At 53.4% G+C, this 115,343-nt stretch carries 78 protein-coding genes and 3 tRNA genes (2 of these 81 only partly in view); 31 read left to right on the top strand and 50 right to left on the bottom strand.

What is annotated here, in order from left to right:
• The 4 genes from D9N13_RS17395 to D9N13_RS17380 all read right to left on the bottom strand — a co-directional run.
• Positions 1-435, bottom strand: partial view of an FHA domain-containing protein gene (locus D9N13_RS17395; protein ID WP_290592634.1) — the 5' portion only. Its footprint begins 519 nt before the window's first position; only the first 435 of its 954 coding nucleotides appear in the window; the start codon lies at positions 433-435; the stop codon falls past the left edge of the window.
• Positions 436-642: 207 nt separating this feature from the next.
• The gene (locus D9N13_RS17390) at positions 643-1,821 is read right to left on the bottom strand and encodes an acetyl-CoA C-acyltransferase (protein ID WP_290592632.1); all 1,179 of its coding nucleotides are present in this window, start codon (positions 1,819-1,821) and stop codon (positions 643-645) included.
• A 194-nt stretch (positions 1,822-2,015) separates the two neighbouring features.
• Positions 2,016-2,717, bottom strand: a complete 702-nt coding sequence (locus D9N13_RS17385) for a hypothetical protein (protein WP_290592630.1) — start codon at positions 2,715-2,717, stop codon at positions 2,016-2,018.
• A gap of 164 nt (positions 2,718-2,881) precedes the next feature.
• Complete coding sequence (locus D9N13_RS17380) at positions 2,882-4,060, bottom strand: ferritin-like domain-containing protein (RefSeq protein WP_290592628.1); 1,179 nt, start codon at positions 4,058-4,060, stop codon at positions 2,882-2,884.
• Between the two features lie 218 nt (positions 4,061-4,278).
• Between D9N13_RS17380 and D9N13_RS17375 the strand changes: the two genes are divergently transcribed.
• Complete coding sequence (locus D9N13_RS17375; protein WP_290592626.1) at positions 4,279-5,661, top strand: multicopper oxidase family protein; 1,383 nt, start codon at positions 4,279-4,281, stop codon at positions 5,659-5,661.
• Here the strand turns inward: D9N13_RS17375 and D9N13_RS17370 are convergent.
• The 10 genes from D9N13_RS17370 to D9N13_RS17325 form a co-directional block, all read right to left on the bottom strand.
• Positions 5,643-6,749 carry a DUF1513 domain-containing protein gene (locus tag D9N13_RS17370; protein WP_290592624.1) on the bottom strand — a complete coding sequence of 369 codons (1,107 nt, stop codon included), beginning with the start codon at positions 6,747-6,749 and terminating at the stop codon, positions 5,643-5,645. The genes D9N13_RS17375 and D9N13_RS17370 overlap by 19 nt on opposite strands.
• A gap of 3 nt (positions 6,750-6,752) precedes the next feature.
• Positions 6,753-7,823 carry an imelysin family protein gene (locus D9N13_RS17365; protein WP_290592622.1) on the bottom strand — a complete coding sequence of 357 codons (1,071 nt, stop codon included), beginning with the start codon at positions 7,821-7,823 and terminating at the stop codon, positions 6,753-6,755.
• A gap of 131 nt (positions 7,824-7,954) precedes the next feature.
• Complete coding sequence (locus D9N13_RS17360; protein ID WP_290592620.1) at positions 7,955-9,340, bottom strand: di-heme oxidoredictase family protein; 1,386 nt, start codon at positions 9,338-9,340, stop codon at positions 7,955-7,957.
• Between the two features lie 57 nt (positions 9,341-9,397).
• Positions 9,398-10,654 (bottom strand): imelysin family protein, encoded by a 1,257-nt coding sequence (locus D9N13_RS17355; RefSeq protein ID WP_290592619.1) that lies wholly within the window; start codon positions 10,652-10,654, stop codon positions 9,398-9,400.
• A gap of 33 nt (positions 10,655-10,687) precedes the next feature.
• On the bottom strand, positions 10,688-11,752 hold the full coding sequence (locus tag D9N13_RS17350) for an LbtU family siderophore porin (protein ID WP_290592617.1): 1,065 nt from the start codon (positions 11,750-11,752) through the stop codon (positions 10,688-10,690).
• 89 nt (positions 11,753-11,841) lie between these two features.
• The gene (locus D9N13_RS17345) at positions 11,842-12,780 is read right to left on the bottom strand and encodes an alpha/beta hydrolase (RefSeq protein ID WP_290592615.1); all 939 of its coding nucleotides are present in this window, start codon (positions 12,778-12,780) and stop codon (positions 11,842-11,844) included.
• Positions 12,781-12,863: 83 nt separating this feature from the next.
• A complete protein-coding gene (locus tag D9N13_RS17340; protein ID WP_290592614.1) occupies positions 12,864-13,787 on the bottom strand; it encodes a histone deacetylase family protein in 924 nt (307 codons plus the stop codon).
• A gap of 4 nt (positions 13,788-13,791) precedes the next feature.
• The gene (locus D9N13_RS17335) at positions 13,792-16,467 is read right to left on the bottom strand and encodes a bifunctional acetate--CoA ligase family protein/GNAT family N-acetyltransferase (protein WP_290592612.1); all 2,676 of its coding nucleotides are present in this window, start codon (positions 16,465-16,467) and stop codon (positions 13,792-13,794) included.
• Positions 16,468-16,490: 23 nt separating this feature from the next.
• Positions 16,491-18,632, bottom strand: coding sequence for a tRNA(Met) cytidine acetyltransferase TmcA (locus D9N13_RS17330; RefSeq protein ID WP_290593111.1), 2,142 nt, complete (start codon positions 18,630-18,632; stop codon positions 16,491-16,493).
• Positions 18,632-19,744 carry an FAD-dependent oxidoreductase gene (locus tag D9N13_RS17325; RefSeq protein WP_290592610.1) on the bottom strand — a complete coding sequence of 371 codons (1,113 nt, stop codon included), beginning with the start codon at positions 19,742-19,744 and terminating at the stop codon, positions 18,632-18,634. Before D9N13_RS17325 ends, D9N13_RS17330 begins: the two co-directional genes overlap by 1 nt.
• Before the next feature lie 74 nt (positions 19,745-19,818).
• On the opposite strand from D9N13_RS17325, the gene D9N13_RS17320 reads away from it, so the two are divergent.
• Positions 19,819-20,535 carry a DUF6901 family protein gene (locus D9N13_RS17320; RefSeq protein WP_290592608.1) on the top strand — a complete coding sequence of 239 codons (717 nt, stop codon included), beginning with the start codon at positions 19,819-19,821 and terminating at the stop codon, positions 20,533-20,535.
• Between the two features lie 3 nt (positions 20,536-20,538).
• On the top strand, positions 20,539-22,146 hold the full coding sequence (locus tag D9N13_RS17315; protein WP_290592607.1) for a diguanylate cyclase: 1,608 nt from the start codon (positions 20,539-20,541) through the stop codon (positions 22,144-22,146).
• 5 nt (positions 22,147-22,151) lie between these two features.
• Here D9N13_RS17315 and D9N13_RS17310 read toward each other — a convergent pair whose 3' ends face one another.
• The gene (locus tag D9N13_RS17310; protein ID WP_290592605.1) at positions 22,152-23,822 is read right to left on the bottom strand and encodes a DUF342 domain-containing protein; all 1,671 of its coding nucleotides are present in this window, start codon (positions 23,820-23,822) and stop codon (positions 22,152-22,154) included.
• A gap of 149 nt (positions 23,823-23,971) precedes the next feature.
• Here D9N13_RS17310 and D9N13_RS17305 point away from each other — a divergent pair, with 149 nt between their 5' ends.
• Positions 23,972-25,351, top strand: coding sequence for an acyltransferase family protein (locus D9N13_RS17305; RefSeq protein ID WP_290592603.1), 1,380 nt, complete (start codon positions 23,972-23,974; stop codon positions 25,349-25,351).
• Here D9N13_RS17305 and D9N13_RS17300 read toward each other — a convergent pair.
• The 3 genes from D9N13_RS17300 to D9N13_RS17290 all read right to left on the bottom strand — a co-directional run bounded on the left by D9N13_RS17300 (position 25,321) and on the right by D9N13_RS17290 (position 49,473).
• Positions 25,321-33,489, bottom strand: coding sequence for an Ig-like domain-containing protein (locus tag D9N13_RS17300; RefSeq protein ID WP_290592601.1), 8,169 nt, complete (start codon positions 33,487-33,489; stop codon positions 25,321-25,323). The genes D9N13_RS17305 and D9N13_RS17300 overlap by 31 nt on opposite strands.
• Before the next feature lie 347 nt (positions 33,490-33,836).
• Positions 33,837-41,468: an Ig-like domain-containing protein gene (locus D9N13_RS17295; RefSeq protein ID WP_290592600.1), complete on the bottom strand. Its 7,632-nt coding sequence runs from the start codon at positions 41,466-41,468 to the stop codon at positions 33,837-33,839.
• 1 nt (position 41,469) lies between these two features.
• A complete protein-coding gene (locus tag D9N13_RS17290) occupies positions 41,470-49,473 on the bottom strand; it encodes an Ig-like domain-containing protein (protein WP_290592598.1) in 8,004 nt (2,667 codons plus the stop codon).
• A 542-nt stretch (positions 49,474-50,015) separates the two neighbouring features.
• Here D9N13_RS17290 and D9N13_RS17285 point away from each other — a divergent pair.
• Together D9N13_RS17285 and D9N13_RS17280 are read left to right on the top strand one after the other, a co-directional pair.
• Positions 50,016-51,050 (top strand): SDR family oxidoreductase, encoded by a 1,035-nt coding sequence (locus D9N13_RS17285; protein ID WP_290592596.1) that lies wholly within the window; start codon positions 50,016-50,018, stop codon positions 51,048-51,050.
• A 66-nt stretch (positions 51,051-51,116) separates the two neighbouring features.
• The gene (locus tag D9N13_RS17280; RefSeq protein WP_290592595.1) at positions 51,117-51,938 is read left to right on the top strand and encodes a mechanosensitive ion channel family protein; all 822 of its coding nucleotides are present in this window, start codon (positions 51,117-51,119) and stop codon (positions 51,936-51,938) included.
• Between the two features lie 52 nt (positions 51,939-51,990).
• Here D9N13_RS17280 and D9N13_RS17275 read toward each other — a convergent pair whose 3' ends face one another.
• The 6 genes from D9N13_RS17275 to D9N13_RS17250 form a co-directional block, all read right to left on the bottom strand.
• The gene (locus D9N13_RS17275) at positions 51,991-52,203 is read right to left on the bottom strand and encodes a cold-shock protein (RefSeq protein ID WP_290592593.1); all 213 of its coding nucleotides are present in this window, start codon (positions 52,201-52,203) and stop codon (positions 51,991-51,993) included.
• 179 nt (positions 52,204-52,382) lie between these two features.
• On the bottom strand, positions 52,383-53,228 hold the full coding sequence (locus D9N13_RS17270) for an RluA family pseudouridine synthase (protein WP_290592591.1): 846 nt from the start codon (positions 53,226-53,228) through the stop codon (positions 52,383-52,385).
• Positions 53,229-53,231: 3 nt separating this feature from the next.
• A complete protein-coding gene (locus tag D9N13_RS17265; RefSeq protein WP_290592589.1) occupies positions 53,232-56,867 on the bottom strand; it encodes an ATP-binding protein in 3,636 nt (1,211 codons plus the stop codon).
• A gap of 3 nt (positions 56,868-56,870) precedes the next feature.
• Positions 56,871-57,611, bottom strand: a complete 741-nt coding sequence (locus D9N13_RS17260) for a DUF4194 domain-containing protein (protein ID WP_290592587.1) — start codon at positions 57,609-57,611, stop codon at positions 56,871-56,873.
• Positions 57,608-59,065 (bottom strand): Wadjet anti-phage system protein JetA family protein, encoded by a 1,458-nt coding sequence (locus D9N13_RS17255; RefSeq protein WP_290592585.1) that lies wholly within the window; start codon positions 59,063-59,065, stop codon positions 57,608-57,610. The genes D9N13_RS17260 and D9N13_RS17255 overlap by 4 nt, the downstream gene beginning before the upstream one ends.
• A gap of 89 nt (positions 59,066-59,154) precedes the next feature.
• The gene (locus tag D9N13_RS17250; RefSeq protein WP_290592583.1) at positions 59,155-59,925 is read right to left on the bottom strand and encodes a glutathione S-transferase N-terminal domain-containing protein; all 771 of its coding nucleotides are present in this window, start codon (positions 59,923-59,925) and stop codon (positions 59,155-59,157) included.
• A 231-nt stretch (positions 59,926-60,156) separates the two neighbouring features.
• Here D9N13_RS17250 and D9N13_RS17245 point away from each other — a divergent pair, with 231 nt between their 5' ends.
• The 4 genes from D9N13_RS17245 to D9N13_RS17230 all read left to right on the top strand — a co-directional run bounded on the left by D9N13_RS17245 (position 60,157) and on the right by D9N13_RS17230 (position 63,933).
• Entirely contained in the window at positions 60,157-60,621 is a 465-nt protein-coding gene (locus D9N13_RS17245) for a hypothetical protein (protein WP_290592581.1), read from the top strand.
• An 83-nt stretch (positions 60,622-60,704) separates the two neighbouring features.
• Positions 60,705-63,014, top strand: a complete 2,310-nt coding sequence (locus D9N13_RS17240) for a hypothetical protein (RefSeq protein ID WP_290592580.1) — start codon at positions 60,705-60,707, stop codon at positions 63,012-63,014.
• A gap of 201 nt (positions 63,015-63,215) precedes the next feature.
• Positions 63,216-63,560: a type II toxin-antitoxin system RelE/ParE family toxin gene (locus D9N13_RS17235; RefSeq protein ID WP_290592578.1), complete on the top strand. Its 345-nt coding sequence runs from the start codon at positions 63,216-63,218 to the stop codon at positions 63,558-63,560.
• Between the two features lie 46 nt (positions 63,561-63,606).
• The gene (locus D9N13_RS17230) at positions 63,607-63,933 is read left to right on the top strand and encodes a transcriptional regulator (protein WP_290592576.1); all 327 of its coding nucleotides are present in this window, start codon (positions 63,607-63,609) and stop codon (positions 63,931-63,933) included.
• Between the two features lie 300 nt (positions 63,934-64,233).
• Here D9N13_RS17230 and D9N13_RS17225 read toward each other — a convergent pair.
• Both D9N13_RS17225 and D9N13_RS17220 read right to left on the bottom strand, forming a co-directional pair.
• Positions 64,234-64,324, bottom strand: a tRNA-Ser gene (locus tag D9N13_RS17225).
• Between the two features lie 62 nt (positions 64,325-64,386).
• A complete protein-coding gene (locus tag D9N13_RS17220; protein WP_290592574.1) occupies positions 64,387-65,022 on the bottom strand; it encodes a nitroreductase in 636 nt (211 codons plus the stop codon).
• Between the two features lie 180 nt (positions 65,023-65,202).
• Here D9N13_RS17220 and D9N13_RS17215 point away from each other — a divergent pair, with 180 nt between their 5' ends.
• The 3 genes from D9N13_RS17215 (at position 65,203) to D9N13_RS17205 (ending at position 68,979) form a co-directional block, all read left to right on the top strand.
• Entirely contained in the window at positions 65,203-65,922 is a 720-nt protein-coding gene (locus tag D9N13_RS17215; protein ID WP_290592572.1) for an endonuclease V, read from the top strand.
• Positions 65,923-66,083: 161 nt separating this feature from the next.
• Positions 66,084-67,484: an adenylate/guanylate cyclase domain-containing protein gene (locus D9N13_RS17210; protein WP_290592571.1), complete on the top strand. Its 1,401-nt coding sequence runs from the start codon at positions 66,084-66,086 to the stop codon at positions 67,482-67,484.
• A gap of 1 nt (position 67,485) precedes the next feature.
• Positions 67,486-68,979, top strand: coding sequence for an AbgT family transporter (locus tag D9N13_RS17205; RefSeq protein ID WP_286748094.1), 1,494 nt, complete (start codon positions 67,486-67,488; stop codon positions 68,977-68,979).
• Between the two features lie 2 nt (positions 68,980-68,981).
• Here D9N13_RS17205 and queF read toward each other — a convergent pair whose 3' ends face one another.
• The 4 genes from queF to D9N13_RS17185 all read right to left on the bottom strand — a co-directional run bounded on the left by queF (position 68,982) and on the right by D9N13_RS17185 (position 72,252).
• Positions 68,982-69,803, bottom strand: coding sequence for an NADPH-dependent 7-cyano-7-deazaguanine reductase QueF (gene queF / locus D9N13_RS17200; protein WP_290592568.1), 822 nt, complete (start codon positions 69,801-69,803; stop codon positions 68,982-68,984).
• A gap of 1 nt (position 69,804) precedes the next feature.
• Positions 69,805-70,578 (bottom strand): ABC transporter permease, encoded by a 774-nt coding sequence (locus tag D9N13_RS17195; RefSeq protein WP_290592566.1) that lies wholly within the window; start codon positions 70,576-70,578, stop codon positions 69,805-69,807.
• A 1-nt stretch (position 70,579) separates the two neighbouring features.
• Positions 70,580-71,497, bottom strand: coding sequence for an ABC transporter ATP-binding protein (locus tag D9N13_RS17190; protein ID WP_290592564.1), 918 nt, complete (start codon positions 71,495-71,497; stop codon positions 70,580-70,582).
• A 95-nt stretch (positions 71,498-71,592) separates the two neighbouring features.
• Positions 71,593-72,252 (bottom strand): histidine phosphatase family protein, encoded by a 660-nt coding sequence (locus tag D9N13_RS17185; RefSeq protein ID WP_290592562.1) that lies wholly within the window; start codon positions 72,250-72,252, stop codon positions 71,593-71,595.
• Between the two features lie 147 nt (positions 72,253-72,399).
• Here D9N13_RS17185 and D9N13_RS17180 point away from each other — a divergent pair, with 147 nt between their 5' ends.
• From D9N13_RS17180 to D9N13_RS17170, 3 genes are read left to right on the top strand one after another with little or no spacing between them, the layout of a single operon-like run.
• On the top strand, positions 72,400-73,119 hold the full coding sequence (locus D9N13_RS17180; RefSeq protein ID WP_290592560.1) for a TetR/AcrR family transcriptional regulator: 720 nt from the start codon (positions 72,400-72,402) through the stop codon (positions 73,117-73,119).
• A 55-nt stretch (positions 73,120-73,174) separates the two neighbouring features.
• The gene (locus D9N13_RS17175; protein ID WP_290592558.1) at positions 73,175-75,574 is read left to right on the top strand and encodes an efflux RND transporter permease subunit; all 2,400 of its coding nucleotides are present in this window, start codon (positions 73,175-73,177) and stop codon (positions 75,572-75,574) included.
• Positions 75,561-76,451, top strand: coding sequence for a cobalamin-binding protein (locus D9N13_RS17170; protein ID WP_290592556.1), 891 nt, complete (start codon positions 75,561-75,563; stop codon positions 76,449-76,451). The genes D9N13_RS17175 and D9N13_RS17170 overlap by 14 nt, the downstream gene beginning before the upstream one ends.
• Positions 76,452-76,531: 80 nt before the next feature.
• On the opposite strand, the gene D9N13_RS17165 is transcribed toward D9N13_RS17170, so the two are convergent.
• A tRNA-Gly gene (locus tag D9N13_RS17165) sits at positions 76,532-76,607 on the bottom strand.
• A gap of 243 nt (positions 76,608-76,850) precedes the next feature.
• Here D9N13_RS17165 and rimO point away from each other — a divergent pair.
• Positions 76,851-78,185, top strand: a complete 1,335-nt coding sequence (gene rimO, locus D9N13_RS17160; protein ID WP_290592554.1) for a 30S ribosomal protein S12 methylthiotransferase RimO — start codon at positions 76,851-76,853, stop codon at positions 78,183-78,185.
• A 16-nt stretch (positions 78,186-78,201) separates the two neighbouring features.
• Here the strand turns inward: rimO and D9N13_RS17155 are convergent, their stop codons facing one another.
• Complete coding sequence (locus tag D9N13_RS17155) at positions 78,202-78,411, bottom strand: DUF2905 domain-containing protein (RefSeq protein WP_290592552.1); 210 nt, start codon at positions 78,409-78,411, stop codon at positions 78,202-78,204.
• A 114-nt stretch (positions 78,412-78,525) separates the two neighbouring features.
• Between D9N13_RS17155 and D9N13_RS17150 the strand changes: the two genes are divergently transcribed.
• Together D9N13_RS17150 and D9N13_RS17145 are read left to right on the top strand one after the other, a co-directional pair.
• Positions 78,526-78,942 carry a hypothetical protein gene (locus D9N13_RS17150; RefSeq protein WP_290592550.1) on the top strand — a complete coding sequence of 139 codons (417 nt, stop codon included), beginning with the start codon at positions 78,526-78,528 and terminating at the stop codon, positions 78,940-78,942.
• A 186-nt stretch (positions 78,943-79,128) separates the two neighbouring features.
• Entirely contained in the window at positions 79,129-79,533 is a 405-nt protein-coding gene (locus D9N13_RS17145) for a cereblon family protein (RefSeq protein WP_290592548.1), read from the top strand.
• Here the strand turns inward: D9N13_RS17145 and yfbR are convergent, their stop codons facing one another.
• Together yfbR and D9N13_RS17135 are read right to left on the bottom strand one after the other, a co-directional pair.
• Positions 79,534-80,190 carry a 5'-deoxynucleotidase gene (yfbR, locus tag D9N13_RS17140; RefSeq protein WP_290592547.1) on the bottom strand — a complete coding sequence of 219 codons (657 nt, stop codon included), beginning with the start codon at positions 80,188-80,190 and terminating at the stop codon, positions 79,534-79,536.
• Positions 80,191-80,201: 11 nt separating this feature from the next.
• Positions 80,202-81,590, bottom strand: a complete 1,389-nt coding sequence (locus D9N13_RS17135) for a PhoH family protein (protein WP_290592545.1) — start codon at positions 81,588-81,590, stop codon at positions 80,202-80,204.
• A gap of 484 nt (positions 81,591-82,074) precedes the next feature.
• Between D9N13_RS17135 and D9N13_RS17130 the strand changes: the two genes are divergently transcribed.
• Both D9N13_RS17130 and D9N13_RS17125 read left to right on the top strand, forming a co-directional pair.
• Positions 82,075-84,219, top strand: a complete 2,145-nt coding sequence (locus D9N13_RS17130; RefSeq protein WP_290592543.1) for an EAL domain-containing protein — start codon at positions 82,075-82,077, stop codon at positions 84,217-84,219.
• A gap of 96 nt (positions 84,220-84,315) precedes the next feature.
• Positions 84,316-86,478, top strand: a complete 2,163-nt coding sequence (locus tag D9N13_RS17125; protein WP_290592541.1) for an acetyl-CoA hydrolase/transferase C-terminal domain-containing protein — start codon at positions 84,316-84,318, stop codon at positions 86,476-86,478.
• Positions 86,479-86,498: 20 nt separating this feature from the next.
• On the opposite strand, the gene D9N13_RS17120 is transcribed toward D9N13_RS17125, so the two are convergent.
• The 3 genes from D9N13_RS17120 to D9N13_RS17110 are packed head-to-tail and all read right to left on the bottom strand — an operon-like array spanning position 86,499 to position 90,798.
• Complete coding sequence (locus tag D9N13_RS17120) at positions 86,499-87,407, bottom strand: hypothetical protein (protein WP_290592539.1); 909 nt, start codon at positions 87,405-87,407, stop codon at positions 86,499-86,501.
• Positions 87,408-87,412: 5 nt separating this feature from the next.
• Complete coding sequence (locus D9N13_RS17115; protein ID WP_290592537.1) at positions 87,413-89,149, bottom strand: thiamine pyrophosphate-binding protein; 1,737 nt, start codon at positions 89,147-89,149, stop codon at positions 87,413-87,415.
• Positions 89,150-89,178: 29 nt separating this feature from the next.
• Complete coding sequence (locus D9N13_RS17110; protein WP_290592535.1) at positions 89,179-90,798, bottom strand: FAD-binding dehydrogenase; 1,620 nt, start codon at positions 90,796-90,798, stop codon at positions 89,179-89,181.
• Between the two features lie 306 nt (positions 90,799-91,104).
• Between D9N13_RS17110 and D9N13_RS17105 the strand changes: the two genes are divergently transcribed.
• Positions 91,105-92,697: an aldehyde dehydrogenase family protein gene (locus tag D9N13_RS17105; protein WP_290592533.1), complete on the top strand. Its 1,593-nt coding sequence runs from the start codon at positions 91,105-91,107 to the stop codon at positions 92,695-92,697.
• Positions 92,698-92,786: 89 nt separating this feature from the next.
• Here the strand turns inward: D9N13_RS17105 and D9N13_RS17100 are convergent, their stop codons facing one another.
• The 3 genes from D9N13_RS17100 to D9N13_RS17090 all read right to left on the bottom strand — a co-directional run bounded on the left by D9N13_RS17100 (position 92,787) and on the right by D9N13_RS17090 (position 96,910).
• Complete coding sequence (locus tag D9N13_RS17100; protein ID WP_290592531.1) at positions 92,787-94,262, bottom strand: amidase; 1,476 nt, start codon at positions 94,260-94,262, stop codon at positions 92,787-92,789.
• A 99-nt stretch (positions 94,263-94,361) separates the two neighbouring features.
• The gene (locus tag D9N13_RS17095) at positions 94,362-95,117 is read right to left on the bottom strand and encodes a helix-turn-helix domain-containing protein (RefSeq protein WP_290592529.1); all 756 of its coding nucleotides are present in this window, start codon (positions 95,115-95,117) and stop codon (positions 94,362-94,364) included.
• Positions 95,118-95,122: 5 nt separating this feature from the next.
• Positions 95,123-96,910, bottom strand: a complete 1,788-nt coding sequence (locus tag D9N13_RS17090) for an ABCB family ABC transporter ATP-binding protein/permease (RefSeq protein WP_290592527.1) — start codon at positions 96,908-96,910, stop codon at positions 95,123-95,125.
• 82 nt (positions 96,911-96,992) lie between these two features.
• Here D9N13_RS17090 and D9N13_RS17085 point away from each other — a divergent pair, with 82 nt between their 5' ends.
• Positions 96,993-97,700: a glutamine amidotransferase gene (locus D9N13_RS17085; RefSeq protein ID WP_290592525.1), complete on the top strand. Its 708-nt coding sequence runs from the start codon at positions 96,993-96,995 to the stop codon at positions 97,698-97,700.
• A 6-nt stretch (positions 97,701-97,706) separates the two neighbouring features.
• On the opposite strand, the gene nfi is transcribed toward D9N13_RS17085, so the two are convergent.
• On the bottom strand, positions 97,707-98,372 hold the full coding sequence (gene nfi, locus D9N13_RS17080; protein WP_290592523.1) for a deoxyribonuclease V: 666 nt from the start codon (positions 98,370-98,372) through the stop codon (positions 97,707-97,709).
• 112 nt (positions 98,373-98,484) lie between these two features.
• A tRNA-Glu gene (locus D9N13_RS17075) sits at positions 98,485-98,560 on the bottom strand.
• Between the two features lie 187 nt (positions 98,561-98,747).
• Here D9N13_RS17075 and D9N13_RS17070 point away from each other — a divergent pair.
• The 4 genes from D9N13_RS17070 (at position 98,748) to D9N13_RS17055 (ending at position 101,863) form a co-directional block, all read left to right on the top strand.
• The gene (locus D9N13_RS17070) at positions 98,748-99,824 is read left to right on the top strand and encodes an SMP-30/gluconolactonase/LRE family protein (protein WP_290592521.1); all 1,077 of its coding nucleotides are present in this window, start codon (positions 98,748-98,750) and stop codon (positions 99,822-99,824) included.
• Positions 99,825-99,933: 109 nt separating this feature from the next.
• Positions 99,934-100,245 (top strand): DUF962 domain-containing protein, encoded by a 312-nt coding sequence (locus D9N13_RS17065; protein WP_290592519.1) that lies wholly within the window; start codon positions 99,934-99,936, stop codon positions 100,243-100,245.
• Positions 100,246-100,362: 117 nt separating this feature from the next.
• Complete coding sequence (locus D9N13_RS17060) at positions 100,363-101,130, top strand: hypothetical protein (RefSeq protein ID WP_290592517.1); 768 nt, start codon at positions 100,363-100,365, stop codon at positions 101,128-101,130.
• A gap of 76 nt (positions 101,131-101,206) precedes the next feature.
• Complete coding sequence (locus D9N13_RS17055; protein WP_290592515.1) at positions 101,207-101,863, top strand: glutathione S-transferase family protein; 657 nt, start codon at positions 101,207-101,209, stop codon at positions 101,861-101,863.
• 56 nt (positions 101,864-101,919) lie between these two features.
• Here the strand turns inward: D9N13_RS17055 and D9N13_RS17050 are convergent, their stop codons facing one another.
• The 3 genes from D9N13_RS17050 to msrB form a co-directional block, all read right to left on the bottom strand.
• Positions 101,920-102,381 carry a MarR family winged helix-turn-helix transcriptional regulator gene (locus D9N13_RS17050; protein WP_290592513.1) on the bottom strand — a complete coding sequence of 154 codons (462 nt, stop codon included), beginning with the start codon at positions 102,379-102,381 and terminating at the stop codon, positions 101,920-101,922.
• Positions 102,382-102,392: 11 nt separating this feature from the next.
• Positions 102,393-102,875 (bottom strand): glutathione peroxidase, encoded by a 483-nt coding sequence (locus tag D9N13_RS17045; RefSeq protein WP_290592511.1) that lies wholly within the window; start codon positions 102,873-102,875, stop codon positions 102,393-102,395.
• A 465-nt stretch (positions 102,876-103,340) separates the two neighbouring features.
• Complete coding sequence (msrB, locus tag D9N13_RS17040; protein WP_317622519.1) at positions 103,341-103,745, bottom strand: peptide-methionine (R)-S-oxide reductase MsrB; 405 nt, start codon at positions 103,743-103,745, stop codon at positions 103,341-103,343.
• Between the two features lie 147 nt (positions 103,746-103,892).
• Here msrB and D9N13_RS17035 point away from each other — a divergent pair, with 147 nt between their 5' ends.
• On the top strand, positions 103,893-105,119 hold the full coding sequence (locus tag D9N13_RS17035; protein ID WP_290592507.1) for a pyridoxal phosphate-dependent aminotransferase: 1,227 nt from the start codon (positions 103,893-103,895) through the stop codon (positions 105,117-105,119).
• A 1-nt stretch (position 105,120) separates the two neighbouring features.
• A complete protein-coding gene (locus D9N13_RS17030) occupies positions 105,121-105,576 on the top strand; it encodes a hypothetical protein (RefSeq protein WP_290592505.1) in 456 nt (151 codons plus the stop codon).
• A 22-nt stretch (positions 105,577-105,598) separates the two neighbouring features.
• On the opposite strand, the gene D9N13_RS17025 is transcribed toward D9N13_RS17030, so the two are convergent.
• The 4 genes from D9N13_RS17025 to D9N13_RS17010 form a co-directional block, all read right to left on the bottom strand.
• Entirely contained in the window at positions 105,599-107,215 is a 1,617-nt protein-coding gene (locus D9N13_RS17025) for an adenylate/guanylate cyclase domain-containing protein (RefSeq protein WP_290592503.1), read from the bottom strand.
• A 121-nt stretch (positions 107,216-107,336) separates the two neighbouring features.
• Positions 107,337-110,126, bottom strand: a complete 2,790-nt coding sequence (locus D9N13_RS17020; protein ID WP_290592501.1) for an Hsp70 family protein — start codon at positions 110,124-110,126, stop codon at positions 107,337-107,339.
• Complete coding sequence (locus tag D9N13_RS17015) at positions 110,123-111,964, bottom strand: Hsp70 family protein (protein ID WP_290592499.1); 1,842 nt, start codon at positions 111,962-111,964, stop codon at positions 110,123-110,125. Before D9N13_RS17015 ends, D9N13_RS17020 begins: the two co-directional genes overlap by 4 nt.
• Positions 111,961-112,533 carry a DUF2760 domain-containing protein gene (locus D9N13_RS17010; protein ID WP_290592497.1) on the bottom strand — a complete coding sequence of 191 codons (573 nt, stop codon included), beginning with the start codon at positions 112,531-112,533 and terminating at the stop codon, positions 111,961-111,963. The genes D9N13_RS17015 and D9N13_RS17010 overlap by 4 nt, the downstream gene beginning before the upstream one ends.
• 292 nt (positions 112,534-112,825) lie before the next feature.
• On the opposite strand from D9N13_RS17010, the gene htpX reads away from it, so the two are divergent.
• Entirely contained in the window at positions 112,826-113,710 is an 885-nt protein-coding gene (htpX, locus tag D9N13_RS17005; RefSeq protein ID WP_290592495.1) for a protease HtpX, read from the top strand.
• Positions 113,711-113,840: 130 nt separating this feature from the next.
• Here the strand turns inward: htpX and D9N13_RS17000 are convergent, their stop codons facing one another.
• Entirely contained in the window at positions 113,841-114,959 is a 1,119-nt protein-coding gene (locus D9N13_RS17000) for an ATP-NAD kinase family protein (protein WP_290592493.1), read from the bottom strand.
• Between the two features lie 158 nt (positions 114,960-115,117).
• Here D9N13_RS17000 and D9N13_RS16995 point away from each other — a divergent pair, with 158 nt between their 5' ends.
• Positions 115,118-115,343, top strand: partial view of a DUF6962 family protein gene (locus tag D9N13_RS16995; RefSeq protein ID WP_290592491.1) — the beginning only. It continues 533 nt past the right edge of the window; the window shows 226 of its 759 coding nt (coding positions 1-226); it begins with the start codon at positions 115,118-115,120; its stop codon lies off the right edge, out of view.

The raw sequence follows: 115,343 nt of genomic DNA, 5'->3' as shown, positions 1-115,343 counted from the left end.
CGGTGCTTGCTTTTCTGCGGCGATGGGCTCACCGGCTGGCGCCGGGGCGGCAGTCTGTTTCGCTGGTTGTATGGGGGCCGCCTGAAACATGGTGGCCTCCGCATCACCAGAACCGGCCTCATCGGTCACCAGCCGAAACGCAATCTCATGAAAACGGATTTCGTCGCCCACACTCAACGATTGCGGAGCAGACAGGCGCCGCCCGTTAATAAAGGTTCCATTGGTCGAGCGCAAATCCTCCACCACGATATCGCCATTCACGCGACTGATTTTGGCGTGATAACGGGAAATATGGCCGCTCTCCAGGGTAATACTGCATTCAATTTCCCGCCCTACCAGTATCTCGTCGTCATCCAGTGAGAACTCCGTTCCATCCTGCAGGGAACGCAGCCGCAAACCACCAACAGCGCCGGGAGCCAGGGTTCTGTCATGCATTGGGATATAGGAACCGTTTTTGTAACTCATTTTTTGATTATAGGTTGAGTATTCCCTGAGCGAAAGGATGAACTACCGGCCTAAAGCCTTAAAATTACACAAAGTATTGGAATCAGCCCAGGTTCGAGCGGGATAGTCGCAGATGATAATGGCAGGAACATGACGGGCTGTGGTGCCGGCCAGGGTCACCACAGCGGCGTTTCAGTACTAGCGTTGCATATTTTCGATGATGGTGGCGTTGGCCGTCCCCAAGCCTTCGCAAATGGCCAGCAGGCCATAACGCTCCTTGCGGCGAATCAGCTCATAGGCAAGCGTCGCCATCAATTTGGCCCCTGTTGCTCCCAGTGGGTGCCCCAGCGCCTGCGCGCCGCCGTTCACATTAAGCCGTTCCAGGTCGGCACCAATGGCATTTTTCCAGGCCAATGGTACCGAGCCAAACGCCTCATTCACTTCATAGATCGCAATATCCTCGATCGTGAGCCCGGTGCGCTGCAGAATCTTCTGGGTGGCCGGGATCGGACCCTCCAACACCATGGTGGGATCCGAGCCAACCACGGTCATATCGTGAATCCTGGCCAGCGGGGTCAAACCGTACTGTTTGAGCGCACGCTCACTGACGATCAGGGTGGCCGCTGAACCGTCGCATATCTGGCTGGCGGAACCGGCGGTGATCAGGCCACCTTCCTGCAGTGGCTCCAACCCCTGAATAGCCTCCAGTGTGGCATTACGACGCAGGCCTTCGTCCACATCATGAACCACTTTTTGCCCCTCCACTTCCACGGTCATGGGAATGATTTCCCGATCGAAGCGGTTATCATCGTAGGCTGCGGCGCCCTTGACATGGCTCTGATAGGCAAAATGATCCAGGTCATCCCGGCTTACAGCGTACTTTTCGGCCATGCGCTCAGCGCCGACAAACTGGCTGAACTCCACACCCGGGTAGCGGCTGGAAATCGCCTCACCATCGAAGGGTGTACGCATTCCGGCCTTGGATGCCACCAGCAAGGGTGATCCGATTGGGGTCATGCTCATGTTCTCAACCCCGCCGGCAATGATCATATCCTGGTTACCTGACATCACCGCCTGGGCCGCAAAGTGGATGGCCTGCTGGCCGGAGCCACACTGCCGGTCAACCGTGACACCAGGCACTTCAATGGGAAGGTTGGACGCCAGTACTGCCGTACGCGCCACGTTGAACGTCTGCGGCCCGATTTGACTGACACAGCCGAATATAACGTCTTCTATTAGGGCCGGATCCAGGTTGTTTCGCTCCAGCAGGGCGTTGATCACCACCGCGCCCAAATCGGCCGGACTAACCTGGCTCAAGCGCCCGTTACGGCGACCACCGGCGGTTCTGACAGCGTCTACGATGTATGCAGCAGCCACTTCTATCTCCTTTTACTTTGTATTGTGTTGCCGGTAATAGTGACCAGACAGTCGGATAATTTCAATGACATTATCGACCAGCATTAGAGTTTTTTCTGCTCAGCTGCCAAAACGACACTGTTGGGCAATAAAAAAGGCAGCTCAGGCTGCCTTTTTTATTGCCCTGCCCCGCGGACAAGCCTGCTACGGTGTTATCATGTGGTGGTTTTCTTGGCGGGGGCTTTTTTCGCAGTTGCCTTCTTGGCGGGTGTTTTCTTGGCCGCGGTCTTTTTGGCTGCCGTCTTTTTCGCAGGGGTTTTCTTGGCGGGGGCTTTTTTAGCGGGCGCCTTCTTTGCTGTGGTTTTCTTCGCTACCGGCTTTTTGCGGGTAACCGAGAGTCCGCTGCGCTTGAGCAGCTCTTTCTCACGTTTTTCGAAATCCTTGGCCGCTTTTTTGACTTTGCTCTCGAGCGATTTGCTGTAATCACGCAATTGCTTGGCGTATTTGCTTTCCAGAGCAGCTTCGATCTGCTTACGCGCTTTGTCGTAGGCGTCTTCCAGCTCTTTTTCAACTTTCTTGCGCAGTTCTTCTTCACGGGCAATCATTTTTTCCCGCATTTTGTGCTCGGTTTCAAAAAAACGTTCCCGCAATTGGGCTACCTGAGCTTCCAGCTTGGCCTGGGTTAACTCCTTGCGTGTGTCTTCCACCACGGCCATCGCGGTTTCCACCGCCTCCTGGGCCTGCTCCACCGCAACTTGAGCCGCGGCAGTGGCCTTGATGCGCCAACGCTCCTGCGCCTTTAACAGCTTTTGTCTGGCGGATGAGACTTTTTCCTGCGCCTTGTGTAACTGTGCTTCCATTTTTTCCACCCATTGTTTTGCCTTCTCGGCATTCAGGTTCCCAAATGCGTTTGCCATATAAATCTCCCAATTAAGATAAAAGAGTCCCAAGCACAGCCTAGCCTCGGCACCAGCTACTACACGTACTTAACTGTCTTTATCGCAATTAAAATTAGAGGTTGCAATCTAATTTCCAAATTATTGAAACAGGCAATCAGATCGCAACCGGATCGGGCAGGGGTTTAATGGAGGTCAGCGATCATGTCCTGCTCGCTGAGCTGGCTGGCGTTTTTACCTTTTAAATAATCCAGCATGCCGAACCGTGCATAGTGCGGGCGCACGCGCTCGGACATCAGGCCAATAAAATCCAGGTTGGGTATCAGGCGACTGAACATATTCTGCCGGAACTGCATCATGGCAGGGGAATTGGAGATCAGGCGATTCCATTCCTGCCGGCTGATGATACCTTCGAACCATTCTTCAAAAATTTCATGGGCCATAAAACGGTTGCGCATCAAAACAGCCACCTCGAAAGCCCAGTCTTCACGCTCCCGGCGCTCGGTTTCCGACAGTTCCCGGGTAAAATGATCTTTCAGCGCCAGAACACCATAATGCACGTGGCGGGCCTCATCCTTGATAACATACTTAAGGAGGTTCTTCAGCAAGGGCTCCGCACTCATGTTATGGATAGTGCGGAAGGCCCCCAATGCCAGGCCTTCCACCATGATCTGCATGCCCAGAAACTTGAAATCCCAGCGGGCATCCGTCAGCAGATCGTCGAGGATTACAAACAGGTTGTCATTCACCTCATAACGTTTATTGAGCTTATCCACCAAATACCGGTTGAAGACTTCAAGGTGCCGCGCTTCATCCATCACCTGGGTGCCCCCAAATAGCTTACCCTCCATCCAGCCCACGCTTTCGGTCACCTGGGCGGATGCATACAAGGCCCCCTGCTCGCCGTGCATGAACTGGCTCAGCATCCAGCAGGCAATATTGTAATTGAGCTCAATGCGCTGCTGCGGCGTTAATTTAACCGGTAGCTGCTTAAGATAGTCATCCGGAAAAAAGTCATTGGAGATGATCGGAATGTCCGGGTTAAGCGGATCCACGTCGGTGGACCAGGCCAGATCCTTATCGGCATTCCATTGGTTTTCCACCGCACGCTGGTAGAGGCGCCGCATTTCCGGAAAATCCATCTTATAGGTGAGATCAAAGGTCACTGGGTGGGCCGACGACATCTCAACCATCGCTTTACGCTTACCCTGCTTCAGGGCCAATCCCCTGACGGCGGAAGGTGCCATTGAGGCGAACACCTTGGGATTGCGCATCTGCAACACTACCGAGATGTTGTCGATTGCCTCTTCAACCCGGCTGCGGGCCGCTATGGGCATTCCCTTGAGCATGGATTCCAGAATCATATTCGCCTCCACCTGATCAGTTTATATGGTTATTATTGTCTGACAATTTAACAATATAGCCATTAGAGCAGAATAATCAAGTCAGGTAAATTACCGCTTTGGTCCGGAATATCGTGAAAAATGAACCCTTTATTTGATTTTGGCCCGGTAGTGAGGGATAAAAATCTGCATAATTGAGCACAAATTTGCATCACTTAGTTCATCAATAAGGTACCACCATGCCTCTATCCCGACGCGCATTCATTGCCGGTTTGAGCTCCGGACTGGCCCTCAGCGGCTGCACCGGCCTGCCCCGATTCACCATGGAAGACGGCAACGGGGATTACGACTACATCCTCACCGCCGAGCCCACCGACATCGAATTAATTCCCGGCACCAGCACCCCGGCCTGGACCTTCAATCAGGGATTTCCGCCACCGGTGATACGCGCCCGTCAACACCAGGAAATACGCATCCTGTTTCGCAACCGACTGGCTGAGCCCACCACCATTCACTGGCATGGAATCCGTATCCTGAATGCCATGGACGGCGTGCCCTACTTAACCCAGCCCCCCATCGCGCCCGGTGCTGACTTCGAGTATCGGTTTACGCCTCCGGACGCGGGAACCTTCTGGTACCACCCGCATGTGAACAGCCTGGTGCAGCTGGGAAAGGGGTTGGTGGGGGCACTAATAGTAGACGAAGCAGAGCCCATCCGGTTCGACGCGGATATCCCGCTGCTGTTGAAGAACTGGCATATCCGTGAAGATGGCAGCTTTGCCCCTTTCACCAGCCCCCGTGCCGCATTTCGTATGGGCACGCCCGGCGCCTGGGAGTCGGTCAATGGAGAGCATAATCCGGTGCACAATGTTGCCCCCGGCGCCCTGGTGAGATTGCGTTTTCTGAACGTCGACAATACGGTTATGTACAAACTGGCAATACCGGACTATCCAGCCTGGATCATCGCCATTGACGGCAACCCCATAGCCCAACCCATCCCCCTCACCGAGCACGAAATGGGGCCGGGCATGCGTTTGGACGTTGCTCTTATCGCCCCCGAAGAACCCGGGCAAAGTGTTGCCATCAAAAACGCCAAGGGGCGCCTGCTGTTCGATTTGATGTCCCTGCAAACGACGGCAGCGGGGCTTGGCGCAACCCGGCACATCCCCAGCCTGCCGGTGAACCCGATCCCCACACCGGACCTGGCCAACGCCGAAAAGCTGAATTTTGTCTTTGAATGGGAAGGCGCCATCACGCCCACTGACCCGGAAGGCAAACCCAAGCACGCATTCTGGACCATCAATCGACGGGCCTGGGAAGGTATGTCAGCGGACAATATCCCGGAGCCTGTGGCTACACTGACCCTGGGCAAAACGTATATTTTCCGCCTGCGCAATGTGACGCCTCACAGCCATCCCATTCATTTGCACGGCTTCACCTGGACGGTTTTGCGCTCGAATCAGAAAACCATCGAGCCCTACCATACCGATACTGTGTTATTGCAAAAAAACGAATTGGTGGAGGTTGCATTTGTCGCGGATAACCCCGGCCGCTGGATGTATCACTGCCACGTTATCGAACACATGAAAACCGGGTTGATGGGCTATATCACCGTAAGGTGATTGTCCCAGCGGTATTCACTGATGGCCAATGGCCGCTGCATCGCACCGCGCTTACGCTGCAGCTCCACCAGATTGACCTGACCATAGCCGTTGCTGCTGATCCAGCCACCGCCAGGCAGGCGAAACAATCCGGCAGCATCCTGGCTCACCAGTTGCTGCTGGAAGCGCCCGCCATGTAAATCCCAGCAGCCAATCAGGTTCCCTCTTGGGCAGCTGACCAGCGCCGTTCTACCGTGGTCATCCACTGCTACACTGGCGGTATACTGCTTGACCCGCAATTGAAAGAACTCGGGCATTTCCAACCAGGAAACCGATTCGCCACGATGATGGGTGCCAACCAGTGGCACCGCTGCGGTCAGGTCACCCTGATACTGAACACCAAACACAACCTTACCCGCCTTCGACACATCCAGATGCCGAATACTCATTTTATGGTGAGGTGGCCGGTGAGATTCCACTACACTGCCATCAGTGACATCCAGATAGCTAAGGTTCGGATCCATGGAATCGAGATTCAATACCTTGCGGCCTGAATTGGGGTGCGTTGCCATGCCGCCGTTGGCCACCACCAGAGTACGCTGATCCGGCATCAATGCCAGTTGGTGCGGGCCGATCCCACCGGACGGGAATTCAGCCACTTTTTCAATCTTTCCATCCACCGCGTACACACCAATAATGCCGCTCAGATCTGCCAGGTTGTTCTCGGTTGTATACAACCATTTACCATCGTTGCTGACTACGCCATGCCCATAGAAATGGCGATCTTCACCGTTTACCAGGGTATTCACCAGCGCGCCGCTGTCCAGATCCATGGCATAGAGATGGTTACCGGGTCTGCGGGCGAAAAACAAAGCCATCCGTTGCTGAGGTAGGGCGGTGGATCCATGCACCCGTTGCGGTACCGCCACTTTTGATACGATATCGCCCGTGCTGCTCAGTTGGGCAATATAGTGGTTACCGTCCACATCATCACAACCGCTTAACACCGCGTTAAAGCTACGCTTGGCGCCGGCTTGATCGGCACAGGCGGATAATTGAATCGGCATCATCGCCAGCAATGACCATTTACAAAAATCACGTCTCAACATTGATCAGTCACCATCATTGGAATTGAAACCGAGCTTAATTTCCAAGGCAGGGGCCAAGCCGGATTTGAGTAGCGAATTCAACTCTCCCACTGCCTGATGCAATGCATCCAGACGCGGCTTGTATGCACTATCCATGACGGCCTCTGACAGAGGTTTATCGATGTCTGACAACAACGACAGGCATTTATTGACTTGCGCCTGAATCTGATCGGCCAGTGGCGCCGCGCCATGGTGCGCCAACAAGCGACGCAAGTCATAGCCATCTTGTGCATCAATAACTCGTGCAAGCGCAAGTAAGTTGGCCTGGATGTTGGCTAAGGATGAATGGCTGCGCCAGCTCTCGGCAAAATACCCATTAGGCTGGCGATTACGGTTTTTATAACCCAACGGGCCGCCCAGTTTATCCAGCTTTACTTTCTCCATTTGACTGAGCATGGCTGCCACAATCTGGCTTTCCGCATCAACTTGGGTGCTGTCGCTGCCTGTGGTGGCCGTGGCCAACCAGCGGGATTGGAAATCGTCGTCCTGCCAACCCTCGCTGATTCGGTTTACGGTAGTCACCAGATACTCGCTGGTGACTCGCAAAAGTTGACATTGCTTTTCCGCTTGTGGTGTGTTCTCCCCATAGCGTTGTGAAAAATTGTCATCAAACAACAGCAACTCCAACGCGGTCAATCCCTGGACCACCACACTGGCTTTGTCTAATGTGGCAGCATCAATGGCTTGTTCGCGCTCCAATAGCTGACCCACCTTGCGTGCCACAATATTTTTCTTGTCCGGCCAGAACTGTATTTTCCAGTCATCGTTATTTTCAAGTATAGGGCCGAAACGCACCCACTGTACTTGCTGCCAGGCGTCCATTGTTCGTAACCATTGTGTGCGGGCCGGGGACAAATCCACGGGCTGCTCACAGAAGGTTGCAGTGCTGCTTGCCAGCGTTTCTGATTCTTTCAGCAACGCTTGATAATCGCTGCCGATGCGTTTGGAAACCGCCGCCACCCACTTGGCCTCCGGCGGTGTGGAATCACAGGCAGACACCACCGCCAAGGTGATCACCAACACAAGCCCGTGCACGATATTGTTTGCGCTGGAACGGTACTTTGTTGCGCTAGTAAGGTACTTTGTTGCGCTAGAACGGTACGTTGCCCCTGGATATCTCATAGTTAGGTTACCAATCGAACTGGAAAAAATTAAGGCTGCCCAGATTACAGTGAACGAAGAAACGCAAGCAGTGCCTCCCGCTCGGTGCGTTGGGCTCGGACAATATAATCCCGACTTTGTTTCGCTTCGCCCCCATGCCAGAGCACGGCTTCCAACAAGGATTCAGCCCGGCCATCATGCAAATAGTGTTCAAACCCACTGACGGTTTTGGTGAGGCCGATTCCCCATAACGGCGGTGTGCGCCACTCTGATCCGGAGGCGGCAAACACGGCCCGATCATCGGCCAGTCCCGGGCCCATATCATGGAGCAGCATATCCGTATAGGGGTGAATAGTCTGTGCCGAATGTTGGGGGCGCCCGGGAAGCGTTGGTGTGGTGAAGGCCACATGGTGGCAATCACCACAGCCTGCTTCAACAAATACCGCTTCACCCCGTTTGACCTGCGGATCGTCAACATTACGCCGCGCGGGAACGCCCAAGTTTCCCGTGTAGAAGGTCACCGAATCAAGTAATTTGTCAGACAGTTCAGGTTTGCCACCGCTGGGGGCGTCCAGGCAGGCCTGCTGCGCAGCCCGACAATTCTCAGCGGGAAACAAGCTGCTTGTAATGCCGATATCTCCATTGAAGGCGGCGGCATTCTGCTGTTTTAAGGATGGCTGTTCCGCTTTCCAGCCAAAACGCCCCCTGACCAGCTTTTGCTGCTCCACATCCCACACCCGATTGCTGCGTCCGGAAATACCATCGTTGTTCTCATCCTGCGGATCGGCCAACTGCTCAATTTGCTCATCATTCAATGCTTCCAGCAAACCCAGCCCGATCATCGGCGGGGCCATACGCAGGGAGTAAACAACATCATCATCCAGGGCGCCATAGGCGAGCTGGCTGAGTGTTAAATGAGGTTTGCGCAGCGTCACCACGCTGCCGTCGGCAAGCGTGACGGTCTGCGTTTGATAGGTGATGTGGATCTGCGCTTCGGCATCCACCCCAGGTACCGCAAAGTCCTGGATCTGATCACCGTAAAGGGGATGAGGGATCACACCATGCCGCAGTACCCGCTGTTCCTGTTCGGCGGAATGGGGCCGGATGCTCATTCGGACCAGTAATGACACCGCGTTATCGTCGGCTGCCTGTGGTAGATGGCCCCGACCATCGCGGATATGGCAATTCTGGCAGCCGTTGGTGTTGAACAACGGCCCCAGGCCATCCCGCGCGGTGGTTGCTGACGGCGCGATCACCCATGGATTGCGAAAGAAACTGTTGCCCACGCTGAAATCCAGACGGCGCTCGAATGACAGGTTGGCTGCCGGCAGGGAAAAGGCGTCATTGTTTGTTTTGCTGACGCTGGTGGCACCGCCTGAATTCACGCCAAAGGAATACACCTTTACGGGCAGGAACAAGACGGACAGGAAAAAGAAAAGCAGGCCCCACATTTTAATGAGAGGCCTGTTGCTAACGAGGAAATTTGCCATACTGCTGTCAAATGGCAATCAGAATTCGTGATCTGCAGTTTCGGGTGATAGATTCTCCACGCCCAATTCCACAGCCACCTTCTCAATTTTTCGGGTCAACGCTACCAAACCGGTGATCGCATCCTGAATCAACTTGGCCCCCGCTTCATTACCCTCGGCGATCATCTGATCAAATTTCTGAGCATTTTGTTGAGCTTCAGCTTTATCCACCAGCGCCTGCATGGACGCCATAGTCTGCTTAAACTGTTTGTCTGTGGCCTTGGCCAACGCCGGATCTTTCGCTTTAACCAGCATGGCAATGGAGTCACCCTTGATCACGGAACCGTCTACCCGCTGGTAGGTCCCGTAGTAGATATTTTCAATTCCCTTGGCATCATAGTAGTGGGAGAAATGCGTATTATCGCTGAAACAATCGTGCTCATCCTCCGTTGAATTGGCTTCCAGGGCAACCTTCATGCGCTCCCCCGCCAACTCGCCCAGTGCCAGACTGCCCATGCCGAACAGTGCTTTGGTAAGCGCTGCTTCACTTTTTTGGCTTTCGAGCTCGGCACGATAGTTTTGCTGCCCGGGAGCCCACTGTGCCTGCATGGTTTTCAAATCATTAATCAGCAGTTCTGTGGCCGCCTTCAGATACTGAGCCCGGCGATCGCAATTACCGTGGGTACACCCGTCACCCTGAATATAATCGGTATAAGCGCGCTGACCTGCACCGGCCTTGGTGCCATTCAGGTCCTGTCCCCACAACAGAAATTCGATGGCGTGGTAACCTGTGGCCACATTCGCCTCCGATCCACCCAGCTCGTTTAAGCTGGCCAGCAAATCCGGAGTAATGGTGCTCAAATCCAGGGTGGTGCCGCCCAGCTTGAGTGAGGTGTTGGCAATGATGTTGGCGTTGGCCCCCACGTTGCCCATCTCATGATGGTAGTTGGAAGCCGCTACGTAGTCGATAAGCCCTTCATCCAAAGGCCAGGCATTCAACTGCCCCTCCCAATCGTCCACTATTCCATTACCGAAACGGAACACTTCTGATTGTTGGTAGGGTACTCTGGCTTGCTTCCAGGCGCTGCGTGCTGCATCCAATGTAGCCTGACTCGGGGCCTCCACAAGAGCGTCCACTTTGACCTGCAGGAATTGTGCGGTAATCAGCGAATCACTGAATACGGCATAGGCAATATCGCCATAGTTTTTTACGACACCTTGTTCTGTTACCGCTGCCTGCAATGTTGCTGAGGCCAACAGACCACCCGCAAGTACGAGCCTAGCTACTGGTTTCATTACGAATACTCCTGATTCTTCAAGGTTTAACCATTAAAAATTAGCGGCAAGCTGAACCACTATATTATTGGACTTTTCGTCCGTGCCAAGCTTGGCTTCGCTATAATCCGTGTCACGCCAGAACTCAAGCGCCAGGACCACGTTCTCGTACACGTCGGTGGAGGCGCCCAGGGACAGCCGCTGTTCCGGCAGCCAACCACCGGCATCATCGGTTTCCTGAACGGCAAAGGCGAGTGTGACATCCTGCTCACGCAATCTGGCAGCGAAATCCAATTCCAATTGAAAAGCGGAGGGCTGGGCTTCAAAAAACGCCCATTCAATATCATCAACAGCGGACATGTACTCAGCAATGAAGGTAAGCGCTTCAACGCTCAGGCTGCCGGAAAAGGAGAAAGCACCATCGTCGCTATCCAAGCCGGCGGGGCCGGGTACTATTTCTGAAATACTATCGGATTCAGTCAAGGCGGACAGGTAGTCGAACCCGACTTGAAAATTGTGCTGGCTGAAACGTGCCGTCAGGCCATAATTCTCAACATGGCGTTCACGGTCAACCGATCCATCGAACAGGTATGCCCCTACAGAAAAACCATCCTGTTCCAATCCGAACAGGGCTGCCGTTTTATTGGTTTCGGCCAGCTCCAGCACCAATGTGTCGTTTACCAACGCGGTTTCAAAGCGGCCGAATGGCAGATATTGCTTACCAACCAAAACATCCACCGGGCCTACAAGATCGGCAAACGATAATGTGGCAACATCCACATCGAACTCGGTTTCATCTTCTTCATAGAGCAAGACAATATCGGCCTCCACCTGGTCATTGATGGCGGCGGACAGGCCCAGCTCCACGGTGGCAACCACCAGGTCGCTGTAACTTTTGTCATCAAAGCCTTCCCCCATGGAGGCTTCGATTTCGATCAAACCACGGACAGCCACTTTATCCCCCAATAAAGTGTTGTTGCCGGCGCCTTGCTGCTGCTCAAGCTTGGCCAGCCTCTGTTCTACACTGCGCTCAAATTCAGCATCAGCAAGGGCTGAGAAAGACGCTCCGGAAATGGCTATCGCCAAGACACTTTGCGCAAGCGGTGGTGTGACTTTCATTGAGAACTCCTCATGGGCAGGCGTAGTGCGCCGAAAGATCAACACGTTAGCCTAAATGAGGATAGTTATCAACTGCACGTAATTAGCGTTTACTGATTTCGATCAAAGAACGCAGCAATTTCACTGATGGCAATCCGTCCATCCTTTAACATGGGGAAAGTGTAGTGCCAGACATGCTGCATTTTCTCCCATATCTGCAATTCAACGGCGACGCCATCCCGCTTGGCATGCTCGGCAAGGCGCACGGAATCATCCAACAGGATCTCTTCTGATCCCACCTGAATCAGTAACGGTGGCAGGCCAGTCAAATCTGCCGCCAGTGGCGACATCGCGCTGGAGTTACCACGCTGTTCGGCAGACACTCCGGCACTGTAATGGGAGGCAAACTGGCGCAGCAGTTCCGGCGTCAACAGCAAATCCACATGCCCTTTGCTGGCGATGGTCTCCCCGCTCATGGATAGGTCCGTCCAGGGGGAAATGCAGCAGGCAGCCGCCGGCAGGGCAATACTCAAATCCCGTAATCGGATTAATGTAGCGAGCACCAGATTGCCACCTGCGGAATCACCGGCCAGATAGATATTTTCCGGTTTGACCCCCTCCTCCAGAAGCGCGCTGTAAACATTCACGGCATCCTCGATGGGTGCCGGATGGGTATGTTCCGGCGCTTTACGATAATCCGGAGCCACGGCCCGCATTTTGGACTGCTTGGCCAACCGGGCGATCAGATGACGATGGCTCAGCGGAGAGCCAACGCAATAACCGCCTCCGTGAAAATACAGCAGTACTCGATTGCTGGGTGCTTTTCGAGGTTGATGCTGCTGGCAGGGCACGCCCCCGTAGGAGATGGATTGAATCTTGACACCACGGGCTACCGGCATGATTTTGCCGAAGAAATCCATGCTCTTTCTGGAATGTTCAATCGTACCCGGCTCAACGCTGAGGCTTGGTGCAATGGGCGACTTCAATACCAGATTCACTAAACTGACCGGCAAGCGACCGGATGAGCAAGTCATGTGGCTGATGCTCATGATCCCCCCTATTTTGGAATTCTTATTGGTAAGTCAGGCAACTTATCACCGCACCACCAGCTGCGCAAGAGGTGAACAGCCCGCTAAACGCCGCTCAATACCCGAATATGCTGGTAGACGCTGCGCGCAAGGGCCTCCAGGTGATAACCTCCTTCCAGGCTGGAGACGATTTTGCCATCGCAGCAATGCTCGGCCAACTGCTTAAGCTCGCAGGTCAACCAGTAATAATCCCGTTCATCCAGATAAATATCCGCCAGGGGATCGGAATGATGGGCATCAAAGCCGGCGCTGATCAATATCAGTTGGGGATTGAACTGCTGCAGTTTGTTCATCCACTGCTGTAATACCCAATCCCGAAATTCCTCACTGCCGGCACCGGCATGCATCGGCGTGTGAACAATATTGGATCGGTTCTGGTCGGGCACGGTGTGTGGGTAGTAAGGATGCTGAAAGCTGGAACAAAATAGAACACGCTCATCATACTGAAGGATGTTCTCAGTGCCGTTACCATGGTGGACATCGAAATCCACAATAGCAACCCGTTCTAGATCGTATTGATGCAAAGCGTAAGCGGCGGCCACGGCAACGTTGCTGAATATACAGAACCCCATGGCTCGGTTTTTCTCCGCATGATGGCCCGGCGGGCGAACCGCACAGAAGGCGTTGGCCACCTCCCCCCCCATCACCAGGTCCACTGCCTTGCAGACACCACCCGCCGAGCGCAGGGCCGCGTCCAGAGTATGCCGGTTGGCCACTACGTCCTCACCCAGTACCTTAACTTTTTGCATCGGAAAGTGATCGAACACCGCGTCCACGTAATCACGGCTGTGAACCCGATAGAGGTGTTTCTTTTCAATTTTCGGGGCGTCAACGTGTTGCAGAATATCCCATACCTGGCGCTCCATCAGATAATCCCGAATCGCACTCAGGCGGCGGGGTGATTCCGGATGATCGGCACCCATTTCATGAAGTTCGCAGTCTTTATGACTAATGTAAGCTGTCAGCATAAGGTCACAGTTTTTTGATGATGTATACGATGTCTTCGTCTTTCTCGTCGTCACGAATCTCAAAGCCCATGGATCTGGCCAGTTTGCGCATGGGCACGTTGTCCCGCAGCACAATGCCGTCCATGAACTTCAAGCCTTTGGCGCGGGCCGCTTCGATCAGCAGTTCCATCAATTTATACCCAATGCCCGTACGATGCCATTGATCTGACACAACCACCGCGAACTCACAGCTGACACCATCCGGATTCACTACGTAGCGACTGACCCCGATTTCCTGCCAAATGCCATTCTCCTGCACCAGCGCCACCAGCGCCATTTCCCGGTGATAGTCAATCTGGGTAAAGCGGGCCAGCATCTCCGGCGTTACCCGCTTAACGTTATGCATAAACCGATAATAGCGGGAGCGCTCGGACAGGCTTTCGATGAATGACTTTTCCAGCTCGGCGTCTTCCGGACGAATGGGGCGAATACGTACATCCAGGCCATTCTTCAACTGCCAGTTGGTTTCCAGATACACCGGATAGGGATGAATGGCCATATGTTCATAACGCTTCTGCGCCGGTGGCAAATAATCCACTTCGATCACCGCATCCAGCACGATGGCGTTCTTATCATCCAGCACCAGGGGGTTAATATCCAGATTCCGGATCCAGGGCAGCTCGCAGGCAATCTCGGACAAACGCAGAATGATGCGCTCAAGCTCAACACGATTAGCCGCCGGCATGTTGCGAAAGCTGTCCAGCATCTTCGCCACTTTGGGGGAATCAATCAGCGTCTGGGCCAGCAGGGCATTCAACGGCGGCAGACTGATGGCGATGTCATTCATTACCTCGACCATGGTGCCGCCATGGCCAAACACCAGTACCGGGCCGAACACGGAATCGTTTTTGATGCCCAACAGCAACTCCCGGTTGGCGGCCGATGTCACCATGTGTTCCACGATCACCCCTTCAACACGGGCATCGGGTTTCTTCTCCTGCACGTCGTCCATCAATTTTTTATAGGCAGATCTTACCGCCTGGGCATTCATCACGTTCAGTGATACACCGGAAAAATCCACCTTGTGACTGATGTCCGGTGAATTGATTTTCAAAACCACAGGGAAACCAACGGATTCGGCCGCCACCAGCGCTTCATTGGCGGAATGGGTATTCCAGGACGGATTAATGGGTATATTGAACGCTTTCAACACCGCCCGGGATTCAAGTTGATTCAGAATCTTACGCCCTTCCTGTAGCACCCCTTCGATGATCAGGCGTGCACCCTCAATATCCGGGTGCACATCTTTTGCCATGGACGCCGGTGCCTGCACCAAATACGTACGATTCTTGAAATAAGTGGTGAGATACTTGGCGGCTTTGACGGCGTTTTCCGGGGATGAGAACACGGGGATTCCCCTTTCCTGCAGGGAGCGTCGAATGACCGCCACATTATCGCCTCCCATACAACAAACTACGATGGGCTTGAAACTGGCCTTCTGGATTTTGAACAGGCGCTCGTCCACATCCGCCACCACCCTGCCACGGGGGGGTGTCAATACCACAATCAGGAAATCCACGCCCTTGTCTTTGGCAATGATTTCACAGGCTTCCATGAATTCATCATTCAGGCCGAAACGGCTGCTGTAAACCGGATTGACGCTGGCATCCATTGAGCGTAACGAAGCCAGCTTGGCGCTGCTTTCATTGCTCAATTCCGCCAGGGGCAAATTGAGATCATAGGCTTTATCGCAAGCCATAATGGCCGGCCCCAGGCCGTGTGAAATGATCCCGATCCGTTCACCGCGCACACTGCGATGGATAGGAAACGCCCGCGCCGCCAGGAACAGGTCCGTCAATGAGTGGGCGCGCACAATACCGGCACGCTCCAATGCGGCATTGAACACATAGTCGTTGCCTACCAATGCCCCCGTATGGGAAAGCTGTTGCCCCGCCACCTCCCCATGACGGCCGGTTTTCATGACGATAACCGGTTTACTGCGCGCAACCCCCCGCAACCCTGAGAGAAAGCCGCGGGAATCCTGAACGCCTTCTGCGTAAATAAGGATGCATTCGGTCTGCTGATCAATGACCAGGTAATCCAGGATATCACCGGCATAGACGCCGGCCGCCTGCTCCAGTGAGATGATGGTGGAAAATCCCACCCCGCTGGCATTGGCCCAATCGGTTACCGCCCGACAGATGGCACCGGAGTGCGATATCAGGGCAATTTTTCCGGGTTTGATGTCCACTCGATCCAAGGTTGCCCGTATGCCCAGCGCGGGCCGGACAAACCCGTAGCAATCAGGCCCCCACATCCGTATACCCAGGTTATCCGCCTGCCGGCGCAGGCTTTCAACAAACTGATTACGCAGGAAGCCGTCCCGGTCATCCAAATGCGACAATACCACCACCGAATCGATTCCCACCGCGGCACAGCGATCCAACTGTTCGTTAACCTGGGAATCCGGGGTAACGATAATGGCCAGATCCACCCGTCCGGGCACCTGATCAATGGTGTCATAATGCCGGCTGCCACCCAGTAAAGATCGCTGGCGTGGATGAACCAGCCACACCTTGCCCTTGAATTGCTCTTTCAAACGTTCGGACAGTTTCGCTTCGATGGAGTCACTGCCCTCACCGGTGCCGATAATGGCAATGGTGGAAGGTTCAAAAAAATGGGTAAGGTAATGCTTCTTCATTGAGATTCAGCCGTTCAACAATGTCAATTGGATAAAGTCCAGTGGAAACCACGGGCCAGCGCCTGCCTGAGCAGTTTGCGGGCCTGCTTGATGCCGGTGAGTTGCAGCGTGGAAATACAGTGCGGCCAGGGATGGTTCTGTAGCACCTTCATGATCACCAGTTTGCGCTCCGACTCCGGCAACTGATCCCAGGCCAGACCCGAGATCGGCAGCGACCACAGTGAACGCCAGACAGCGGCTGCGGCGTTTTCATAAGGAGTATAGCCTGCCAGAAACCGCTGTAACGCCTGTTGATCTCTCTCATGGTTTGGCAAAGTGGCCGGTACGGTGCTGTGATGACGGGCACAAAGCTGCAATACCAACGATGCAGGCAATTGCTGATGTGTGAGCATCAGCTGGATGGGCAAATCCTCGTGGAACCCCGTTAAGGCAGCCTGCACCATGGCCTGCCCTCCATCACTTAGCCCCTGATAGACCAACAGACTGTGGGCACCGGTGGTCGCCTCCCGCTGATAACCCACCCTGATGCAGGCATATTCATTCTTGTGCCAGAACTGAAGCACAGCGGCACTGCCGGAGAACAAAGAACCGATTCCATCAGCACCTTCCGCGCGCGCCTGTCTTAACAGGTGTGCAAGCAGCTCGGAGCCCAGCCCTGTGCCCTGCAATTGGGGTTGTACCGCTATCCTCACAATGCGCCAGTGACACATCCCCAAGGCCTGCGCTTGCCCCAGGTGCACCGCCAACGATTGCGGCAGAACCTGGCCATGGGGCCGGCGCTTCCCCTCTGTGATGTGCTCGGCCAGGTTCCCGCCAAGCTCGCCTTCACAGGCCACCATCGCCACCGCGTACACCTGATGGGCGTCCCGCAGGGTAAACAGCCGCACATTGCCACCATCGAGCATACTGCGCAAATCACTGGGGCGGGTTCGATAGTGTGCCGACATCAACAACTCAAACAGCTGATTAAGTTGCGCCTCCGCATGGTCATCACACTGGTAAGTGAATTCCCCAAACTGCAGTGACGGGTGCCCGCCAGGGTCAATGTTGTCTGCGCCCTGCGGCTTCAACAGCAGTAGTTTCTGCAACAGGCCTTCCAACCAATCCTGCTCCTGCCAGCGCACCGGCTGCCGCATTTCGTGCCTTACCCAACCGGGAAACTGCTGATTCAGATGCTGGTGAAATCGAACGCTGAAACCGCGCCCTGTGCCCTCGTAGCCGTTGACCGTTGTCGCCATCACTGCCCGCGAATAGTGGGACAGTATGCGCTTGAGCAGGTGCGGAGCAATGGCTGCGGCCTCATCAACCATCAACAGATCTGCCTTGGGGAGCACCTGCAACAGCCGGTCGGGGGCATAAAACTCAGCGTTAAAGGGCCGATCGGGATGGGGCCTGGCAAACCGCAACAGGGTCTCTGCGTTTTCGACCCGGGGTGCGGTAATCACAATGCGCTTGCCGGCCTCTGCCAGACGGGCAACGGCCAGGCCCAGGGCGACACTCTTACCCCGCCCACGATCCGCTTCGATGACCAATGGCCGCTTGCGATGGCCCTGGATCACCTTCAATATCAGTTCCATCGCTGTACGCTGGCAGTCAGTCACACAGCCGGCATCATCCACGCGCCGTTGTTGCACCGGTAAATCCGGCAACTGCTGGACACTCAGGCCCGGCGCACAGGTGCCAGAGCGCTGATAGAGGTGGGCGCGGTAAGGGTATTGCCGCAGTATCCAGGCGGCACGGGTCGTGAACCGGTTGCGGACCCTGGCAACCCCCCAGGGTTCCACCGCGATTTTACGGGCAAACGGATCGGCAAAACGCGGCCACTCATCCAAAGGCGGACACAACACCCACACACAACCACCGCCCCGAATATTGCCGCAGAGAGCTGCCAGGGCATCGGGATTGAAACCGCTGTAGGCATCAAACACGCCCTGCTGTGCCTCCCGCCCCAGCTCGTGGTTATATCGGTCGGCCGGCAGTGTCCAGGCGCCGGCCGGCGATCGCGTGGAATACCACAACACCGATTCTGCACCCAGCCCCGCCAAAGCAACCTGTACCGTTTCCAGTGCCCAGTCCGCGTCTCCCTCCACCAGCACCAACAAACGCCGGTCACTGTGCACCAGTTTGTTGGTCAACTGCTGTAACTGCCCCTGCCATGCCAACATCACCTTTGGTACTGCTCCATAAAGCCAACATCAATCCTGTTTTTCCAACGCCACACCCAAGCCCCGCTGCAATACAGCCAGCCCCGGGAGGCCAGCGCTTTCTTCTCACCCAGGCTGATGAGTTTCAGGTAGCGGCGCTGTGGGTGGAAAGGTTGCAGTGGCTCACCGCGCACAAGCCGCAATAGGTTCTGCGCGAGAACCGGCCCCTGCCTCACCGCATAAACACCGGCTTTAGGCAGCGGCCGGGGAAAATGAGCAATATCACCCACCGCAAACACGTTATGCATCGACTTGACCCTGAGATCCTCATCCACTCTGATATAACCCTGCTCCGATAAGGGCAGCCCGCAGCCGGATAATGACTGCGGCGGCACCGCCGACGTACAGAGCAGGGTGAAGTCACTGTGCAATCGCTGCCCGTCGGCTAACTGAAGCCCATCTGCCTGAATGGCCGTGACCTCAACATGGGTAAGACAATGGATACCCGCGGCATCCAACGCCTGTTTTGCCCGCCGCCGCACCATTGGATTGTGCCCCTCCAATAGCCCGCCACCGGCGATCAAGCGCCAGTGCCAGGGCCTTTCGCCCTGTGTTGTTTGTATTCGATGGGCCATGGCCAATCCCAATTCAACCCCCGCCACACCACCGCCCACCACGGAAACCGTACGCGGTTTGGTGCGATCCACCTGTTCAAGAAATGCTTCCCAGTGGCGCAAAAACTGATGAGCCGGTTTGACCGTTACAGCATGGACAGCTCCCTGCATCGGTTCTGTTGCCGGCACAGAGCCGATGTCCAGCGACAGAATATCAAAGGTCAGGCTCTCGCCCGATTCCAGTAAAACCCTTTGCGCGTCGGTTTCCAGCGCCTTGAATCGCCCCGGATTCCAGGTTACCCCATGGCATTCACACAGAGCAGGCAGGTTGATCAGGCAATCCTCCGTTCGGTAGTGACCGGCCACCACCCCGGGGATCATACCGGAATAGACCGCCATCGGCTCCGGATTGAGCAACATCATCTCTACGGCCAGCCCCGAAAACAGGCTCTGGAACCGCCGCACCACTTCTATATGGGCGTGGCCGCCGCCAATCAAAAGGATCCTGATGGGATTCATTACACTCTCTGCGTTGATTTCCTGAGATTAAATCTATACTTACAGATACTACTACTGGTTCGGGGCAGGATGAAATGGACAGAAATTACACGAAGCGGGTACGCTACGAATTTATTTTCAAATCCCAGGACAACTTCCAATATGAGGTGGACATCGATCCCAACACGCTGGAACACCCGGCGCCGCTGGGGAGTGCACCGGAATGGACGGCATTGGACACAGACAAATGCCCCCACTGTCCATTGAACAGCAACACCACTGAAAACTGCCCACTGGCGCGACGTATCGCCCCCATACTGAGCTTCAGTGCGCACCCTGCGTTTGAATCGGTCAAAGTCAGAGTCCACAAGGACAACATGACCATGGAGAGTCAGTCCACCGTACAGGAGGCCTATCGCTCACTGATTGGTTTGATAATGGCAACCAGCGGGTGTCCCCATACGGGATTCTTCAAGCCCATGGCATGGTTTCACCTGCCTTTCTCGACTCAGGATGAAACGCTCTTCAGAGCCTGCGCCACCTTTTTACTGTTTCAGTTTTTTGATCCGGTTGACCCCGAGGGCGGCAACCATTTTAGTGACCTGAAACAAGTGTATGAAGATATTCATATCGTCAATCAGCACATCGCCAAACGGCTAAAGAAAGCGTCCGCATCTGAGTCCACCTTAAATGCACTCACCATACTGGATATTTTTGCCCAGTCTTTCCTGCCCACGCTGAACGAGTCTCTGCAGGAACTTTCGTTTCTCTTCAAGCCGGGGGTTAACGAAGTCAGCTTTGAGAACCCCTGAGCAGTGATCCGCGACAGCAGGATTCAGCGCATCCTCGCTGCAGGGGTTGGTCTCCTGTGTCTGCTGCTGGCCTGGTCGGCTCAGGGAAAGCCGGTGGAACTCAACGTAACGCAACAATATTATCTGTCTATTGACGCTCAGGTGCTTAGCGATCCGGCAACCCCGGTGTCGGAGCTATGGATTCCCGCGAGGGACGATTTTGTCCCGGTACCTGAATCCGACCCGCGTAACTCCCTGTGGTATCGCGTTGACCTGATCAACCGCTCCCCCCAAGAAAACTGGCATCTGGTCATCAGCAACACTCTGATTGAAGAAATCAACCTGTTCACGGTAAACGCCGGAGCACAGCATCACACCCGTAACGGATACTTTCGGCAGGCGCCCTTTGATATCTCCAATGGTGTGGACATCCATCTGCCCTTCAATGAAGCCGTCAGTGTCTGGATCAATATTAAAGCGCCTTACATCAGCCAACAACCATTGATCAGCATCATTCCCGACGAGCTTTATGCCCAGCATCATTTCAACTACACCAGTATGATTCTGATTGCCATCGGCGCGATGCTGGCACTGGTGCTCTATAATGCCTTTCTCTACTACCCAACCCGGGACCCATCCTTTATCTGGTACGCAGGCTACCAGTTATTGTGTACGTTCGCCTGGGCCATGCACTTCAAAATTATGCTGTACTGTTTTGACGTGCCGTTGGATGCCAGCACCCTGTATCTGCCCTTCTTTATTGCCGGGGCCGCCAGTTTCATGTTTGCGCTTTCATTTCTGCGCCTGCCGCACCGTAGCTGGATCACATTGCTGGTACGGGCGTTGGCCATTGCCATGGTCGTATTCGGTTTACTGGGACTATTGCTGCCGCTGCCGCTCTACCAACTGACATTAACAGTGTGTACCTACGTCTGGATGTTCGTAATGCTCGGGCTGGGGATTTGGCGCCTTAACAAAGGATATCGTCCGGCCCGAATCTATGTCATTGGATTTGGAGTTCTTACCACTTACTTTCTATTTACACTGGCAGGCAACCTGGCCGCAACCACCCTGTTTGATAATCAGCTGTTGTGGGCGCTCTGGGTGCAGCTGTTTGATGCCATTGCGCTGGCATTGGCATTGGCCGACCGGATTAATTTCCTGCGCAAATCCCGTCAATACGCCGACAAACGAGCCAGCACCGATCAGCTAACCGGGCTACCCAATCGAACCGCCTTTGAGCGGGATATTCGCGCCTGGGAGGCCTATTATTCGGAAGGTATTGTTCAGGAGTTTTTTCTGACCTTTATCGATGTGGACGGACTCAAGCGGGTCAATGATCAACTTGGCCATAACGAGGGGGATCGATTGTTGTCACTGGTCGCTCAGTGGCTCATCAGCCAAAGCCGGCAGCAAAACGTCTATCGGCTGGGGGGTGATGAGTTTGTAATTCTTACCCGCGCGCAGATTCAATGGAATCTGACCAGCCTGCATAAACTATTGAGCGATGAAGGCTTCCCCAATTCAGACCTCAGTATCGGCAGCAGCAGCTATTCGGAAAGCGGCAACCGCTCAACACTGTTAAAGCTTGCCGATGAACGCATGTATGCTATCAAACACAGTAACCGCTAGCTGAATCAGTTGCCAGAGTAATAAGTGATCCCATCGCCCTTGGCCTTGATGCGACAACCGTCCCGTTCCTGCTTGACCGGTATCGGGTTCTGAATAAAGGTGATCTGAACACCGGGAAATACCGCTTTCTCAACGGATATCTCGAGGGTTTCAACGATGGCGTTAACCGCTTCGAGAATCGCCTCGCGGCGCTGCTTCAGGTCACTGAGGATACCTTCGAAATGCGCTATGGTATTGCTTATTTTGGCCACCTGTTCACCTGCGTCGCTACCGGTTCTATCTTTAATCTGGCGCAACGCCTCCTTCATACCCCGCACCACATTCAGGCGCTCACCCAGCTCCGCCCGAATGCTTTCCAAATCCGCCATTTGCTCAGAGAAGCGATTGGAAAAATCCACATCCGTGGGAATGTAAGAAGGTCCACCCAGAGTGTTGCAGCTCAACCGGCAAGCGGGCCGGATGATGCCTCCGATGATCTTGCCCTCGGTCTTTTTTGGGCTTAGTACCAGCACCTCGGTTCCGGATACATCACTGTGCATGATGTGTTTGGGTGCCGTCACCGTGCCTTGTGCGACAATTTTCGCATATTGGATATAATTGGCGAAAACTGCACCCGGCGTTTCAATCAGGACACTGAACTGCTCGCCTGCCTCTTCATTTTTGAGCTGTCGGCCCAAAACCCCCTTACCGATCACAACCTCATCACCGGCAATTACCGTTGCTGATTCCAGATAATCCCTGATCAGCACCTTGCCGGTTGCAGTGACCGACATGCCTTCACGAACCGACCCCTGCACCACCACGGTACCATCGAAATCCACGTTTCCGGTTTCAAGATCCACATCACCCACACAATAGGCATCCGACACACCCATACCAGAATCAATCTTGAGGGGCACGCCGCGCCGGCTGGCCACCAGCAGATTTTTGTCATTGGGGCTGATTTCCGCGCCGTCACCCACGTTTATGGTCTTATCCTGGGGTTGCGCGGCCAACACTGTTTCACCCAGGACATTGTAACCGGGCTCTCCCACCACCGGGGGAATACGCCGCAGCAGCGCATCGCCGATATCCACCATTTCGATTTCACCAAAATCATGCATATCGACCGTGCCATCGTCTCTCAACTTGGGCTTCATCAGGCGATCCTGCACCGGAAGCACCAGGATCTCGATTTTGGCCTGACGTGACTGCCCCGGAGCTTTACCCTTAGCCACCACCTCCCGTAACTCCGTTCCCGGGGCCACGTTGCTGAACTTGTTACAGAGCGACTGCAGCAGAGACTCATTCAGGCCCTTGACCACTCCAAGCCTGGTTAAGAAGTCTTTAACCGTTTGAAAATCCGGATTTTCGGCACCAAATGCGGTCTCGGCAATCAAAGAGCATGACATCTTATCCTCAGACAATTCCGCATTCAGGACCGCTTCACGCTTTTCAGCGACCACCATTCTAATGGGGTCACACAAGCCATCCTCATTACCGGGTTCAACCGCTTTGCTTTTATACTGAGAAAGTGCCTTGGCAAGCTCAGAATCAAGAAGATAAAAATCACGAAATTCGGTAAGCTTGAACTGACCACGAAGAAAATCCACCGACAGGGAATCCGTATCCAATTTGCTTATTATCAGTTGGATTTCTTTTCCTTCGGGCGAAGCTTCAAAGCGCAATCCGCTCATACCGGTTCCATTTTTGATGTTATGGGCATAATGGCATTTGGTAAAAATGTCATTATGTTGTAATTATAGTTTCAAGTGGCTGAATTGAAAGGAAATGGCTATTCCTACACCAATTTGGTGCTGACGCAGTTTTATAAGAAGTAAAAGAAATGACGACAATCAAAGACTCAGGCCCCAACTCCACCCTCGGGGCGTGGGCATTCAAGAAGAATTTCTCCGCGTTATTCGACCAGGGTAATGATACTTTTCACCTGATCAATGGGCTCCGGTTTTTCAGTTTCATCTGGATCCTGGTGTTTCATACGGCCTACATATACGGACTTATTACCGGAAAAGACGCGTTTTTTGACCTTGCCGACCGTGCCCCGGCATGGCTCTGGTGGATCTGGAACGCGGATAAGGCGGTGGATCTGTTTTTTGTCATCAGCGGCTTTTTGATCAGCGTGATCCTGTTTAAAGAACTGGATAAGACCGGCGATATCCGATTACGGCGTTTTTATTTCAGGCGCTACCTGCGCCTGACGCCCATCTACGCGGTGATCGTCATCCTGTTCTGGGCCAGCGAATCACGTAATTATGAATGGGTCTGGACCAACCTGCTCTACGTAAACAATTTCCTGCCAGTGGACAAAATGGCGTTACACTGGACCTGGACCCTGGCGGTTGAGGAGCAGTTTTATCTGGTGCTGCCTCTGATCCTGGTGGCCTTGTACAAATCCGCCCGGCGCCCCATCCTGCCCGTTTTGATCATCTTGCTGGTGGCCTCGTTCCTGATACGCTTGGGGGTAATGTATTATTATCCGGAAATATGGCATGCCAATTACCGCGAAATGTTGGTGGGTGAAGAGGTCTATGCCACGTTTTACGCCAAACTCTATGACAACCTGATCACCCGATTCGGACCCTTTGTCTGCGGCGCCATTGCCGCTCACTTGTACTGTTTCTATCAGGATGAGCTGCGCTCGTACTTAAGCACGCAGAAGGTGATCAAAACCACCCTGAACATAGTTGCACTGCTGACCATTGTATTTTTTACCTTCTTTCCCATATTAAGCGAACCATACTCAGGCTCAGGGTTTGCCTTGCGATGCTATGTTGTAGTGCATCGAACCTTGTTTGCCGCTGCGGTTGCCTGGTTCATGTTAACTGTTTTTCTTAATCTCGATACTTTCCGCCTGCTGGGTAAATTTCTTTCACTGCGCTGGTGGCAACCCTTCAGCCAACTGACCTATTCAATGTATCTGGTGCACTTCATCGTGGTTTATGCCTGTGTGCAGAACGTTTATTACAACCTAGTCATGATCGAAGGGCTGGGTACAACGGCAATGGCTGTATACTGCATCGCCATCAGCACCGTATTGGCCTTTATCCTGACAGCCTTAATCGGGGTCGCCTGCTGGCTGCTGGTGGAAAAGCCCTTTCTGAACCTGAGAGACTTAATGCAAGTGAATAAAGGGGCCACCGACAGCAGCCCCCTTCGCCACGACCTTGATTCCAATCAGGGTGTTACCAAAGAGTTCAAAGTCTGATTTTCAGATGTGAGTTTGATGTAGTCTGCGGAGAATCGTTTGGTAGCAATACGGGCCTCATCTATGTAGATTGAGTTGCTGGTACCGGTGTTACCAAACACCAGGGATTGCAGGCTGAACGTTGCGGCGGAGCCATCTGAGTCGTATTGACCTCCGCCCCAATAGAATCGGGATTCGGTGGCCGCTGCGGGATCATAGGTCAGCGCCAGATGGCCATCACACTCCCGAATCCAAAAGGTTAAGGTAGGCAGTCCACCCAGCGCTGCCCCATCTATATCCGCCTTCGGCCCCCGGTAGCCGCCAAGGATGTTAACGTTGGCAGTGGACATGGAAAAGTTCGTACCCATCCCCAGAAACTCATAGATTGGTGAATTCCACCCGAACCCGGTACAACCCGGAAAATCGTGCCACACCATAAACGTCCAGGCCGTGGCAGACAGATCCAGCGATGTATTGGAACTCACCAGGAATTGCTCGCTGCTATTGTTAAACTGGGCACCCCGCCCCACCCCGAACCCAGGACGGCTGATGGTCCCGCTTTGCACACCATGGTTCTGGTACACTGTCGTATCCAGAGCATTGCCAGAGCTTTCATCAAAATGCCAGACACCGGCATAGTCATACCAAACCCCCCGCGGGTATTGGCCATTGGGCACTGAGTCGTTGTCCACGTCATCGTAATGCATAGTGATGTAATCGGCGGTACTGTTACCGTCAATCTGCGGCACCATAACCCACGCATACAACTCGCCTGATGCGCCCACTTCCAACTCATGGGAGAGAGTCACCAATTGAGACCGGTCAGTGAACCGGATATCATCCCAATCCGCCTGCAGACTATCCCTGATACTATTTGAAATACGGATCAGAACCGGAAAATCTGTGACATTGCCGGAAACACCCGCTCCGCTTCCGGTGGTATTGAAGGCATAGGTCTGGGTGGAGGCAAAGCTCACTACTCCGCTGGAGTTAATGGTAGTCTGCACATAAAGAATTGCACCGCTATCCAGATAAACGTTGTAGTTGATGCCACCTTCATTGCGGGTGCCCACATAGGCCCAGGCATCCCCAGGTGTGGAGGTAACGGCATCGGATGAACCACCCTGCACGAACAAAGAACGGCCTTCTTTCGACAAACCGAGCACACTGCGCTTGCTGACCACCAGACTGTTGCCGTTATCGGCAAGATCAATGATTTCAATGCCGGTGATGGACTCAATACCCAAGGCGGTGAGATCCACTGTGTTGGGGCCACTGGTGAACTGAATGGAATCCAGGCCACGGCCACCATCAATATTGAAAAATCCGGTATCAACGATCTGAACAATATCGTTCCCCGCCCCGGCAGATAGGGCATCCAATCCACCGTTGGATACCAGTACATCAGCAGCATCACTGCCCACGAGATTATTTAATCCGGCATCACCAATCGAAACGGGTTCAACTATGGCCCAGAAATCCTTACCCCAGATGACGTTCACCTCACCGGCGAAGCTACCGGCATTGTCCCCGGCCACGGATGAGAAAATCATATCGCGATAACCGTCTCCGTTAACATCCCCTGCGGTTGCAGAGCGACCGAACTGATCTGCAGCTGCGTCACCCAGAATTTTGAAGCCATCGCTGGCACTCAGAGTCAGTAAATCAATATCCCCCCGGCTGGTTCCGGTCAGGCCGAAAATAATCCACGCAGCCCCGGCTGACACTCCGCCATCGTCATCGTGAATGGTTGATATCATGAAATCGTCCACGCCATCGCCATTCACATCCCCCGCGCCTCGCACCGAAAACGCCGACCGGTCATTGTCATTTTCACCGGTGATGATATATCCGGCACCAGCTGGCACCGATTCCAGCACCACGTCCGGATGGGATGGACTGGTATTTCCGTACAACACCACTACGGCTCCATTGTCATTGAGCCCATTGATATCGATTTCGGTTGCGCCAATAATGACATCAGTCAGTCCGTCGCCATTGACATCGGCACTGCTGACGGTGCCACCCAGCTTGCTGTTCAGGTCAGCGCTGGTAATAGTAAAACCGTTGATTCCATTCAAGGCGGCAAGATCAACATCCTGATATTCCGGCCCCGCGTTACCGAATACCACGTAGGCTTCACCGCTGTCGGTGGCGCCGCCATCTGCTTGGGGTGCCCCTATGATCACATCGTTGTAGCCATCGCCATTGTAGTCACCAATAAACTGAACACTGTGGCCGACGTAGTTATCACCGCTGCCAGTATTATAGAAAGCAAAACCTTCCTTCTTGTAAGTGTCAAGTTTAAAGTTGGACCGGGTTGAGCCACTGCGTCCAAATACAAGGTAGCCAACTCCGGCATTGGTTTGTGAATCAAAGTCACTCTGATTGTGCCCAATCAACAAGTCGTCAACACCATCACCATTGAAATCCCCTCCGGCGTCCAGGAACTGAGCGTTCTGCGGATCGATGGTAAGATAATGTCCAATCTCATCTGCGGATTCATTACCAAGAATCACAAACCCGGCGGCATTGGTGGCGCCAACGGCGGTGTTGAAATCCGTACTGATATCAATATTGGAAGGCGAGGCACTGCCCCAGATGATGTAAAGCGCCCCTGCGTTGGTCTCCCCATCGTCTTCCCGAGGCACGGCCACAACCATGTCATCATAACCATCGTCATTGAGGTCGCCGCTGAGGTTAACCGTTCCTCCCAGATAATCTGCCGTTTCTGCACCGGACACAAAGACGCCGTCAGCCGAGTTAAACGCGGACATTGAAACAGTACCCCGAGTGGCTCCGGATTGTCCATAAACAAGATAGGCGTAGCCGCCGCTGGTATTGTTTAGATTGCTGTCGGGTACCCCGATCGCAATATCCTCGAATCCGTCGCCATTAAAATCGCCACCGCTGCTGATGCTGTGGGCAAAATACACCGTAGCGGCTTCCGCTCCTTCAATAAAAAATCCGTCTTTCGGCTGCAGATCGCTGACATCCAACACGGTGTCGGGAATGATCACAATCGCTTTGTTAGCGCTGAGCGAGCCGATGTCTCCCGGCACCGGCAATGCCAACTCTGCATTGGCCAGAAAATCACTGCGCAGCGTGGCACCATTAAGCTCCAGAGCCGCCGTGGAAACGTAGGATAAGTCCGCAGAGGAATCACCGAAGGTCGCCGTGTAACTGAACAACAGTGTATCGCTACCGCTGCCGCTAACGTAGCGGATGTAGCGATCAGTCACATCCAGGTCCAGATACAGTTGTGGTGAACCGTTGCTGGTATCAACGGTCACCGCTTCGCTGAACTGTACCAGAATCGGTATCACATCTCCGGCTCTGTAAGTTCCATCAGCCACCGTAGAGGTAACGTTCAGTACAGATGGAATCGTGGCATTCAGCGTTGTAAAATTCAGCGTTGTGTTATCGGTAACTCCGCCAAAGCTTACAGCATTGTTGTTGGTTAACGCACCGGCTTCGATTTCCACGTAGTAATTCGTATTGGGTACCAGCACATCCGCCAGGGTGATCGATAACGACGCGGTTCCTGAACCGATCACCTGACCGGACGTCACATCAATTGCTTCTTCTATACTGTTGTCAGAGACCTGACGTATACGAATGAAACCGCTGGCAACACTGACCTGCTCATTGAAAGTCAGGTTAAGGGTTGCATTCAACGCCACACCTGTTGCTTCATCTGCAGGGACCGATGACAACAGTGCCGTGGGCTCACTGGTGAAGTTCCAACTGGTTGTATCAGCAATACCGGAATAGCCGTTGCCCAGTGCGTCGGCCACCGCACCGCTGGTTACCTGAATGTAATAACCGCTGCCACCCACCAACACAGCATTCGGGTTCACCGTGATGGTGTCACTGCCACCACCGGTGACTCTGGCATCTCCGACCGGCACGGTCTCCAACACACTGCCGCCGGCATTGTAAATTACGATGTTACCACTCTGTGGTGTAACAGGTTCGTCAAATACGAGAATCAGGTTGTCACTCAAGCCCGCGTTAACCGCCCCGTCTGCAGGTATGGTGCTCAGCAGAACCGGGCCAGTGCTATCGATAACAACATTAAAAGCACTTGATGCTGCCGAGGCATTGCCCGCTGAATCACGGGCCGATGCGGTTATGGCATAGCTACCGTCTGATAACGTTGTCGCGCTGTAATCCAGGCTCCAGTTACCGCCACCATCAGCCACGACGCTGCCGATCAAAGCCCCGTCAAGGTAAACATCAACAGTGCTATCCGCATCGGCATTGCCTGAAAACAGCAAGGTATTATCTGCAGTAATGCCGTCACCTGCCGTACCCGTATCAGAGGATATACCAAGTACAGCAGGAACGGTGGGCACACCGGTATCCAATGTCAGGGTGAATCCGCCAGAGGCCGGCGAAGTGTTACCTGCGACATCACTGGCAACCGCGGTCAACGTATAATTACCATCCGCCAAAGCGATTGCGGTATTATCCAGGCTCCAGTTTCCTCCACCATCAACCGATACCACACCGAACGACGTCGCACCGGAAAATATTTCCACACTGGCATTGGCTTCGCCGGTTCCGCTGATAATTAAACGGTTGTCACTGGTGATACCATCCCCGGCAACACCGGTGTCGTCAGTTATGTTGTTGATCACTGGCGTCAGCGGCGCAGTGCTGTCAACCGTTGCAGGAAAGCTCAACGATCCCGCCGAGGTGTTACCGGCCAGATCCGTGGCGGTGGCGGTAATCAAATAGTCGCCATCCGTCAGAACATTCGCGGAATAGTCATAGCTCCAGATGCCGGTGTTGTCTGCAACAGTACTGCCCAGATACGCGGCATCGAGGTAAACATCAATGGTGGCGTCGGCCTCGCTGCTACCGCTGAACAACAATGTAGCGTCACTGGTTATCGCATCGCCCACCACTCCGGTATCATCGCTGAGCGCGGTAATCACCGGGGCCGGCGGCGGCACAGAATCGACGTTGATGTTGAAATCCACTGACAACGCTGAAATATTACCCGCAAGATCCGTTGATTGTGCCGTTAGAATATACGCACCATCCGCCAAGCTGACAGCGCTGTAGTCATAGGTCCAGTTACCCAGGCCATCGGCTATTGCGGTGCCTATGGCAACGGAATCAATGAACAACTGCGTTGCTATGCCAGGTTCCGCGCTACCATTCCAAATCAAGGTATTGTCATTAGTTACGCCATCGGCGGTGCCACTGTCGGTGCTGATCGAAGTAATAGCAGGGGTTACAGGTACCGCGGTATCGATCTGAATATTCAGAGCACTGGACATCAACGAAAGATTACCCGCAGCATCCATAGCGTCAGCAGTCAAGGTATAAGCACCATCGGCCAGAATGGTTCCCGTATAATCTAAAGTCCAGTCACCACCGGCGTTTGCCAGTGGGCTACCGATTAACAGGCCATCAAGATAAACACTAATCGTGGCGCCGGCTTCACTGTTTCCATTGACAGTCAATGTGCTGTCATTGGTAACGCCATCACCGGCAACATTGGTATCGTCGGTTAAACCGCCCAGCACCGGAGCTGCAGGTGCCACTGTATCCACGCTTAGATTAAATGACGCGGAAGCCGGTGAAACATTACCGGCTGTATCCGTGGCCACTGCATTAATAACATAGCTGCCATCGGCAAGCGCTGTCGATGTGTAATCGAATGTCCAACTGCCGGCGGTGGCCGCCACCGTCCCAACACTACTTCCCCCCACCAGGATGGTGACAGTACTGTTGGTCTCAGCGGTTCCCGAGATGATCAGCCGATTATCACTGGTAACACCGTCACCCGGTGTACCACTATCGTCAGTGATGCCGCTAACAATGGGAGCAGCGGGTGCCGTTGCGTCTACCGTAAACGCAAAATCAGGCGCCGCCGTCGAGACATTGGCCGCCACATCGGAAACATAAGCCGTCACCAGGTGAGCACCGTCACTCAACGGGTTACCGCTATCATCAAAGCTCCAGTTGCCTGCAGTATCTGCCATCGTTGTTCCTCTGGAGACACCGTCAACAAAAACCTCAACACTGCCATTAGCTTCTGCCGTGCCGTTATAGACCAGAGTGGTATCGGAGGTTATCCAGTCCGCCACCACTGCGGTATCGTCAGAGAACCCCGTCACAACGGGAGCCGGTGGAACCTGTGTGTCAATCTCCAAATCAACACCTGCCGGCGCCGACAGATTGCCCGCCTCATCCGTTGCCCGCCAGACCAGAGTGTAAACGCCATCCGTCAGGGGCGAGCCTGTCAAATCGAAAGACCAGGCACCAGTGCCGTCTGCAGCCCGGGTACCCTGGGACGCGCCATTCACAAACATTTCCACGGTGGCGCCGGCTTCGGCCAAACCGTCGAATATCAACGTGGTGTCACTGGTGATAAAATCCCCGGCTACGCCACTGTCAGCTGTGATCGCACCGGGTACCGGCATGGAAGGTGCAAGCGTATCCACCATGAGGCTGAAATCAGCCGACAACACCGATTGCAGCCCCGCCTGATTCTCCGCCATGGCATTGATAATGTAGGCTCCGTCAGCCAGTGATGTAGCCGTGTAATCAAACGTCCAGTTACCGCCGGCATCTGTGGTGGTGGTGCCCAACTGAAGGCCATCCAGAAAAACGGCAATATCAGTATCGACATCGGCGCTTCCCACTATTACAAGGGTGGTATCGGCAGTGACACCATCACTGGCGCTGTTGGTGTCATCCAGCACGCCCGTGATCACCGGGGCAGCCGGTGGTAGGTTATTGATGATCACAATAACTTCTGCCGATACCGCGGATAGGTTACCGGCGACATCCATTACCTGAGTGGTCACGGAGTATAGGCCGTTGGCCAGGGGAGCCGAGGTTAAATCCAGCGACCAATTCCCGGCTCCATCGACTGCAGCAAGGCCGGCGGAAGCACCATCGATCAACACATCCACGTAATGCCCTGGCTCTGCCGCCCCTACAATCTGTATGGCACCAGTGGCGGTAATCCCGTCCCCCACTATGCCGGTGTCAGGCAACAGTGAGGTGACAGAAGCCGGCGCCGGCGCCTGGGTATCAATTTCCACCGGGAAGATCACAGAAGCCGGAGAATCATTGCCCGCTAAATCCCGGGCCGACAAGGTAAACCCATACACCCCATCTGCGAAGTCAAAGCTGGTAAAATCAAATATCCAGGTGCCCGCGACATCCGCCTGGGCACTGCCGATCACCACACCGTCACGGCGCAACTGAATTCTGCTGTCAGGTTCAGCCAATCCTGACAACAGCAAAGTGGTATCGTTGGTAACGGCGTCCGTATTACTGATTCCTGAGTCATCACTTATGGTGAAGACAGTGGGTACAACAGGGGCAACCCGGTCCACGGTTAAGGAAAACTGTGGGGATATGGCGCTTTGCAGGGTGAGAAAAGTCGTATCCGCCGTCAATAGATAGGTACCATCGGCAAGATCCACGGAAGAATAATCCAGCTGCCAGCTGCCATCACTACTGACAACGCTGTTTCCAATGGCGACACCGTCTAAATAGACGGTAACGGTTGTATTCGGCTCCGCCGTACCATTGACCACAATGGTTCCGTCGGTGGTGACACCATCACCGGCAATATAGACATCATCTGATATGCCTGAAATAATCGGCGCTGCAGGTGCTGTTGGATCATATCGGAAAATAAAGGGCCGCGAGGAGAACACACGGTCACCGCTCGGTGCAATGGAAACCAGGTCGATTTCATAACTGTCTGGAACGAGGCTGATCGGGGTGAAGTCCAGACTCCACTCACCATTGGAATCCACTACCGTCGATCCACTCATCGAGTCATTGAGCCAGAATTCTATGACATGACGGGGTTGTGCTGTTCCCGAGAACCCAACGGTGTCATCGATGATGCGCCCCTCACCAAAGGCTACACCCTCAGACCACAACGAAAGCACGGCAGGCCGCTGATAGCCACCTGCGGTAGTGCCTCCATCGCCAGCGTTGAGCGGATCTCCGGCAGAGCCGGAACCACTGTCCACAGGATCGGATGACGAGCCCGATGAGGATTCATCACCTGAATCTGTCGAACTGGAATTTCCTGAATCACTGCTTTGGGTTTGGTCGGAACGGTCTCTGTCATCCGATCCTCCCCCACCTCCGCCACAGGCGGTGAATAACAACATGCATCCAAGTAATACCAGAAACCGGATTGCACTCAACTGGGATACCCTGCCTTCATACTGCTAAATGCTCTATAAGCCCCATAAAAAGGGAATTTCACTTAATTGAAATATAGTTGAGCATCACCGATTCACCGCAGCGTTGAGGTTATAACGTGCTCTTTTTTGTTACAGATGAGCCAGCGACGCAATACTCTTCGCCCCCACAACGCCCCACAATAAACCAGTATTTTTCAACAGATTACCATGATTACGCACAAACTTTGGCGCATAGCGGGGCCTTACCCGGAAATACCTGAGGTTGAGCCGTAACAAAAATAGTACATATGTTGATTGTAGTCCAAACAAACTTAGGGAACTGCCGTGGCATCTATCGTATTTTGAATATACAAATAGGCACCACCATCTTCGTAGATGTCATAGTCAACACTGTTCACCGTCGTACTTCCTGTGTTTACCCAGGCATCGGACCCCGACGACACCACCGCATCGCTGGATCCTCCTTTCACATACAGGATCGGTGTTTCACTCGATAAACCCAATACCGTCATCCGGCTGACAGTGAGTACATTGCTATCATCCGCCAGATCAATGACTTCAATGTCAGTAATGGATTCTTCCCCCAGCGCGGTCAGGTCGAAGGCGTTGAGAGCGCTGCTGAATCGGATCGTATCGGTCCCGGACCCACCATCGATATCAAAGAAATTCACGTCGGCCACTTCAATAATATCATCACCGGCTCCGGCCCTGATTGCATCAAGTCCGCCACCGGACACGATGGTATCATCACCATCGGTACCCAGCAGGTTCTCATCAGCACTGGTGCCCGTACCGCTGACATCCACTGCACCCAGGAAATCCCGCCCCCAGATCACATTGACTTCACCGGCAAAAGACCCGGCATTATCCCCGGCCACAGATGAAACCATAATATCCTGGTAGCCGTCTCCATTGAGATCACCTGATGTGGCCGATTGGCCGAAGCGGTCGTCACTGATGTCGCCCAGTATTTGGAATCCATCACTGGCGCTGAGGGTGGCCAGGTCAATATCGGTGCGGCTGGTCCCGGTGACACCGAATATGATCCAGGCAGCCCCGGCGTCGGCACCGGCGTCATCATCCAACCCACTGGACATTAATATGTCATCAACACCATCGCCGTTCATATCACGAACACCATGAACCGTATAAGCCGATCTTTCGTTAGCATGTTCACCATAGATCACGTAACCGCGACTGGTGGCCAGTGAATTCAGAGTAAGGTTACTGTGTGGTGCAGAAGAGGTGCCGTAAACGATCATGGCAGCGCCATTCTCACCACGCGAAGCATAAGAGGCAGAGGGCACACCCACGATCAAATCCGTCAGACCATCGCCATTCACATCCGCGGCACCCAAAGACCCACCCAGATCCGCGTTAGCATCAGTGGTGCTTATCTTGAATCCATTAGTGCCATTCAACGTTGACAGGTTCACATCACTGTAGGTCGGCCCGGCGTTGCCGAACACCACATAGGCTTCACCATCATTACTGGATATACCAGGGGCACCCACCAGTATGTCATTGTAACCATCCCCGTTATAATCGCCGATAAACTGGGGTCGGCCCACATAACCACCCGACTCTGTGTTGTACAGACGGAAACCATGGGTTGCGTATGAATTCAACTGGAAGTTGGCGCGTGTTGATCCTGATTGGCCAAAGACCACATACACGTAGCCTGCGTTGGTATTATAATCATCGCCCTGTTCATGACCAATCAGCAGGTCATCGAATCCATCGCCGTTGAAATCACCACTGGCGTCCAGGAACTGGGCATTATTCGGCGTTACGTAATCGTAAGAAGCGATTTCGTCAGAACTTTCGTAGGATGTGATCACGAACCCCTTGCTGTTCGTAAAGCCAGAGGTTCGATTGAAATCGGAGGCCAGATTAATTCCAGCAGGTGAGGCATTGCCCCAAATAATGTAAATATTGCCACCGGTTGTGGCACCATCATCCGCCTTACTGGCAATCACCACCATATCATCGTATCCATCACCATTCAGGTCCCCGCTCAAGTCCACTGCACTACCGGCATAATCCGCCGTGGCGGCACCGCTCACCGCAAAACCATCACTGCTGCTCAATGAAGACATGGCGATTCCACTGCGGGTTGCACCCGATTTACCGTATACCAGATATGCATACCCGCCACTGGTACTGCTCAGGTTACTGTCCGGTACGCCAATGGCCAGGTCATCAAAGCCATCACCATTGAAATCCCCACCGCTGCTGAGCGCGTGACCAAAGTACACTGTGGACGACTCCGCTCCGGTTATAAAGAATCCATCCGCTGTGCGCAAGCTGCTAATATCCAGCGTTGTGGCACCACTTAACACAATGTTTTTATTGTTGCTAAGCGACGAAGCAGCCCCAGGAGCAGGCAAAGTCAGGTTCGCATTGGCGTAATCCTGACTGTTGATGACGCCACCATTCAACTCCAGCGCTGCTGTGGATGCGTAGGCCAGATCGGCAGTGGTGTCACCCAGAGCAACGTTATAGTTAAAGGTCAAGGTGGTGGAGCCCGAACCACTGGTGTAAGGAACGTAGACGTCTCCCGCATCCAGTGAAACCAGCAGCCTTGGTTTACCCGCGGAGATATTCACGTTAACAATCTCACTGAATGTGACCTGAATGGGCACTTGATCACCGCCTCTATAAGTACCGTTGGCAAGGGACGAGGTAACGTTGTTAACCACCGGAGTCGTAACAAACTTGGTGGTAAAGCTCCACGTCGTATTGTCGCTGATGCCTGTGTAGGCCACGGAATTAGAATTGACAAAGGCACCAGAATCAATCTCGATATAATATTCCGTCAGAGGGTCCAGTATGGTGTTACGTGACACCGAAATGGTGTCAGAACCACTGCCGGTAACCTGACCGCTGGTCACATCTATGGTTTCCACGGTGGAGGCATCTGATACCTTAAGCACACGAATATTGCCACTATTAACCGTAACCGCTTCATTGAAGGTGAAACTCAGATTAACATCCAGATTCTGATCCGTAGCATCATCCACCGGTGTAGTGGCCGTTAACTGCGTTGGGTTGGTGGTAAAATTCCAGGTCGTGGAATCTGATATTCCCGCAAAGGTATTGCCCAAACCATCCGCCACAGCTCCGGACGCAATCTGGACATAGTAGTCACTTCCGCCCACCAATGTAGCATCCGGATTGATGGTTAATGTGGTAGTACCTGATCCAGTCACGCGGGCATCGCCAATGGGGACGGTTTCAAATACACTGCCACCACCATTGTAGATCACCAGGTTTCCGGACTGAACAGTGACAACCTCATTAAACTCAATGATCAGATTGTCCGTAAAGCCGACACTGGTATTGCCATCGGTGGGCGTTAGATTACTGACAGCCGGTCCGCTGGTATCAACGGTCACATTGAACGTTGCGGAGGCTGATGAAGTGTTGCCTGCGGCATCCGTAGCCACTGCGGTGAGGGCATAGGTAGCATCGCCCAGGGTAACCGAACTGTGATCATAGCTCCAGGCACCCGCACCACTGGCCGTTGCAGTCCCAATCGATCCACCATCGATAAACACCTCCACCGAAGCATTGGCTTCAGCCGAGCCGCTGATAACCAATGTGTTATCAGCGGTGATGCCGTCGCCTCCGGTTCCGGTATCGTCACTGATACCGGATACTGAAGGCGCGGCCGGCGTTCCTGTATCAACGGTGATGTTAAAATCATTGGATGCGCTGGACCCGTTACCTGCAGTATCTGTGGCAATTGCAGTCAACACGTAGCTACCGTCGCTGACTGCAGTGCCAGTGTGGTCGTAGCTCCAGGCACCTGCACCATTGGCCGTTGCGGTCCCAATCGATCCACCATCGATAAATACTTCTACCGAGCTATTAGCCTCGGCCGTGCCCGAGATGACCAACGTGTTGTCATTGGTAATGCCATCTGCGGCACCACTGTCTGTTGAGATCGCCGTGATGGCCGGCGCAGAAGGATCAGCCGTATCAATCGTGATATTGAAATCAGCAGACGCCGCAGAAGCATTACCTGCAGTATCGGTAGTAATGGCGGTTAACGTATAGCTGCCATCACCCAACACACTGCCAGTGTGATCAAAGCTCCAGGCACCCGCGCCACTGGCCGCTGTAGTCCCAATCGATCCGCCATCGATAAACACTTCCACCGAAGCATTGGCTTCAGCCGTGCCCGAGATGACCAACGTGTTGTCATTGGTAATGCCATCTGCCGCCCCGCTGTCTGTCGAGATAGCGGTGACAGCCGGTGCAGAGGGGACGGAAGTGTCCACCGTAATATTGAAGCCACTGGAAGCAGATGATGTATTACCCGCCGTGTCGGTGGAAGTCGCCATCAACACATAACTGCCATCGCTTAGCGATGTACCGCTGTAATCGAGGCTCCAGGCACCGGCACCATTAGCGGTTGCAGTACCGATTGAACCGGCATCCAGTAACACTGTCACCACTGAATCTGCTTCAGCGGTTCCGGATATCACCAATGTGGTATCACTGGTAATTCCATCGGCTGTTCCGGTATCGTCTGAAATTGCAGTCACTGCCGGTGCGGCAGGAGCAGCCGTATCAACAGTAATGTTTAAGGTGGAGGACGTAGCCGAAGTATTGCCGGCAACGTCACTTGCCGTTGCCGTAACGGCATAAGTTCCATCGGCTAAGCTGTTACCCGTGTTATCGAAACTCCAATTCCCGGAGCCATCTGCAGTAGTGCTACCAATTGAGCCCGCATCAATAAACACTTCCACCGTGGCATTGGCTTCAGCTGTACCGTTAATCACCAATGTGGCGTCACTGGTGATCTCATCGGTGGATACGTTGGTATCCGTGGAAATACCGGACACAACAGGCGCATTGGGTGCAGTAGCGTCAATGGTCACATTAAGGGCCGAAGAGGCAGTAGATTCATAACCGCCAAGATTGGTGGTGCTGGCAGTAATCGCATAGGTGCCGTCGCTCAGGCTGGTACCGGAATAGTCAAAACTCCAGTTTCCGGATGCATCCGCCGAGGTGGTGCCCACCGAAACCGCATCAACAAACACTTCAACATCAAAGTAGGCACCAGTGGTTCCACTGAATACCAGGCCGGTATCAGCGGTAATATTATCGCTGGCTGTACCGGTGTCATCAGCAAATCCACTGACAGCCGGTGCCGCCGGTGTGACCGGCTGTGATAATGCATCCTGTACGTACAGTGACACATCCGCAATATCATAACGATTGTAAGTAATGGAATTCACCACAGTGCTGCCATTGGGTGACCATGTCTCCCCTGGATCAGTATAAACCCAATCGCTGCTGCCACCGTTCACATAGAGGGTCCGGCTTTCGTCTGAAAGCGCCAACAAACTCATTTGGCCCAATGAGAGCCCATTGCCATTGTCAGCCAGATCAATTATTTCGATACCACGAATCACTTCGTAATTGATAGACCTCAGATCCAGCGACAACCCGGATCCGGTTAACTCAAGGGTATCCTCCCCTCTTCCACCATCTACCCGGATGAAGTTCAAATCCGCCACTTGAACAACATCATCACCAGCTCCAGCGCTGATGGTATCTGCACCACCTGCGGCAGCGATAGTATCATTGCCATTGGTACCCACTAGGGACTCAGCACCACTGGTTCCACTCAGATCCGTATCCACGGTAGACAGAAAATCCTTACCCCAGATGACGTTTACTTCACCGGCATCCCCGGCATTATTATCCCCTTGCCTGGATGCAATGATCAAATCCTGATAGCCGTCGCCATTAATATCAGCCACCGCATTGGCCATACCAAAATAGTCGACCGCCTGATCCCCAATGATCTTGAATCCATCACTGGAGACTAATGAATCCAACAGTACATCCCCACGGGAGGTTCCAGTCTGCCCGTAGATAACCCAGGCTGCACCCGCATCACCGCCACCTTCATCATCCACCCAGGTAGAGGTAAGAATGTCATCAATCCCATCACCGTTGAGGTCACCAACACCTTCTACAGCGTGTGCAACAAAGTCAGAGGTTCCCTCGCCATAAATTGTGAATCCGCTACTGGCTGCTACCGAGCCGAAGGTTACATCCGCATAGGTGGCAGAACTATATCCGTACAGCACCAGCACTGAACCGCTGTCGCCGTAGCCCGAATTGGAGGCCACGTTTCCGATCAGAACATCAGTGAGACCATCACCGTTAACATCGGAGGACCCGACGGAACCACCCAACCAACTTGCTGCTTCGGATGTCGATATGGTGAACCCTTCTGTGTTGGTCAATGCTGAAAGATCAATAGTATTAAAGGTTGGCCCGGCGTGACCAAAAATCACATAGGCTTGACCGGCGTCTCCGGCTACTGCATCAGAGCGCACTGCACCCACGACCAGGTCGTTGAAGCCATCACCATTGAAATCACCTACAAATTGCACGCTGTGACCCAACAGCTCTCCAACGGCACCACCGGTAGTAATTTCAAATCCAATGCCACTGATGCTGGCCAGATTCACATCCGTTCGGGTGGCACCAGTTTGACCGAAGATTACATAGACCCTGCCACTGTCTCCACCGGCTTGGTCACTGGCGGAATGGCCAATCACCAAATCATCGATACCATCACCATTAAAATCACCATCAGCATCAAGATACTGAGCATTCTGAGGATCAATATAGCTGGTGTTCCCCAACGAATCCCCGCTTTCCTGACTTAATATTTTGAATCCATCACTAGCACTGAATGTTGATAAATCAATATCCGTTCTGGTGGAACCAGCCTGCCCCCAAATAACATAGATGGTGCCGCCGTTGGCAACTGTTGTGTCATCGCTGGACGCTACAACCACGATCTCATCATAGCCGTCACCGTTTAAATCACCGGTCAAGTCCACCGTCATACCAAGATAATCTGCTGCATCTGCGCCATAGATCAGAAAGCCATCTGTTGCACCTAGTGAGTTAACCTGGATATCGGCTCTGGTGGCACCGGCGGTGCCGAATATTACATAAGCTGCACCAGCATCCCCCGCAGAAATATCACTCAGGGCAACACCAATAACAATGTCTTCATAACCATCACCATTGCTATCCCCGCCAGCCCCAACAGAGCGACCAAACCAATCACCCACCTCGTACCCTTCAATGAAGAAGCCATCAGAGGGCGACAGGTTAGTGATGTCCAAACCTGCAGCGTCAATAACAATATCCTTGTTATTCCTCAGGGATCCGCTTGCTCCGGGTGTAGGCAGTGTCAACGTTGCATTAGCCTGGTTCGCACTGCGGATAGACCCACCATTGAGTGTCAGTGAAGCCGTTGATACATAACCGAGGTCACTGCTGCTGTCACCCGTTCCAACTAGATAATCAAATTGCAAGGTGTTCGACCCACTGCCACTAACGTAGTTTACGTATTTGTCAGCACCATCAAGATCAAGTTGTATTCTGGGTGTTCCGGAAACGGTCACTGTCTCACTGAACACAACCTGAACCGGGATAGTATTGCCACTAACGTAAGTACCGTCTGCTATGGATGATGTCACATTAGTTACTGTCGGAATAGAAACGTTCACAGTTGTGAAATTCAGGGTGCTGTTGCCTGTGAATCCAGCAAACGCAACTGAATCACCATTAACAAAAGCACCTGCTTCAATTTCAATATAATAGGCGGTATTTGGAACCAGAGAATCCGAGAGCGAAACGGTGATGGTATTGGTTCCATCACCCGTAATGGAAGCCACCGCCACATCAATGGTCTCAAACACAACATCATCGCTTACTCTCTTAACAGCTATATTGCCTACATTCGCCGAAACGGATTCATTAAAAACAAAAGTAATATCGGTATCCAAAGCAATGCCACTGGATTCATCGGCGGGGGTTGAGCTGCTCAGAGCAGTATTCGCCGTTGTAAAGTTCCAGGTTGCATTGCCACTGATACCAGCATATTCGTTACCTGCCAAATCAAGTAATGCTCCTGCATCCACCTAAATCGGCAGTTGAGTTAATGGTAATATTTGCAGTACCACCTCCCGTAACCTGACCACTGGTAATATCGATGGTTTCTACGATACTATCGTCGATATAGCGTCGAATCACCACATTGCCAGTAGACACATAAACGGAATCATCGAATGTCATGACCAGGTTACTCGAAAACACGACGCTTGTTTCACCATTGGCAGGTGAATAGCTACTAACAGACGGAGCTGCCGTATCCACGGTTATATTCAAGGCGCTGGAGGTTGAAGAGGTATTTCCAGATGCATCGGTTGCGGCTGCGGTAATGGCATAACTGCCGTCTGCCAAGGTGGTTCCAGTATGATCAAAGCTCCAGTTGCCTGAACCATCCGCAGTGGCTGTGCCGATGGAGCCAGCGTCGATAAACACTTCTACAGAGGCATTGGCTTCTGCTGTACCGGTGATCACCAGTTGATTATCTGAGGTAATGCCGTCAGAGGCTGTTCCAGTATCGTCTGTGATGGAGGTAACCGCCGGTACCGACGGCGCACTGGTATCTATTGTGATATTGAGTGCACTGGACGTTGAAGAGGTATTCCCTGATGCGTCCGTTGCCGCTGCGGTAACGGCATACCCGCCATCAGCCAAAGTAGTGCCAGTGTGGTCATAGCTCCAGTTGCCTGATCCATCCGCAGTGGCTGTGCCAATGGAGCCAGCATCGATAAATACTTCCACTGAAGCATTGGCTTCTGCTGTACCGGTAATAATTAACTGGTTATCTGAGGTAATGCCGTCAGAGGCTGTTCCGGTATCGTCTGTTATGGCAGCAACTGTTGGTGCTGACGGTGCTGCCGTATCCACCGTTATATTTAGTGCGCTGGATGTCGCCGATGTATTGCCCGATGCGTCGGTTGCCGCGGCTGTAATAGCATAACTACCGTCTGCCAAGGTGGTACTGGTGTGATCGAAACTCCAGTTGCCTGAGCCATCTGCTGTAGTGGTGCCGATAGATCCAGCATCGATAAACACTTCTACAGAGGCATTCGCTTCTGCCGTACCAGTAATAATTAACTGATTATCTGAGGTAATACCGTCAGAGGCTGTTCCGGTATCATCTGTGATGGTAGTAACCGCCGGTGCGACCGGAGCGGCCGTATCCACCGTTATATTCAAGGCGCTGGAGGCTGCCGACGTATTCCCTGATGCGTCCGTTGCCGCTGCGGTAATCGCATAACTGCCGTCTGCCAATGTGGTACCGGTGTGATCAAAACTCCAGTTTCCTGAACCATCCGCAGTGGTGGTGCCAATGGAGCCAGCGTCGATAAACACTTCTACAGAGGCGTTTGCTTCTGCTGTGCCAGTAATAATTAACTGATTGTCTGAGGTAATGCCGTCAGAGGCAGTTCCAGTATCATCGGTAATGGCCGCAACTGTTGGTGCTGATGGTGCTGCCGTATCCACCGTTATATTCAAGGCGCTGGAGGCTGCCGACGTATTCCCTGATGCGTCCGTTGCCGCTGCGGTAATCGCATAACTGCCGTCTGCCAATGTGGTACCGGTGTGATCATAGCTCCAATTACCGCTGCCATCCGCAGTGGTGGTGCCAATGGAGCCAGCATCAATAAACACTTCAACCGACGCATTAGCTTCTGCTGTACCTGTGATCACCAGTTGATTATCTGACGTAATACCGTCAGACGCTGTTCCAGTATCATCGGTAATAGCTGAGACGCTTGGTGCGGCCGGAGCGGCCGTATCCACGGTTATATTCAAGGCGCTGGAGGCTGCCGACGTGTTCCCTGATGCGTCCGTTGCCGCTGCGGTAATCGCATAACTGCCGTCTGCCAAGGTGGTACCGGTGTGATCAAAACTCCAGTTGCCTGAGCCATCTGCTGTAGTGGTGCCGATAGATCCAGCATCGATAAACACTTCTACAGAGGCATTCGCTTCTGCTGTGCCAGTAATAATTAACTGATTATCTGAGGTAATACCGTCAGAGGCTGTTCCGGTATCATCTGTGATGGTAGTAACCGCCGGTGCGACCGGAGCGGCCGTATCCACGGTTATATTCAAAGCGCTTGAGGCCGCCGACGTATTGCCTGATGCGTCGGTTGCCGCTGCGGTAATCGCATAACTGCCGTCTGACAAAGTAGTGCCAGTGTGATCGAAACTCCAGTTGCCTGAACCATCCGCAGTAGTAGTTCCAATGGACCCAGCATCGATAAACACTTCAACCGACGCATTCGCTTCTGCTGTACCTGTGATCACCAGTTGATTATCTGACGTAATACCGTCAGACGCTGTTCCAGTATCATCGGTAATAGCTGAGACGCTTGGTGCTGCCGGAGCTGCCGTATCCACGGTTATATTCAAGGCGCTTGAGGCTGCCGACGTATTCCCTGATACATCGGTTGCCGCGGCTGTAATAGCATAACTACCGTCTGCCAAGGTGGTACTGGTGTGATCGAAACTCCAGTTGCCTGAGCCATCTGCTGTAGTGGTGCCGATAGATCCAGCATCGATAAACACTTCTACAGAGGCATTCGCTTCTGCTGTGCCAGTAATAATTAACTGATTGTCTGACGTAATACCGTCAGAGGCAGTTCCAGTATCATCGGTAATGGCCGCAACTGTTGGTGCTGATGGTGCTGCCGTATCCACCGTTATATTTAGTGCGCTGGATGTCGCCGACGTATTACCCGATGCGTCGGTTGCCGCGGCTGTAATCGCATAACCTCCATCCGCCAAAGTATTGCCAGAGTGGTCATAACTCCAGTTACCACTGCCATCTGCTGTCGTGGTGCCGATGGAACCAGCGTCGATAAACACTTCAACCGACGCATTAGCTTCTGCTGTACCTGTGATCACCAGTTGATTATCTGACGTAATACCGTCAGACGCTGCTCCAGTATCGTCTGTGATGGCAGTAACCGCCGGAGCGGCCGGAGCAGCTGTATCCACGGTTACATTCAAGGCGCTTGAGGCTGCTGACGTATTACCCGATGCGTCCATTGCCGCTGCAGTAATAGCGTAACTGCCGTCTGACAAAGTAGTGCCAGTGTGATCAAAACTCCAGTTACCGCTGCCATCCGCAGTGGTGGTGCCAATGGAGCCAGCGTCGATAAACACTTCTACAGAGGCGTTTGCTTCTGCTGTGCCAGTAATAATTAACTGACTGTCTGAGGTAATGCCGTCAGAGGCAGTTCCAGTATCATCGGTAATGGCCGCAACTGTTGGTGCTGATGGTGCTGCCGTATCCACCGTTATATTCAAGGCGCTGGAGGCTGCCGACGTATTCCCTGATACATCGGTTGCCGCGGCTGTAATAGCATAACTACCGTCTGCCAAGGTGGTACTGGTGTGATCGAAACTCCAGTTGCCTGAGCCATCTGCTGTAGTGGTGCCGATAGATCCAGCATCGATAAACACTTCTACAGAGGCATTCGCTTCTGCTGTACCGGTAATAATTAACTGACTATCTGAGGTAATACCGTCAGAGGCTGTTCCGGTATCATCTGTGATGGTAGTAACCGCCGGTGCGACCGGAGCGGCCGTATCCACGGTTATATTCAAAGCGCTTGATGCTGCTGACGTATTACCCGATGCGTCCATTGCCGCTGCAGTAATAGCGTAACTGCCGTCTGACAAAGTAGTGCCAGTGTGATCAAAGCTCCAGTTACCACTGCCATCCGCAGTGGTGGTGCCAATAGAGCCAGCATCAATAAACACGTCTACAGACGCGTTCGCTTGAGCTGTACCGGTAATAATTAGCTGATTGTCTGACGTAATACCGTCAGACGCTGTTCCGGTATCGTCTGTGATGGTGGTAACCGCCGGTGCTGTCGGCGCACTGGTATCTATTGTGATATTGAGTGCACTGGAGGTTGCCGACGTATTGCCTGATGCGTCGGTTGCCGCGGCTGTAATCGCATAACTACCGTCTGCCAAGGTGGTACTGGTGTGATCGAAACTCCAGTTGCCTGAGCCATCTGCTGTAGTGGTGCCGATAGATCCAGCATCGATAAACACTTCAACCGAGGCATTCGCTTCTGCTGTGCCAGTAATAATTAACTGATTATCTGAGGTAATACCGTCAGAGGCTGTTCCGGTATCGTCGGTAATAGCTGAGACACTTGGTGCTGCCGGAGCTGCCGTATCCACGGTTATATTCAAGGCACTTGAGGCTGCCGACGTATTGCCCGATGCGTCAGTTGCCGCTGTGGTAATGGCGTAACTGCCATCCGCCAAAGTAGTGCCAGTGTGATCGAAACTCCAGTTGCCTGAGCCATCTGCTGTAGTGGTGCCGATAGATCCAGCATCGATAAACACTTCAACCGACGCATTGGCTTCTGACGTACCGCTAATCACCAACTGGTTATCTGAAGTTATACCGTCTGAGGCTGTTCCGGTATCATCGGTAATGGCCGTAACTGCTGGTGCCGCCGGAGCCGCCGTATCAACAGTAATATTCAACACGCTGGAGGTTGCCGACGTGTTACCGGAGAGGTCTGACGCCACCGCCGTAATGGCATAGCTACCATCCGCCAGGCTGATTCCAGTGTGATCATAGCTCCAATTACCGCTGCCATCCGCAGTGGCTGTGCCAATGGACCCAGCGTCGATAAAGACTTCAACCGACGCATTGGCTTCTGCCGTACCGCTAATCACCAACTGGTTATCTGAAGTTATACCATCTAATGGGATTCCAGTGTCCACCGAAATTGCTGTCACAATAGGGGCAGCCAGCCCACTTGTCACCACGATCACATTCAATACGCTGGAAGGTGTCGAGGTATTGCCCGATGAATCCGTTGCTGTGGCCGTTATCGCATAACCACCGTCTGCCAAGGTGGTGCCGGTATGGTCATAGCTCCAATTACCACTGCCATCTGCAGCGGTGATACCAATGGACCCGCCACCAATAAATACTTCTACTGAGGTATTGGGTTCTGCTGTACCGCTAATGATCAATTGGTTATCTGAGGTAATGCCATCCCCTGCCGTTCCGGTATCATCGGTAATGGCCATAACTGTTGGTGCCACCGGAGCTGCCGCATCCACAGTGATATTTAATGCGTTGGAAATCGCCGAACCATTACCGGACGAATCCGTTGCCACTGCCGTAATAGCGTAACTGCCATCCGCCAAAGTTGTGCCAGTGTGGTCATAGCTCCAGTTGCCTGAACCATCCGCAGTGGTAGTACCGATAGATCCAGCATCAACAAACACTTCAACCGATGCATTGGCTTCAGCTGTACCGCTAAAGATCAATTGGTTATCTGAGGTAATGCCATCCCCTGCCGTTCCGGTATCATCGGTAATGGCCGTAACCGCCGGTGCTGCCGGAGTTGCCGTATCCACAGTGATATTTAGTGCGCTGGATGTCGCCGACGTGTTACCAGAGAGGTCTGACGCAACCGCCGTAATGGCATAACTGCCGTCCGCCAAGGTGGTACCGGTGTGATCGAAACTCCAGTTGCCGCTGCCATCCGCAGTAGTGGTACCAATGGAGCCAGCATCAATAAACACTTCTACAGAGGCGTTGGCTTCTGCCGTACCGCTAATCACCAACTGGTTATCTGAAGTTATACCATCTGATGGGGTTCCGGTGTCCACCGAAATTGCTGTCACAATAGGGGCAGCCAGCCCACTTGTCACCACGATCACACTGAATACGTTGGAAGTTGTCGAGGTATTGCCCGATGAATCCGTTGCTATGGCCGTTATCGCATAGCCACCGTCCGCCAAGGTATTGCCGGTATGGTCATAGCTCCAATTACCGCTGCCATCCGCAGTGGTAGTACCGATAGATCCAGCATCAACAAACACTTCAACCGACGCATTGGCTTCAGCTGTACCGCTAAAGATCAATTGGTTATCTGAGGTAATGCCATCCCCTGCCGTTCCGGTATCATCGGTAATGGCCGTAACTGCTGGTGCCGCCGGAGCTGCCGTATCCACAGTGATATTTAGTGCGCTGGATGTCGCCGACGTGTTACCAGAGAGGTCTGACGCAACCGCCGTAATGGCATAGCTGCCATCCGCCAGTGTGGTTCCAGTGTGATCAAAACTCCAGTTACCACTGCCATCCGCAGTAGTGGTTCCAATGGAGCCAGCATCGATAAATAATTCTATAGAGGCATTGGCTTCTGCTGACCCTGAAAACACTAGTGTCGAATCACTGGTGACTTGGTCACCTAATGCACCAGTATCCGTCGTAAATGAAATAATGGCTGGTGCAAGCGGCGCAGTTGTATCGATCAATAAATTGAAATCGCTTGAAATACCGGATTGCAACCCCGAACCGTCTTCAGCCATTGCGGTAATTACGTAGGCTCCATCCGACAGGGTAGTTGCCGTTAGGTCCAGAACCCAGTCACCATTCAAATCGGTGCTTGCGGTGCCCTGCTCTACCGTATCCAAATACACGACAACATCGATTCCGACACCTGCAGTGCCCTGAATGAACAGCGTATTATCCGCTGTAATACCATCACTGGCGAGGCCACTGTCCGAGGTTACCCCTGTGATTACCGGGGTAGCAGGGATCGTGCCACTGATGGTTATGATAGTATCGCCGGAAAGCGCCGAGCGGTTACCTGCGATATCGATTGTCTGGGTGGTGATTGCATAAGTTCCGTTGCTCAGTGGTGTAGAGGTAAGATCCAGTAACCAGTCACCATTAGCATCCACCGTAACTACCCCGGCTGAAGCACCATCCAAGAACAGCTCAACAGATTCTTCCGGCTGTGCCGTACCAAAAATCTGAACAGCACCGGTTGAGGTAACACCATCACCCACAACACCTGTGTCCGGTTGCAGCCCCATGGACGTGACTGGATCAGGTGCCACCGTATCCATAATCAATGTAAATGCAGAGGACACCAAAGACTGATTACCAGCCCGATCTGTTGCCTCAAGTGTGATGCCATAGACGCCATCCTGAATGGTAACGGCACTGTAATCGAACACCCAGTTACCAGCGGCATCCGCTTGCGCGCTACCCATAACCTGCGCGTCGCGACGCAGCCGGACTCTGGCAAAAGGCTCAGTGACTCCGCTAAAAAGCAGAGTGTTATCGTTCGTAATCAAATCAGAATTACTGGCGCCACTGTCGTTGAAAATAAGCAGGTTCGCCGGGGCCACCGGGGCCTGCCGATCAACCACCAACGGAAACTGGGGCGAAGTGGCGCTTTGTAAATCCAGGAAGGTTGCATCGGCAGTTAACATATAGCTGCCATCAGCCAGATCCACCACGGTGTAATCCACACTCCAAACGCCGTCGCTATCGGCTACGCTGTTGCCGATGGCGATCCCGTTCAGATACAGTGTCACGTTCATGCTGGGTTCTGCAGTGCCATCAATAACCAGGCTACCATCGCTGGTATACCCATCCCCTGCGATATACGAATCATCCGAGATTGCTTCGACTATGGGTGAAGCAGGTGCGGTGGGATCGTAACGAAACGCAAAAGGTCGTTGCGAAGCCACCCTATCACCATTGGGTGCGATGGAAACCAGGTCAATTGTGTAATCGCCAGGAGAAAGGCTGATGAGGCTGAAATCCAGTCGCCAGTCGCCATTTGAATCCGCAACGGTTGAACCATTCATTACATCATTGAGCCAGAACTCAATGGTGTGTCGTGGCTGGGCAGTACCGGAGAAAGCGATGGTATCGTCTATTATCCTGCCCTCGCCGAAGGCAACATCATCAGACCACAATGAAACTACGACAGGATATGCATAACCTTGGGGTGAAGTGATTCCGGAGTCTGTTGCATCGCCGCTCCCACCAACGGAATCACCGGTGCCGGAGTTCCCTTCGGTATCGGAACCAGCCCCATCATTCTCTGAATTGTTATTGCCTGAGTCACTGCTTTGGGTCTGATCCGAGCCGCCGCCACCGCCGGTCCCGCCATCACCTCCGCCACCGCCGCCACAGGCAGCTATGAACACCATGCAACCGAGTAATACTGCTATCCGGATCGCACTCAACTGAAAAACCAACCTCCAAACTACTTAAACTTCTATAAGCCCAAAAATGCCGGGGATTACCTTGATAAAGATAGTTGAACGCTGGTAATACGCTGTTTTACTGGTTAATACTTGTTCACAATTACTCCTCTTAACTGCTCCATTTGACAGCCCCCAAACTGAACAATTTATAAGCACATTTCTTCTAGTATTTCAGTGGTTTATGTACAAATACATGGACATATTGTGAACAATATCGGGTTATCGGTGGTTTCACTCGTTTCCATCCCAGCAGTAGGCATCTGATTTATAAGGGGTTAATTCCGCGGAATTCAGAGTGGTTTGTTACAAAAAACATACATTTATTTTTCCCTAAAAATGCAGACCGATCAGTCGTATAAAGTTGCTGAAGGATAGTTTCGATCAAGCCTTAATAGTTTTTGCCATTCACAAAGAAAACTTCTTGAGCAATCATGCCCTAACCGCAGCGGAAATCTGACCCGATTGTGTCGTGTTCTGCACATCATAATAAAGCGTTCACTAGAACCAATATTCACTACAGGGATACTGAAACCATGAAAAAAGCACTTGTCACCGGCGCCGCCGGCTTCATCGGATCACATGTGGTTGACCAGCTCACCACCATGGGTGTGGAAGTTCGCGCATCCGCCCTGCCCAACGAAAACACCGATAATATCGAGCACTGTAATCCGGAGATTGTGCGCGGAGACATGCTGGACAAGGGGTTTGTAAAGGAGATCGTCGAAGGTGTGGATACGGTGTTCCATCTGGCGGCGATTTACGCCACCTGGTTGCCTGACTGGAAACCCCTGTGGGAGGTGAACCTGCAAGGCAGCCGCAACATGCTATGGGCCTGCATGAATGCAGATAATATCCAAAAAGTGGTGTACACCAGCTCTTTATCTGCCATTGGCCTACTGCCGGGCAAGGCTTCTTCCAACGAAACGACGCCATTCAACCAATACGATGCCCTGCCCTACATTTTGAGTAAGTACCTCAGCCAACAGGAGGCACTGGATTTTGCTGAGCAAGGGCTCAACCTGACCGTGGTGAATCCGGCCTTTCCGTTTGGCCCCGGGGATGTGGCTCCCACGCCAACCGGCGGCATCATCCTGAAAATGATCGAAGGAGGCGCCCGCTTCTCTTTCCCTGGTGGTTTCAATCTGGTGGATGTGCGGGATGTCGCTGCCGGCCACATCCTGGCAGCCGAGAAAGGGAAACAGGGGGAGATCTACATTCTGGGTAATGAAAACGTTAGCGGGGAGGAGTTCAGCAAGATGTGTGCAGAAATACTGGGCAAGTCAGATCGTGTGATCCCACTGCCGGGCTTGTTGGTGGAAGGTGGCGCCCAGCTTGCGCAATTTATTGCCGAAAACATCACCCACTCCAAACCGTACATTAACCCCAAAGAACTGAAATACACCTCTCAATACGCCTACATGGATTGCAGTAAGGCACGTAAAGAACTCGGATACAATCCACGGGATGTGAGGATTTCGTTACGGGATTCCATTGCCTGGTTCCAGAGCGAACAGTTTCAAAAACGCCAAAACAATGCCATGCCCTTGAAGGCAAGCGTTAATTACTAGTTTTGTGGTGGATTTATAACAGCGCTTTTGTAATATTGCCCTCTTAACCAACAGGAGGGCAATTTAATGTTCGAAGATTTAGTCCCGAAAGACCTCACCCAAGAACTTATGATTGAGTGGGCGATCAGTATAGGAATGGCAATTCTTGTCTTCTTTATTGGTCGAATAGTAGCCGGCATCATTGTCAAAATCGCCCGTCACGGGATGGAACGCAGTGGCATGGATGCGTTGCTGGTGAACTTTGTGTCCTCCATCCTGCGCTGGGTACTGATGCTCTTTGTCATCATTGCTGCTCTGGAACAGCTGGGTGTGGACACCACATCTCTGGTTGCCCTGCTGGGTGCTGCCGGTATTGCTGTCGGTCTGGCATTGAAGGATTCCCTGCAGAATTTCGCTTCGGGTGTGATGCTGATCGTGTTCCGCCCTTTCAAGAACGGTGATTTTGTGGATGCCGGTGGAGTTATGGGTGTGGTTGAGCATATCGGAATTTTTACCACCATCATGAAAACACCGGACAATAAAGAAGTGATCGTGCCCAACGGTCAGGTTTACGGGGGCACCATAACCAACTTTTCTGCCCGCGATACCCGCCGGGTGGATATGGTGTTTGGCATAGCCTATGACGCCGATATTCGCCAGGCAAAAAATATACTGACAGAAATCGTGACAAACGATGAGCGCGTACTGAAAGATCCTGCTCCGGTCATTGCCGTATCTGAACTGGCAGATTCTTCAGTCAACTTTGTGGTACGCCCGTGGGTGAAGTCACCGGACTACTGGGCCGTACTTTGGGATACTACCGAGAAAGTGAAATACGCTTTTGACGACGCAGGAATTGGTATTCCATTCCCGCAGGTGGAAGTGCACGTCAACCAGAACGAGCAGTAGAATCCGCGCAGGCAATAAAAAAGGGTGAAGCAAATGCTTCACCCTTTTTTATTTATTCGACCACCTGGACGTTCTCCGCCTGGGGGCCCTTTTGACCTTGGGCCACACTGAATTGAACTCTCTGCCCTTCCGCCAGTGTTCTGAATCCGCTGCCGCTGATTGCACTGAAATGAACAAAAACGTCGGGGCCATTATCCTGCTCAATGAAACCAAAACCTTTAGACTCATTGAACCACTTTACTTTGCCAGAAGAGGGTGTTGACATACAAATTACCTAACTTTTTCAGACTTGCTTTGCGTATACCGAAGTACAGCTCTCGAGCACCTAGTCACCTGAATATTACACTTAACTCGCCATTTGGAATCGTTAATTAAGTTTGAATATTTAAGCAAAAAAGAGCTTGATTTCGATTATAACTCCACACCCATGCCCGTCAACGACATTTACTGCCAATAGGCCTTGATGTGATCAATTGAAAGTTCGAAGGTAACTGATCGCCCTTGAACAGGGCATGGATACGACAGTTTTGTTGCAGCCAGATGCAAAGGCTGTGAATTTTTGACCCCATATAGCGCATCACCGAGAACCGGGTGCCCTAAATGTGAGAGATGGCGCCGAATCTGGTGTTTTCGCCCAGTTTCAATCTCTACCAACAACAACGAGGTATCTGCAACACATTCCAGGCATTTCACATTGGTAACCGCGCGTCTTCCATCAAGGGGGACTTCGATTCGTTGTTGATTTGAATCCCACGTGCCCTCCACCCGAACCCGGTAACTTTTTTCTATTTTCCGTTCGGCGAACAAACCGCTCAACAACGCTGCTGATTTCTTGTCATGGGCGATCAGCATCAACCCGCTGGCATCCTGATCCAGGCGGTGGACCGGAAAAACCTGCCGGGCATTCTTGAAATGTAATTCCGCCAATCTCAGGATGCTGCAGTGATCACCCCACTCGTTACCCTGGCTCATAATACCCGGCGGCTTAAACCAAACACTATAGCGACCACAATCTTCCAATAACTCTGGCGATGAAGGTTTCGTCGCCAGTAGAACCGGATTGTAGAAAAGTTGAATCGTAGAACCCTTGGGCAGCCTCGCCGTGGCTCGACGTAAGCGCTGCCATTTCGCCTGTGGTTTCTTGCATTGCACGGCGCCATTGGCCATCGCCAGCTTGATGCGGCCTTTCGCCAAACCCGTATTGCTTGCCAACCAGTCACTGATGTTTTCAACAGATTCAGAAAGCTGAAAAGTCTGCTTCACTATTTGATCTGCACGCGGTGGATTCATCAGCTAGTGAATGCCTTCCATAAAATCCAGCGTTACCTGATCCCGAATGTTCTGGCGGGATTGCTCCCAAAGCTCGGCGATTTTGTCCTGATTGCAGCGCTTTCGATCCACTAAAACCCTGGTTTTCAGTTCACCAATGGTTTTTACAGCCGGGCATTTGGTGAATACGGTTTGATGACTGATGACATCCATAAATGGCCCGGATTTACTGGTAGGCATAATGAACACCAGCTGCAAACCCAGGGCATCGGTCAGGTAATGAATCACCTCGCGGGAACGGGTTTCATCCATCTTGGAAAAGGCTTCGTCCACCAACACCATTCGCAGATGGGTCTGCCCCTCGTGAAAGCGAAAGGCTGATGTCACTGCTGCGGCGCGAATGATATACGCCGGTGTCTCTAACTGCCCCCCCGATCCGGTTCCGTACTGGCTCAAGGCAATGGGCTGCTTGCCTTCAGGCTCTTTATAAATGTCGTAGCTGCGATAATTCCGATAATCGGCTATCCGCTGCAATTCACGCATGGCTTTGTGTTCGTCGTCATCCAACAGCATGGACACCAGTTTATCACGCACCGTCAGTAACGCTTTGGGCAGGTTCATGTCAAATAAACTGGAGCCATCGCCGATGTTCGGTAGCTGAGACACCTCTTTGAAGAAACGCCAGTATTCCTTGAATTCAGGCACCCAGCGCCAGGAAAAGTAAAAACGCTCACGGTCGGTACCAAAGCGATGGCTTTCCAACTCCCGATTAAGATCAGTCAACGCCCGCTCGCCTTCGTTGATTGCCTGATAGATACTGTGGCACAAATGACTCACGAAAGTCTCATTAAAGCGATCTTTCAGTTTGGCCAGTTGGCTGTATTTCTCCACCAGAACGTTGTTCTTCAAGCGATTGGCGATATTGTCGACCTCCAGGGCCACCTCGTTGATACGCTTGAAAAATTCGGTCTGATGAATGGTTTCCACTTGCGGGTTGTAAATGATCGCATCGGCAGGGTTACAGTTTTGATTGTGGCGCAGGAGAGCTTCATACAACTCGCTGGCCGACGCCGTCAGCATCCGCTCATGCTGCTGAATTTCATCCTGATAAAAGCTCTGTTCATTGACCACCAGGCTTTCATCCGCCTGACTCAACGCAGCGTCCACATCAAACTGGGGGTAATGGCGGGCGATACCACGAACCACCATCTCGCGGCTCTCGGCCAGTTCGATCAGCTTGTCCTGCTCGCTTGCCAGTTTACGGGCCAGGGCGATCTCTGCATCCAGTTCCTGGGCCAGGCGCCCTTTTTCGTGCTCCAACTGCTTCAGATCGGCTTCCAGCGCACCGTATTTCTGTTTCAGGTCCACAAGCTCTTGATCAAGCTGTTGATGCTCACCGGTATCCAGCTCTCTTAATGCTTTTTCACTCTGGCGCAGCTGCCGATGAAGTGCCAATATACCTTGCATCAACGTCGCATAATCAATAGACCGAATACCATCAATACACTTGAATAAGGCCTGTATGGATGTCAGCTGCGTTTGCGCAGCAGTTGCTTGTGTTAATAGCTCTTCGTATTCCCGTTGCTTGGCGGCCAACGCTCGGTCGCGGGCAAACTGGCCAAATACCAGCTCACTATCGGCGATATCACAGCGCCAGAGGCTGTAGTTACCTGCAGCCAAACCTTCTCTGGTAATACCACGGGCAACAGTGCGCAATGCCTCGGCGCTCTCCACCCTCACTACGTTACCGTAGCTGGCCTTAAGGTAATGCTCTACGGTTTTATGCTGGAACGACAGTATATTCACGATAGAATCAGCAGGGTTGCTGAGCCGATCGGCGTCCCGTGCCGCCCGGGCCCCCTGCACCACTCTGGCAGCACTGCGCCGACCGGACAGGTTACGCACGATGCTGATGGCCTCTGCTTCGTACTCGGGGTTCACCACGATACTAAAGCGCGCCCCACCAAGATAACCTTCAATGGCCATCTGCCAGGATTGATCCAACACCTCCACGTAATCACACAACACCCGCGGTTCAGCAGACGGGCATTGTTCACGGATGGCCGCCAACGCCACCTCAACATGGGGCGGATAGCTGACCTGCCGGGTTTCCAGTTGCGCAATCTCCCGTTCCTTGGCCTGTAACTGTTTTTGTCGTGACAACAAACTGCGCTCAGTATCGGCACGCAGTTGGGACACCAGGTCCCGCAAGGATAAACCGTTACTTCCCATTGAACCCTGTAGCTCTTGCCATAGCTGATTGTGGAGTTTTTCCACATCAATGGCCTGATCCAGAGAGGATTCCAACGGTGCCAGATCAACCCAATCCTTGCCAAACAAACCCGCCAGATCCACTTTCGCTGCGTGCCCGGATTGAACCACCTTGCGTAATTGATCCCGCAAAGGCTTGGCATCCAATGCCGGTAGTTCTGCCGCCCAACTGTTTTGATTCAACAATTGGGTCAGGGTGCTGGCCAATTTCACGTTGTCATTGATCTGATGATCCTGAGCCAATAACGGCTGGGCTTTCTGCGCCAGCGCCTGTTGCAGGCTGTCTATCTTACCGGCCAGATTATCCTTTTCGTTGAGTACCGACACACCGCGCCGCTGGGCTTCCAAAGATACAATCTGGTCATGAGTCTCAGCACGACGGGCATTATTCACTTCCAGGCGATTGTCCCGCTCCTTAAGTTCCGCCTGCAAGGCGGTTTGATGTTGCCGGCAGCTCACATAACTGCGCTGCTTGATCTGCAGCTGACGCTGCGCTTCCTGATATTCCAGAATCTGTCGTTGCACCCATTTCTCAGAATACGAGCGGCATGCCTTTGCTGATTGATCCAGAATCTCAAGTGACTGGATTATGAAGCGGGATTCCTCCTCCATGCCATGAATGGTCTTCATCAAATCGGATACGGTTCGAATGGCCTCACCCAGATCTTTTTTCTCAAGGATCTCGTCCGCCACAAACTCATTGATGCTTTTCACCGGTTTGTAGGCCATAAAGTTCGCAAACGTGCGCGCTGCGTGTTTGGCTTCACGATCGCTCACTGCATCTTTGCGGCCACGCAGCAAACCATACAGCCGGCGCAGGTAGGCTCCTTTTTTGTCATAGACCTCGATCGCGGCCTTGCCGTATTCACGGACGAGAAGATCGACAATATCAGTGAGCGCCACAACGTGCTTGCCATCCTGATACTCGCGCACAAACTGATCCAGACGCAGCGCCTGCCCTGGCACACACAGAAAAACCAACTGATCCTGACGCGCCTGGCGTTGCTGACCTGCGCTGTCCAGGTGGGCACGCACGCCCAATACCACACTGAACTCCTCCCCTTGTTCCCCGGCGCTGGGCGTAAACACCGCAACCAGGTACGCATCCGTTTGCTGCGGCCGGGCATAACTGCCATCGTCACAACCCAGGACATAGGAAGCCAGCGTGCGCACCTGCTTGCCTCCCCTGCCCCGCTGAGTGGTTTCATCCTGGCCCGGGTTATAATTGAACAGGTTTTCATGAGCCGCCGTCATCAAGGTCTGAATACCGTCTGCCGCCGTCGTTTTACCGGAGCCATTGCCACCGGAAAACAGATTAACCCTGCCAAATTCCACCTCCATCTGTGGAATATTGCCCCAGTTTACGTAAATCATTTTTTTCAGATACATGATCTAGTCGGCCTCTTCCTGACGGGTGAATAAAGAGGATTCAAGACTGGCTGTTGACTCCGGCTCGCCTGCAGTCTTCTCTGCAGTCTCCTCTGCAGAGGAGACTGCACCGGGCAATTGCGCTTTGATCTGTTCCAATACTGCTTCACTGACGAAACTGGTAATGGAAGGTCGGATCTTGAGCCAGGCGTCATCTGCCATATCGTCGCTACTGCTGATGAAGTGGATCAACCTGAGTTGCCGTAAGCGCCGGAACAAAAGGCCACGCTCGGTTTTCTTCTCCGGCAAGGTTCGGTTCAGCAGATTACGCATGGCAATACCGAACCCCTCCAGCGACAACAATACACAGCCAAGATCATCCACCTGCCCCTCGCGCAGGGCCTTGTCATACTCAGCCCGCAACACGAGCACTGCGGCAATTTCGGATTGTGTGAGACTGGTTCGAAAGCCTCCGGAAAAGGGTTGATTATCGTCGTCGGGCAAACCAGGTACCTTGGCCCCGGGTGGAAACAAGCGCACAAAACCGAATCGTGCGTCATGCTGCACCCTTACCTGCATTGGGCTCAGGTAATCCAGCACCAGATCTTCAAGCTGGACATAGCGATCGTACAACAAGGTTTCAATCTGGCTTTCATCGCGGGACAGCACACCGTAGTCCAGCAGGCGAATCAACAACTCGCTGAATTCATCCAGGGTAAATCGCTTTGCGGCCAGATTCTGTTGCAGTTGTTCTGTCAGTTTCATAGGTCTTCTAGATCGGGGTTCGTTTCTGATTTTTTGATCAATTCAATATCGAACACATCAAAGCGGTCAAAATATTCATTGGACGCGGTTTCACCCGTGGGAGTCACCACAAACTGGTATTCACTGTCTACCGCCTGATAGGATGCCGTTTCCACCGCATGCGACATGGCCAACACGTCACGGGCACTCAACAACGGCAGATCTTTTGTGCTCACTTTATTATTGCCGGCCATGGCCGTTATCAAATAATCGTGCAGGCCTTCGTTGTGAGTTATAAACGCCCGATCCAACTGCTGTTGCAACGCCACCTCCCGCAGTGCGTCGTCTTCGATCTCACCGGCGTCTTCAATGCGCGTGTATAAAACCCGTTGCTGGCGTTTCTGCTGTAATCGAACCTGTTCCGGGTCCAGCCATCGCAGGTTGAGGCCCGACAACTGAGCCCCTGCCAGCGCCAGAATCTGATCCTGTTGCGCCTGACCCAACTGCGCCAGATCGCGACACACATCCACCACGCTGTTATTACGCTGACTGGTGAGATAGGAAAGCTGGCGGATAATAATGTCGGCACGCTTGGTAAAACTCTGCAGCGCTCGGCGCAGAGCCGGCAGCATCAGCTCTGCCGCATTGCGCATGCGTATCTCTATGGCATCCAGCACAAAGTACAGCAGGGATTGATTGGGCTGCACCAACTCCGGTGCCAGCTCACGCAACTTCAGTTCAGCCTCGCGCTTGAAATCTTTGCGCTTGCGGCGAATTTTATCGATGACCGACTGGATTCCATCACGGTGTTTTTCCACACTGTCGGCAGACAAACGGATGGATACATCCGGTTGAAACCGCTTTTCCATAAACTCAAAGAAATGCTCCGTCGCCTGCTGTACCAGCAGTTGGGTTTCCACCTGACGTACCAGCTCCCGTTTACGTTCCTCCAGTTCAGCGATCACATCGGTAAAATCACTGATAATGCGTTCGGAGTACTCATAGGCATCCATCAGGTCATGTACTTCGCCCCGCGCCAGAAAGGCCTCCAAGGCATTGAGTGTATTACGGGTATTACGGTGGCGGGTGCGCACCGAGGATGCGCCCATTTCGGACAGGCTTTGGGTAATCATGCGCCCGATGCGGGTAAACGGAAAGGTACTTTGCAGTGTCGCCTGATCCACCTGCTTTTCGAGCCAGCCGTATTCCAACAGCTGATTTAAGATCCAGGAGGCCTGTTCCCGTTCGGACTTGAAGCGGGTGTCATTGCCGTAATCACCGGAATCCAGCTGCGGTGCACGGGCCAGGGCCTCTTCAAATATTTCGATCACCTGATCCCGTTGCAGGGATTCCCCGTAATCAGCCCGTGCGGAGTACAGACGCTCGTACAGCAGGCGCAGGCACTCCAGGATCTGTTCACGGTATTTGCTGGTTAACGGTCTGAAAAACTGACTGCGGTCTTCACTAAAAAACATAGGTCGGCGCTGGCTGCATCGCTCTTATCACAAGATCAATATGATAGGTGCTATGGGGCCAAGCGCCAATCTTTATTACAGTAAAATGATCAGCCGGCGTAATTCTGGTTAAGGTACTGGAGTATGTCTTCCGACTCGAACAAATCCTTATTCAAGTTAGGATCGATCAGGTAAGGCACCTGTACGTTTCCATGCTCTTCCAACATGGCGGAACGCTTGGTATTGGGTAATGGTTTGTACTCGCCCACATGCAATCGAAAAGTGGCCGGGCCCACATCCGCCAATTGCTGTTTACCAATATTCACCAGTTTATAGGGGATCTCCAATTCGCAAAGCCGCTCCCGAACCAGGCGTGAATAGGGGCTGGCCTCAAAGCTGTACAGGATCATGTCCTGGGCCACGGGCTTTGATGGCCGCACTTCCAGGCCCAGGGAGCCCCGCACCACGGTGGCCAGCTTGGACTTGATCACATTGGCATTGGTGGCTCTCAGTTGCGGTGGTACCGCCCGCGCCCCGTACTGGCGGTAAAGGTACTCTATAATGACGTCACTGCCGCCGATTTTCTCCCCGCTATTGGGATCCACCAGAAACGGCACTTGGTCAGAGCCGCTGACATCCATTAACTGCTGCCGGTAACGGGTACCACCCAACGGAACCGGCACAATACGCACATCCAGATTCAGCTCCGTCAGTGCTTCCCGTACAAATCGGCAATGGGCACAGCCCTCTCGATCATAGAGCTCCGGCAGTTGCGCCGGCTGCTCCACCGAGCGGCTGGCACTGGCCCCACGCCAACCCCTGAGCGTTGACGCTAAAACCGACGACCCCACGGATCTGGCCCTGTTCACACTAAACGACATAGTTTCCCCCTGGAAATGATCCTGTTTAATTAATCAGTCAATTTTTCGAGACGCAGTATGATTCCATTTCAGTAGCGCTTCAACATTTGGATTGCCCATCCTGGCTGGCGGCAACCCAAACAAGTCAGGGTATTTTATAAGCGGTATTAACAAAAATTAACAGACAGGGCGCCAGACCTCGCGCTAGTGTTAAAGAGTCCGACACTGAGTCTGTTACCTGGGGGAGACAACATGATGAGCAACGCTGACACATCCTCTGTGATCGATTATCGCTTGGCGTACCGTCTCACCCGCAAACACGACATTACCTTCCTCAGGGGTCTGGCAAAGTCACAGGACATGGAGCAGATTTTGATCTCTCCAGACGCACAAGCCTGGCTAAAAAATGCACAATGCAAAGCCTTCGACATCATCGGCAAACTGCATGTCCTGTTGGAAGTGGATAAGAACGAAAGAAAACGTCATTTCGGCTTTCAATACCGCAACCAGGCCATGGCCTTTCAAATTGTCTACATCGATCAGGCAGCCTGGAATAAACGCCACTACCGGGAACGCCTGACCGGCGAAAACTGCCGCAAGGTCCAGCGCATGCTACACCTGTTCCTGTTCGATGAAATTCATGTATCCCGCACCCAGCGCTTACAAATTGTTCGTGATATGATGCTTGAGCACGAACCGGCCAATGAGCTGGCGTAGCACGCACATTTACGTTTATTACATTTTAACGATCCGCACACTACACTCATCAATGAGTGCACAGTGCTATTGGACGGTGGGGCATGAAAAAAATAACAAACCAGTTGGTTCTGGGGCTGCTTTTTGTATCTTTTTTGATCACCAGTGGGTGTCGTAATCAAGAGTACGAAATTGTACTGCCCATCAAAAACGCACGCTTTATCGATCAACTTCCCCAACGTTTTCTGATTCGCTGCAATGCCATGCCGGAGCGGATCACCCTCAACGGCATTCCCGTTGGCCACCTGTTCGAGTTTGCCGATGGGCAGGCCATCGCCAGCGGTGAGGCTCTATCCCCCTATTTATCACAAGGGCAGAACAATATTGCGGTGGATCCCCATCAATTTGGCCCACGCCGTTTTTTCTACTTTGATAATCAGGGGCCAAGGGTGGTGATTACCGAAGCCGTGGCCGGTGACCTGATGACGATCCAGGGTGTGCTGGTGGACCCTTCCGGCAGCTACGGCCTGCAAGTCAACGGTGTCCCCGCTGCAGTGGGCAGCAACAATGAATTTGAAGTACAGGTTGCGCCCAGTAATCTGTACCAGTTTGACAGCGAGGATGTGTACGCCCAGGTCGCCACACAGTATTACGCCGATCGTGCCACCGTGCTCAATGACATCGTGCGGCTGGATGTGGATGAGGCAACACTGAATGAGCTGGTTCCCTTCGCCCAGGAGCTGGTGGAAGAACAGAACCTGGCTGCGCTGCTGGGTACGGCCAATGCCAACACCATCTTTAATCAATCGGTTTCCATTGGGCTCGGCCGCTATGAAATCATCCCCCGGCAATGTTTCGAGGTGTGCGTACCGCTATTGGGTTGTGCCCGCGAGTGTACACCAGCCGTTTATCTGGGCCCGCTCAACGTGGACCTGATTTCGGTAAAGGCCACGCTCACCGATCTGGAATTTGAAGAGCTGGAAATCAGTGACCTGGATTTGAAATCCGGCTCGGGCTGGGACGGCATCGGCCTGGACGCCGAATTGCGCAACACCGACCTGGGGGTCCGCATCAATACCAATGTTCTGAACTTCAGTTCCGATGAACGTACCCTGATGGATTTCCTTGGCATCAGCACATCGGGCCTGAGCGTCGGCTTCGACGCCGGTATCAACGTCAACCGCCTGCGACTGGCAGCAGACTTTGGCCTGGAAGCCAACGATGGTGAAGTGGATGTCAGTGTGCAATCCATCAACGCCATCGGATTGGGCAGTGCCGACAGCGATTTCAACCTGAACTTCAATTTGCCCTCCGCCATCCGCAATTTCGGTTTTGGGCTGGCAGGTAAGGTAGCGGATCTGATTGAATCCGGCATCGAAGCTGCCCGGGACCTGATCGTGGATCTGTTGCTGGGCAAACTGGTACCGCTGATTGCCAACCTGATCATCGACCCCCTGATTAATGAACTGCAGGTTCGCCTGGGAGCCACCGTGAACAACGGGGCATTTCTGACGGCCCTGGTGGGCGTTCAGGATATTGACGTGGCCAATGGCGACCGCATGGCAATCTCATTGATGGGCCGCATCGGCACCGAGAGCACGGACTTGGAACCCGGCGAGATCGATCTGGGTGTAAGCCTGGGGTTCCCCGAGGTTTTACGGATCAACGACAACCTGTTCCCGGATCTACTGGGCATTCCTGAGCAGCTTGGGCCCGCACCCGGGCTGGCCCCGAACATGCTCGGGTTTCGCTTCACCCCCACCCCGGTTCCGGCCGCTGCCAACAACCAGAACCTGAGCCTGGTGGTCAACAGCAACATTATTAACCAGGCGCTGCTGGCAATTTACGAGGCCGGCGTGCTCTCCCCCACCGTGCCCATCCTGGATCAGCTCAGCACCACCGGTGGTTATTTCATTACCACACTGGAAGAAGCCAATACCCGCATCGTGCTGGCGCCCAGTACAGTGCCGGAGCTGTCCTTCCGGGGGCAGGATCAGTCCATTGCGTTCCTGACGGTGGACCAGTTCGAACTGCTCTATGAAGTACGCAATGAGGCGGACCAATGGGAAACCGCAAGCCGCTTACAGTTCAATATGGAAGCCCCTGTGCAACTGGCTACGGACGACAACGGTGGCCTGGCCCTGGCATTGATCAACCCCGACATCGATATCACCCTGGATCTGGGTTATTGGTACGATTACCGGCTGCAGTTCCCACCCAAACTGTTCTTTGGGCGAGCCATCGCCGCCATTATCCTGGAACAGATCAACCGGGGTCTGACGCTGGTACAACTCCCCAGCAGCCTGCAACTGAGCTATAGCGACAGTACCTTGAGCGTGATGCCTGAAACCATCACCACCGTGGGCGAGCCACGCAATCACTTCGGCTTCAGCGCCAGTTTTGATGCGTTGTAGGGGTGTGTTGTGGGGAAGTGAACAGCGTGTCAGGCCTACTACACTGCCTTATCAGAGGTTCAGTTTCACTTTTGGATGTCACCGCACGCTTATATACGATCCCCACAGGGGAACGCCTAGCCAGTAGCCCATCTAAGAGGTTTCCTTGACAATAATAACATATATGTTATTATTGTCTGAACAATAAGCAAGGTAAGTATAATGGCGAAGCCGACGGTAGAGCGGTCCGCAAAGGAATATGTGTCTACAGATGACCGATCTCCTTATGGGGAGTGGGTTTCAAATCTGCGGGACGCAAGAGCTAAAACGAAGATAATCAAGGCCATAAAGCAGATGGAGTCTGGCAATTTTGGAGATTGCAAGACCATCGAAGATGGAGGTGGGTTGTGGGAGCGCCGAATCCATTATGGTCCTGGATACCGTGTTTATTATATCGTCGAAGGTGACGAACTGATTATCTTGTTTGCTGGTAGTGACAAGTCAGACCAGCGACAAGCGATTGAACAAGCCAAGAAACATTTGGCCGATTATAAAAAAAGAAAATAGCGCTCCATTAGTGGGCGCGCATTTAGAGTGGTTGTGGAGGTACATAATGGCGTTAACCCGTGATTTTAAAGACACGGTGGTAGAACAATGCAAAGACCCGGAATTCAGGGTTGCGCTGTTGCTCGAAGCCATCGAAACCTACCTTGAAGGTGATATCGAGGTCGGTAGCTCAATGCTGCGTGATTATTTGAATGCAACACAATCATTCGCTGGAATCGCAGACAGAATGCAAATCCATGAAGCGAGCCTACGCCGCATGGTCAGTGCAAACGGCAATCCGACAGCCAAAAACCTGTTAATGCTTTTCAAACTGTGTTTTGAGCAAGAAGGCATCACTCCATCCATCCAGCCTGCGGGCAACGTCGCAGCCTGAAAATCAGGTAGGAATATTACAACCCGCCGTTCCTACCTGCTACCACCGCCCAGCCTAGGGAGTGCCTGACTAATCTGATCAAAGCGCATTCGTGGCTGAGACTGAGCAACGCCTGTGGAGTATATCGGCCGACTGTCGTTAGAAAGTTTCTGGTGAATTTGCAGAGGCGGATTCAGCCTCACGGCATGGAGTGTTGGATCTTTTGAAGGAGAAACCCCAGTAACTCCAATCTACAGGATTCAATTCAAAAATTAATATGCTTTGGAAGTGATATGCGTAATCACCGGATTTTTCAGAATCTGGCGGTCAGGGAGGGATTCGAACCCTCGATACGCTATGAACGTATACACGCTTTCCAGGCGTGCTCCTTCAACCACTCGGACACCTGACCAGACCCGTCATAACGGCGGTCATGACGAGAGGCGCGTAAGATACTGGGTTTGGCTGAAAAGATCAACGGGTATTGTCAGCCTCGCCCCGATATTGAACGATATCGTCAAGGGGCTGCTGATCCGCCACCCGGGGCTCCCCCTCTACCGTACCGGTGTAGAGGAATCCGATAATCTGCTCGTGATCCGCCAGCCCCAGATGTTCCCGCACGGCGGGCTGCTCGGTCATATCCCCGGTTCGCCACATGGTGCCATAACCCAGCGCCTGCGCCGCCAGTTGCAAATGCTGGGTGGCGATTCCCACCGCCACCTGCTGCTCCCAAACCGGTACCTTTTTATGTTCCCAATCCAATGCAGCAACACTGACGATGATCATGGGCGCCCGCAATGGCATGGAACGCAACCGCAACCGTCGCGTCTCGTCCGCTGTGGGCTGCGACGCTTCAAACGCTTGCCCCAGTTCAGCCAGGGCTTGGCCCTGCAACACAATAAAGCGCCAGGGTCGAAGGCGGCCGTGATCCGGAGCCCGCACGGCACACTGGAACATCTGCTCCAGCTCGTTGCGGTCAGGCGATGGTTGTATCAGCCGGGGATTGGAAACCCGTGCTCTCATGCTGTTCAGGATATCGCTCATATGCAACCTTGTGTTCTCATCAGTGGCAGCATCATAGCGTAATCCCTGCGCCGCTTCACCGGACAAATGAGAGCTTTTCCTATTTACATTCTGATTAGGTCAAAAAGTGGGCCGTTGAAGCACTAAAATCTGCCGTCCGAGCTTTATTTGAACAAAAAACACTCAAACTTTGCACCAGTTCTCACTGCTCTTCCGATTTTTTGTCAATACTTTACAGCAACCACACCGTCGTTAAGGCCTACAGGTATGAAAACCCATAACCTGCATTCATGGAACATAACGCTGGAAAACGCAGTCGCCATTCAGAAGAACCTGCGCGCCTGGATTGTAACCGAAGGGCAATGCAACCAGCCCGATATGGTGGGCCGAATTTCACTTATCTCCAACGACGAGTCCGCGCACTCGGCAACTGTTCAAGCGCGCATTACCATCACCGCTTTGAGAACCCGTACTTTGCTGGAACGTAAAGTCGCCATCAAAACCACCCAGTTCCCACGGCAACCCGGCCTGTACTCGTTCCGCAAAATGCCCGCCATCATCGCCGCACTCAACAAGCTCAACCGTATACCTGATGTGTTTATCTGTGACGGCCGTGGAGTCACCGGCGTTGACAGTTTTGGCGTGGCGTCCCATGTGGGGCTGGTCACCAGCGTCCCTACCGTCGGCATCCGCCCGGTTCGCCTGAAACACGATACCAGCACACTGGGGGCAGAACGGGGCAGCTTCCTGCAGGTGCATGAAGATCAGCAGATCGCCGCGGTGGTGCGGGTTCTGGACAACGCCGATCCCCTGCTGGTGTCTCCGGCGCACCGCATTGGGATGCAGGATGCTATCCAGCGGGTCCTGGAGCACATCCCCGCCGGCACCTCCTATCGTGAATATTTACAGGCGCTTTATCCGGAAGCAGGCCATAATAATAAGACGCCGGTTCAACTTAGATTGGTTAAATCCGCCACTGGTCAGTGAACTGGTCGTTAAACAGTCAAAACCTACAAAAGGAAGTTGTCCGCCGGTTGCCAAGCGCTTACACTTCCCACTAAACTGACAAAACAACTTGAATTTCGTTGCCAAAGCCCTTGATATAATTGGAAATCAACCGGTGCTTTGTTTGGCGTGGACAGAGATGGATGCCTACCAAGTTTGCTCTTGATATAACACCGGAAAGTCTGATCAATAAAGACCTGTCGCCGTCTTACATCCGCATTTTCGCCTATTTTTTGGTAGCCGCCACGATTCTGGCCGCCATACTCAGTTCGGATCTCGACACCAGCCTGTGGTGGGCACCGGTGGTTGCTTTCATCTATCCCTGGATCAGTCACTTTGCCACCTCAGGCTGGCAACGCACTGCCCCTGCCCGGGCCAATGCCTCATTGATCATGCTGGATGCCGCTATCGCCGGCGGTGGCATCGCCCTGTTCCAGTTTGATCCCGCGCTGTCCCTGTTTCTGTTCTTCGTGGTGAGCGCCGGCACCATCACCATTGGCGGTGTCTTTGGCTGGATCATGAGCTGCCTCGCTATTTTGCTGGGTGCAATCATTGGCGTTGCGGTTTTCAAGCTGCAGCAGTTTTCATTGGCCCCTCCCCATGTGGCCACGCTGTCGGTGGGATTACTGAGCCTGACATTCTACGCCACGGCATTGGGTTACTTTTCTTTCAAGCAGGCGCGAACCCTGATGGCCATACAGGACGAACTGAAACGGCGCCAGAAAGAATCCGCCAACCTCTCCCGCAAACTGTCCAAGTACCTGCCGCCCCAGGTATGGGGTTCCATTTTCTCCGGGCAAACCGATGTCAAACTGGAAACCCAGCGTAAAAAACTCACCGTGTTTTTCTCGGACATAAAGGGATTTGCTGAGATATCAGAAGAGCTGCAACCCGAAGCACTGACGGATTTGCTCAACAGCTATTTCACCGAGATGTCCCGCATTGCACTGAAATATGGGGGCACCATCGACAAATTTGTGGGTGACGCCATTCTGATCTTTTTTGGCGACCCTACCTCCCGCGGCCAAAAGCAGGACGCCATCGCCTGCGTTTCCATGGCCCTGGAGATGCGTAAAAAAATGAAATTGCTGCGCCAGCAATGGCGTAAAGAAGGCATCAGCAAACCGCTGCAGGTGCGCATGGGTATCAACACCGGTTACTGCACCGTAGGCAACTTCGGTGCCGAGACGCGCATGGACTACACCATCATCGGGCGCGAGGTGAACCTGGCCAGCCGCCTGGAATCAGTGGCCCAGCCCGGTGAGATTCTGATTGCCGAATCCACCTACAATCTGGTTCGCGATGTCATCATGTGCCGGGATCGCGGGCAGATCAATGTGAAGGGCTTCAGCAAAACCGTCCCGATCTTTGAAATCGTCGATCACCGGAAAGAGTTGGGGGCCACCCAAAGCTTTCTTGAGTGCGAAAAAGACGGCTTTACCCTGTTTGTGGATATCGACAAAATTCGAAATTACGACAAGGACACGGTAGTGGAAGCCTTGGAAGAAGCCGCCAAACGTATCCGCGACAAACTGATCGTGTGACATGAAAAACAACCTGGTTCTCTCGTTCTTAAAGCAAGTTGAAGACCTGGGTAACCGACTACCTCACCCCACCGCCCTGTTTATCTGGTTCAGCCTGTTGGTACTGGTGCTCTCCTGGATCTTATCCATGGCCGGAGTCGGGGCCACCCACCCACTGAATCACACCGAGGTAAGTGTTACCAACCTGCTCAACCAAGCCGGCCTGCACAAAATCCTCACCCAAAGCGTCAGCAACTTCACCCAGTTCGCTCCGGTGGGTACGGTGTTGGTTGCCATGCTTGGTTTGGGCATTGCCGAGAAGTCCGGGCTGCTGGGTGCAGTGCTGAATAAGATGGTGGCAAAAGCCGGCGGCAAAGCATTGTCTGCCATTGTGGTATTTGCCGGCGTCATGAGCAGCCTGGCTGCCGATGCCGGTTATGTGGTGCTGATTCCACTGGCAGGGATGGTGTTTGCCAGCGCCGGTAAACACCCATTGGCGGGCATGGCGGCGGCTTTTGCAGGCGTTTCCGGTGGCTACAGTGCCAACCTGATGATCGGCCCCATTGATGCTGTACTCGCCGGTATATCCACGGAGGCTGCCCACCTTATTGACCGGAACATTGAGGTAAGCGTTGTCGCCAACTACTACTTTATCGTGGCTTCAACACTGTTTATCACCCTCGTCGGCACGCTGGTGACCGAAAAAATAACACTGCCCGCCCTGCCTCGCTGGCAGGAGCCGGCGCCACCGCCCGATGCCACTAGCGGGAGTGCGGCCGGCACGGCAGCATTACGAAATTCCGGCCTGGTGCTGGTGGCATGCCTGCTGCTCATCGCCCTGGGGTTGGTACCGCAGCAGGGCCTGCTAAGAGAGCCCGCCAGCGGTTCCATTACCCAATCACCACTGATGCAGGGTATTGTCACGGTGATTTCGCTGATCGCCGCCCTGTGTGGCATGGCCTATGGCATGACCGTGCGGCGCTACACCAGCAAGGGCAGCATCATCAAAGACATGGAGGATACCTTCGCCACCATGGCAAGCTATCTGGTGCTGATGTTTTTTGCCGCGCAGTTTGTTAATTATTTCGGCTGGTCCAATATGGGTATGGTGCTGGCCATCAACGGCGCCAACTGGCTGCAGGCATTGGCGATTTCACCGGTGCTGTTGCTTTCCATATTTATTCTGATGTCGGCTTTCATCAACCTGCTGGTGGGCAGTGCATCAGCAAAATGGTCACTGCTGGCACCGGTCTTCATCCCCATGTTCATGCTGCTGGGTATCCCCCCGGAAAACGTGCAGGCAGCCTATCGCGTGGGTGATAGCAGCACCAACATCATCACTCCGCTGATGCCGTATTTTGGTGTGGTGGTCGCTTTTATGCAACGCTACAAATCCGATCCGGGTGTGGGCACCATTATGTCGCTGATGTTGCCTTATTCGCTGGTGTTTCTGCTGGGCTGGAGCCTGATGTTCGCCCTGTGGATGTCAGCCGGATTACCCTTGGGGCCAACCTGACACTACTGGCGAATCAGGCGCAGATTGGCCTGCTGCACCGGTTCGCTGGAGCGAACCGGATTGATATCAATACCACCACGGCGGGTATAACGGGCGTACACGGTCAACCGCTCAGGGGCGCACTGACGGCTGATGTCCATAAAAATGCGTTCCACACATTGCTCGTGAAATTCCTGGTTATTGCGAAACGAAATCAGATATTTCAGCAATCCCTCTTCGCAGATCTTGGTGCCCTGATATTCGATCACCACGCTGGCCCAGTCAGGCTGGCCGGTTACCGGACAGCAGGATCGCAAGAGATGGCTGTGATAGGCTTCTGAGGTGTCGCCTTCCAAGGTTAGCAACAGATCGGCATCCACCTCATACACCGCCACGTCCACATCCAGATCATCGATGCATTTGCCCGGCAAGGTAGCCAGGGCGAAACCTCCTGACTGAAACAACGGCGTCAACTCCACGCTTACCGGGGCACCTACTACGTCCGAGACATCCCGCTCGATAATGTGTGCCAACGCTTGCGGTGATTGCACCGGCCATTGATTGAAGGAACCCAGGTAAAGCTTGAATGATTTGGACTCCACGATATTGGGTGAATCGAATGGAACCCGGAGTTCCATCATGGCCACCATGGGTTTGCCCTTTTCGTTCAACCAGGACAGCTCATAGGCATTCCAGATATCCTCTCCATAAAATGGCAGAGGCCCATCATCCACACCAATGGCCTCACGCCCCGCTGCCCTGGCAATTGCATGCAGCTGCGCCGGATCGTATTGGTCAGGATAGGTGCTGGCTACACCCAGTGGCCCGTGCTGTTGCTCAGTCATATCAGCTTCGAATCCCCACTCCGTTCTTTAACAACCAATGTGCCCACACGTACAAGACCACGATAAAGGTCAACACCATGCCAAAGGCAACACCGATGCCAATATCGGAAATGCCGAGAATCCCATAGCGAAAACCATTCACCATATACACGATGGGGTTGATGCGTGACACCCCTTCCCAAAAATCCGGCAACATGCTGATGGAGTAAAAAACACCCCCGAGATAGGTCAGCGGGGTCAGCACAAAGGTCGGCACGATGGAAATGTCATCAAATGATCGGGCGTACACCGCGTTGATGAAGCCACCAAGAGAGAACAGGATGGCCGTCAATACCACCATGCTTATGGTAATCCAGATATTGGTTACACTTAAATGGGCAAAGAACAGTGACAACCCGGTAACAATCGCGCCCACGGCTATGCCACGGGCAACACCTCCCAACACAAAACCGCCGATCACCACATAATTGGGCATGGGTGAAACCAGCATTTCTTCAATACTGCGTTGAAATTTGGTGCTGAAAAAAGACGACACCACATTGGAATAGGAATTGGTGATCACCGACATCATGATTAAACCGGGAACAATGTATTCCATATAAGAGTGCTCACCAATCTGCCCGATACGACGGCCGATCAATTCGCCGAATATGACAAAATACAGCGCTATGGTAATAGCGGGCGGTATCAGAGTCTGCACCCAGATTCGCATAAAGCGCCGTATTTCCTTGCGCACTATGGTGCTGAAGGCATTGAACTGTTGCTGTGAATTCATCTCACTGCTTCCTCTCCACCAACGACACGAACAACTCTTCCAATCGATTGGCTTTATTACGCATACTGGTTACTGAAATACCCTGCGCGCTCAGTTGTTCAAAGATGGCATTCAGTGGCGCGTCTTTGGACACTTCCACCGCCAGGGTATGAGGGTCCAGCAGCTCAACCGCAACCCCCTTCAGGTTGGGCACGGCTTCGATATCCCGGCTCAGATCCAGCAGGAAAGTTTCCCGATCAAGCCGGGCCAGAAACGCTTTCATAGAGCTTTTCTCGATAATACGGCCATGATCTATGATGGCAATACTGCGGCAAAGCTGTTCCGCTTCCTCCAGATAGTGGGTGGTCAGAATAATGGTAGTGCCCCGCTGGTTGAGTTCTTTAAGAAAGCGCCACATCGAACGCCGTAACTCGATATCCACACCGGCGGTGGGCTCATCCAGCACCAGCAACCTGGGTTCGTGCACCAAGGCCCGTGCAATCATCAAACGTCGCTTCATTCCACCGGACAACATACGCGACTGTTCATCGCGCTTCTCCCACAGGTCCAGCAACTTCAGGTATTTCTCGGCACGCTCGCTGGCGGTATGCCGGTCCAGACCGTAGTATCCGGCCTGGGTGCGAACAATATCACCTACCTTCTCAAACTGATTGAAGTTGAATTCCTGGGGCACGATGCCAATGTTCATCTTGGCAGCGGCAAAGTCACGATCAATGTCTTTACCATAGATACTGACGGAGCCGGAGGTTTTATTTACCAGTGAACTGATAATGCCTATCGTAGTGGATTTGCCGGCTCCATTGGGGCCCAGCAGTGCCATAAAGTCTCCGGACTGCACTTCAAAGCTGATGCCTTTCAATGCCTGGAAACCGCCGGAGTAGGTCTTTTTCAAATCTTGAACGATTAACGCGGTGCTCATGAAACCCCTGGTTTGCATAACGGGAGCTTGAAATTGAGAGGGGCATTATACGGAAACCAGGCGCTGCTGCCACCGCCGGAGCCCGGCGGCGACGTTCAATCCACCATCTGGTCCAGGTGCAGGCTGCCGGCTTCGCCGCGCCACAACCAATGGACCTGGCCTTCGTCAAACCACAGGAACGCCCCCTCCAGCATCCAGGGCCAGTGCGCCTCGTCAATATCGGATTCACGGCGCAGGAAATAAATAAAAGACGCCAGAATGGTGTCGTGGGTAACATGAACCGTGAACGTACCCGGCTGCCGTAATGAGGTTTCAATGTGCTGTAACAGTTGTTTCGCGCCCTGCTGTGGTGAAAGCACACCGCGCACCTCATTTTTCAAGTGCTTACGGGCAAAAGCCAGGGGCCCCAGTTTCACGAAGTAAGGCCCCGCCACCGGGAGATCCACCACATAGCTGCCGGGCTCAACCAAGGCCGGGTGGGTTGCCACCGGCAACTCGATACCGGCGCCCTCTGCCATTGCCTCGGCGGTTTTTACACAGCGCCCAACCGGGCTGGAGTGCAGGGCTACAATGGGGCGATTCAGGCACCGCCCCCATTCCCGGGCCAGCTCAATGCCTTCCGGTGTGAGGGGTACATCGTAGCCGGCAAAGCGGTTAGCGGGCTGCTCCCGAATTGAGTGCCGGGTCACCAGAGCCACCGGTACGTGACTGGGTAACTGCTCCAACGATGGAATTAATGCGGGATGCAATTGCATCAATATTTCTGAGTTTTTCAATGCTTTACTGCCTTACTAATCGCTCAATCTCAGGCCCGGTAACCACTATACCAGAATATCCCGTTGACAATACCTGACGTCGAGATGAAAATATGACGAATCGTCACGCTTTGACGGAGCAATCATTTGAACGCCCAATCCAGACGCCAGCGGGAATTTGAACAGCGTGAACTGCTGTTTGTGAATGCCGCCCGGGACATCATCCGCAGCGAGGGCGTATCCGCCCTCACCATGGACAAAATAGCCGAACTAACCGAATACGCGAAAGGCACTGTCTACAAACACTTTACCTGCAAAGAAGATATACTGTGCGCGCTCTGCCTGGACAGCCTTGGTCATATGTACGACCTGTTCCAGCGTGCCCTCACCTGGGAAGGCTGCAGCCGCGAGAAAATCATCTGCATCGGCGTAGGCTACCAGTTATACACCCGGCGCTTTCCCGAAGAATTTGACCTGCTCATTGCCGCCCGCACCAACAACATCCGCGAGAAAGCCTCCCCGGAACGACTGGAGCGCATGGATCAGGTGGATTCGCTGGTGATGAACGCGATCCGTGCCGTAATTCAACTGGCCATCGACAAAGGCGACCTCACATTGAAAAACAACGTGCTGATCGACGACCTGTGCTTTGGCCTCTGGTCGATGAGCTTTGGTTTGCTGGTGCTGGATCACGCCCGCGACATGATCAGCGGGCTGCAGCTCTCCCCCAGCGATGAGCTCATGCTCACCCAAATGACCAACCTGCTGGATGGATATCAGTGGCATCCGCTCAGTTCAGAGCAGGATTATCACGGGGCTTACCAAAGGGCACTTGAGTATCTTGGAACCACTCAGGTAAAAAGTTGAATGCACAGGGCTTAACGCATAGGGCTGAACGCAAAGGAATGATATGGGGACCAACATGAACAACGATTTTACGCATCACGCCATCTCTGTCTGGTTGCTTCGATACCGGCTGCCACTGTTGGTACTGAGCCTGCTGGCCATTGTGGTGGTAGGCATGGGCGCCACCAGACTCTCGGTTAAATCCGACTATAAAATCTTTTTTGAAGCCGACAATCCCCAGTTGGTGGCCAACGAGATGATCCAGGATCGTTTCAGTGCCAGTGATAACGTGTTGCTGGTATTGAACCCGGCCAACGGTGACATTTTTACCCGCGACAACCTGAAGGCCATCGCAGCGTTAACCGAAGCCTGCTGGCAGATCCCCTACTCCCAGCGGGTGGATTCCATTACCAACTTCCAGAACACAGTGGTGGATGGCGATGATCTGATGGTGGAGGATCTGGTGCCGGACGCAGACCGGCTAAGCGCCGACGACATCGCCTGGCGCCGCGACATCGCCACCCATGAGCCGCTGCTGGTACACCGGCTTATATCACCCTCGGGCCATGTCAGCGCCATCAACGTGCAACTGAACATGCCGGAAGATCAAACCCAGGCCATCCCTGAAGTAATGACTAAAGTGCGGGAGATTCGCGCTGAGTTTTCCCGGCAATATCCGGATCTGGAGATCATGATTACCGGTGTGGCCCCCCTCAATAACGCCTTCAACGAAATGAACCAGAAAGACACCGAAACACTGGTGCCGCTGATGTTACTGGTCATCATTGTACTGGTGGGGCTGTTGTTGCGCTCAGTCTCCGGAACCATCATTACCGTTCTGGTGATCGTGTTCAGCGTGGTCATCGCGGTAAGCTCCATGGGCTGGCTGAACATACCCATCAACAACATCAATTTTGCTTCACCGATCATCATCCTGACCCTGGCGGTGGCGGACTGTATCCATCTGCTTTCCACCTATCTGAAAGGTTTACGCCGGGGCCTGCCCCGGGAAACCGCCCTGCTCACCAGCCTGGACGTCAACGTCAAACCCATCTTCCTCACCAGCCTCACCACAGCAATCGGTTTTCTCAGCATGCAGTCCAGTGAATCGCCGCCGTTTCGGGAGCTGGGTGTGGTCTCGGCCATTGGTGTCTTTTTTGCGTTTGTGTTCACACTGACCGTCATGCCGCAACTGATTCTGTGGTTCACGCGCAAGGCCCCCAGGGTAGACACCGAGCGCAGTGCCCAGTTTTCATACCTGGCTGAATTTACCATTCGCCATCCCAGAAAATTGTTTTTCGGCAGCCTGCTGATTGCGCTGTTCTGCATTGCCTTTGTGGGGGAGAACGAGCTCAATGATGATAATTTCGGTTACTTTAAGGAAACATTGGAAGTACGCCGTGCCGCGGATTTTACCGAAGACAATTTAAACGGCGTGAACATTATTGAATATGCTCTGGATTCCGGTGAATCCCAGGGCATTAACGACCCGCAGTTCCTCACTAAAGTGGATGAGTTTGTTCAGTGGTACCGGGCCCAACCCATGGTAACCCACGTATTTACGTTTACCGATACCCTCAAGCGCCTGAATAAGAACATGCATGGCGACGATCCTGAGTATTACCGGTTGCCTGAGAACCGGGAGCACGCCTCACAATACCAACTGCTGTACGAGATGTCCCTGCCCTTCGGCATGGACGTCAACAATCAGGTTGATATGAACAAATCCGCTTTGCGCATCACCGTCAGCATCAAGGACGCCAAAGCCAAGGACATTCTGGCAATGGAGGACCGGGCCCAGGAATGGTTTAAGCAAAATGCCCCGGAACTGGCCGCGGTGGGCGCCAGCCCATCCATCATGTTTGCCACCATCGGGCAGAAAAATATTGAAAGCATGATCAATGGCACCATCATCGCCACCATCATCATTTCAGTGATCCTGGTGATGGCATTGGGTTCCTGGAAACTGGGTGTGCTCAGTATCATTCCCAATGCATTCCCCGCTGCCATTATGCTGGGAATCTGGGGCATGGCCGTTGGCGAGGTGAATCTGGCTGTGGCCGTGGTGTTTGGCATTACCCTGGGTATCGTGGTGGACGACACCGTTCACTTTATGGCGAAATACCTGCGCGGCTACCAGGAACACGGCGATGTCAGGCAGGCCATCCATTACGCCTTTGAGCATGTTGGGGCTGCGCTGGTCACCACCACTATTGTACTGAGCCTGGGCTTTGGTATGCTGGCGCTGTCCGATTTCAACGTGAACGCAATTCTGGGCATTATGGTCTCCATGACCATTATCATCGCACTGGTGTTCGATTTTCTCTTCCTGCCCAGCATGATGATCCTGCTCGCCGGATTTATTCACCCCAAACCCACACCCGGGCAGGTTGCAGCCCCCCACACCGAAACAGAATCCGGGGCTGACGGCAAAGCCCGGGATCAAACACAAGGAATACCCAGTGAAGTGGCTTAGTGCGCTTAGTTTTCTTTTGCTCAGCTCGGTGCTGCCGGCGTCCCCCATTGTTTTGGTGGACGATGGCCAGCGTGAGGTAACACTGCCCGGGCCGGCACAGCGAATTGTCTCCCTGGCGCCTCATATTACCGAAGTGCTGTTTGCCGCCGGTGCCGGCGATCGCATCGTCGGCACCGTCAGTTACAGCGACTTTCCGGAGGCTGCCAAAGCCATACCACTGGTGGGCAGTTACAATCAGGTTAACTTCGAGCGCATCCTGGCCATGAACCCGGACCTGATCATAGGCTGGTATGAGGGGAACAGCGCCGAAACGGTGGAAAAGCTCTCTCTGTTGAAGGTACCTGTGTACATGAGTGACCCCAAAACCATGGACAGCATCAGTCGCAACATCCGCCAGTTTGGCGTGCTCACCGGAACCGAGGCCATCGCCGACCGGGCGGCCGCGCAATACGATGCCCGCAGGGCAGAACTGCAACAGGCCAACGCCAACAAGCCCCCCGTGAAAGTGTTCTACCAGGTATGGGAAGACCCGCTGTACACCCTGGCCGGTGGTCATTTTATTACCGACCTTTACCATCTGTGTGGCGGCGTCAACGTATTTGGGGATCTCAGCGAAGCTTCCCCCATCGTCAGTGTGGAAGCCATTGTCACCCGCAACCCCCAGGTTATGTTAACCGGTGGCCATCACGGCAAGCGCTCCATCGACAACTGGAAGCAAAAGTGGGAAACCTGGGGCAGCATGGACGCGGTAAAACACAATCTGATGTTTTTTGTGGATCAGGATATGTATACCCGATCCACCCCCAGAACCGTGGACGCGGCAGAACATCTGTGCGGTATTCTGGATAAGGCAAGAAAAGTCTACTATCCACAGTGATGAGCGGGGCAGACACCGCCACCCACGCAATAAGCAATAAAAAACCCGCAGCCGGTGCCGACTGCGGGTTTTTGAATGTTTGGAGCGGGAAACGAGACTCGAACTCGCGACCCCAACCTTGGCAAGGTTGTGCTCTACCAACTGAGCTATTCCCGCTTTATGTGGGCGCGAATTTTAAGGAGGCTCCGCCGGGGAGTCAACTTTTTTTTCAGGGGCTGCCCATACCCCGGCGGCAACAGCACCGGTTAAGCGAAGATATACATCATCTATTTGACAATACCGCCGCCAATAACCAAACTACGGCGCCATTTTGGTCATCGCCCCGGTCGTCAGCAGCCCCGCTGCCCACCGCCGCAGGGCCCGCCGATTCAATCAAAGCTTGAAGAGCAACAGATACTTATGAGTGAAAGCCGCAAGACAGTAGGATTCATCTCCCTGGGGTGCCCCAAAGCACTGGTGGATTCAGAGCGCATCCTGACCCAATTGAAAATCGATGGTTATGACATTGTGCCCAGCTACGACGATGCCGATGTGGTAGTGGTCAATACCTGTGGCTTCATCGACGATGCCAAACGGGAGTCACTGGAAGCCATCGGCGAGGCGCTGCAGGAGAACGGCAAAGTCATCGTCACCGGCTGTATGGGCGGCGATGCTGAACAGATCACTGCCATCCACCCTCAGGTATTGAGCGTTACCGGCCCCCAGGCGTACGAAGAGGTGGTGGGTGCGGTCCATAAGTACGTCCCCCAGAGCAAAACCCATGATCCCTTCACCGATCTGGTGCCAGCCCAGGGGATCAAGCTCACACCCCGCCACTATGCCTATCTGAAAATCTCCGAAGGCTGCAACCACCGCTGCACATTCTGCATCATTCCCTCCCTGCGCGGGGATCTGGTGAGCCGTCCGGTGGGCGATGTCATGGACGAGGCCGAGCGCCTGGTTAAGGCCGGGGTCCAGGAGCTGCTGATCATCTCACAAGACACCAGTGCCTATGGGGTGGATACCCGCTACCAAACCGGATTCTGGCAGGGGCGCCCCCTCAAAACCCGCATGAAAGAGCTGTGCGAAGCCCTCTCCAGCTTCGGTATCTGGGTACGCCTGCACTACGTTTACCCCTACCCTCACGTGGATGAGATTATTCCAATGATGGCGCAAGGCAAGATTCTCCCGTATCTGGACATCCCCTTCCAGCACGCCAGCCCATCGGTTCTGAAAGCCATGAAACGCCCCGCTCATGCGGAAAACACCCTGGAACGGATTCGAAAATGGCGGGAAATATGCCCCGATATCACCTTGCGCAGTACCTTCATTGTGGGTTTCCCCGGTGAAACCGAGGCCGATTTCCAGATCCTGCTGGACTGGCTGGAGCAGGCGCAGCTGGATCGGGTGGGCTGTTTCAAATATTCCGCCGTGGAGGGCGCCACCGCCAACCAGCTGGAAGGCGCGGTACCTGAAGAGATCAAACAGCAGCGTTACGAACGTTTTATGGCCGTCCAGGCCCGGATTTCCGCTGCTCGACTGCAAGCCAAAATCGGATCCATCCTGGATGTCATTATTGACGAGGTGGATGAGGAAGGCGCCATAGGCCGCACCGCAGCGGACGCGCCGGAGATAGACGGGTTGGTGTTTCTGAACGGCGAAACGGAACTGGTGCCGGGGGACAGGGTGACCGCCAGGATCTTCCAGGCGGACGAGCACGATTTATGGGCGGAACTGGCCCACCCGGAGGATTAGAACAGGGTTAATCAGGTTAATGCTTCCCCAACACATTGATGAGAATGGTCAGCACCACACTGATGATGATCATAGATGTGATGGGGAAGTAAGCACTGCCGCGTTCAGTTTGCCAACGCAAATCCCCCGGCAGCTTACCAAACCAGCCCAGTAAACCCGGTGCATAAACCAGTACCACACCCACCACGGCGATAGCTATACCCAGAATTATCAATAACTTACTCATACTCCTCCAATCCTGCACCGACATTGCGCAATTTAGTAAGAACATTCTAATTTTTGACACTATCATGGCGCCATTCATTATCAATCCCAATAGCGTTTGGTACGAGGAAACACCATGATTCAAGATAAAGTCAAAGTTCAGTTGGACCAGCTGAAAAAGCAAAGTGAAAAGCTACAGGCTGAATTAGGCAAGGGCTTGGAAGTCGCAAAATTGGAAGGCCAGCGCATTCTGAAGGAACTGGGTGTGGAAGCCGATGATAAAATCGAATTAAACGAACTGCTGGCTGAATTGCGCAAAGCCAATCCCACGGTGCGGGATTTTTTGCGTAACCTCAATGTTGCCACCTACGATAACCGGTTCCGCTTTAATTGGAACGCCACCATGATCTCAGCCTACGCCAAGCAGCAGGCTGAAAAAGCCTATGCCAAAGACCTGAAACCGCGCCTGGCGGAAGTACGCGACACGGTCAGCGCGCAGTTACGCGAAGTACAGAGCAAGACTCAGGAACTGCGGGCAAAGATCACCGCCTGATCAACACACTTTCTTCTCCTGCGTATATTTTACGTATGTTTAGCCCCCGAACACCGGGGGCTCTTTGTTGGTCCCCCACTCTTCCACCCCACCCCGGCCTACCAAAATGGTGACAATCCCCGGGGGCTGCTACACTGGATGATCAACGTACCCCTCCATCTTCACTGACTAAGCAAACCAGCGGATATGCAAGGTCTCGATCACGACACACCCCGGCCATTTGATCCACTGCTCACTGCCGTGGACCCCGAAGAAAAAACCGAGGACGCCGTCAAACGGGCGCCCAGCCGGGTGCGCTGCAAAGCCTGCCTGAACGTACTCACCAGCAACGAACACCTGACCCCAATCGCCGGAGAAACCTGTCATTTTTTCACCAATCCTGCCGGTGTCGGCTTTGACCTGCAAACCTATTTGCACGCAGAGGGGGTCACGGTGGGTGGCAAAGCAACCGATTATTTCAGCTGGTTTGAAGGCTTCGCCTGGCAACACGGATTTTGTAACCGTTGTCATCAGCACATTGGTTGGTACTTCAGTTGTGAAGGCAGCAGCGGATTCTACGCCCTCATCGTGGACCGGATGTTGCTGGATTAGTTAACCCAGTTCATCCAGGGTCAGGCGGAAACTGGGCAGGAACTTCTCCATGAAATACGCCACTTCAGGCAAATCATAGCTCTGCAGCATACCCTCAACCCGTTCCTTGGCCACCTGAAATTCATGATTGTTCGAGTCCACTTCGTGGATACATTTAATGTAAGCCGATAACACATCCGCGGCCTTCAGCAGCCTGCGCGTATCCTCCGGCAACAGATGATCCTGTATCAAAGGTGAATACTCATCCTGCAACTCATTGGGCAACATGGTGAGCAGCTTGGTCTTGGCAGCTTTCTCCACATCTTTGTAGGCTTCTGCAATAGTGGGATTGAAATACTTGATGGGCCCCGGCAGGTCGCCGGTCAATACCTCGGATGCATCGTGGTACAGGGCAATCACGGCAATTTCGTTGGCATCCAGGTCACCGCCGTAAACCCGGTTGCGAATCAACGCCAGGGCATGGGCGATGGTGGCCACGTCAAAACTGTGCTCCTTCACATTCTCATTTTCCACATTGCGCTTTAAGCCCCAGCGCAGGATGTATTTCAGTTTGGAAACGTAAGCGAAAAAGTGATGCACAATGCCCCCGGTGTCTAACGTGTTTGAATTCAGCAAGCTGTCGAGAACGTAAAACGGCCCGCGATACGGGCCGCCCAAACGAACTCCGTTTACAGATTAGCTTCTGCGTACTCAGCCAGCAAGGAACGGGGAATCCCATTCAAGCGCAGACTACTGCTGTGCCTGAAGCCCTTGAAGCGCTCTGTCATGTAGGTCAGGCCAGAGCTGATGGGGCTCAGGTAGGGTGTATCTATCTGAGCCAGATTCCCCAGACAGATTACCTTACTGCCCTCCCCGGCACGAGTAATGATTGCCTTCATCTGATGGGGGGTCAGATTCTGCGACTCGTCGATCAGGATCAGGCTGCGCTGGAAGCTACGGCCCCGGATATAATTGAGTGCCTTGAATTGAATATTGGCTTTGGACTTAACGTATTCAATGCTGCCTTGCGGGCTCTCATCCTGGATGTGCAATGCCTCAATGTTGTCCGTAATGGCACCCAGCCAGGGGTCCATTTTTTCCTCCTCGGTACCGGGGAGAAAGCCATGATCCTCAGCCAAAGGCGGCGTGGACCGGGTCACAATGATCTTGTTGTATTGCTTGTTCGCCACCGTCATCTCAATGGCTGCAGCCAGTGCCAGTATGGTCTTGCCTGAGCCTGCCGGGCCGGTAAGGTTCACCAGATGAATATCATTGTCCAGCAATGCGTGCAGCGCCATTGCCTGATAAATATTGCGAGGCTGTAAGCCCCAGGCGGACAAATGCATGAGCGATTCGCGCTTGATATGTTTGATCAGCACGTGCTCATCGGTAACCTCCTCAATCCTGGCCAGAAACTCCTGATCGTCCAGAATGTACTGATTGAGATACAGCTGGCCTTCAAACACATCCCGCGCCAATGAATGGTAGGTCCCGTTTTCCCGCTGAATGGTATCCACATGCGACACACGATCCCAGAACGACCCCTCGAATTCGTGGTAACCGGTGGTGAGTTGCTTCACATCCGAAATGAGCTGATCGTTATGATAATCCTCGGCATGGATACAACAACCGCGGGCCTTAAGCCGCATGTTGATATCCTTGGTGACCAGAATAAAGTTGTACTCCGGGTTTTCCAGCTGCATCTGCACAACCCGATTAATGATTTTGTTGTCATTGTTATCATTGGGCAGGCAGGCTTCCGGCGGTTCTCCGGTTTTATTCATCATGATCGCCAGCTTACCCAGATGACTGGTGCCGTTGTCACGGGGAATCGGCACCCCTCGCTGCAGGCGTTCGGTGGGGTTATCGGCAATAACATTGTCGATCAACCGGATCGCCGAGCGGCAATCCGCCGCGATGGATTTGTGTCCGTTTTTCAGTTTATCGAGTTCTTCCAAGACCGTGATGGGGATGACAACCAGATGTTCATCAAAATTGAGAATTGAATTTGGATCATGAATTAAAACGTTGGTATCGATTACATAAGCTTTCTTGGTACTTTCTGCTGCGCTGCTCATTCGCGTTCCTCAAGAAGAATGATTAGTAGTAACCGGCTCCCAAAGCCGTGGTGCTTTCTTCTTCCTACCTCCCTTCTAAAAAATCCCGGAAATAAAATGGAAAGGTTTGAGGTCTTGAATTCCCTTGTTGTTCTCCTTGAGGATATTTGCGGAACAAGGGTTCCCGCGCTTCATGATTTCTGCTTTAATTTATCTAGAATGTAGAACATAAATTCAATGTCAGGCAAACATTTTTTGTGCTAAGTTGTTGATTTACTTGGCAGATGCCTTTCTCTCTCTGTTGTTTTACCCCTCCCCTGTGACACTGCTATGACCCTTTGGTTAAATCTTTGATATACCCAGTTGAGTTAAATCAGGTGACTTTTATCACTAATCGTGTTTGCTCATCGAACATCCAGCGCTTTATACTCAACACGCGGATCAATCGGTGACAGATTCCCGCTGATTGTGTGTACCTGAACGGCTAACCCAGCGAGCCCTCCTAATGACAACAAGAACGCATGGACCTACGCACAAACTCTTGTTAATCAGTGAAAGTCAGCACGCCCTCAACGGGCTGAACGGTTTTGTGAATTCTCAAGGCTACAGCTGCATTATTGCAGACAGCTGTACTGCCGCCATCGAAACCATCAAAAGGTCGAATTTCGATCTGGTCATCCTGATGGCCAACTCGGGCCCCCAGCCCTGGCGCGATCTGCTTTACTTTATCAAAGAGCGCCGGGAGCAATTGCCTGTGATTGCGCTGAGCGATTCCAGGCATTTCGCCGAGTTCTCCAGCTTGCTGCACACACCGTCCATTTATTTGCTGACCACCCCCTATAACCCGCTGGAGCTGGATAAAACCATCAAAGATGCCCTGGAGCAGAGACGAATCAGCTTTGAGTTCAACACGCTCCAGGAACGCATCAAACAGTCCGAAAAGATGCACCGGTTTCTGGTCAATCACTCCCCTGATATTATTTACATCCTGAATGAACGCGGCGAAATCAACTTTATCAACGACCGTGTGGAATCATTACTGAATGTGAGCAAGGATGAACTGATCGGAAAACATTTCAGTACACTGATGAGCGATGAAGAATGTAAGCAGCATCCTTTTGTATTTAATGAGCGTCGGGCCGTTAAACGTTTGGAACAACGGGCTGAACTGCATCTGCGCAAACGCCTGGGACAGGATGTAAATGGGGCGCTCACGACACTGTCCATGCCCTTTGAAATCAGCGCCATGGGCATCTATGAAATAGAGCGACGCAGCAGCAAACCCCAGTTTCGCGGCACCTATGGTATCGCCCGGGACATTACCGATCGCAAGCAGGCGGAATCCCTGATGCGTTTTCAGGCTTACCATGACCTGCTGACCGGGCTGCCGAACCGCACCCTGTTCCGGGACAGACTGTCTCTGGCCATATCCCACAGCAAGCGCAACGGCTCCAAGGTTGCAGTCATGTTCGTGGATCTGGATCGATTTAAGCTGATTAACGATTCCCTCGGGCATTCCATAGGGGATCAATTAATCCAGGCGGTGGCACGGCGCATCAGCGAAAGCCTGCGTGAGGGGGACACATTATCCCGCTTTGGTGGTGATGAATTTACATTGCTCCTGCCCAACATTCACAGCCAGGAAGACGCATCCATCATCGCCCGCAAGATACTCAATGAACTGAAACAGCCTTTCTTTATTGAACAGCATGAACTGTACGCCAGTGGCTCCATCGGCATTGCCATGTATCCGGATCATGGCGAACAACTGGATCAACTTATCCAGAATGCCGATATTGCCATGTATTACATCAAGGCAAACGGCAAAAACAGCTTCCGCTTTTTCAGTGAGAAAATGAACCTGGCTTACGTGGAACGGCTCAATACAGAGCAGGACCTGCGACAATGCATTGAAGGCGAACAGCTTTTTCTTGAATACCAGCCTATTTTCAATATGCAAACCTCTGCCGTGTATGCCCTTGAAGCCTACATTCGCTGGAACCATCCCACCCGGGGTGTGCTGATTCCGGGTGATTTCCTGAACGTTGCAGAAGAAACCGGCATCATCATTGAGCTGGGGACCTGGGTTATCAATCGCGTCTGTGCGGATCTGGAGGAATGGGCCAACCCGATTCTGACCATTGCGGTGAACTTCTCCCCCAGGCAGGTTGAAGATCCGGATTTTGAGAACATGTTAATGAGCGCGGTGAAAGCCCATAACGTATCCCCCCATCAAATTGAGCTGGAAATCACGGAGGATCTTCTGGTAGGTGATATTGCACTGATCACCACCAAACTCAAGCGCTTGAGCCGCTTGGGATTTTCCATTTCAGTGGATGATTTCGGGACCGGATACTCTTCGCTCAGCTGCCTGCACCGCCTGCCGATCAACACCATAAAGTTACACGAGTCCTTTCTCCGCCACATCAACAATCAGTACCAAAGCGGTGACGCCTGTATTGTCAGCGCCATCAGCGCCATGGCGACCGGTCTGAACGTCAACCTGGTAGCCGAGGGTGTGGAAACCTCGCAGCAAAAAGACTATCTGATGAACCTGGGCTGTCACACCATGCAGGGGCGGCTTTTTCAGGGGCCGGTCTCCAGCCTGGAAGCCCGGCATATTGTTGTCGCCCCCGTTCTGACAGAGTAAGCCACATTCACGGCCAAAATCTGATTTCGATCATACCCCATAGGACTGATATCGGGCATAGTGTGCGGATAAGATGACTTGCAGGGATTTATTACAATGACAATAGCAATCCATCATACCCAGGTAGAAGACTGCGTAGATGATATTCTCAAAATCATTGGTAACGACATCCGCATCGGCTTACCCCTTGGTTTGGGAAAACCTCCGGAGCTGATCAACGCACTCTACCAGCGTGCGAAAGCGGATCCAAGTATCCGGTTGCTGATTGCCACCGCGCTCTCTCTGGAAGTTCCCGATCCCGGCACCGGTCTGCAAAAACGTTTTCTCGGCCCCTTTATGGAGCGGATTTTCGGTAACTACCCGGGGCTGGACTACATGCGTGATCTGCGTGCCGGAAAGGTGCCGGACAACATTGAGATTCATGAGTTCTTCTTTAAGTCGGGAGCCATGCTGAACAACGACCTGGCCCAGCAGAACTACATCAGCACAAACTACACCCATTCGGTCAGGGATCTGCTGGCACTGGATATCAATGTTATAGCCCAGCTGCTGGCGCATCGGGTGGAAGACGGTAAAGACCGCTATAGCATGAGTTGCAACCCTGAAACCACTCGCGACCTGCTACCGGCACTGCAAGCCCGAAAAAAGCAGGGTGAACCCATCCTCATCATCGGCCAGGTAAACGAAAATCTACCTTTCATGGAAAACGATGCCCTGATCGAGGAAGACTGCTTTGATATGGTGGTCAATAACAAGGCGTATTATTCAACGCTGTTCGCGCCACCCAACATGCCGGTCAGCACCATCGATCATATGATCGGCCTCTATGCCAGCACCCTGATCGCCGATGGGGGTACTCTGCAAATCGGCATTGGATCACTGGGCGATGCGATCGTTTACGGTTGTGAAATCCGTCACCAGCAGAACGATGCCTATAATGGCGTGCTGAAGGATCTGAATATCCTGGATAAATTCGGCAACACCATCCATAAGCTGGGTGGCACCGGCACATTTGAGCAGGGCCTGTATGGCAACAGCGAAATGTTTGTGGATGGATTCTACTATCTGATCAAGACGGATATTCTGCGTCGCAGGGTGTTCGATCATGAAGGCATTCAACGGCTGCTTAACGAAAGCAAGATTAACACCGATGTCTCTATTGAAACTCTGGATGCCCTGATTGACGGGGGTTATATTCAGCCCGTCCTGACCCGCGAGGATGTCGACACCCTAGTGCACTTCGGCCTGTTCAAACCCGGTACCAAACTGGATAACGATGCCTTGGTTACCCCTCAGGGTGAGCATGTCTCGGCGGCAGTGGATCAATCACGGGATATTATCATCAGCCAGTGCCTGGGCCATAGTTTACAACACGGCCGCATCATGCATGGGGGATTTTTCCTCGGCCCGAAATCATTCTATGACGGTTTAAAAAACCTCGATGAAGATACCCTGCGGGCCATCAACATGACCAATATCAGTTATGTCAATCAACTGTATGGCAGTGAAACGCTGAAACGACTGCAACGCAAAAAGGCACGCTTTATCAATACGGTCTTTATGGCCCATGCTTTGGGTGCTGCCACCTCTGACGGGCTGGAAAGCGGCAGAGTGGTGAGCGGCGTGGGTGGTCAGTATAATTTTGTGGCCCAGGCCCACGAGCTGGAAGACGGCCGCTCTATTCTGATGCTGAAAAGTACCCGCGACAAAAATGGCGTTACCCAATCCAACATCGTTTGGAACTACGGTCACATTACCATTCCACGCCACCTGAGGGATGTTTACGTAACGGAATACGGCATTGCGGATGTGCGAGGCAAATGTGATAAAGAGGTGGTGGCAGCCATGCTCAACATCGCGGATTCCCGTTTCCAGCCTGAACTCATGGCCAAAGCCAAGCAAGCCGGTAAGTTACCCGGGGATTATCAGATACCAGAGCAGTTTCGCAATAACTACCCGGAGCAGCTGGAAGCTGTATTGGCACCCTATCGCGCCAAGGGAATGTTTCCGGCGTTTCCCTGCGGCACTGATTTCACCACCGAGGAACTGGTGGTGGCCCGTTGCCTGAAAGCAATGAAAGCCAAAACCGAGAAAAAATCCACCATCGCCAAGGCGCTGATAAAAGTGCTGCAGAACCCGGCCACACCGGAGCAGCACCTGCCATACCTGGCCCGGGTACAATTGGATAACCCCAACAACCTGGAAGACAAAATTGCTCGTGTGCTGATGATGGATGAATTGGAGCAGGTATTAAACTAGATGCCATGGCCGGGTTTCCCTCAGCTGTTCTCCTCCAGTACCTGAAGATAATTCGCCCGCTCAAACGCGGATGGATCCGCAACCCGGCCATAGCTCATCAAGCCCTTGATCGCTGCCACTCCGGGGTGGTCATTATCCTCCAACCACTGTTCCAACCGGTCTCTCAGGTGACCGATTTCATCTATACCTTTCTCAAACAACACACTGCATAACTGAATCGAATCCGCCCCCACCAACAATGCCTTTAAAGCATCATCAATTGTATGCATACCACCCGTGGCGGACAGGGACAACGCAACCTGATCCCGCAACAACCCGATCCATCGGATTCGCAGCAAGGCTTCATTGGAGTTACTTAACTGTAACGAGGGCATAACCGTCATGCTCTCAACATCTATATCCGGCAGATAGAACCGATTGAATAGCACCGCCCCGTTGACTCCGGTGTCTTCCAGCCGCTTAACCAAATGAGCCACCGAAGAAAATTGGTGGGTAAGTTTTACTGAAATGGGAACGCCGATCTGAGCCCGGAGCTTGTAAACCAGATCGATGTAACGCCTTTCAATCTGATCGCTGGATTCCTTTACGCTGGCTGCAATGTAATAGATGTTTAATTCTATTGCATCACAGCCGGCTTGTTCCAAACAGGCAGCATGCTCAAGCCAGCCCCCCTCCGTGATCCCGTTCAGGCTGGCAATCACCGGAATATCCAGGGCATCTTTATAGGATTTTATTTTGTCCGCATATTCATTCAGCACAGACCCCGACCGCGCCACGGATTCCTCAAAAAGTGAAGGTAAAATCACCGCAGCTGCGCCCTTTTGTTGCAGCTGCTTAACGGAAGTCAATTCGGCTGTTAACGGTGAGGCGGAAGCAATAAATGGATTCGCCAGAGTTAACCCGCAATAGTCGCTGCTGAGATCAGCCATGTTTATTATCCTGTCACTTTGCGTACCAGTGCCCGACCAATAAAGCGAGCCTTGGTGCCGAGATTGAAACGCTTGAGGTTGGTTACCACTATACCTTCAGTGAACCTCGTTCGCTTGGAATAGTCAATTTTAACATCGACGATAACCGGTACATTATCGTCAGCCAGCGACCAGGCTTTACTCATTACCTGATCCACATCAACGTTTCTCTCCAGCGCCAGAAATCGGGCGCCTGTGGCCTTGGCCACACCGGCCACATCAAGGTTCCCCAGCACTGTACAGGTCTTACGGTTATAGGGTATCTCCTGGGCCTGTGATATTTGAGACAGTTCACCATCATGAAACACAAAAAAAACAATTCCCAGATTTTGGCTGGCAGCCGTGAGAATTTCCATGCAGGTCATGGTGAATGCCCCATCCCCCACCACCGCGGCTACGTGTTTATCGGGATTAGCGAGTTTAACGCCTATGGCGGCAGGTACTGCGTATCCCATGCAGTTAAAGTCAGTGGGTGAAATAAAGCATCCCGGCCGGTGAATCGGCATCAGCTCTGCCGCCAGAAAAGTATGATTGCCATCATCAACCACCAGTACATCCTCATCTTCCAGGGTATTGCGCAGCCCCCTGAAAAAATGAAATGGATTGACCCTGTCCTGGCTGTCGTGCTGCAGCCACGCGGCAGCATACTCATGTTTGTCTTTCTGTATTTGTTCACGAATACCGCTGCGCAAGTTAACTGGCTCAGGCTGACGCTGTAAAACATCCCAAACTTTCTCCAGCACATAAGCGGCATCCCCTTCAATGGCCACCTGGGCAGGGAAATTGGCATCGAACACCATTGGATTGATATCGATATGGATCAGATTCTGCGGTGGCTTGACGCCAAAACTGCCGGTGGCAATTTCGCCAAAACGGGTGCCCACCGCCAGCATACAGTCACAGTCCTTAAAGGCATTGGCGGCAGCCGGTACGGCATAGTTGCCAAACCCCATTCCGGTGTGCAGGGGGTGGTTAGCCGGGAACGCGCTTAAACCCTGCAGCGTGGTACAGACCGGCGCATTCAGAAACTCGGCAATCTCACGCACCCAGGACAACCCATTGCGGGCGCCCCAACCGACAAAAATACCTGGCCGTTTCGCCCTGGATAACAGATTGACCGCCTTCTCTATGGCGGCGGATTCAACCAGTTGGCCCGGACTATAATCCGGCTGATACACAGGAAGATGTTCCACCTCTCCTGAAAAAAGTTGAAGGTTCACTGGAATTTCCACAAAAACCGGGCCGGGCTCCCCCTCGTTGGCCACCCGGAATGCCTCGTATAGCGTAGGAATAATTTCTGCGTGGCTATCGACCTTCCAGGTCTGCTTGGTAATCTCGGCGAGAAAATTCTGCTGGTCCATTTCATGCAACTGATAGGTGTAAGGCACATCGGTGCGAATGCCACCGGAAATCACCAGCATGGGAATCCCATCCAGATATGCTTCGCCAATGCCTGCTGAGGCATAAGCCGCCCCTGCCGCCGGTACAATGACCAACGTACCGATGGAATCCGAGGTACGGCTGATGGCATCCGCCATAAACGCTGCCCCGGCCTCATGCGTTACCAGAACCGGCTGGATGGTCTCAGAACTGTTAAGCTCATCATACAACTCGGTGTTATGTACGCCGGGTATGCCGAAGGTATAGCGCACGCCAAGCTGTTCCAGGGCATATCGAGCCAACCAGGCTCCTGTTTTTTTCATAGTACCGCCACCTGTTTTTATTGCTGTCGCTAGGGGTTGTTTTTTCCTGCAATGGAGCCAGCCGCCACCCGGCCGGTCAGCACACACAACGAGAGAAAGGTGCCTTCCAGTGATCGCTTGCCGTTGGCTCCGCCACCACCGAAACCAGCCGCTTCACCCACCGCGTATAAATTGGTAATCGGTTCTCCGGCAATGTCCAGAACTCTGCAGTGACTGTCCGTCTGTAGACCGCCCATGCTCTTGCGACTGATCATGAACTCACGTATTGCCACCAGCGGATAAGCATCGGGATCATCTATTTTCTGGTGCTTGAGGGTCCTGACCTTATCGCCCTTCCAGTGCCTCAGGTGTTCTATGCGCCGCAACTGATCGTCGTTATGAAACGCCGTACCCAGCTCGATCATTTGATCGTACTGCTGTACATCCCGAATCATGCCTTTTACGTCAACGGTAACATCCGGATCCATGGCATTCATCTTGGCACCCAGCTCCTCCAACGAATCGGCCGTAATTACATCCAGGCATTGATTAACAAGGTAATCGTAAAGGTTGTCATTGCCCAGCAGAATTTCTTTCAGGAATTTCACCGGCCGCCGGTATTTGAACGCTGTATTGTGTTCCGACCCGGATATGGAAATTTCCTTATGGGCAATCTTGCGGTTCATAACCTGCCAGGTGTAACCGTGGGGCAAATGGCTGATGCGCTGACACAGGCCGTGAGTATCGAAGCCGGTGATCAGAGGATGGGGGCCTACCCGCCGACCCCGGGCATCCATCCACAAAGCCGACCTGGGAGGAATAAGACTCAATCCGTGTTCAGGCAGCCGGGGCTCTGGGTGGTGTATTCCGGCGGCATAATTCCACTGCCAGTCCAGATGGGTGACGCTGGCACCCACTTGCTCTGCTGCCGTGTGTAAGGTGCCATCGGCGTAGCGGTGTGATCCATTCAATAATTTGGCAGGCGCTTTGCCCCAGGTGTCTGGCCAGTGTTGCCGTACTTTTTCCAGATTGCCGTTTATGCCTCCGCTGGCCACCACCACCACACCGGCCTTGATACTGAATGGCTCAGCGGTTTCTTCGTTTACCCCTTCAATACCGGTGATTTTCCGGTCCGTCGTCACCAGCCGTTCAACACGGTGGCGGAAGCTCAGATTCAGGTTTGCCCGGTTTTTGTGACTACGCAGTCTAGCCTCCAGCAAGCGCACCAGCTGCCAACCGGTTCCCCAGATTATGTGGTACCGCGGCACCGAATTACCCGGCCTGAATTCGCCCCGTTCCACCCAGTTCACCGCGGGAAAGTAACCCACACCAAGAGACTTAAGCCACTGATAGACATCAGGATAATTACGATAACAATAGGCTTCTGCCCAGTAGCGCGGCCAGTGATCCTCCGCCGAGAAATCCGCGATCGAGAGCCAGTCCCGGAACATCAGCTGCGGGCTATCTTTTATTCCGTTCAAACGCTGCAGCGGCGTTCCGCACAAGGCCATACCGCCGAATGCCTCTTTCGCCAACCCCCCGAATGCCGACGCCTCATCCCGATCCACAATCCACACCTGCCGACCCGTGTCCAGTAACTCCAACCCGGCCACGATGCCGGCGATCCCCCCGCCCACGATCACTATATCGGTTTCAGCCGCCCCAGCCATGCTGCTCTCCTTTACCACCCATGCCTACCACCCATGCCTCTGGTTCATTACTCCCAGTCTATACCAGGCTCTGTATCCAGCACTGTCAGGTAGACGGCAATTCCACTTAAATCCTTTATATCAAAGCGTTAATAGAGGTATACAAAGCGTCACGAAGCGACGTTTGCCCGCAGCGTCCGCTTCTCGTAAAATGGGAAATTAATGAAGGTGACTTATAGACAAATAACAGATAGATAAATAACAGATAGACAATAAAACCAGCCGCACCCGGCACATCAGCGATTTTCTTTCAGAGGTTGAAACCCAATGACTGCACCCCAAGACATCCAAGAGCCTGGCCTAACCATAGCCTACAACCCAGCCACCGGGGAAGAAATCGGCCAGGTGCCCAACACCGACTTGAACAAATTACCTGAAATTTTTGCCCATGCCCGCGCAGCACAAAAAATCTGGGCTCGACGCTCTTTCAAAGAACGTGCCCGTGCCCTGCGCTTGATGCGAGATTACATTGTGGCAAACGCCGAGGAATTGTCGGAAGTGGTCAGTAAGAGCAACGGCAAAACCCTGGTGGATGCGCTGGCGACCGAAGTACTCCCTTGTACCCTGGCCTGTGACTGGTATGGCAAACACGCAGAGAAAGTCCTGAAAGAGAAAAAACTCCCCATCGACAGCCCCCTGTTTATCAATAAACGCACCGTCATTCAACGCAAACCACTGGGTGTTGTGGGCATCATCAGCCCCTGGAATTATCCACTGTCCATACCCTTTGGTGAAGTGATCATGGGGCTTATGGCGGGCAACGCCATTATCCTAAAAGTCGCGGCTGCAACTCCCCTGGTAGGTGAAGCCATCAACCGTATCGTTGAGGCAGGTCACCTGCCAAAAGGCTTGTTTCAGCAGATCGTGGGCTCCGGTGGTGCAGTGTCCCAGGCATTTTTTGACAACAGTATCGACAAGATCTTTTTCACCGGTTCTGTGCCCGTAGGCAAACAATTAATGGAGCAGGCGGCACAGACATTAACCCCCCTGTCACTGGAATTGGGTGGCAACGATCCCATGCTGGTGTTTGAAGATGCAGATCTGGAGCGCGCCGCCAACGGTGCGGCCTGGGCCGGATTCCAGAATGCGGGCCAGTCGTGCGGTGGTGTTGAACGGGTTTATGTGCATGAGTCCATCTACCAACCGTTCATGGATCTGATGCGTGAAAAAACCAAAGCCATGCGCCATGGTGTGGGTCAGTCATTTGATGTGGATATGGGATCGCTCACCACTCGTGGACAGCTGAACACCGTTGAACAGCATATGGAAGATGCGTTACAGAAAGGGGCGAAGATTGAAGCTCAATCGCAGCCCGTTGGACCCCAGAATGGTTATTTTCACCCGGCCACACTGTTGTCCGGTACCACCAATGACATGTTGCTGGTCAACGACGAAACCTTTGGCCCGGTCATACCGGTGATGACGTTCGCCACGGAAGAAGAAGCCGTTGAACTTGCCAATGAATCACACCTGGCTCTCACCTCCTCAATCTGGACCCGCGACCTGGCCCGGGGCAAGCGCATTGCTGCCATGCTGGAATCCGGTGTCACCACCATCAACGACCACCTGTATACCCACGGACTTTCAGAGATGCCCTGGGGCGGCTGGAAGCACTCCGGGCTGGGGCGTACCCACGGCCATGAAGGCTTGCTGGAAATGACTCATGCCAAAGCCATCAACTGGGACATACTGCCCATGAAACGCAATCTGTGGTGGTACCCTTTCGATGAAACCACCTACAACACATTGTTGAAAGCGCAACGCATGATGTACCCACGGGATGCCAAGGAATTCATCGGCAGTGCATTGGGTGCCGCACCCCATCTGGTGAAGAAAATGATGACGCGCTGGAAGGTGTAGCCGCTTCGCAATCAGACGCCGAGGCAAACAACCAAAAAGGCCCGAAACATTCGGGCCTTTTTGGTTTGCAACGGGTCGCAAAAACGCGTTCAGTAGTTGGGTGGGCTATGAAATACAAAGCCCGCTTTTTCCAGACATTTGGCAAAACGGATGGTGGTTTTATCCTGATAGGCTCCACCGATGATCTGAACATTAACCGGCAAGCCGTCTTTCGTTATCCCCACCGGCGCACTGGTTGCAGGCAATCCCAATACGGTGGCCGGTGCAATCCACATAAACATATCGGTATAGTTTCTTGGCTTGCCATCAACCGGGATCTTGCGCATGAAGATCTCCTGCTGTTGCTGGTGGCGGAACGAAGTGGTCATGTTGTTGGGACACAGCACCACATCGTATTCCTCGAAAACACGCTGGAACTTCTCCCGCAATCGATTGCGTCTTTCATTGAAACGCAACCAGTCCACATGGGACTGACTGGCCCCAATCAGATAATTCTCAAACAGCTTGGGTAACTCAAAACGCGCCGCCAATTTTTGCAGAATCGGCGCGGCAAATCCCATGGCGGTTCGCTCAAGCTTTTTATGGGACGCACCCAGCACCCCCCCTAACAAGTTGAGATAGGTGGGATAGAAGGTTTCCAGATTCATATTCAACGGGGACCCGGTAGTAACGGTTACCCCCTGGTCTTGCAGCTTAAGTTTCAATTCATCATAGACCGCCCGCATATCACTGGCGATTGGGCAGAGCGGATCATCAAACCAGAATAAAACCCGGAAATCCTGCAACTTACGCGGTTTCGGTGCCGGCAACTTTAAGTGCCAGCCAGGTTGCATCAAGGGTGAAGGCCCACCCACCACGTCCAGCAACAACTGCAAATCATCGGCACTACGGGCCATGGGCCCTGCAACCGCCAGATCCGTCTCGCTCACCACCCCGGGCGGGCCTGGAATATGGCCGCGCAGAGAAACGATACCATGGGTTGTTTTGTGCCCGAACACCCCACAAAAATGGGCCGGCGTTCTGATGGAGCCGCCAATATCCGAGCCCAACTCAATGGACGTAAATCCTGCTGCCAGGGCCGCAGCCGCACCACCGGAGGAACCACCTGGTGTGCATTGCGTATTCCATGGATTGTTGGTGGTGCCATAAACCTTGTTATAACTTTGCAGATCCGAAGCAAACAGCGGCACATTGGTTTTGCCAAAGATGATGGCTCCTGCCGCTTCCAAGTGGCTTACAGCGACCGCATTCTTCTTCGGCAGGTGATCCTTCAGTGCCGGCGCACCGGCCACACAGGGCATACCAACCACCTCATAAGTATCCTTAACCGTCATCGGCAGACCATGCAGCACACCCCAGCTTTTACCCTCTGCGCGCGCCTTGTCAGCGGCATCGGCCCGGGCCCGGGCCGCAGAGTAGTCAGTGGCCACCACGGCATTCAGCTGTGGATTCAGGTGCTCGATACGTTTGATGTAGTAATCGAGCAATGCCCGGCTGCTCAGCTTGCCCCCGGCCATTTCCTGGAGTAGTTGTTTGGCACTGTAATAGGCCCACTCTGTCGTCACAAAAGCATCCCCATGTTGACTGTAAACTCTGAATAAATGGTTACCGGGAGGTTACCTTACCCCTGATTAAATTCCCAGCCCATACCGCGGGCATTCAATTCAATCGGAATACACTTTTTTACTGCCCGGGCGCCGATGCCGCACAAACATGGCCAACTCCCAAGGCCGCATCGCCACCACCATGCTGGTACCAAACCGCTCCGACAGCGGTTTGGCCAGATCCTCTTGGTGGAGGCGACGAAAATCCACCGCCAGGCGTTCGAGCTTCTGCTGCATCACTGAATTGGAAGATTTGGCGAGCATACCCGTGACAAACAAGCGAATCTCGCCGGGCCCGTTAAAACGGCTCTTAAAAAAATCCTGTTGTACCTGGCTTTCAAAGAAGCGCTGAATTGGGCCGTTCCGGTGCCACTGAAAATCCGCCGTGACCAACGGCTTGATCCGGTTACCGGGCATCAGATCGATCAACTTCATGCGATCCAGTTTTGCCAAACATTGAATCAACTCCGTTTCAGTGAACTCGTAAGCCGCAAGAATCTCCTGGTACGACCATTTATTGACGGCGGACACAGCCACGATCAATAGTCGTTCATCCACGACCAGTTGCTCTTCCTGCTCCAGGGTGAGTTGACTGATGTGCCTGCCCTGCTCCACCCTGCGTGCCAGATCAGTGATTTCCACACCTGCCATTTCACATACACTATCCAGTCGCTTCAGGGAAAACTGTTTCTCGGAAAACAGCCGTTTGACACTGGCCAGAGACATGTCCAGATGTTCCGCCACCTGTCGGTAGGTAATGGATTGCTCTTTTAACACCTGTTTTAAGGCATCAATCAACGCCGTTGTCTGCGCCATGTCAGCTAGCCTCTGTCCGATTGCATCTGTACCTGCCACATTTCTTTGTAACGACCGGATTGCTCCAACAATTGACGGTGGCTGCCACGCTCCACAATGCGGCCCTCCTCCAAAACGATGATTTCATCACAATCCACCACCGTGGACAGACGATGGGCGATCACCAAAGTGGTATGGTTACGCGCTATGGTTTGCAACGACTGGTTGATTGCCTGTTCCGTATGCGAATCCAGCGAAGAAGTGGCCTCGTCAAACAAAAAAATGCGTGGCCCTTTCAATAAAGCCCTGGCGATGGCGATGCGCTGCTTTTCGCCACCAGACACTTTCAAACCTCTCTCGCCCACCAGCGTATCGTAGCCTTTCGGTAATTTGCTGATGAACTCCGTCAGCATGGCATGCTCGGAAGCAGCAAGAATCGCCTGTTCACTGGCATCAGGCCGGCCATAGCGGACGTTTTCCCGCAGGGTATCATTAAACAATACGGTATCCTGAGGCACCACGCCAATGGCCGCGCGCAAACTATCCTGGGTAAGTTTCTGTATCTTATGACCGCCAATAGAAATACTACCCTCATTGACTTCATAGAACCGAAACAACAAACGGGCGATGGTGGATTTTCCCGCCCCGCTGGGACCGACGATCGCGACTTTCTTACCCGCCGGAACCCGGAATGAAACATGACGCAGAATCGGCCGTTCAGGATGGTAAGCAAAACTCACGTTATCAAACTCAATGCCATCGGCAGCAGCAGGCAATTGCTCGGCATCCGCCCTATCGTTTATTGCAGGGGTCAACTCCAGAATCGCAAACATACCCTCCACATCAGCAAGAGCGCGCTTCATTTCTCTGTACACAAACCCCAGGGCGTTAAGCGGTATAAACACCTGGATCATGAGTGCATTGATCATCGCCAGATCACCCAAAGTCATGATGCTATCTTTGACCTGGCCTGCTGCAATCAACATCATCACGGCGATGCTGGCGGCAATGATCAGCGCCTGACCAGAATTCAACGCCGCCAAGCTCAAATGGTTTTTGACCTTGGCCTGCTCACGCTCCAGCAAATTTCCGGCATAAAGTCGGGCTTCATAGTGTTCGTTATTAAAATATTTGACGGTTTCATAGTTGAGCAGGCTATCGATGGCTCGGGTATTGGCCTTGCTGTCTTTCAAATTAGCGTCACGTACATAGGCGGTGCGCCAGTTGGTCACCACCACAGAAAACAAAATATACACCACGACTGCAAACAACGTAATCCAGACGAACACCAGATCGAACTGCACAGCAAATACAGCGATCACCAACGCCACCTCAACCAGGATTGGCACCACACTGAACACCAGTGAACGCAGTAAAAACGAGACCCCACTGGTACCACGTTCAATATCCCGGGACAGGCCACCGGTTTTGCGGCTGAGATGGTATTCCAGATCCAGGCGATGCAGGTGTTCGAATACCGTCAGACCCAAGCGCGACAGGGTGCGCTCCGCCACACGCCCAAAGACAGCATCACGCAGCTCGCCAAATGCCACACTGCTGAAGCGTAACAGCCCGTAGGCCACCACCATGGTAACCGGTACCGCAATGGCCTGCGTTGCCAGCGATTGATCGAGGGAATCCACAATGTGCTTGAGTGAAACCGGCACCCCCACGTTGGCAATTTTGGCCAGCACCAACAGGCTTAAAGCCAGACCGACCCGAACACGAAACTGCCAAAGGTAAGGCAACAATTTGCCCAGTACAGCCCAATCCACATCGCCACGCTGTACATTACCGTACATATTGTCATGCATACGCTAACCTTGGTTTCCCCAAACAGAGTTTTCTTGCTATAAAATCCGAAACAACATTGCTTCAGTATGGAATGTAATCCCAATGAGCTCCAGAATCGGTATTATCAAAACCGGCACCACACACCCCCGCCTACGCAGCATCTTTGGAGACTTCGAAACCTGGTTCCAGGATTCCGTGGGCCACGCGCACTTTACTACATACGACGTGGCGGGTGGAGTAAAGCCTCCACCAACCGACGCCTGCGATGGTTTTATTGTTACCGGCTCCCCTGCCATGGTGACCGAAAAAGCGCCCTGGAGTGAAAATCTGAAACCATGGTTAATGCAGATGGTAGAACAGGAGCGCCCTGTGCTGGCAGTATGCTATGGCCACCAATTGTTGGCAGAGGCACTGGGGGGAGAAGCCGGCTGGCACCCCAAGGGGCGTGAAATCGGTACAGTAGCCATAAATCTTACCCAGGCAGGTAAAGAAGACCTGCTGTTAAGTGCGTTGCCCGCAACATTCAGCGCCCAGGTCACCCATGCTCAAAGCGCCTTGAAACTACCACCGGGCGCAACCCTGCTGGCCAGCAATCAGTATGAACCCCATCAAGCCTATCGGGTGGGCAGCCGTGCCTGGAGCGTCCAGTTTCATCCGGAATTCACCGCCGACATCATGCGTGGCTATATCTTTGAAGCGTACGAAAAGCTGATGGCGGCCCAAATACCGGTTAAAGGCCTGCTGGCTGCGGTGGATCATGCTGACGCCAATCACCATCTGGTTCAACGCTTTGTGGACCTGTGTGACTAGACGTCGTTACCCGACGTATTGATTATGGGAGGCCAGGTTATGGGCGTAACGGGTGGTTTCCGGCAACTTGTAACGGGAAACGCAACGCATCGCCCAATCCACCGATGACACAAGACTGATGCGGTGTCCGGGTGAGATAAAAATGGGCTTCACGCCCTGTCGGCTGCGCACCACAGCCCCGATGGTGTCACCCCTGTCCTGCAACGGCGACCAGGCGCCTTTTTTATCCGCAGGTTCCTCATAGGTGCCCACTAACCGGGTTTTGCCGACGCCAATGGCCGGTTTATCCAGCCACAATCCCAGATGACAGGCAATACCAAAGCGCCGCGGGTGAGCAATTCCCTGACCGTCGCACAACAACAAATCCGGTGTTATCCGCAACTGTTCATAGGCTTTCAATATGGCGGGCATTTCACGAAAAGAAAGCAAACCGGGAATATACGGATAGGATGTGGGGAGTTTAACGAGGGCGGAATCGATGGGTTTCAGTTCAGGATAACGCAGTACCACAATGGCTGCCCGGGTGATGCGGTTCTGATCCTCAAAACCCACATCCACACCCGCCACCGTGGTTATCTCGCCGAAGCAATCATCAGTGATGATCCGACCCCGCCAGCTCTGCTGCAGGGCAATGGCATCTTTAGGCGATAAATCCCAGGCGTGATGCTGCATGTTACCTCCTTCACCTATCTGCGGCCCGTTAACCGATACCCGATACCCGTTGACCGATACCAGAGTATCGCGCACAAAAAAAGCAGGCCTAAGCCTGCTTTTTATCGAATAGTGGCGTCCCCTAGGGGACTCGAACCCCTGTTACCGCCGTGAAAGGGCGGTGTCCTAGGCCACTAGACGAAGGGGACGCAAACAACACTTCGTCGTGTGTTGAGGCGCGCATTTTATGGACGAACCCTAACCTCGTCAAGCAATTTTTTCCAATTAATTCATAATCCTCTGCCGAATCAAACAGCTGCACAGTGTGGGTGGATCATTCGCATTTCGGTACGCACTTCGCTAGCATGCTGGAACCAGAAACGAGGAATAACAAGAATGAAAAAACTGATGATGGCGGTACTGATAATCTGCCTGCTACTGGCCGCTGGCCTCACCCTGATTCCCTCCCCCATTGATGCTGCCGCCTATAATCCGGCACCATCGATGGCGATGGCCGGCCCGCTTGCCGTGAACCGGCTGTTGGATGACATCAACATACTGGCGGCACAATCCGTGCTGGGGGCGGAGGATGTGGATGTGGACCCCCAGGGGCGTGTATACGGCGCCACCGCAGACGGCCGGATCATCCGGGTCAGCCCTGATGGTAACACCGAAACCCTGGCGCACACGCAGGGTCGGCCACTGGGCCTGCACTGGGATAGCAGGGGCAATCTGATCATTTGCGATGCTTTCAAAGGCCTGCTGTCACTTGCACCCAATGGCGAACTGACAACTCTGCTCACTGAAGTGGACGGCATTCCACTGGTGTTCGCGGATGATCTGGAAATCGCCGACGACGGCACAATATATTTTACCGATGCCAGCATCAAGTACGACCAGCATCACTATGTGCTGGACATGCTGGAAGCCCGCCCCTGGGGCCGCCTGATTGCATTTAACCCGGAAACCGGCCAGGCTCGCACAGTGTTGGATGAGCTGTATTTTGCCAACGGTGTGGCCCTATCCAGTAAGCAGGATTTTGTGCTGGTCAATGAAACTTACCGCTACCGGGTGACCCGATACTGGATCAGCGGGCCCAAACAAGGTCAGTCCGATATTTTTATCGACAGGCTGCCGGGGTTTCCGGACGGCATTTCCAGCAGCGGACGAGGCACTTTCTGGCTCGCGTTACCCACCGTACGCAATCCTCAGGCTGACTTCATGCATCCCTGGCCCTTTCTGAAAGACATCGTCGCCAGGCTGCCGGATTCCGCCAGGCCCAAACCCGCGCCCTATGGCCTGATTGTAGAGCTGGATGAACAGGGCAATGTGCTGCGCAGCCTGCACGATCCGGAAGGAGACGATTTTCCGTTCATAACTTCGGTACAGGAAGTCAACAACCTGCTGTATTTGGGAACGCTGACCGGGAAAGGCATCGGCGTAGTATCAGCACAGCTCAGACCCACACCCTGATCTGTCAAAACGTAATAAGCAAACCAACTCTAGGAACCCTTGGTTACACCTCTGGAGAGTCACGGAGGGCTGGGGTAATCTGAGATCAGTCCAAACATGAGGAAACATCATGTCCGAAGCCAAACAATATGATTCTTTTGAAAATTTCTACCCATTTTATCTGGCGGAGCACAGCAATGTAACCTGTCGCCGACTGCACTTTGTGGGCAGTACCCTGGTCTTGTTATTGCTCGCCTATAGCGTTACCACGGCCAGCTGGGGCTACCTGCTATTGTTGCCCGTAGTGGGTTACGGATTTGCTTGGGTGGGGCATTTCTTCTTTGAGAAAAACAAACCAGCCACCTTCACTTACCCCTGGTACAGCTTCATGGGTGACTGGGTTATGTACAAAGATATCCTTACCGGAAAGATTCGCTTTTAAAAACTAACCTAAACAGGTTTAGCTGCAAATCCGGGCCTGTGACCATTCCTGGACCTGAATCAAGAATTTAGGTCTACACTTAACAGGATAGGAAGGCCAACCGGCAAAGGACAAACCATGTCATCAGAACTGATCGTTATACTGTCCATCGTGGGCGGTGCAGGGCTTATCGGCCTGTTTTACATCAGCCACAGCATTGAGCAGCAGCGGCGGCAACGGGCTCTGTTGATTGCCAATATTTCTGACTTTGCGTTTCGCTTGCAACGCCTGCTCGACTCCATTCCTCCTGCCTACCTGGGAAAAGACATCCAGTTGCTGCTGCTGGGTCAAATCAAAAAGCGGATGGAGCGGCTGAAAGAGCTGGCTCCCAGCAACGACAAATTCCGCAAGAAACTGGATGCCACCAACGAGCACATTGCGGAAGTAACGGGCTCCACCGCCAAGCAAGTCAAACCGCAGATCAAAAGCCCCGAAGAAGCCTCTCAGATCCGCACCCTGTTACAGGATTTGAGTAAAATCATTGAAACCTTTGCCCAAAACAAGATCATTACTGTGGCTGAAGCCCGCACCCATCTGGCATTCCTGCAAAGCAGTTACCTTGATGCCAACCTCAATCACTTGCTGCATCAGGCCGAAACTGCCCGCCAGGAACAAAAACCCAAGATGGCCATACTGAACTATGAGAAAGCACTGACTGAAATGAAGAAACGCAACAAAAAGGGTAATTTCAGCGAACGCATAGAACAGGTAACGGCCATCATTAATCAACTGAGGGAAGAGGCCGGGCATGCAGTGGTAAGCACAGCAGACGAACCCAATGAGCTCAATCAGGCAATCAATGAACTGATTGAAGAAGAAGACGCCTGGAAGAAAAAATATTTCTGAAGCTGTCTTTACTCACCCTTGAAATAACAGGGCAATGCGTTAATCCTCGACCAAACCATCACCAGAGGATAAAACAATGACATTAACGGTTTACGGAGCATCGCTCTCCCCTTTTGTTCGCAAAGTCTGCATTGCTTTGACGGAGAAACAGATTCCCTACGAACAAATCCAGATTGACCCCGCCAAACTTCCGGAAAACTTTCACGAACTAAGCCCCTTTGGACGGATTCCAGCCCTTAAGGATGGCGATAATGTGCTGGCCGATTCCGCTGTCATACTCTCCTACCTGGAGCGCAAATATCCCGCCCATCCGTTGAGCTATGAAGATCCCTATTTGCAGGCAAAAGTGCAATGGTTTGAAAAGTTCGCAGATTACGAACTGGCACCGAATACGACCTTTGGCGTGTTCCGAAACCGGGTGCTGATGAAAATGATGCGCAAGGAATGTGACGATGCCTTTGTGGAGAAATGTCTGCAGGTAAAACTGCCGCCGTTGCTGGACTATCTGGAAGAAAGCATTCAGGACAACGAATTCATTGTCGGTGACCGCTTTACCGTCGCCGACATTGCCATTGCTTCACAGTTTGTCAACTATAGCTACGGTGATGAGTGTATCGATTCTGGACGCTGGCCCAAGGCGGCAGCCTATGTGGAGCGCTTGCATGGACGCCCCAGCATCGCCCCAATGATTACCCGGGAAACCGCATTCATTGACAAAGTTCTGCACCGTTAGGACAGCCCCAGCGCCACTCCAGGCTGACTCCAGCGCCGCTCCAGGCCGACTCAGAGTCAGCCTTCATCCAGCAACAGCCGCAATTGCTCGCGCAACGCCAACAACTGATTGGGTGTTATCGGCAAGTTGCACAACAATTGCAACGGCACCACCCGAGCACGCTCCTTGAGTTCGATGCCATCCAATGACAATCGTATGAGCACCTCTCGTTCGTCATGGCTGGCCCGTTCCCGGTGGATCAAGCCATTGCTCTCCAGACGTTTCAACAGTGGCGTGAGGGTGCCGCTATCAAGCTTCAGCCGTTCGCCGATGAACTTTACGGCAACCCCCTGGGGAAATTGCGCATCGGGCAGAGATTCCCACAACACCAGCATCACCAGATACTGAGGGTAAGTCAGGCCCAACTCATTGAGTAAAGGCCGGTACTGGGCGATTATTTTGCGGGAAAGCGCATAGAGAACGAAGCAAAACTGATTATCCAGTTGCAGGGCTTCGTCCAGATCATTGAGCGCCGTCAACAGGATGCGCCTCAGGCCAGTAACTTACGAATTTCAGATTCAATTTTTTCCGGTGTATCCTTTGGCGCAAAGCGCTGCACGACCTTACCGTCCTGATTAATCAAAAACTTGGTGAAATTCCATTTGATCGCCTGGGTACCCAGCAAACCAGGCGCCTGCTCTTTCAGATGTTTAAACAGGGGATGGGCATCGTCCCCATTAACATCCACTTTCTCGAACATGGGAAAGCTGACTCCGTAATTCAGTTCGCAGAACTCGGTGATCTGTTCATTGCTGCCCGGGTCCTGCTTACCAAACTGATTACAGGGAAAACCGAGAATCTCCAGGCCGCTGTCCTTATATTGCTTATAGAGTTTTTCAAGCCCCTTGAACTGTGGTGTAAAGCCACATTTACTGGCCGTATTCACCACCAGAATCACTTTACCTTTATAGTCTGACAGAGGTGTTTCCTTCCCCTGCATGGTCACTGCCTTGAAATCATGCACGCTGCCCATTGGAGTCTCCCTTAGATGTGAACAGGTATGTTTGCTTCCAGATTACTCGCACAGCATACAGCGCATTTATATTTTGCACAATTTAATAATGCACAATCAAACTCAATACGCAGTGTGCCTGGTTCTCACTTTTCCACAATTTCTGTGGATAACTCTGTTGATACATTATGTAAAAATTCGTAAAACACGCTCATTCCGCTCATCGCAACAAACTGGTTATTTTTTAATCAGACACATTTGAGCCAAAATTCAGCAACTTACCCGACGAATTGCACCAACAAGGAACATAGCTTTATTTATATAGCCTACAGCGATAGTCTCCACTAACTGTGTACAAAAACAGTGCGGTTGACTGTGATTAAATTTGAATCCATTGGCTGACAAACGTCGATAAAATATAGATAAGCGGTTGTTAACAATTTATGGTTATAACAACCAAATTTAAGGCAACCCGCTTGTTAATAACTATTTTTGACTGTTTTCATGAAACTGCAGTGAAAGCGAATTAATGCAATAGCGCAGACCGGTTGGCGGTGGCCCATCGGGAAAAACGTGGCCCAAATGGGCATCACAGGCAGCACACAGCACTTCTGTACGTACCATTCCATGGGAGGAATCCTTGCGTTCGATAACAGCGCGCTCATCCACCGGCTGGAAAAAGCTTGGCCAACCTGAACCGGAATCGTATTTGGTCTGGGACACAAACAAAGGCGCATCGCAACAGGCGCAGTGATACTGGCCAACTTCCTTATGATCCCAATACTTACCCGTAAATGCCCGCTCGGTACCAGCCAGCCGGCACACGGCAAACGCCTCTTCATCCAGGCTTTGTTTCCACTCTTCCTGACTTTTTTCAACCCGCTTAACCACGCTGGGCACCTCCCATTCAAAGTACATTAAAAACAATTGGTTTTCGTATACACTTACCGGTCTTTGTAAGCTTGCTATGCTTGCATACTATGAACCTTTTTCTTGTTTGTGAACATAGAAGCCAAATTGAGGCATGAGTTTGTCTATATGAAGTCAGTGTTGAAATCCAACAAATTACATAACGTCTGTTACGACATCCGCGGGCCGGTACTGGATGAGGCGCGACGCCTGGAGGAAGAAGGTCATCGAGTACTCAAACTGAACATCGGAAACCCGGCGCCCTTCGGCCTGATGGCACCGGAAGAAATCATTCAGGATGTGATCTACCAGCTACCGGATGGATCCGGTTACAGCGACTCCAAAGGCCTGTTTGCCGGCCGCAAGGCGGTGATGCAGTACTACCAGGCCCGGGGTATTGAAGATGTCCAGATCGACGATATCTTTCTGGGCAACGGTGTCAGCGAGCTGATTGTCATGTCCATGCAGGCACTGCTCAATAATGGCGACGAAGTGCTGATTCCAGCACCGGATTACCCCCTGTGGACCGCAGCTGTCAGCCTCTCCGGCGGCACCCCCGTACACTACACCTGCGATGAGCAGTCAGATTGGTATCCGGATCTGGATGACATCCGCAGCAAGATCAGCGACCGCACCCGTGCCCTGGTGATCATCAATCCCAACAATCCCACCGGTGCCGTGTATCCCAAAGCGATTCTGGAGGGCATGATCGAGATTGCCCGCGAACACAAGCTGATTGTGTTTTCCGACGAAATCTACGACAAGATTCTGTACGACGAAGCCCAGCACACCTGCACCGCCTCACTGGCCAACGATCTGGTGTTCATCACCTTCAACGGCCTCTCCAAAACCTACCGCATCGCCGGCTATCGCGCAGGGTGGATGGTGATCAGCGGCAACAAGTACGCGGCCAAGGATTATCTGGAAGGCATCACCATGCTGGCTTCAATGCGCCTGTGTGCCAATGTGCCCGGGCAACTGGCCATTCAAACGGCCTTGGGGGGCTATCAAAGTATCAATGAATTGATTGCACCCGATGGCCGCCTGACACGGCAGCGGAACCTGGCTCACAGCATGCTCTGTGACATACCGGGTATCAGCTGTGTTAAACCCAAAGGGGCCCTTTACCTTTTCCCCCGCCTGGATCCCAAGGTCTACCCCATTGTGGATGATCAGAAGCTGGTGCTGGATCTGTTGATTCAGGAAAAAATTCTGCTGGTACAAGGCTCCGGCTTCAACTGGCCGGCTCCAGACCACCTGCGCCTGGTGTTCCTGCCCCGGGAAGAAGATCTGAAAACCGCGTTAACCAAAATGGCTGAGTTTTTCGAACGCCTGCGGGATGACATGAAGAGCTGATATGGCGGATTTAAATATACTGGACTTTTACAAGGATACCGCGCTGGTACTGATGAGCCTGCAACGGGTGTTTCCCCGCAAGATGGATTTGTTTGTGGAAGACCTGATCGGCCCGGATCAGGTGGATGAGTTCGGTCTGCACACCAAACGCCATGAGGCCTGCTTTGGTGCCATGCTCTGGCTGGCCGATGAAGGCTTCCTGCGGTACGGTGCCACCATTCGCCAGGAGGGTGTGGATCAGGCCTACCTGACAGCAAAGGGCCTGATTAAACTCTCCACCATCATTAATGCCCCCCTTACCGAAACACCGGCACAGGATTTACCCTCCTTTGAGGCCCAGGAACGGCTCACCATGATTGAACACATGCGCCGAGCCGTGCAGTCCCAATCGTCCGAACAGATTACTCAGGTAATGCGGATGTTTTTCACCGAGTTGGACGAGCACCAAGGCCGCTAGCCACTACTATCCACCAACTAATCTATAGGGAATGACAGATCACCGGCTGGGAACGCCCTTTCACCTGGCTTAATCCCATTTGCGTGGTCTGCGCGGCCAATTCATTGGGCAACCGGGCCTTAACATCATCACTGACCAGAATAGTGGTACCGAACTCTTTGTTCAGATGTTCAAGGCGGGCCGCTACGTTTACAGTGTCCCCGATCACGGCGTATTTCATGCGGGTTTTTGAACCCAGATTTCCCGCTACCACCGCTCCGGTGTGCAAGCCGATTCTGAATTCAATGTGATCCACCCCCAGCGCCTGCCAACGCTGGGCCAACCCATCCGCCTGCCATTGTTTGTTCAGTGAGTCCAACGCCTCGCGCATGGCCAGGGCACAGCGTGCGCCTTTCTCTGCGTGATCAGGCGTTGCCTGCGGCGCGCCAAACACGGCCAGGATGCCATCACCGAGAAACTCAATGACACAGCCCCGGTGCTGATCGATGATGCTGTTCATCACCCCCAGGTATTCATTGAGCATGGACACCATCTGTAATGGGGAAAGACGCTCGCTGATGGTGGTGTAATCCTTCAAATCGCAGAACAAGACCGTAACCACAACCTCCTCGCCACCCAGGTCTATTTTTTGTTCCTGGGCCAGTACGGAGCGGGCGACGTCTTCACTCAGATAACGGCCGAACAGGTCACGCAGCGTCTGGCGCTCCTTCAGCTCGTCGGCCATTTTGTCAAAATACTTGCCCAGCAATCCGAACTCGTCTTCACGCCGCATGTGCATGCGCACATCCAGATTGCCCTGGGCCACGGCCCCGGTGCCCTGAATCAAACGCCCCAGTGGCTCGCGGATACTGCGGGACACCACCCAGGACACCAGCGCAATCACCACAAAAGAAATCACAAAAATAACACCGGAAGCCATCAGCACCCGGTTTTCCACCATGGTGAGCCGCTCGGCTTTGACGTCCACACCCACCAGTCCGATGGCTTTGCCCTCAGCGGTTCGCAGAGGGGCGTAGGCCGACAGGGTATAGCCGAACTCATCCCGATAGGGGATGTTTTCCACCGCAGGGCGGGAAAACCCCTTCAGCATAATGGGCGTATCTTCCGCCGAATAGAACTGGCCGGGATCTCCGACCATCTCGCCTTTGGCGTAGTCAATGAAAAAGAACAGCTCGGTGGGGACATTGGAGGGACGCAGAATATAAATGGAGTCTATGTCCTTGTCACGCTCCGCCATGGCTTTGAACTGCTCGTAGATTTCCTGGTGAAACGGTGTCAGCGTGGTGGCTTCGAGGTCGTAGGCGGCGATCTGATCGGCGTTGATGGTGGCAGCCAGGCTGGTGGATAACGTTAACAGCCGTTGTTGCAGTGACTCAATTTCGGATTTGGACCAAAGGTTGTAGAAAATCAGCACCAACAGCGCCAATGTGATGATCACCACGCTGCCGTACAACATCGTCAACCGAAAATGGAAGCGGTGGAAGGCACGGATTTCCCGAATGGGATCCAGCTCCATACCCGGCGCCGTTGCCACCAACAGGTCACCGGCACGCTCTTGCATTAATACGGGGGCATCCTGCTGAGACCAAACCGGCTGGGTGCCATCTGCTACCTTATTGTTTTGTTGTGATTCGCTCATTAACCCTGCTTAAAACCTACTTAAAACCTACCTAAAACCTACCTAAAATAAGACAGGCGGTACCCTTCCCTGACTGAGCAGGCTTATTTGAACCAGCTCACTGAACTATCGACTCACTGAACTATCGACTCAATAGCTTCAATCCGGCAGGTAAGGCTTCGCCGAAAACACGTTTATTTTCCTGGTCGTCCAGAGCGAGCTTCTGATCCACCATAGTCTGCCACAGATCCGGGGCCTTGGCAGCACGGAGCTTCTCTACAATGGTAGACCGGATTGAGGCCGGGATATCACGGGCTCGATCCCCGGTCACACGGGCAATCATCACTGCGGCAAACGCAGCATGCTGGTTTTTCTTCCAATCCTGCCCCAACACCAGTTGCAACCACTTGTCGACATGGTCCGGCGGTATCACTGTATCCACAGCACTCTGGAAAGGCTCCCTTGATGCCACACGCCCCAGCGCCCACCAACTGGTCTGGGTTTCGCTGGATTTCTGCAAACGCTTGGCAAGCCAATTGGCTAACTCAATTTTGGTCGCCACCGGCAGCCCTTCCAGGGAGGCACTTAACCGTACCATATCCTCGTACGATTTATTTTTGATTTCTGTCTTAAGTTTCAGGTTTCGTGCTGACGCCGGATTGATAAATTTGCTGACATCCTTGTAAAGGCGTTGCTGGCATGCGGTTTCCAGGCCCCCGGCGGCCCGGCGCCAGAAAGTCCACCACTCGGCCCAGGACTGGTTCTCTTTATCGAACTGTAAACCCTGCTGGTAAAGCCCCCAGGCCTGCGAAATACGCCATTCATCGGCCGGGTAACCAAAGCCCGGGCGCAAACAGAAACCCGCCAGATTGAACCATACCCGTTCATGAGCCTGGGAGCGCCTTCGTTTCTTACGACGTTGCCACAATTCATCGAATAATGCCCTCGCCAGCGCGGTATCCCAATCATTGCGCAGCCCCAGCAACTTCTCCAGCTGCTGGCGCAGTTGCTTGACTGCGTTCCTGTCGGCCTCCTTGTCGTTGGCACCGTACACGGCATCGATGGCAGCCACTGCTGCACCATACCCCGGCGGCAGAGCATGGCTCTGATGACGGTTTTGCAAATCCCGCCGCAACTGAAACTCAACCTTCCAGCGCTGATCGGGGTCTTGCAGTGAGTGGCACTGAATGTCCAGAGTACCCACTTCCGTAAGCCGCGTGACCAGCGACACTTCCACTTCATGGTGGGTACTTTGCGTATCCAGCGCGGCCACCAAAGGCGGTAAGGGTTGAAAGCGATCCTGCTCGCTGTCCAGTGTCACCACCTGGCCCGGGGCAAAGGGTTCGTCACCGGAGCTGGCCACCAATGAAAACTGCACCGGCTGGTTCACCTGCAAAGCAAAACGGTGTGCCTGCAGGGGAATCGCCACTCCCTCTTCAGTGCCCTTGGGCAAAATGCACACCGCCACAGCGTCATTCCCCGCTGCCTCCACTTGTAAAAAGTAGGAACGCGCCGAGCCGCCGCCAATACGCATCTGATTGTTCTGTCGGCTCAATGCGAACGCCACCGCACCAAAGGCCACGGCCATATGGGGGTCTCGGTTTTCCAGCCGGGTCACGGGCCCGCCGCGCCAATGTTCCAACACCGCCTGCGCCCGCTCGGTAATCAGTGGGCTGTTAAACACACCACCGTTCATCAGCACCGCATCGGGGATCGCCGCGCCTTCCGTGGACAGCGCCAGCGCCTCAAGACAGCTGGCCTGGTGCTGCAGCAAAAACTGCGACAAATATTTGCTGACCGCCGGATCCGGTACGTAGGGCAGGCCAAACTCAACAATGCCGGCACCGCGTTTCCGGGGCAGCGCTCCAAACTCAATCAACGGGAAAAAACCATCCAGCGCCAGTTCGCGCACTTCCTGCCGGCTGAATTCCGCACTCCTGGCAGCGCCGATCAGACGGGAACCGCCCCCCAGCAAGGTGACTTTCGCCGTTTCCGGGGCGCTTTCACCCAACAGGGCTTCCTTGGCGATGCGACTCTGCTGGATCAACTGGGTCAGGCTGGCGGCATTGAGGGCCCGACCACCGCTAGTAATACGCTGTTCCGCCAAACGCGCCAACGCCAGATCCACGTTATCGCCCCCCAGCATCCAGTGGTCACCCACCGCGATCCGCTTCAGTTTGAGGTCGCCATCGGCCTGCTGGACCTGAATCAAACTCAAATCGGTGGTGCCGCCACCAACGTCCAGCACCAGCAACAGCCTGATCTGCTGCAGTGCCGCCCGGGCCTTCTCCCCCAGCCGGAAATACCAGTCGTAGCACACCGCCTGGGGCTCTTCCAGCAACGTCAGATTGTTAAGCCCGGCCAGTTCGGCAGCCTGCAACGTCAACGCACGGGCGGCCTCATCAAATGAGGCGGGCACGGTAATCACCAGGGTTTGCTGTTCCAGTGGATGTTGGGGATGTTCGTGATTCCAGGCACAGCGAATATGCAGCAGATAAGAGGCCGATGCCACCACCGGAGAGACTTTCTGCACATCGTCCGCCCCAGCCCAGGGCAGAATCGGCGCCGAACGATCCACGCGGCTGTGGGAGAGCCAACTCTTGGCACTGGCAATCTGGCGCCCCTCTACTTTGCTGCCCAGCTCGCGGGCATATTCCCCCACCAGGTACGCCACATCATCGCCCTCAATGCGCTGTTGCGGCCAGGGCAGCACCATTTGCGCTTCGGGCAGTTCACCGGCGGCCGGATGATAGCGAAAGGAAGGCAGCAGCGGGCGTTTTGCTACCTCGCCGGGGCCAACCAATTGTTCAATTTCAAACAGTCTGGCCCGGGGCTGCTGTGCTCCGGCACCGGTATCGGCGTAGGCCACCACGGTGTGGGTGGTGCCCAGATCAATGCCCACCAGATAGCGGCTGTCACCGGATTGTGTCATGCACTGTTTTCCCGTACGTCGAATTCCACCTGCCAGCGTTGATCACTGTCCCGCGGGATGGCTTCCAGGCACAAAGTGCCCAACTCGTTCACCCGTGCCGCCAAACGCACTGCCACCACTTCCCCCGGTTGGCGCCCTTCGCTGGGTAATGAAGCCTGAATGGGGTGCAATTCCTCAAGCTCTGAATCCTCCCAATCATCCAGCAGCAACCCGGGGCCATCCTCCCGGCGTACCGTGGAGCCAAAAAACCGGAACGTCACCGGTTCCCCCACCACCAGTCCAAATTCCTGTGGCGAAGGCTCAGTCTGGGAACCCTCTTCCATGCCAAAGGGTGCCACACAGAGGGCCTGCAGGGGTGGCGGCATACCCGGTACCGCCGGCATGGCGCTCTCAATGCCAACGTAATAACCACTGGCCAGACCGCCCCGAATGCGCACACCGTGGCCCTGGCGCACATAACCGTAGTAGGCTGCGCCACGGGCAACCGCCAGATCCAGATCGGCTCCCTGCAGCAAGCGGGCAGGCTCAGAGCCGCCCTGCTGCAGCCAGCTATTGAGTACCGACATCAAGCGCTGTGCCAGTTTCGGCGCCTTCAGGACACCACCGTTGAACAACACCGCCGTGGGTTTGATAAAGCCCTGGGCGGCCCCGAAAAAGTCCTGGGCGGCATTGGACTGACGGCACAGAAAGGCGGCCAGATGGCGGGTGACACCCGCATCCTGGGCATAAGGCAATCCCATCTGAGTCAGGGCAGTGCGAGGCTGCTGCCGTGGATGATCCTCAATCGCCACTTGTGGAAAAAAACCGTCCACGAGCGTCTCTTCCACTTCGCTGCGGGTTAATTCAGTGCGCAACGTACTGCCCATCAACTTCGACCCCCGGCTGGGCACCACCAGGGGTACCACATCCTGGCCACTGTCATTGAGCAATGACTCCTTTGCGTCGCGACAGCCATGGGTCAAAGCCTGAATCTGCCAGGGCTTAAGTGATTTCCCTTCTGCCTCCAGTTTGGCCTTGATCCGGTAGGCCAACGCCAGATCCATGTTATCTCCACCCAGCAGAATATGATCGCCCACCGCAACCCGGTTCAGTTCCAGGTTGCCTTCGCTCTCCGTCACCGCCACCAAAGACAAATCCGTGGTACCGCCGCCGATATCCACCACCAGCACAATATCACCCACCTGCACCTGATCCCGCCAGCGGTCACCCGAATTATTGACCCAGCTGTAGAGCGCTGCCTGCGGTTCTTCCAGTAATGTTAAGCGTTGCAAGCCCACGGTGCGGGCCGCTTCTGCCGTCAGATCCCGGGCTGCCGGATCGAACGACGCCGGCACGGTGAGGGTAATATCCTGCTGCTCCAGCGGCTGATCGGGAAAACGATCATTCCAGGCGGCCTTCAGGTGTGCCAGGTACGCTGCTGAGGCAGCCAATGGCGAGGTCTTGCTGACGTCCTCCGGCGCATTCAAAGGCAGGAAATCAGCGTGCCGATCCACGGCCCCGTGGCATAACCAGCTTTTGGCGCTGGCAACCAGACGCAATGGTGTTTTGGCGCCCAGGTGGCGGGCTATGTGCCCCACCAGTGCCAATCCGCTTTGCCCCCAGGGCAGATTGAGATCCGACGTCGCCACTTCCGCCTCATGGGCCTGATACAGGAAGGAAGGCAATTGGGGCAGGCTTTCCACCACGCCAGGTTGGGTCAACTGCGGGATGGCCAGGACCTCCTCTCGGGGCTGCTCAGGGGCCTGGGATACATCGATAAATGACAGCACACTGTTGGTGGTACCGAGATCAATGCCCACACTGTATTGACTGCTGTACTGACTGCTGCCTTCACTCATAGCTCCACCTCGGCAGGGGCTATCACCTTGGGATCATGGCCCGGCGCCAGCCTGGGCAAATCGGCTTTCACCGCTTTCCATCCGCGGTGTACCAGTACGCCACTGAAAGGGGGCTCGCCAACTACATTACCGGTTACCCGGTTTTGCGCCGGATCAAAGCCGGCCGCCAGCGTCACCTGGGTTTCTTCCTCTTCACTGCGCACCGGCACCAGTGAGAAATACTGATCCAGCACCTTCTTGCTGCCCTCATGCAACACCCGCGACACCGCGCCGATTTCAGCATCACTGAACCCGGTCAGATCCTCCTGCAGGAAATCAACAAAGCGTGCCTCCTGTTGCAACAGCCCCAGCAGCTGCAACGCCGATTCCGGATCATTGGATTTCAGGGCCGGGGTCGGTGTCGGGGTCGCTGCCGGGGCGACAGGTTCCGGCTCTGTAGCGGAATCAGGCGCCGGTGCCTTCTTGCCACCACCGCGCAGCACGGCCACCACCAGCAGGATGAAACCGAGCCCCCCCAATATCAGGTGCAGGGCGTCAATGGTGGTGGGCATTACGGGATTTATATCCATGGCTTCACGCTCTCAAGAATCTATCAGGGTCAAAAACAAACCGGCTACCGGGTTCAGCCGCGCCAAATGCCGCGCAGTTTACCATCTTGCCGGCGAGGATAAAGACCACATTATTTGGGTCTTTTATGTTTCATAATTTAATGACATGATATGTCGGAATCTTTTTCGTGCCGGGCGGTCTATATCCTGGCTCCCATAAGAATTTCAAACACTTGAAATTCCCCTGGCGAGCCCAATGTATACAGCATTCGGTTAACTGTTCATTTTGTCTTAGAGAGGATAAGAATCCACCATGATGCGCATACTGTTGTTTCTTGGTACCAACCTGGCCGTGATTGCCGTTGCCAGTATCACCCTGAGTATTCTGGGGGTACCTGGTTATCTACAGCAGAACGGCACCAACCTTAACCTGCAGTCCTTATTGATATTCTGTGCGATATTTGGCTTCGCCGGCTCCTTTATCTCCCTATTGTTGTCCAAGAAAATGGCCAAATGGAGCTCCAGGGCGCAGGTCATCACCAAACCCACCAATCACGCCGAACAGTGGCTGCTGGAGACCGTTAACGAGTTGTCCACCAAGGCTGGTATCAAAATGCCGGAGGTGGCGGTATTCCCATCCCAGGTCTCCAACGCGTTCGCCACCGGCTGGAACAAAAACGACGCTCTGGTGGCCGTCAGCGAAGGGCTTCTGCGGCGCTTTGACCGGGAAGAAGTACGTGCCGTGCTGGCCCATGAGATCGGCCACGTTGCCAATGGCGACATGGTGACCCTGGCGCTGATCCAGGGCATCATGAACACCTTTGTCATGTTCTTTGCCCGCATCGCCGCGTTTGTCATCGATCAGTTCTTCCGCAATGATGAAGGTGAAGGCGGCTTAGGCTTCTTTGGCCATATGGCGGTGGTGTTCCTCTTCGATATCATTTTCGGCATCCTCGCCAGTATCATCGTCATGTGGTTTTCCCGCTGGCGTGAATTCCGCGCGGACGCCGCCGGTGCCGACCTGGCCGGACGGGGCGCCATGATCCGGGCATTGCAGAAACTGAAGGCCGAAATGGAATTACCCAATGACCTGCCCGACACCATGGTGGCATTCGGTATCCGTAACGGTAAAGTGGCCAAGTTGTTCTCGTCACACCCGCCCCTGGACGCGCGCATCGCCGCGCTCACCAACGGCTAACTGACAACGGTACAACCGGCCAGACTGGAAAAGCCCGCGTAAAGCGGGCTTTTCTTTTGTCGACATTGTGGGGGGATGGGTGCAGTGAATGCCGTAACCAGCATGCTAACCGGGTCAGGCAGGCTCAGCATCAGCCTTCAACGGGATACAGCACCGCATCTTCATAACCGGTAATCACCGGTAAATAGCCACACAGTTCCCCATTCAGTTCGGCATCCCAGGTATCCACCAGCAGGGGGCGCCCTGCCAGTTCCTTAAGCTTGGTTTTGGTGGCAATTATGATGATGTTATCGCGACCCACCTGGCGAATCACCGCCGGGCTGATCTGATGATTGCCCCGACCGAATATATGCCCCTGACCACCGATCAGGGTCACCACAATCTTCGCCGGATAGCGCTCAAGCCAATGCAGGATATCCTGTTCGGTGGCATCCATCTGCACCCATTCCTGGTTTAACAGCAAATCCACCCCCAGCAGTGTTTTCTCCAGCCCCAGCTCATCCGCGATCGCTTTGGTGGTGGTGCCCGGGCCCAAAATATAAAGCCAGTCGCGCGCCAGCTCATCAATGATGTGCGCCGCCACCTCCTGCAGCACCAGGGCTTCAACCTCCCTGCCGCCGCACTTGACGTGCTGCAGGTAACGTTCTTCAGCGGGAACCAGCAGCTCCCCATAGTGGCTGGCCCGCACCTGGCCCTGGCGGAAGGCGTCCTCGTCAATATCCCGCACTTCCATGGCCGCCACACTGACCAGCTGCCCCTGGATCATTTTGATCACAATCTCCGCCGCTCCTTTGGCATGCACCGCATAGACCCCGGAGTGGATCTTGACACCGGCGGGTATCCCCAGCACCGGGATACTGGTGTTTACGGCCTGATGAATATCCCGCGCGGTGCCGTCACCACCGGCAAAAACAATCAGATCAACACCCTGCTGCTGCAGCGCCCGGGCCGCCTGACGGGTATCCACAGCACCGGTGGTGGCGGCACATTCACCGCATACCTGCATATTGAATCCGGCTTCCTGCAGGCTATCCTCCCCCATGGCTCCGCCCCAGCAAAACCACTGAATCTGGGCCTGGTATGGCTGCAATTCACGCAGAAAAATACCCACCCGCTGCAAGGCACGGGGCACCGCTCCCCGCTGCAAAGCCTGATCCACAATGGATTCACCATCACTGCCCTTCAGGCCCACCGCCCCGCCGATACCGGCCATGGGATTCACCAGCAGTCCAAGTTTGATTTGATTCATGGCAGGCTGTACTTCCTCCGGTTAGAACCACTTTGTTGCTGTGCCGCATTCTATACCACTCGGGGACAGTGGGCACGGTGTGTCCCGTTCTGACATGCAGAACCGGCTCCAAACATGAGACACTTACCGCATGAAAAACACAACAATGACTGAATCACATGCTCATCTCTTTGAATTACGCTATTTTCGCGCTGGCTATTGCACTGAGTCTGGACCTGTATCGTCGCCCAGAGCGCTATCGGGAAGCCGCCAGACATATGCTGCTGTTTGCCATCGCCGCCCTGCTGGGTGGTTTGGCCCATCATATGGAAGCGGAAGAGGCTCACGTCAACCGCTGGTTGATGAGCCTGAACGACACCCTGCCCCGTTATTTACGAACCGGCT

The sequence above is a fragment of the Ketobacter sp. GenoA1 genome, from assembly GCF_003671475.1.
Taxonomy (GTDB): Bacteria; Pseudomonadota; Gammaproteobacteria; order Pseudomonadales; family Ketobacteraceae; genus Ketobacter.
This window is presented reverse-complemented; position numbering and strand designations above follow the sequence as displayed.

Bases quoted from the DNA above. Each gene is read 5' to 3' on its own strand.
- D9N13_RS17385 (WP_290592630.1), bottom strand. From the start codon at position 2,717: ATGGCAAACGCATTTGGGAACCTGAATGCCGAGAAGGCAAAACAATGG.
- D9N13_RS17380 (WP_290592628.1), bottom strand. From the start codon at position 4,060: ATGATTCTGGAATCCATGCTCAAGGGAATGCCCATAGCGGCCCGCAGC.
- D9N13_RS17375 (WP_290592626.1), top strand. From the start codon at position 4,279: ATGCCTCTATCCCGACGCGCATTCATTGCCGGTTTGAGCTCCGGACTG.
- D9N13_RS17370 (WP_290592624.1), bottom strand. From the start codon at position 6,749: ATGTTGAGACGTGATTTTTGTAAATGGTCATTGCTGGCGATGATGCCG.
- D9N13_RS17360 (WP_290592620.1), bottom strand. From the start codon at position 9,340: ATGTGGGGCCTGCTTTTCTTTTTCCTGTCCGTCTTGTTCCTGCCCGTA.
- D9N13_RS17355 (WP_290592619.1), bottom strand. From the start codon at position 10,654: ATGAAACCAGTAGCTAGGCTCGTACTTGCGGGTGGTCTGTTGGCCTCA.
- D9N13_RS17350 (WP_290592617.1), bottom strand. From the start codon at position 11,752: ATGAAAGTCACACCACCGCTTGCGCAAAGTGTCTTGGCGATAGCCATT.
- D9N13_RS17345 (WP_290592615.1), bottom strand. From the start codon at position 12,780: ATGAGCATCAGCCACATGACTTGCTCATCCGGTCGCTTGCCGGTCAGT.
- D9N13_RS17340 (WP_290592614.1), bottom strand. From the start codon at position 13,787: ATGCTGACAGCTTACATTAGTCATAAAGACTGCGAACTTCATGAAATG.
- D9N13_RS17335 (WP_290592612.1), bottom strand. From the start codon at position 16,467: ATGAAGAAGCATTACCTTACCCATTTTTTTGAACCTTCCACCATTGCC.
- D9N13_RS17330 (WP_290593111.1), bottom strand. From the start codon at position 18,632: ATGTTGGCATGGCAGGGGCAGTTACAGCAGTTGACCAACAAACTGGTG.
- D9N13_RS17325 (WP_290592610.1), bottom strand. From the start codon at position 19,744: ATGAATCCCATCAGGATCCTTTTGATTGGCGGCGGCCACGCCCATATA.
- D9N13_RS17320 (WP_290592608.1), top strand. From the start codon at position 19,819: ATGGACAGAAATTACACGAAGCGGGTACGCTACGAATTTATTTTCAAA.
- D9N13_RS17310 (WP_290592605.1), bottom strand. From the start codon at position 23,822: ATGAGCGGATTGCGCTTTGAAGCTTCGCCCGAAGGAAAAGAAATCCAA.
- D9N13_RS17305 (WP_290592603.1), top strand. From the start codon at position 23,972: ATGACGACAATCAAAGACTCAGGCCCCAACTCCACCCTCGGGGCGTGG.
- D9N13_RS17300 (WP_290592601.1), bottom strand. From the start codon at position 33,489: ATGTTGTTATTCACCGCCTGTGGCGGAGGTGGGGGAGGATCGGATGAC.
- D9N13_RS17285 (WP_290592596.1), top strand. From the start codon at position 50,016: ATGAAAAAAGCACTTGTCACCGGCGCCGCCGGCTTCATCGGATCACAT.
- D9N13_RS17280 (WP_290592595.1), top strand. From the start codon at position 51,117: ATGTTCGAAGATTTAGTCCCGAAAGACCTCACCCAAGAACTTATGATT.
- D9N13_RS17275 (WP_290592593.1), bottom strand. From the start codon at position 52,203: ATGTCAACACCCTCTTCTGGCAAAGTAAAGTGGTTCAATGAGTCTAAA.
- D9N13_RS17270 (WP_290592591.1), bottom strand. From the start codon at position 53,228: ATGAATCCACCGCGTGCAGATCAAATAGTGAAGCAGACTTTTCAGCTT.
- D9N13_RS17265 (WP_290592589.1), bottom strand. From the start codon at position 56,867: ATGTATCTGAAAAAAATGATTTACGTAAACTGGGGCAATATTCCACAG.
- D9N13_RS17260 (WP_290592587.1), bottom strand. From the start codon at position 57,611: ATGAAACTGACAGAACAACTGCAACAGAATCTGGCCGCAAAGCGATTT.
- D9N13_RS17255 (WP_290592585.1), bottom strand. From the start codon at position 59,065: ATGTTTTTTAGTGAAGACCGCAGTCAGTTTTTCAGACCGTTAACCAGC.
- D9N13_RS17250 (WP_290592583.1), bottom strand. From the start codon at position 59,925: ATGTCGTTTAGTGTGAACAGGGCCAGATCCGTGGGGTCGTCGGTTTTA.
- D9N13_RS17245 (WP_290592581.1), top strand. From the start codon at position 60,157: ATGATGAGCAACGCTGACACATCCTCTGTGATCGATTATCGCTTGGCG.
- D9N13_RS17240 (WP_290592580.1), top strand. From the start codon at position 60,705: ATGAAAAAAATAACAAACCAGTTGGTTCTGGGGCTGCTTTTTGTATCT.
- D9N13_RS17235 (WP_290592578.1), top strand. From the start codon at position 63,216: ATGGCGAAGCCGACGGTAGAGCGGTCCGCAAAGGAATATGTGTCTACA.
- D9N13_RS17230 (WP_290592576.1), top strand. From the start codon at position 63,607: ATGGCGTTAACCCGTGATTTTAAAGACACGGTGGTAGAACAATGCAAA.
- D9N13_RS17215 (WP_290592572.1), top strand. From the start codon at position 65,203: ATGAAAACCCATAACCTGCATTCATGGAACATAACGCTGGAAAACGCA.
- D9N13_RS17210 (WP_290592571.1), top strand. From the start codon at position 66,084: ATGCCTACCAAGTTTGCTCTTGATATAACACCGGAAAGTCTGATCAAT.
- D9N13_RS17205 (WP_286748094.1), top strand. From the start codon at position 67,486: ATGAAAAACAACCTGGTTCTCTCGTTCTTAAAGCAAGTTGAAGACCTG.
- queF (WP_290592568.1), bottom strand. From the start codon at position 69,803: ATGACTGAGCAACAGCACGGGCCACTGGGTGTAGCCAGCACCTATCCT.
- D9N13_RS17195 (WP_290592566.1), bottom strand. From the start codon at position 70,578: ATGAATTCACAGCAACAGTTCAATGCCTTCAGCACCATAGTGCGCAAG.
- D9N13_RS17190 (WP_290592564.1), bottom strand. From the start codon at position 71,497: ATGAGCACCGCGTTAATCGTTCAAGATTTGAAAAAGACCTACTCCGGC.
- D9N13_RS17185 (WP_290592562.1), bottom strand. From the start codon at position 72,252: ATGCAATTGCATCCCGCATTAATTCCATCGTTGGAGCAGTTACCCAGT.
- D9N13_RS17175 (WP_290592558.1), top strand. From the start codon at position 73,175: ATGAACAACGATTTTACGCATCACGCCATCTCTGTCTGGTTGCTTCGA.
- rimO (WP_290592554.1), top strand. From the start codon at position 76,851: ATGAGTGAAAGCCGCAAGACAGTAGGATTCATCTCCCTGGGGTGCCCC.
- D9N13_RS17155 (WP_290592552.1), bottom strand. From the start codon at position 78,411: ATGAGTAAGTTATTGATAATTCTGGGTATAGCTATCGCCGTGGTGGGT.
- D9N13_RS17150 (WP_290592550.1), top strand. From the start codon at position 78,526: ATGATTCAAGATAAAGTCAAAGTTCAGTTGGACCAGCTGAAAAAGCAA.
- D9N13_RS17145 (WP_290592548.1), top strand. From the start codon at position 79,129: ATGCAAGGTCTCGATCACGACACACCCCGGCCATTTGATCCACTGCTC.
- D9N13_RS17135 (WP_290592545.1), bottom strand. From the start codon at position 81,590: ATGAGCAGCGCAGCAGAAAGTACCAAGAAAGCTTATGTAATCGATACC.
- D9N13_RS17130 (WP_290592543.1), top strand. From the start codon at position 82,075: ATGACAACAAGAACGCATGGACCTACGCACAAACTCTTGTTAATCAGT.
- D9N13_RS17125 (WP_290592541.1), top strand. From the start codon at position 84,316: ATGACAATAGCAATCCATCATACCCAGGTAGAAGACTGCGTAGATGAT.
- D9N13_RS17120 (WP_290592539.1), bottom strand. From the start codon at position 87,407: ATGGCTGATCTCAGCAGCGACTATTGCGGGTTAACTCTGGCGAATCCA.
- D9N13_RS17115 (WP_290592537.1), bottom strand. From the start codon at position 89,149: ATGAAAAAAACAGGAGCCTGGTTGGCTCGATATGCCCTGGAACAGCTT.
- D9N13_RS17110 (WP_290592535.1), bottom strand. From the start codon at position 90,798: ATGGCTGGGGCGGCTGAAACCGATATAGTGATCGTGGGCGGGGGGATC.
- D9N13_RS17105 (WP_290592533.1), top strand. From the start codon at position 91,105: ATGACTGCACCCCAAGACATCCAAGAGCCTGGCCTAACCATAGCCTAC.
- D9N13_RS17095 (WP_290592529.1), bottom strand. From the start codon at position 95,117: ATGGCGCAGACAACGGCGTTGATTGATGCCTTAAAACAGGTGTTAAAA.
- D9N13_RS17090 (WP_290592527.1), bottom strand. From the start codon at position 96,910: ATGCATGACAATATGTACGGTAATGTACAGCGTGGCGATGTGGATTGG.
- D9N13_RS17085 (WP_290592525.1), top strand. From the start codon at position 96,993: ATGAGCTCCAGAATCGGTATTATCAAAACCGGCACCACACACCCCCGC.
- nfi (WP_290592523.1), bottom strand. From the start codon at position 98,372: ATGCAGCATCACGCCTGGGATTTATCGCCTAAAGATGCCATTGCCCTG.
- D9N13_RS17070 (WP_290592521.1), top strand. From the start codon at position 98,748: ATGAAAAAACTGATGATGGCGGTACTGATAATCTGCCTGCTACTGGCC.
- D9N13_RS17065 (WP_290592519.1), top strand. From the start codon at position 99,934: ATGTCCGAAGCCAAACAATATGATTCTTTTGAAAATTTCTACCCATTT.
- D9N13_RS17060 (WP_290592517.1), top strand. From the start codon at position 100,363: ATGTCATCAGAACTGATCGTTATACTGTCCATCGTGGGCGGTGCAGGG.
- D9N13_RS17055 (WP_290592515.1), top strand. From the start codon at position 101,207: ATGACATTAACGGTTTACGGAGCATCGCTCTCCCCTTTTGTTCGCAAA.
- D9N13_RS17045 (WP_290592511.1), bottom strand. From the start codon at position 102,875: ATGGGCAGCGTGCATGATTTCAAGGCAGTGACCATGCAGGGGAAGGAA.
- D9N13_RS17035 (WP_290592507.1), top strand. From the start codon at position 103,893: ATGAAGTCAGTGTTGAAATCCAACAAATTACATAACGTCTGTTACGAC.
- D9N13_RS17030 (WP_290592505.1), top strand. From the start codon at position 105,121: ATGGCGGATTTAAATATACTGGACTTTTACAAGGATACCGCGCTGGTA.
- D9N13_RS17025 (WP_290592503.1), bottom strand. From the start codon at position 107,215: ATGAGCGAATCACAACAAAACAATAAGGTAGCAGATGGCACCCAGCCG.
- D9N13_RS17020 (WP_290592501.1), bottom strand. From the start codon at position 110,126: ATGACACAATCCGGTGACAGCCGCTATCTGGTGGGCATTGATCTGGGC.
- D9N13_RS17015 (WP_290592499.1), bottom strand. From the start codon at position 111,964: ATGAGTGAAGGCAGCAGTCAGTACAGCAGTCAATACAGTGTGGGCATT.
- D9N13_RS17010 (WP_290592497.1), bottom strand. From the start codon at position 112,533: ATGGATATAAATCCCGTAATGCCCACCACCATTGACGCCCTGCACCTG.
- htpX (WP_290592495.1), top strand. From the start codon at position 112,826: ATGATGCGCATACTGTTGTTTCTTGGTACCAACCTGGCCGTGATTGCC.
- D9N13_RS17000 (WP_290592493.1), bottom strand. From the start codon at position 114,959: ATGAATCAAATCAAACTTGGACTGCTGGTGAATCCCATGGCCGGTATC.